This is a genomic window from Aerococcus sp. Group 1, assembly GCF_000193205.1.
Taxonomy (GTDB): domain Bacteria; phylum Bacillota; class Bacilli; order Lactobacillales; family Aerococcaceae; genus Aerococcus; species Aerococcus urinae_A.
The window spans coordinates 1,268,772-1,384,114 of sequence record NC_015278.1; the positions used below are offsets into that span (position 1 = coordinate 1,268,772).

Consider the following 115,343-nt stretch of genomic DNA (forward strand, 5'->3'; position numbering starts at 1 on the left):
ATACGCAATGGGGAAAAGCACCCTATGGCGACTAAGTCTCCTAACTGGCAGAAGCTAAGAGAGCAGCTAAAGTCTAGCTGGCAAAAAATAATTTCCCCAAAAGGCAAAAGCATACTTTTTGTTTGCCTAGCTAATATTTGTCGTTCCCCATTAGCAGAAGCCCTGCTACGTGAAAAAATTAAGCAAGCCCACTTCTCGCAGTCCATAAAAGTTGACTCCGCTTCCATTGAAAATTGGCGCAATGGTGATAAGGCGGATTCTCGTGTAATACAGCTGCTCAAGGAACATCAAATACCCTATCAAGGACTAAAGAGTCGCCTTCTCAAACCCATGGATGCTAAGCGTTTCGACTTGATAATCTGTATGGATACTACTATCTATGATGCCACTAGAGAGCGCTTGGGAGAAAGTTATTTTTCTAAAATCGTCCCCTTCTCTCATTTCCTTGAAGACCAAGCTGACGTTGATGATCCGATGTTAACCAAAGACTTTCAAACCACCTACCAACAAATTGACCGAGGAACTGATAAAATTATTCACTACCTCCAAAATAATATAATGAATCAATCAGCCAATGATAGTAAAATGCAATAAACACAAAAGCGACAGGAATTAGACCCCTGTCGCTTTTGCATAAAATAGACTAAATTATTCAGTTTACTGATATCTCATACCGCTAGTAAAGTGCTTTAGCCAGATTATTTAACATAGTTAAGGATATCGTCTAAGCGATCAACAATGGCAAGCGCCTGCGCCTTATTTTTCTCACTAGCTGCGACTAAGTCAGGTACCATGATGGTATCAATCCCCGAACGAAAACCAGCTTCAACCCCCGCTACGGAGTCTTCAATGATTAAAGCACTATCCTTACTTTGCCCTGTCTTCTCTAAGGCCTTTAAAAAGATTTCAGGATGAGGCTTAGAATGTGTGACTTCATCCCCAGAAGTAAAACCATCGATATATGAACTAATTCCAGCTCCTTTTAACCTGGAAATCACTTCTGAGCGATTACTGGAAGAAGCCACATGGATGGTAACTTCCATGTCTTTAAGAGCCTCGAGAGTCTCTAGTAAACCGGCTTTATTGTCAATACCGGATTCAGCCTCAATTTCACCAAATCTTTGCTCAGCTTCATTGAAAAGCGTTTTAGCTAAATCTTGGCTACCTGTTTTTTCCACTAGGGCTTGTAAGCAGGCTGCTGCTGTTCGACCAGCATGCTGGTCAATGTATTCCTGATCGGTAAATTCTATTCCTCGCGCTTGAAAAACCTCTTGATAGGCCTTAAGGTAGACAGATTCTGTATCAATTAAGGTTCCATCCATATCAAAGATAACAACTGATTTCACTGGGTCACTTCCTTCATTCCATGTATTTATATAAATCGCTTACATTTTTTATCATATCACACTGCCCTTATCAGGACAAATTAGAGCTTTTTCTTCTCATTTACTGTTTGCAATCAAAGTTTTAATTCGTTATGATTAGTCAGTATGAGTGACTGAAACTACTCGATCATCAAAAAAAGTGAGGAATCATCATGTTACAAGTTTCAAATGTTAGCCTACATTTTTCTGACCGCAAACTTTATGACAATGTTAATTTAAAATTTAATCCCGGAAATTGCTATGGTATCATCGGTGCCAATGGGGCCGGAAAGTCAACTTTTCTTAAAATATTATCAGGAGAAATTGCCCCTTCTACTGGTGAAGTCAGTAAAGAAGCCAACGAACGGATTTCGGTTTTAAACCAAGACCACTTTGCCTTTGAAGAATATAGCCCAATTGATACAGTCATCATGGGAAATAAAGAACTCTACCAAATAAGAGAAGAGAAAGATGCCATTTATGCAAAAAGTGACTTCAGTGAAGAAGATGGTATTCGTGCCGGTGAACTTGAAGCCCAATTCGCGGAAATGAATGGGTGGGAGGCTGAATCCGAGGCTTCTCAGTTACTCCAAGGCTTAGGAATTGCAGAAGATAAACACTATCAACTGATGAGTGAACTCGAAGAACGCGATAAAGTTAAGGTACTCTTAGCTCAAGCGCTTTTTGGAAATCCGGATATTCTTTTACTTGATGAACCAACCAATGGTTTAGATGCAGACTCCATCGAATGGCTGGCAGAATATATTATTAACTTCCCTAACGCAGTTATCGTGGTCTCCCATGACCGCTATTTCTTAAACCAAGTATGTACCCATATCTGTGATGTTGACTTTGGTAAAATTAAACTTTACGTGGGAAACTATGACTTTTGGAAGCAATCCAGTGAGTTAGCAGCTAAATTACAAGCCGATGCCAATGCCAAAAAAGAAGAAAAAGTTAAAGAATTAAAGGCCTTTATCGCTCGTTTCTCAGCCAATGCTTCCAAATCAAAGCAAGCAACTTCCCGTAAGAAAATGCTGGATAAGATCGAACTTGATGATATTCAACCTTCAAGTCGTAAATATCCCTATGTTGGTTTTGAACCAGAACGTGAAATTGGTAATGATGTCTTGACCGTGGAAGGCCTCTCTAAAACAATTGATGGCGTCAAAGTACTAGATAATATTACCTTCCACCTAAAAAATGATGATAAGGTAGCCTTTGTCAGTCGCAATGATGTCGCTGTTACTACCCTTTTCCAAATTTTAATGGGTGAAATGGAGCCTGATTCTGGTAGCTTCAAGTGGGGAGTAACCACCAGTCAAAGTTACCTGCCGCGTGACACCTCAAAAGAGTTTGAAAATAGTGATCAATCAATATTGCAATGGCTCTTCCAATATGCTAAAACGCCTGAAGAACAAGACAATACCTTCTTGAGAAGTTTCTTAGGACGGATGCTCTTCTCCGGTGATGACGTGAATAAACACGTTAATGTGCTATCTGGGGGCGAAAAAGTCCGCTGTATGCTCTCTAGAATGATGCTTTCCAAGGCTAACGTCCTGGTGATGGATAATCCGACTAACCACCTTGACCTGGAATCGATTTCCAGCTTGAATGATGGCTTAATCCGCTTTAAAGGCGTCCTATTATTCTCATCCCACGATAGAGAATTTCTCTCAACCATTGCAAACCGGGTGATCCATGTCAGTCCTAACGGCTTAGTTGACCGGATTGAAACCGGTTATGAAGAATATCTCAATAACGAGGATACCCAAGCTCGGGTAGATGCCTTATATCAATAAGATAGCATTTCAGGCACCATTAAAGGCCCGCACTAGCTCATTGACAAAGCTAGCGCGGGCCTTTTTGGACGACATCATCTTAAAAGCGATCTAAGACATTGAGAAACTTATGAACTCTTTGATTTTTCTGAGCATTAAAGAAACTGTAAGGGTCTCCCTCTTCAATCACTTCTCCCTGCTCCATAAATATAATATGATCAGCAACATTCTTAGCAAAGGACATTTCATGGGTCACAACGACCATGGTCGTTCCCTTTTTCGCGAGTTCAGTCATGATATTTAAAACCCCATCGACTAATTCCGGATCTAAAGCTGAAGTCGGTTCATCAAAAAGAATGAGATCTGGGCTAGGTGCGATTGCTCTAGCGATTCCCACTCTTTGTTGTTGTCCGCCAGAGAGTTGATTAGGATAACGGTCTTTGAGTTTTGCCATTCCTACCCAGTCAAGGATTTCTTCACTTCGAGCAACTGCTTCATCCTTTGCCCAGCCTCGCGCTGTAACCAGGGGTTCTAGCAAGTTTTCTAAAACCGTTTTATTATTAAACAAATTATAATTTTGAAAAACGAAACCAATATGTTGTCTGATCTTCAAAATTTCTTTTCGAGTAATTTTGCTTAAGTCATAATGCTCTCCTAAGAGGCCAAATTCACCATGATCTGCCTTTTCTAAGAAATTTAAACACCGTAAAAGGGTGGTCTTTCCTGACCCACTAGGGCCCAGAATAGCAATCACATCTCCAGAATCAACTGTTAAATCGATTCCTTTCAATATTTTTTGACCAAGAAAGGATTTGTGGATATTTTTAACATTTAACATCATTAATCACTCCTAGGCATGGGATAGATAATACTTATTAATGACCTGTCCAAGATATTGAATTAAGCCACAAAGTATTAAATATATAACAAAGATAACAATATAAGCACTGGTAAAATTATAGGAATAAGCGGCTGCAGTCTTTGCAATAGCTGTGATATCTTGCACCGTCATCACAAAGACTAAAGAAGTTCCCTTAACCAGTTCAATAATCAAATTGATAAATGAAGGTAGAGCGACTTTAAGCAATTGCGGAAAAATAATTCTTTCAAAACTTTTCCAGGGACTTAAACCGGCACTTAGGGCTGCTTCCCACTGGCCATAATCAACAGCCATTAAGGCAGACCGAAAGATCTCAGTTAAGGATGCTAGCGCAATTAAGCAGAAGATAATGTAGGCATAGATAATCGGATTAAAATTAAAGACGTCCACCTCAACATGAATTAAATTGGTGAATTGATTTAAAAGGCTAGGCAGTAAACTGTAAAAGAACAGAATAAGAACAATTAAGGGAGTAGCGCGTATGATCGCTAAGTAAACTTGAATAAACTTACTAATGACTGGCAGCTCCCTCTGTAAAGCTAAGGCAAACAATAAAGCAGGGGCGATAGAAAATAATACCGCTACCAGCATAATACTAAGGGTCACAGGAATTCCTTTTAAGGAAGCAAAAAATGTATCAATAATAAAATCCCAATTCATCGCCCTATACCTCCCCTTTAGAAATTTCTTTTTCTAATAGATGAATAGAAACCATAATTAATCCAGCAATAATCCAATAGATAATGGCTACGGCCAAATCAGTTTCTAAGGAAAAATTACCCATATTTCGATTAATAAATAATTGCCCTGCCCCCATGACATCAATTAATCCAATGGTATAAGCTAGGGCAGTGTTTTTTAATAAAGAAACCGTCGAGTTACCAATATTTGGTAGGGCAATCCTTAAGGCTTGAGGCAGTAGGATTCTAAAGAAAGTCCTAGCTTCTGACAGGCCCAAAGCTAAGCCAGCCTCCCTTTGCCCCTTATTGACCGCATCATAACTTGCTTTGAACACAACAGAAATATTGGCTCCATATAGCAAAGTTAAGGCAATAATGACAAAGACTGCTTGTGAGAAATCATGAATGTTAATCTTAAGCCACCACTTCAATAGCTGGGGTAAACCATAAAACACTAGAAATATCATCACTATTGGCGGCGTACAGCGCATAATAAATATATAAGTCTTCGTTATTTGCTGATACCATCTTTGCTTTGCTTCTAAGCCATAAGCTAGAATAAGTCCTAGTAAATTGCCAAGGGTAAAGGAAATAATTAATATAAATAATGATACTGGTATAAATGGTATCAATTCCTTAAATAAAGGGAATATGGATTTTACATCAAAATTAACCATATTATCTCCTTTCTACACTAGTCAGTGAATGGCAATAGCCCTGAAACATAGATTGAACTGACCGCCTACTCTAAAAATTATTATTCAGAAGACTTCATTTCATCTAGACTTAATCAGGGCTAAGTAACACATCTTCGTCTTACATCGCATTGCCATTTTTAATCTTTAATATAATCAAATACATTCTTATTTAAATATTGTTGGGATAATTTTTCTAATGTCCCATCTTCACGGAGTTCTTTAATTGCTTGATCATAATCTTTGACTAATTGTTCATTTTCATCAGTCCGTTCAAATAAAGGATAGATTGGAATCCCTTTATAAGTCACATAAGTTAATTGATCAGCTTTATCATGATAAGGACCATCTTCATCTTCTACAGACTTTTTATAGGATAGGTCAATAGAGAAGTAAGCATCATAACGTCCTTCAAGCACCCAACCATAGGCATCAGATAGGTCAAATTGATCAGCAGGCACCAAGTCAATAGGATGATCAGGATTCTTTTGATTATAATCTTGAATCACATCGTATTGACCGTTTTGTGGCGAAATAGGAACTAATCTCCCCTTAGCCTTAGCGAAATCATCGATGTTTTTATATTTATCCTTATCTTCGGAACGAATGGTCAATCCAATCACACTCGCCCCATGATAGTTTTTAGGAATAATAAACTTCTTAGCCCGCTCATCGGTATACCAGCATCCCTTAATCCCTGCGTCATACTTACCTGACTCTAATCCAATAAGTAAGTCTTCATTAGAGGTGGGAACAAAGTCAAAGTGATACTGTGGCAACTTCTTTTCAACTTCTCTAAAAACGGCAACCTCATAACCATCGGCCTCCCCCTTATCATTCACGAAATTATAGGGATAATAATTTTGCCAAAAAGCCACCTTAACGTTACGGGAATTTTCTTTACTTGGTTCACTACTACGGTTTCTGATTAAGAAGCTGGCTAATACAACGACTACCGCCACTAAAATACCGATGAATAATTTTTTATTTTCATTTTCAGCTGCCTCCTCTATACTTGCTTGGCGAACCCAGTCAAAATGTTCTCTTGGTGTATCTGCTGGAATGGTACAATCCGCTCCGATCACATAAGGCGTATCTCCAGCTTCTTTAATTAGCTCCTTGGTGTAAGCTTTTATTTCTGACTCTGTTCCTTTGTAAATGAGGTCATCTGCAGTATTTTGGAAACCACCCACAACAACCTTATCTTTAAAAATTTTCTTACCGTCTTCAATTGATAATTTTTCCGGCCCAGTTGCCCAATTAACCGCACTGGCTGGATAGTCAGCAAATTTTTCTAATCGGTTATGGGCGCCTAAGTAACCACAAACATGGAGGATATGGTGAGGTTTAAGTTCTTTAGCACGATTTAATAAAGCAGTATCCAATGGCTTAACCAGTTCAATGAAGTCTTTATCAGTGAAATCATCGGTTTGTAAATCTTGGGTAGAATAATAGATGCCATCAACGGTAGTCTCTGATAAGATCCCTTCAATGACCTTTTGAATATCTCCCGCAATGACTTTTAAAATTTTTGCGAAAAGTTCAGGATCTTCCTGATAGAACCGGCTGACACGTTCATCTTGGTCATCATATAAAATTTTGAAGGTAGTTAATGGACCGAAAATATTATAAAAACTATACAATTGGTTCTTATGTAGGGCTTCGACCTCCTTGGCAAACTGAATTTGTTCTTGAATCCAAGGATCATCATTTGCTAGCGGTTCAATTTCTCCAACTTCCGATAAATGCTCAGCTTTTTGTAACTTTTCATTAGGATATTGAAAATAACCATCAGTCATTATCTTTATATAGTCAGGCTCAATATCCTTAAGAAATTGCTGGTGGCCAGCTAAATTAGCTGGTTTGATGTGATCATCTTTCAACGCATTAGCATGGTAAACATCTTCTACAAAGTGGTGCCAGAAACCAACCGGCGTCCGCTCAGCTTGATGGCCATCAAAGACTGTTTTTACTAATTCCTTCTTACTCATTTTGTTTTCCTCCTTACTAGTAAAACTCCAATTCCCCAAATAAATAAAACTGAAGTTTAACTAATTTTTTGTAAGTTATATTTTTATTGACTTAATATTAGTTAGGGACGACCTAAAAATCAATAGTTTTAAGTTAAAAATGATAATCTATCTTTCGATCAAATCTGATACACTCCCGCTCGATCAAATACGTTCGCCCGGTCCTTGAGTTGATTACAATAAAAAAGCCCCAAAGTTAGGCATAATCCTAGACTGAAAGGCAGATAAATGGGGCTATCAATGTTTCTTTTTTATTATATATTTAGTGTGAAAACAATTATTGTCTAATTTTTCTATCGTCTTTTATGATGGTAAATAGTTTATCTATTGAGGGGAGTTTTTATGAAATATATTTGGTCTTACATCAAACCCTTTAAGAAAGAGTTAGTATTTATCTTCCTGGGTATGTTGATGTTTTCAGTGGTTAACCTAGGTTTACCAACCATGTTAGCAATGATTATTGATAACGCATTAATACCAGGTGACTTATCCAACCTTTATTTTTCCTAGCAATTATGCTCTTTATTTCTTGTTTAGGTATTGCTGGACAGATTTTTGGCTCTTATTTTATTAGTAAGTTGTCAACGATGATGACAATGAATTTACGTAATGATTTATTTAAAAAAATGCTTAAGCTTTCTCATCACGAGTTTCAAGATTACGGGGTACCCTCTTTAACCAACCGTATGACTTCCGATGCTTTTATCCTCATGCAGTTTACTCAAATGACTCTTAGGACTTTGGCAACTGCACCAGTGATGATCATTATTAGTATTTATATGATTACACGGACTTCGCCCGAATTAGGTTTGTATGTTTTCCCCGTGGCACCTATGATAGTGGCCATGATTATCATTATTGCCTGGTTAACCTTGCCGATTTCCCGTGCCCAACAAAAAACTTTAGATAATATTAACCGGATTCTCAGAGAAAATATTACTGGTACTCGAGTCGTTCGTGCCTTTAACCGGGAACAATTTTTCGAAGAACGTTTTGAAGAAGTCAACCATACTTACCGGCAATACTCTAGTCTTCTGTTTAAAACCATGGCCATTACGCCCTCTCTCTTTTCTTTAATCATGAATATTACTATCATATTAATCGTCTGGTTTGGTGCCGGTTTTGCCGCTAGGGGAAGTGTTCAAGTTGGGACCTTAGTTGCCTTTATTGAATACGTATGGCTAGCTCTCTTCTCCTTAACCATTTTTGCTAATATTTTCATGATGTATCCACGAGCAGTTGTTTCAGCAGGGCGACTCGATGAAGTCATGCATACACCAATAACCGTCCCTCCCTCTGAAAATCCGATTATGGAAACTGATGGTAGTGGGCGCTTAGAATTCAATCACGTCGACTTTGCTTATCCGGATGCTGATGAACCCGTCCTAAGAGATATTAGCTTCTCATCAAAGGCTGGGGAAACCATTGCCTTTATCGGTTCCACTGGGTCGGGAAAATCAACCATTGTGAAGTTAATCCCCCGTTTCTATGATGTCTCCAGTGGGGAAATTAAGCTCGATGGTATTGATATTCGTGACCTAGACTTACAAGTTCTACGCTCTAAAATAGGCTACACGCCCCAAAAAGCCAACCTTTTCTCTGGTCAAATTGCCACCAACCTTCGCTATGGTAAGTTTGATGCTGACGAGGAAGATATGGACCACGCGACTTCGATCGCACAAGCTAGTGAATTTATCAATCGGCTGGCGACTCGTTACCATACAGAATTGACCGAAGGCGGCACTAATCTATCAGGTGGCCAGCGCCAACGCCTATCCATTGCCCGTTCAATTATTGGGGACCGGGAAATATATATATTTGATGATAGTTTTTCCGCTCTGGATTATAAAACAGACGCTGCTGTACGCCAAGCGCTTAAGGAAGAAACGAAAGACGCGACAACGATTATTATTGCCCAACGAGTCGGCACCATCATCAATGCTGATCAAATTATCGTTTTAGACCATGGTCAAATAGCCGCAAAAGGCACCCACAGGGAACTATTAAAGTCCTCTCCGCTATATTATGAAATTGCTTCGTCACAACTTACCAAGGAGGAATTAGAATATGGAGAATAATCGTCAATTAATGAAGAGTCTCTGGCACTTTATTTCTCCCTACCGCTTTAAGTTCAGTTTAAGTGTTATTTGTACAATCGTTCTATGTCTATCAAATGTCCTTGAACCAATTGTCCTAGGCTTAGCAATTACTGAAATCTCTAAAAATATCTTAGCCATCATGAATAATGTGCCAGGAGCTGGAATTAACTATGACTACTTATTAAAGATCATGGCCCTCTACTTTCTACGGGGAATCTTCTACCATGGTTCTTTTTACCTCAGTCAATACTGGTTAACTGAAGTCGTGCAGCATTCGATTTATGATTTGCGTAATGCCATTAGTCATAAAGCAAATCGCCTACCTGTTTCCTATTTCGATAAAAATCAAACGGGCGATATTCTTAGCCGTATGACTAACGACGTGGATACCTTATCCAACGCCCTCCAGCAATCAGTTCTTCCCCTATTAACCGGCGTTTTACAAATTAGTTTTGCCTTAATCAGTATGTTTATTTTGCATTGGAAGCTGGCCCTGGTTAGTGTCATCTCGATGCCTATCACTTACTTGAGTGCAAAAACTATTTTGAATTATTCCCAACCAATCTTTAAAAAACAAGCAGATGCTTTGGGGCACCTCTTTGGCTATACTCAAGAACAATTATCCGGCTACACCGAAATAAAGGTCTATAACAAAGAAAACGAGTCGGTTGATGAATTTGAAAAACGTAACCAAAATCTGCAGGAAGTTGGCTTTAAAGCTGCATTCCTAGCTGAAATTCTCCAACCCATCTTAAGCTTTATTTCTAATTTAGCTTATATTGTAATCACTGGGCTAGGTGCTTATTTCGTCTTTATCCAACAATTAACCATTGGTAACTTACAAGCCTTTGTCCAATATGTCTGGCAAATTAACCAACCCATCCAAACCATCACCCAACTTATCGGGGTGATTCAAAGTGCCGTAGCGGCCAGTCAGCGGATCTTCACTTTCCTTGGTGAAGAAGAAGTTTACCAAAAACCAGTGACTGAACATCTCCCTCTAACAATTAAGGGACAAATCAGCTTTGACCATGTGAAATTTGCCTATGATGAGGATAATATCTTAATGCACGATGTCTCCTTTACCGTAGAACCCGGTCAAACAGTTGCCATTGTTGGTCCAACTGGAGCAGGTAAAACCACCCTGATTAACCTACTCATGCGCTTCTACGATGTCCAGGACGGGTCAATTAATGTTGATGGCATTAATATCAAGGACATCAGCCGACACGATTTGAGAAGCCATATTGGGATGGTCCTACAAGATGCCTGGCTCTATACAGATACTATCCGTGAAAATATTCGCCTTGGCGATTTAGAAGCCAGTGATTATGAAGTGATTGATGCTGCTAAGATAGCCAATGTTGATCATTTTATCCGTACCCTACCTGGCGGCTATGATATGGAAATCAATGAGGAAGGCAGCAACGTTTCCCTAGGTCAAAAGCAACTCATGACCATCGCCCGAGCGATCGTATCTGATCCTGATATTCTTATTCTCGATGAGGCAACTTCCTCGGTTGATACTCGCTTAGAGCAATTAATTCAATCTGCAATGGACCGGATCATGGAGAACCGCACCAGCTTCGTCATTGCCCACCGCCTATCAACCATCCGTAATGCCGACATCATCCTAGTCATGAAAAATGGTGATATTATCGAACACGGTAACCATGATAGTCTCATGGCTAAAGACGGTTTCTATGCGGATCTTTACAATAGTCAATTTAACCAAGAAAGTGCCGCAGAAATTCACATGGGCTATTAGTAAATTTATTTTTTACTAAATGTATCTATACATTGGACTTCTACATGCCTTGACAACACTCATTATAATTTTCATAAGAAAAGGCTGGGATAAAAACCCCAGCCTCTTTCTTTTTATTTAGGATCAATTTCTGCGCTCCAGGTCTCGATATCTAATTCTTTCAGATCGAGTCGATGATTAATGGTGGCTGCTGTGAGCTGGTATATTACAGATACCGTAGGGACACTGAGTAACATTCCTGGTAAGCCAAAGAAGGCCCCGCCGACAGTCACAGCGACCAAAGTCCACAAACCAGGTAAACCAACGCTCCCTCCGACAACACGAGGGTAAATAATATTTCCTTCCAGTTGTTGCACAACAGTTATAAAAATAATAAATAGGATCGCTTTGGTCGGACTAGTCACAACGATTAGCATGGCCCCGGCAACTGCTCCGAAGATTGCTCCAAAAATAGGAATCAAACCCGAAGCCCCCATTATCACTGAAATAGTTAAAGCATATGGAAAATGACAAATTAACATGCCGATATAAACCATAATTCCAAGTATAAAAGCTTCCAGAACCTGGCCACTAACAAAATTAGTGAAAACATCATTGGCTAACTTTCCCACATTGACTAAGTAATTTGCCCAAGGTAAATTACATATGGCATAGATGACTTTCTTTACTTGTCTGGTTAAAGTTTCCTTAGCCGAAACCACAGTAATCCCAAAAACCAAAGAAATAAATAAATTAAACAGACTATTCACCAGGCCAATACCGATAGTAAAGGTTTGTGAAAGCAAATTGGTAGCTAAGGATTGCACGAAGGCGATGGCTCTTTGGGCTAAATTATTTAAATTGATATCCAATTGTTGGATATAAGTCACTAATTCAGGATGACGGTCAATAAAACGCATGACCTTAGAGATGACTTGACTAATGGTTGTAGGCACGATAGAAATAAATGAAGTGATCGTATCCTCAAAATCAGGTAAGACTAAGAAGATTAAAAAGTATATCAATAAGACGATAAGAATCAAGGAAAGGACAATGGCTAAGCCACGCAAGGTTTTCCGATGTCTTTTAAAATAATCGAATCTTTTTAAGTATTTTTCAATATAATTTACCGGAATCGATAGAATAAAGGCAATGGCTGCCCCAACTAAAAATGGACTAATTACATTTTGAATCTGGCCCATAAAATTACTGATAATATTTAAATTATTCATTATCCAAAGGACCGCCAAAAGAATGGCTATTCCACTAAAAACTTTTATCCAATTCTTTTCAAAATTCATTTTTCATTTCTCCTAATAGCGTCGCATTCTAATTGAATCAATATAGTGATTTTCAATTTTGTGAATAACTATGTCTGCCCGATCTCGAGTGGGTAAAATATAGTCTTCCAAGTTAACTAAATTAATGTTTTCCCAAGTCCGTTTAGCTGAACGTAAAGCATCGTCTAATGACATCTTACTATATCGTTGGTTATAGTGATCAGGGTCTTTCAAAGCATTTTCACGAAGTAAAATAAAACGTTCCATATACCATTTTTCAATTAATTCAGTATCGGCATCAACATAAATAGACAGATCAGCATATTCACCAATAAAAAACTGGTCTGATCCAAGGAATTGTAAAACATTGATCCCCTCAACAATGAGAATATGGGGCGATTTAATTTCTCGATAGGCATTAATCCGGTCATAACTCTCATGAGAGTACAAAGGGACTTTGAGCCGCTGCTTATTGCTCTTGACAGCCATGAAAAACTTCTTTAATTCGTGCATATCATAGCTTTCCGGAAAGCCCTTACGGTGCATTAAATCCCAATGTTCTAATTGCTCATTAGGATACAAAAAGCCATCGGTAGTAATTAATTCAACATCTAAATAGGGAAAAAATTGCGATAAAAAGAGTTGCAATAGACGCGCCGTAGTACTTTTACCAACGGCAACACTTCCCGATATGCCAATAATAAAAGGTGGTATTTTATCATTAATGCCTAAAAATTGATTGCGTTCAATAATCAAGCTTTGATAATTTTTAAAGTATATACTAATTAATTGTGTGAGAGGCTGATAAATATCATTAGCATCTTCTAAAGTCAGATGGTCATTAAAAGCCAGCAAGGCCTCTAATTGCTTCTCGGTTAATTTCACATTAATATCAGATGTAATTTCGTCACGATAAGCATGCCAATCGTCACGATCAATAATATGATACATATTATTGAAAGCCATTCCCTAAACCCCTTACTTGTCTTTTCTATTCCAAGATATTTCAACACTTGCATGAATATTATCATCAAAGGATACTATCTTATGCTTGGTCAATAACTGCTTATCGCCTGCTTGGTTGATTTCTGATTTTAACCAGCCGCGATCCCCCTCATAGAGCTCGTGTTTATAGCTGATAATCAAATCTTTAACCTGCCAGCTCTCTATAAATTCTTGACCCACTTGCCTAAATATCCAATCCAAATAAACTAAATTGTTAACATGCTTATTCTGATCAATCGCTTGATGATCTACCAAGAATTCACTCAGCAAATCGGCATCTTCTGTTGGTGAAAATTTAATTTTATTCAAACGAATGCGCTTACTAATATCAATCCCTAGCTTGGCATCTAAAGAGTGCGTATCAACCCGCTCGATTTGACGACTGACAAAATCAATCAAAGTATATACCATGGTACACTTGGCTAAAAGGGCTCTATCTTGATCAACTAAGCTAAAGCTTCTTTTTACAAAGAAGGCATTAGCCCCTATCAACTCTGTGGTCACAGTGACTGATTCATTACATTCTGCTAGGCGGTTAATACTTAGGTGATTTTCAACGATTACCCAGATATAACGCGAGTCCAGCGACCAAAGTCCGGCCTGCTTTAGGGCTTGGTCGTGATCAGCAGAGAGGGCTAAAAAGAGAGCAATGAGGCCCTTAATTTGAATACAACCTTCTTGATCACATTGATCCTGACTGATAATAATATCTTTTTGATAAGACGCTGCCATTGAACCCCTTCTTCACAAAATTGTACTTGAACATTTAGAATATATCGACTTCCATTATAGCATTTAACTGTCCTATAAATAAATAATAAAATAAGAAAAGCTCTAATAAACTCAGGCATTCTGACCCCCAAGCCTTTGACTAGTCAAGTATTCTCTTTTCATCTATAATGGAGCTAGTTTAAAGATATAGGGGAGTGAAAATATGCAAATTCGAATTAGTGATCAGGCATTAAAGTTTTTCAAAGAAGATATGGATTTAGGTTCCGGGGATGCTGTCCGTTTCACCAGTAAGGTCTATGGAAAAACCAACATTCATGAAGGTGTGTCGGTAATGGTTCAAGTCAGTCAACCACAAAAAGTCCTGGTAAGTGAAACAATCGATGGCATCATCTTCTTTGCTGAAGAAGATGATGCTTGGTTTTACAATGATCACTCTCTAGAAGTTGACTACGATGAAGAAGAAGAAAAATTATTATTTACTTTTGTTGATGACTAATTAAAAGGGGCAATGTAATTATGGATAATCTAAAAAAATTATTTTTAGCTGCTGTCGGTGGTACTAGCCTAACTTTAGAAAAAGCTCAAGAAATGATCAAACAGGCCATTGATAAGGGACAAATAACTGTCCAAGAGGGTAAAGAACTGACTGAAGACTTAAAACGTAGCTTTACCGACCGAACTCAAAAACAATCGCTTTCAGAACAAATCGAATCCTTGCAAGTACAAGTTGATAATTTATCTGACCAAGTGAATCAGTTATCAGAAAAATTAAATGAGATCTAAGAAAATGTTTTCTTAACGCTTATCTAAGGGTAAGCGTTTTTTCATAAGGCTGAATCGCCATAGAAAATAACTGATTAATCAGAATTCAAGGATAAATATTTGGCTTAGACGTCAGTCAAGAGTTAATCAGCTCATTGAGAACTTTTTGCTTTTACTAGAACAAGACTGGGCCGAGTAATTATTTATACCCATCTTTTTTAGGAAGTGATCGCATGGCAAATAGAACACATCGCTTAAGTGAAATCATTCAAGTTTTAGCTAACTTTGGTTTTGGAGAAGTTTACCAGCGCAGTTTTAAAAAATTGGATGTCCAGGAAAGTGCTAAAAATTTAAGACAGGCTTTTGAAGCCTTGGGCCCTTCCTTTATTAAAATTGGTCAGATACTCTCTACTCGAAACGACCTCCTCTCTGAACCTTACATCTTAGAATTGCAAAAGCTACAACACTCTGCTCCTCCCTTTTCCTACCAAGAAGCCGAACAAATTATTAGAGAAGAATTAGGAGAAGCTCCTGAACAATGCTTCGCAAGTTTTGCTAAAGAAGCCCTAGCTACTGGATCGATTGCACAAATCCACCGGGCCCAATTACAAACTGGTCAAGAGGTCGTGGTTAAAATCCAACGTCCCCAAATCAAAGAGCAATTAATCTCCGATATTGATTTATTCATTCACGTTATCAATAAAATTCCTACTATTTTCACAAATATTATCTCCAATCCAGTGGCTATTCTCCGGGAAATTCGCCAGCAGAGTCTTTTAGAGATGGATTTCTTAAATGAAGCAAATAATATGCGACGTTTCCAAAGCAACCATGAAAAGCGTTCCTTGATTGGCGTTCCCAACTATTATGGTGATTTAACCACCCACAAAGTATTGGTTATGGACTATATTGCGGGGGTTTCTATTGGTAGTGTCTCAAAGTTAAAACAAATGGGCTATGACTTGAATAATATCGCCGAAAAGCTGGTCTATTCTTTTCTTTACCAGGTATTTGAGGATGGTTTTTACCATGCCGATCCCCACCCCGGCAATATTCTCATTAGTCAGGAAAAATTTATTTTATTGACCTAGGAATGATGGGGACACTCTCCTCCTCCGATCAAAAATTATTAATTAATTTATTAGAGGCCCTAGCTTTTAAGGATATTGATGAATTAGTCCACCTCCTACAGATCATCTGTAAGGGGCCTCGGATCACTGACCAGTATAGCCTGTATAAGGATGTTCAGTGGTTATTTGAGCGTTACCTCACCACTGGCCTGGAAGCGATTGATATGGGAGAAATTTTTCAAGAAGTCATGAAAACTGCCTTAAAATATAAGTTAACTTTTCCCACTAAGTTCGTCCAATTAAGTAAAACCGTGATTATCTTAGAAGGCATCTGCGAATCCTTGAATCCTGAATTTGATTTTATGTCTATTTTTATGGATTTTACCTTCCATCACTCCTTATTAGAGCAGAGTCGTTTATTCAACAAGGATCACTTGCTTCGCGAATCAACGCGTTTATTGCGGTCGGGTATTTCTCTCCCCCAGCAAGCCAACCAGGCTCTCTCTGAATTCATTAAGGGCCGTACGACAATAAATATCTCCATGCGAGAAGTTAAAGAGTTAACTAAAGAACTTAATCAGATCATTAACCGAATTGTTACAGCCCTCATTTTGTCAGCAATAATCATCTCATCCGGCTTTATCGTTTCCCAAAACAATAGCCACTATGCCGGCAATATCGCCCTACTATTCTTTGTCATGGGAGTAGTCCTTGGGCTCTATCTGCTCTATTCCTTTGTTCGTTCACGAAAAAAATAATAGCTAATATTAAACCAGGAGAATAGAGCTTTTGGCTCTTCCTCCTGGTTTTCCTCATTTATTCTTTTATCATGTCTAGTCAATCGATAAAAACTAGTCTCACGCTTTTCACATAAGGATTAATCTTTCATGTCTTCTACATCTTGAAAGTCTTTATCCTTCTTTCCGCGTCTTAGGCGTTTTCTAAAGTGCGTTTTCATTAATTTATTAAGACTTTCAAGGGAAATTTCTTCGCCCTTAGCCTCCGATTCTGCAATAATGGTTAATACTTCAATATAGGACATAGCTAAGGCAGTCGTCACCATAGCAGCAGTCGATCCTGAGATCAGCCCCCCTAATGCAGATCCTAAACCTGGAATAAACTTCACCAAGTTGGAGGCAATGGTTCGCCCGATATAAGTCGCCCCACCAGTCCCGATCACTGCCCCTAGGATACTAATGACTTGCTTACTTTGCATAGATATGCCGAAAATAGCTGTTATCCTAGCTAGCATAGTAATTTGAATTGGCACGAGCAAAGTGGCGTCAGAGAAAGGAATCGGGGAAAAACCGACTCCAAAAGTCATGGCTACTGACTTTTTTGCCCAACGGCGAGCAGCCTTGGCCTTCCGTTTAATATCAATCCGTTGAGCATTGGTAAAAGCGGGATGAACGTTTTCCGGAATAACTAAGAAAGTTAAATTAAGTAAGTCTTCCAAGCCGAAAGCTTCAATAGTGACTTGGTCATTAATTCTGTAATCGGCTGCCATGACTGGAATGACACCCTGGATAGGTAAATTAAGACTTTCAATATAAGCCTTCATGGTATCGCCTGCTTCACCAATTGATTGGGTCAAAACGACAATAACTGGCATATGGTCAGCGAGCTGCTCAATCAAGTCAATTTCCATTTCTTCAATCCGTTGAGAATTCGCATTGATACAGTAATAAGCTGCGTGCAAATGGCTGCCCTCTTTAGTGAGATCAGCTTGTAAAGCATTAATTTCTTTTTTAATTTGCTTTTGAACTTCTTTTGAAAGCTCTAGCCCCCGACTATCATATAAATTGATGGGCATGTCTTCTTTACTAAGCTTTTGAATATGTTGGGTGATGGGTTTTCCTACGCCCGTTTTAGCCAGTTCTTCTCGAAAGATATTATTAATTAAAGTACTTTTACCCACACCAGTTTTTCCAACGACGAGGATTTCAATTTTTTCCATTTCATTAATAGTATCGCCAGCCTGGTTGAGTAAATCGTCTGCGAGTGAAAAATCAAAGTTTTTAGGATTAAATGCCATTCTGCTACCTCCTCAGTTCCCTACAATTATAGCAGAAGACGCTATTAAAGATAAATTAGGACGACTTTAACTCAAGCTTGCAAGACAACTCCAGATTTTCTTCCTTCAACACCGATTAAGGACTTGTGTTATTATATAATTATAAAGTGAGCTTAATGGAAAGTAGGATAACCATGGAAAAGCAACAAAACCTCTTGTTTTCAAATCCCCAGATATTGAATTCGCGGTCCTATCAAGTAACAAGTCAAATTTTTAGTGCGATTAGTCATGGCATCGGCTTACTGTTAGCCTTAATTGGCACGGGGCTTTTAATTAGTAAAGCTTTCCAATTTCAAGAACTTAACCGGCTGATGGCTTACACCATTTATGGCTTATCGATGATTAACTTATATTTCTTTTCAACCATGTACCACGCTCTATATTTTACCAAGGTAGCCCCAGTCTTCCGCTTTTTTGATCATTGCAGTATTTATTTTCTCATTGCTGGCTCCTATAGCCCTTTTTGTTTAATTGCTTTAAATAACTCCCTGGGCTGGCTAATTTTCTTCATTGAGTGGTTGATTGTAGCCTTAGGTCTTTATTGTGAAATCTATAAGCGGCCTTGGTTGAAAAAATACTCAACCTTCATTTATTTAAGTATGGGCTGGCTAGCTGTCTTTATTGTTTACCCAATCATCCATTCGGTATCTCTGGCTGGCCTTCTATGGCTTTTAGCCGGAGGACTTTTTTATTCGCTAGGAACTTCTTTCTATCGTTTCGATCATAAATATGTCTATTTCCATACCATTTGGCACCTCTTTGTTCTATTAGGGACCGTCTGCCAATTTATATCGATTTATTTTTATGTTTAACTCGCCTAATGAAGCAGGAACTTGCTAGAACAACTTTATTTAGGCAAAGCTCTGTCATTATGCTAAAATAGAACAAGCGATATTGATTCAATTCCAATAAACAAGCTAATTAATACTAGAAAAGGAGAATTTTATGATATTTAAGGTGACTTATCAAGAAAAAGCTAACGAAGCACCTGTTCGTGAAAAAACTCAAGCACTCTATATCGAGTCCGATAGCATTATCGATGTACGCCAACAATTACGAGAAAATACCCCTTATCTCGTTGAACACATCCAAGCATTAGATGAAGCCCATCTGGCTTATGAACAAAAAGCCCAGATTTTCATCTTACGGAGTTTGATAAATAATGAGTTTTGAAGTAAAAGATAATGAAGTTTATGTCTTTGCCATTGGCGGTCTTGGCGAAATTGGGAAGAATATGTACGTGGTCCAATACCAAGACGAAATCATTATTATGGATAATGGGGTTAAATTTCCTGACGATGAATTACTTGGCATCGATTATGTAATTTCAGACTATAGCTACCTCATTGAGAATAAAGATAAGGTAAAAGGAATCTTTGTTTCCCATGGCCACGAAGACCATATTGGTGGAATTCCTTGGTTATTAAAACAAGTGAATTTTCCTATTTATGCTGATCAATTAGCACTGGCTTTAATTCGAGGTAAATTAGAAGAACATGGTTTATTAGGTGATGCGATTTTACATGAAATCGATGACGAATCTGTCATTAATTTTGATAAAACATCCGTTTCATTCTTCACAGTAAACCACTCAATTCCTGGCGCCAAGGGAATTTTAGTTAAGACTCCCGTTGGAGCAGTTGCTTTCACAGGAGACTATAAATTCGATTTTACTCCAATTGGTAAGCATGCAGACTTGCACAAAATGGCTCGCATCGGTGATGAGGGGCTCTTACTCTTATTAGCTGATTCAACCAACTCTGAAGTTCCTGGTTGGACCATGTCTGAACACTATGTGTCCAATTCATTGAAAGATATTATGACGCCAATCGAAGGCAGAATCATTTTTGCTTCCTTTGCTTCTAATATCTCCAGGTTAAGTGAAGCCATAGAAATAGCAGTCAACACTGGCAGAAAAATCGCTGTTTTTGGACGCTCAATGGAGAACGCCTTCCGCAATGCCCAAGAAATTGGCTATTTTAATATTCCAGAAGGTACCTTCATTGAGTCAAAAGAAATTAACGACTATCCGGATAACGAGATCATGATTATGTGTACAGGGTCTCAGGGAGAACCACTAGCTGCCCTAAGTCGGATTGCTAATGGCACCCACCGTCAAGTGACCTTACACCCAACAGATACCGTCGTATTTTCTTCTTCCCCAATACCTGGTAACTTATCCAGTGTCAATAACCTGATTAATAAGTTACTCGAATCTGGAGCTGAGGTGGTTCACGGCAAGATTAATAATGTCCACACTTCGGGACACGCTAGTCAAGAACAACAAAAGTTATTACTTCGCTTAATGAAGCCAAAATTCTTTATGCCTGTTCATGGGGAGTACCGCATGCTGTGTGTTCATGGTGAAACCGCCCAAGCTGTTGGTGTACCTGAAAAAAACGTCATCATCCATGATAATGGACAAGTTGCTGCCCTAACCCAAGACTCCTGGCGAGAAGCTGGTAAGGTACCTGCTGATGCTGTCTATGTTGATGGTAAAGGGATCGGTGATATCGGTAATATTGTTCTCCGTGACCGGCATAATCTTTCCGAGGATGGTATCGTTATCGTTGTCGTTACCGTTAACTTTGAAAATAACGAATTAGTTGCAGGTCCTGACATTGTCTCACGTGGATTTATTTATATGCGTGAATCTGGCGACTTAATTAAAGATGCCCAAAAGGTTGTTCAAACGACGGTTATTGGTCATCTCAACTCAGGAAAGGAAGTCAATGAGAAGATACTCCGTGATAGTATTCAAAATGCTCTCTATCCTTTCCTACACAAACGTACCAAACGTAATCCAATGATTCTACCTGTTATCATGCCGGTTTAAGCCAATGAGCAAGTAAAAAAGGAGCAACTTCAGTGAAAGATTATTCACTGAAGTTGCTCCTTTTCTTTTAGTTTTTATTGAAAGAAAGCGTATAAATGGTTCCAAACATTTTGGTTAAAGACGTTAAATAGCTGGTGGTCACTACTAATACCATAACCCAGTAATAATCCAATTAAAAATAAGAGGACCATCCCTAAAAGGCAAATAAGTAACCACTTAAAAAGGTTTTTAAATCGACTAACTAAAAGCTCCTTATTCATGATCCAACCTCATCTAAGCGGCTTTCAATTTCTTCCTGACTATATTTTTCAAGATCAAGCCGAATAACCTTAGCACCCAAGGCTTGCAATTTTTTGTCAAAATTAGCGTAGCCACGGTCGAGATACTCTAGTTTACTTACTTTAGTAATGCCTTCTGCCACTAAACCAGCAATAATAAGAGCTGCTGCTGCACGTAAATCTGTTGCCACAACTGCTGCCCCCTGTAAGTGGTTAGGGCCATCAATCGTTGCAGTATCACTAGTAATATTAAAAGAAACGTTCATCCGTCTTAATTCTTCTAAGTGCATAAAACGATTTTCAAAAACAGTCTCTTCTAATTTTGAACTTCCATGGGCAATGGCTTGGGCAATGCTGAATTGGGCCTGCATATCTGTTGGAAAACCGGGATAAGGCATGGTTTTTATATTTGTGGCCTTTAATTCATTCGGGCCGATAACCCGTATTCCTTCCATTTCTTCTTCAATTTGAACACCCATTTCCTTTAATTTAGAAATTAAAGGGAGATTGTGTTCTGCTACCGCGTCTTTAACCAGGACATTGCCCCCAGTGACTGCTGCAGCCACCATAAATGTCCCAGCTTCAATACGATCATGGATAACGGCATGCTGGGTACCATGCAAGGATTCCACGCCGCGGATCCGAATAATATCGGTACCAGCACCAGAAATCCTTGCCCCCATACGGTTGAGGAAATTAGCCAAATCAACAATTTCAGGTTCCTTAGCAACATTTTCTAAAATGGTGTCCCCTTTGGCTAAAGTTGCCGCCATCATAATATTTTCAGTTGCTCCTACACTAGGAAAGTCCAGATAAATATCGGTCCCGACTAATTCATCACAACGAGCCTCAATATAACCATTTTCGGTCGTCACCTTAGCTCCCAGGGCCTCAAAGCCCTTAATGTGTAAGTCAATGGGCCGTGAGCCAATAGCACAACCGCCTGGCATGGCCACTTTGACACAACCTAAGCGAGCTAATAAAGGTCCCATAACAACGACACTGGCGCGCATCTTACTGACAAATTCAAAGGGCGCTTCACTTTGGATAACTCCACTAGCATCCACTGTTATCACTCCAGCTGCTTCATCAAAGTCCACTTGAGCATCAAGGTAATCTAAAACCTTATTCATCAAATAGACATCAGAAAATAAAGGGCAATTTTCAATAACACTTTTTCCTTCTTCAGCTAATAATGTTGCAGCCAAAATAGGAAGCACCGTGTTTTTGGCTCCATCGACTTGTACAGTTCCTTCTAAGCGCTGACCGCCTTTAACGACCATCGTTTCCATTTATTTAGACACCATCCATTTTCCTATGCTTTCTAACGAAACTTTTTCCTTAAATTAAAGGGTACCGAATAAGCGGTCACCAGCGTCCCCTAAACCAGGAACAATATAGCCATCTTCATTGAGCTTTTCGTCAAGAGCTGCTGTATAAATTTCCACTTCTGGATGAGCTGCTTGTAAAGCTTCTACACCTTCAGGAGCAGCAACCATACATAAGAACTTAATATCGGCAGGCGAAACATTGCGTTTCATCAAGGCCTCAATCGCTAGAATAGCTGATCCACCTGTTGCTAACATGGGGTCTACAACAAGTACTTGACGTTCTTCAATGTCGCTAGGCATTTTAAAGAAATACTCGTGTGGTTCTAGAGTTTCTTCATCACGATACATGCCAATATGGCCTACTTTAGCGGCTGGTGACAAAGATAGGATTCCGTCAACCATACCTAAGCCAGCCCGAAGAATAGGAACAATGGCCATTTTTTTACCAGTAATCATTTTTTGTGTCGTTTTTGTAATCGGGGTTTCGACTTCAACTTCTTTTAATGGCAAGTCACGTGTCGCTTCATAACCAACAAAAACCGTGATTTCATCAACCAATTCACGAAAGTCCTTACTACCTAAGTTTTTATCGCGTAAAATCGCTAATTTGTGTTGTACTAAGGGGTGGTTAACAATATGTAATCCTTCTTTGTTCATAAGAAACTCCTTCTTTTTAAATCTATTTTCCTACTTTACTCACTGAGCGGATATTTTTGGGTCAATTGCTTAACTTGTTCCTTAACCTTGGCAATGACTTGATCATTATCAAAATGTTTGACGACTTGGACAATCAATTGTGCCAGCAAGCGACAATCATCTGCTGTAAAGCCACGTGTCGTTATCGCTGGTGTCCCAATACGAATGCCACTGCATTGGGTTGGCGGCAAAGTTTCACCCGGAATGGTGTTCTTATTGACCGTGATATGGACTTGACCAAGCTTCTCTTCAACTGCTTTACCAGTTAAGTCAAAGTCACTGACTCTAAAAGCGATTAAGTGGTTATCCGTTCCACCAGACACCACATGAATACCAGCTTTACTAAATTCGCTAGCCATGGTCTGAGCATTGATCACTACGTTTTCCATATAATCTTTAAAATCAGGATTTAAAGCCTCTTGAAAAGCGACCGCCTTAGCAGCAATAACATGGAGTAAGGGACCACCTTGGTTACCAGGAAAAATTCGGCTATTAATTTTTTTAGCGTAGTCAGGATTATTGGTTAGAATAATCGCTCCCCGGGGACCTCTCAGGGTTTTATGGGTAGTTGAAGTCACTACATCAGCATAGTCAACTGGATTTTCATGGATTCCAGCTGCTACCAAACCAGCAAAATGAGCCATATCGACCATTAAAAGGGCCCCGACTTCATCAGCTATTTGACGAAAGGCTTTAAAGTCTAACTTTCTAGAGTAAGCAGAATATCCTGCCACAATCATTTTTGGCTTTGCCTCCAAGGCAGTTTGACGAATAGCGGAATAATTCAGTTGTTCGCTTTTGGGATCGACACCGTAGGAAACAAAATGGTAGCGCCGTCCAGAGAAATTAACTGGAGAACCATGGGTCAAATGACCGCCATCGGTCAGATTCATTCCTAAAACCGTGTCTCCTGCTTTTAGGAGGGCATCATAAACGGCCATATTAGCTCCCGAACCAGAATAAGGCTGGACGTTCACAAAGTCTGCCTTAAATAATTTCTTAGCGCGGTCAATGGCTAATTGTTCAATCTTGTCAACAACCTCACAACCGCCATAGTATCTTTTTCCTGGATAACCTTCTGCATACTTATTAGTTAAAATACTCCCTTGTGCGGCTAAAACATCCTTTGATACCCAGTTTTCGCTAGCTATTAACTCGATACCATTTTCTTGGCGTTGTCTTTCTTGATCAATTAAGGTAAAAACTTCATCCATTTTCTCACTTCTTTTCTTTCAATACAGATCGTATCTGTTGATACTAAGTCGATTTTACCATAGATCGTGATAGATGTTTACGATTCTATCTTTTTACTGGCAGCTTTTAGTAAACGATTACGATAGGCGGTATTAGCCTCTGTATCAGCTAATAATTCAACATAGAGTTTTTTATTTGATCATTATCATCAAAGGCCCGTAAACCCGCAAATAAAAGATGAGTAGCTGTTGCTTCATTAGTCCCTAAACTAAAAGTAGGCAGACCAGCATCTAAGTGACTCAAGACTTCATCGCTAGCGATCACCGCACATTCAGGAGAAAATCCCTGCTTAGAATCAATAAGTTCAAGGAGCTTGGCATGGCTGATGGCAATCACCTCTTGGTGGGGGCTATAGTGGCGATATTTCATCCCTGGTGCCTTGGGATGTTCCTTAGAATCTTCAGCAATTTGCTGGGTGGCATCGATAATTCTTTGATTCGGTAAGGCATTCCGTAAGTCTTTTAAGGTGATCGCACCTGGTCTTAAAATAGCCAATTCTTCTGGATTACTAATATCTAACACCGTCGATTCAACCCCAATATAGGTAGGTTGACTATCTAATACTCCCGCGATTTTACCATCAAAATCATGTAAAACATGGTCAACCGTCGTTGGACTCGGTTTACCTGATAAATTGGCAGATGGTCCCACAATCGGAAAACCTGTTTCTCTAATGACTGCTAAGGTAAAATCGTGGTCGGGCATCCGAATGCCCACTGTCTTTAACCCCCCGGTAACGGTTGGGCCAAAAATTCCAACCTTAGTCGGAACAATCAAGGTCAGGGGCCCCGGCCAGAATTGATCAGTCAGTTTTTTAGCAATTGCAGCTTGAGCTTCATTGGCTATATTGGAATAACGAAACAAATCCTCTTTACGGCAAACATGAACAATCAGGGGATTATCACTAGGACGCCCCTTAGCCTGATAAACAGAAGCAACTGCCCTTTCGTTATTCGCAATCGCTCCTAAACCAAAGACAGTTTCCGTAGGGAAGGCAACCAATTGGCCTTGTTTTAAATATTCTGCTGCCTGAGCAGTCTGTTCAAATGTAAAGCGCTTGGTAATCATTTTATTTATCCTTCTTCCATTGCACATAGATTATTCGATCAATACCATTATAGTCTTTAATCGATTTCACTTCAGCCTTAGGATTTGACTTTTTAAAGAGACTGATAATCTTAGCGGCTTGGTGACTTCCACATTCCATTAATAGTGTACCGTCAGCCTTCATAAAGGACTGGATGCGGCGGGCGAATTGCTTATAGTAATAATAACCATCGTCTTTGGCAAAGAGAGCTAGCTTTGGCTCATACATTAAGACGTCCTCCCCCATTTCACCGATTTCATTTTCACTGATATAGGGCGGATTAGAAATAATCAGATCAAATTTTCGCTGAGCTACTGCATCCAGCATATCGCCCTTGATCCATTCAATAGTGACTTGGTGAAAATAGGCATTTTCCTTAGCAACTGCTAGGGCATCTGAAGAGATGTCAACAGCTGTCAGTTTCAAATCAGGCAATTCTTTAGCTAAGGTCACCGCAATTGCCCCTGAACCTGTCCCTAGATCTAAGACATCGGCTTGCTTTTCTAACTGGCCGCTTTTTCTTAAAGTATGAACACAATCAATCAAACGCTCCGTATCAAAGCGAGGGATCAAAGTAGCTGCATTCACGCGAAAACGATAGCCATAAAACCATGCCTCCCCTAGTAAGTACTGGTAAGGCATATCCTCATTAACGATTTTTTCTAACATTTCCTGGTAGTTTTTCAAAGTCACTGAATCCATTTGCTCTCGCTGCCTACGATACCAAGTCGTTACATCCCAATCCATCATGCCTAATAAAAGGTGATAGGCAATTGCTGGGTCCTTACTGTTTAATTCCAAAAAAGAAGAAGCCCATTGCTGAGCTTCTATAAATCGTAGCTGATTAGATGGTAGTTTCATTGAGTTCCTCTAATTTTTGCGCTTGATCAGCAAGAATCAGGGCATCGATTATTTCATCTAATTCTCCGCCCATAATGCGATCTAATTTTTGTAAAGTTAGGTTAATACGGTGGTCAGTTACCCGGTTTTGTGGGTAATTATAGGTTCGGATTCTCTCAGACCGGTCCCCTGTTCCTACTAAGTTCTTTCTTTTTTCGTCATATTCATCTTGTTCTTGTGATTGATAGTAGTCATAGACCCGTGACCGCAAGATAAGCATCGCTTTTTCCCGGTTTTGTTGTTGGGAACGTTGGTCCTGCATAGCTACTTGAATGCCAGTAGGAATATGGGTCATCCGTACCGCTGAACTGGTCTTGTTAACGTGTTGCCCACCAGCACCGGAAGCGCGATAGATATCGGTTCTAATGTCCTTCTCATCAATTTCAAAGTCTAAATCTTCCAATTCAGGCATAACACCAACCGTAGCTGTTGAGGTATGAACCCGACCTTGGGATTCCGTTTTAGGCACCCGTTGCACCCGGTGAGCACCACTTTCATATTTTAATTTTGAATAGACTTTATCCCCTGAAATTTGAAGAATAATTTCTTTATAGCCCCCTAAGTCATTGGATGAGGCGTCTGCGACTTCAACATGCCAGCCTTGGGACTCTGCATAGCGAGAATACATTTCAAAGAGGTCAGCTGCGAATAATTGGGCTTCATCCCCACCAGCTGCCCCACGGATTTCCATAATAATGTTCTTGTCATCATTAGGATCACTAGGCAACATTAAAACCTTAATTTCTTCTTCTAAATCGTCACGCTCAGCTTTTAATTGATCGAGTTCACTCTTAGCCAGCTCTAACATGTCCTCTTCGGATGTCTCTTTAATCAGCTCTTCAGTATCCTCGATGCCTGAAACAACTTCCTTATAGTGCTTAAAAGTACCTACTTTAGGACGTAGATCAGCTTCTTCCTTAGCTAAGTCTCGGAAGCGTTTATGGTCATTAATCACATCTGGATCACTTAAAAGCTCAGCAAGCTCTTGATAACGAGCGATAAAAGTATCTAATTGCTCTTCTAACATCTAATCAACCTTCCCTTATTGGCATAGCGATGCACGGTGAACTGCGATTTTCCCATCTTCTAATGGGGGGTGGTTATAATGTTTACGACATACTGGATAATAAGATTCATTACCACCAATTTGAATTTGTTCACCAGTATATACCGGTTTGTCATTATGAATTCGTAAGTTCATTGTTGCTTTTTTAGCACAGAACCAACAAATTGTTTTTACTTCTTCTATTTTATCAGCCAAAATTAACAAATAGTGGGAGCCTTCAAAAAGTTCATTTTGAAAATCATTTTTGAGGCCAAATGCCATCACTGGTATGTTTAACTGGTCGACCACTTTAGCCAAATCAAAAATATTCTGCTTACTTAAAAATTGTGCTTCATCAACTAAGACACAGTAGATTTTTTCCTTTTTATTTTCAGATTCAATATAAGAAAAAATATCAGTATCAGGATCGATACTATAGGCCTCACGATCTTCTCCTATACGACTCGAAATAACGCCGATGGTCCCTGACCGGTCATCGATCGCGCTAGTCATTACTTTGACAGGTTTACCTTGCTCTTCATAATTATGGGCAACTTTTAAGATTTCAAAAGATTTTCCACTATTCATTGCCCCGTATCGATAAAATAACTGTGCCATTGATTTTATACCTCACTATTCTCAATTATTTATAATAACTTTAGTCAAGTCAATAGTCAACAAACAGCTAAACTTTAAAAGCTAAAACGTATGGCCACTGAAGCTGTTTTTACTCATAAAAAAACTGGCAGATTCATTCATCCGCCAGTATCCACCTAATGCGCTTTTTGATCGATGGCCAGATCAATCAATCTTTCAGCCAAATGGGGATTATTAACTAATAGAGGGCCGTGAAAATAAGAACCAAAGCTATTCTTATAAATAACCCCTTCTACCTGGTCTTCATCATTATTCCCATAGCCTTCAATCATCCGCCCCAAAGGCTCTACACCAGAAGCGAGATAGGTCCGACCGGCATGGTTCTCGTAGCCTACATAGTCCTCATCAAAACGGTCACAATGCATTTTTGTGGTTCCAACCAGTCGTTCTGGATAGCTCTTAGTATAGAAATCAATGGCTCCAATACCGGGGTACTCTTCCCCATTAGTGGTCTGATAATAATTTCCCAAAAGTTGGTAGCCCCCACAAATTCCTAACAGCACCTTATTGGCTTCGATATAATCAAGCAAGGCAGCTTTTTTATTTTGCAAGTCACGGCTCACTACCGATTGCTCATAGTCTTGTCCGCCGCCAAAGAAGATAAAATCATAGCGGTCACTGTCAAAGATGTCATCAATAGAAATAATCTCTTTTTCTACCTGAAGTCCCTTTTCCTTGGCAAGGTACTGGAGCATAAGCAGATTCCCATTATCGCCATAGGTATTCATTAAATTGCCATAGAGATGGCCAATTCTAAAGATCATGATTTCATCCGCTCCTTCACAAGATGTTGGTCAGCTAATTCTCGTCTAAAATCGAGCATGGCAGTATAGGTGGCTAAGACATAGACTTTTTGGCTGGGGACAGATGCAATCCATTGAAGGGCTCCCTGTGAATTAGAAAGTTCTTCTAAGCGGTCCTCATCAAAACCGGCCACTTGCATCCGAACTTTAAGGTCTTTTACCCGTATGCCCCCTACCGCCGTAGCTTTAATGTTAGGTAATTGGGCGATATTTTCAAACATGGCGTCCCAAATCCAGGAAATATCCTGACCATCAGCAGGATTATCATTGAGGAGAACTAGTAGAGAAAACTCTTCTTGGTCTAACTCCAATAAAGAAACGATTTGGTTAAAACCAACCGGGTTCTTAATGAGATTAATACGGGTGTCCTTGCCATGAATGGTTAAGGCCTCTTGGCGACCAAACATCCGCTTGGCCCCCTGCAAGCCCTCATGAATGGCTGTTTGACTTAGCCCTAAATAACGAGCAATTGAATAAGCCGCTAGGGCATTATATATATTATAAATGCCCGCGACTGGGATGGTAAAGGATTGACCCTCAATAGTAAATGTCGAAGTTTCTGGAGTTAACTTATCCACCTGGTCCACTGAATAAGTTAAGCTTGGCCGGTGAAACTGACAATTAGGGCAGAAATAATCCCCTAAATTACTATAAGTAATCATATGATAGTGAAGGATATGCTCGCAGCGGGGACATAGGACCCCGTCGGTATTATAATGGGCCATCTTATCAGTCGTTTTATCCGAATTACTAAAACCAAAGTAAGCCACATTATGATGAAAGTCCCGTGACGCAAAAATTGGCGCGTCACCATTCATCAAGAGCAAGCTTTTGGGACTCTTATTAGCCCCCTCTAAAATGTAATCGAAGGTCGTATAAATCTCCCCAAAGCGGTCCAACTGATCTCTAAATAGATTAGTTACTAAGATCACTTCCGGTTTAATGTATTCGGTAATGTGGCGAACGCTAGCCTCATCAACCTCAAGAACAGCTATTTTATCCCCCTGTCCTTTGGAATTAGCATTCAAGAAAGTGGATATAATCCCTTGTTCTAGGTTTGAGCCGGTATCATTGGTTAATACTTCATCAAACTTTTGCCGCAAAATATTAACGGTAAGAGCCGTGGTAACTGATTTACCATTGGTTCCGGTAATGATAACTACCCGGTAATTTTTGCCCAGTTCAGCTAAAATAGCCGGATCCAATTTTTTAGCAATTTTCCCTGGCAAACTTGATCCGCCTTTGGTTAATTTCTTGAGTAAAATTTGCACCAAGCGGGCGCTATGCTTGGCAACTTGTGAACGCAATGTCATTAAAAGCTACTCTCCTCTTTTTACTTACATCTTCAAATTCATTTTCCTGTAGCTATCGAGTTAGATCGCTTAGCTAGTAAATTTGCTTAACTTTTTCTTCGTCAATAAAAGGTCTTGACCAGGATCACTAATATTATTTATGGCCTTGGTCGACTAGGGGCTCCTTTAATTCCTGTTCTTTGATCAAATCTTCTTCATAGAGGCCCGAAACTTCCCGATACCATTCAAAGATATAGGTGAAAATCACCTTTAAAACGGCGTAAACCGGAATAATAATGATAATTCCCACCACTCCAAAAAGATCTCCACCAGCAATTAGTAGAAGCATAATGGTAATGGGGTGAATATTCAAATTGCTGCCTAAAATGAGTGGGGAAATAATCCGACTTTCAATGGTTTGTTCAATAGCAAACACGATCAGTACCTTAATGACCATCAAGGGGTCTTGAACTAAACCAACAATTAAAGACGGCAAGATTCCAAAGAAAGATCCCACATAAGGAATAACATTTAAAGCTCCTGCAACAACCGCTAAGATCGTTCCGTAATTTAAGCCGATTATGGCATAACCAATGGCAAACATCACTGCTACCGCGATTGCTACAAAGATTTGCCCTCTGACATAGGCTGAAATTTGCTGGTTCATATCCGCCAATAGCCGCATGGTCTTATTACGAATCTTCACTGGAATAAAGGAAGCAAAATTATCCCTAAATTTCTCACCATCAGCAATCAAATAGAACAAGATAATAGGTGCTGTCACTAAGGCAATAATCACCCGGGTAATCACACCGAAAACAGAACCAATACTGGACAAGGTTGTATTCATGAGCTCGCGCCAATTAAAGTTAAATTGATTTAGATTAAAATTATTTAAGTATTCTGCTAAAGTCTCCTGACTTCTCTCGAACCAGCGACCGAAAATAATATTTTCAATTTCTGTCTGATATTGGGTCCAAATATTTGACCAATTGCCGATTAAATGCTTGGCTTCATCAATTAAATTAGGAATGAATGAAATTAACCATAGAATGATTAAAACCAGTACCAGGAGCACAATGCCAGCTATCCAATAAGAATTCAAGCCCCTTTTCCTTAGAAAATTAATTAGGGGTGAAGACAAGTAGTAAAAGACCCCAGCAAAAATAATGGGTAAAATTATTGTTTGGATAAATTCAATAATTGGGGTAAAAACAAAAGCGATTTGGGTTAATAATAGGATAAATAAAGCGAATAAGATTAAAATGACTAATAGCGATACATAACGATTGTCTAGGACACGACTAACGATATCGGGCATTTTTAGCCAGGAAAAGCCTTGCTTATTTTGTTTTTTATCCTTATTTTTTATTTCTGTATTCTGCTTGTTTTGAGACATATAAACACCTACTTTTCCAAATGATTTTACCATAATTGTTCGCTAAATAAATTAACATAGTGTAAAATTTAATATATCAGAGATTGTAAAGGAGATTATTATGGAAAAGATCTATTTAGCTGGCTATACACGTCAAGACAACCAAGGCATCCATCTACTAAAATGGGATAGTCATCATGAGGAAATTAAAGGACATGAATTAATAATTTCTGAATCAAATCCAACTTACCTGGCTCTTTCTACTGATGGTAAAGAACTCTATACACTCACTGACCAACCGAGCCCTGGAGTCAGCCATTATCGAAAAGAAGGCCAGCATTTCGTTTTTGTTGATCACTGTGCCTTCTTGGAACATAACGGCTGTTACCTAGCTCTAGATGAAGATCGCCAATTATTACTCAATGCCAATTACCATGAAGGGACATTGGCGCTTATAAAAATACAAAGTGATGGTCAATTACAGCTCCAACAAATAATCAGCCGGACTGGCCAAGGGCCTCACCCCAACCAAGAAAGCTCTCACTGCCATTATTTTAACACCAGTCCAGATGGCAAATATTACCTAGCCTGTGACTTAGGGACAGATAGTGTGATCAGCTATCAATTTGACCAAAAGGGCCAATTACAGGAAAAAGCCTCCTACCAATGTCAAGCAGGAACTGGTCCCCGGCATTTAGTTTTCCACCCTAAAGTAGACATTATTTATGTGATTGGTGAGCTTTCACACACCATCGATATTTTGACTTATGATGAGGGTCACTTTTCCTTTGTCGACCGGGTGAATTGTTTACCAGAGACTTATAGCGGTGAAAATAGTAGTGCTGCAATTCGTATCTCCCAAGATGGAAACTTCTTATATGTCTCCAATCGAGGTTACAACAGCCTAGAAGTATTTGAAGTTTCTAAAGAAGGTTCTCAATTAAGTCATATTCAATCCATTCCTTCTGGTGGAGACTTTCCACGTGATTTTAACTTTGACGCTAACCAAAGTCACGTCATTGTAGGACATCAAAAAGAGAAGAAAGTGACCTTCTTTAAACGTGACCACAATACCGGACAATTAAGCCCACTCAATGTCAGCTCTCCCCTCAATGAAATTGTTTGCATCCAATAGGCTTAAGCAAATTAAAAAAGCTAAAAATTACGCCTAGGCCTAGTCAAGACCTCGTATTTTAGCTATACTACAAAAATGCTAGTGAAAGGATGCGTTTATTTTAATGTTAGATATTATCAAAGTTTTCATCATGGGGATTGTCGAAGGAATTACCGAATGGTTGCCAATTAGTAGTACTGGCCACTTAATTTTGGTAGAAGAATTTATTTCCATGGATTTTAGACCGGAATTTTGGAATATTTTTGTATACGTTATCCAATTAGGGGCAATCTTAGCCGTTGTTTGGATCTATTTTGACCGCTTAAATCCTTTTTCAAGTCAAAAAAGTGCTGAAGAGAAAAAGCAGACTTGGGAAACTTGGTTTAAGGTGGTAGTTGGCTGTATTCCCGCAGGTGTTATTGGTCTTTTATTTAACGACTTCGCTGAAAAACACTTCCAAAATTGGGTGGTAGTATCCGCTGCTCTTATTATTTACGGAATTGCCTTCATCGTTGTTGAAAATCGAAATAAAACCCGCCCTGTAACCGTCCATTCAACTCAAGACTTATCTTACAAAAAAGCCTTTCAAATTGGACTCTTTCAGGCACTATCAGTCATTCCTGGGACCTCAAGGTCTGGTTCATCCATCCTAGGAGCAACGATTTTAGGAACCTCCCGTCCTACTGCTGCCGATTTTTCCTTTTTTATGAGTATTCCCATTATGTTCGGAATGACTTTCTTAAAACTAACTAAGGGATTCCTCGACGGATTTCGCTTTTCAACCGAGGAAGGCTTCCTACTAATCTTGGGAATGGTCATCGCCTACATTGTTTCGATTTTAACAATTCGCTTCTTACTACGTTATGTCCAAAAGAATGATTTTAAAGCCTTTGGTTGGTATCGGATTGCTTTAGGAATTATAGTAATTATCTTCTTTGCTATTTTTCAATAATCACTAAAATGGCTAAACGAAAGAGCCTGGGACAAAAGTCCCAGGCTCTTTTTAAAACACGAACTATCTATTCAAAACGTGCTCCAAAAGTCAGCCCTGACGTCCACTTCACGAACTATGTGCGATAGTTTTGCAACTATCTACCATAGTTCGCTCCAGTGGTTCAGGGCTCTTTTGACTTTTGTCACACTCTCTTTTGACTTTACCTAAAGACTATTAGAATTTTAACTCTTTGTAATCATGCTTACTGGTTTCAGCTACATCGGCGCTAGTTAATTCACCCTTGTAGGTGTTTACCCCAGTAAATACTGTATGGTTAGCTTTAGCAGCTTCTTCAATACCTAAATTAGCAATTTGTTGAACATAAGTCATGGTAGCGTTGGTTAATGCTTCTGTAGCTGTCTTTGGTACAGCTCCTGGAATATTTGCAACGGTATAATGAACAATACCATGTTTAGTATATACAGGATCATCATGGTTAGTTGCATGGTCAGAAGTTTCAAAGTTACCACCTTGGTCAATAGCAACGTCGATTAAAACAGAACCTTCTTCCATGGTCTTCACCATATCTTCTGTGACTAAAATTGGTGCCTTACGTCCAGGAATAAGAACGGAGCCAATGACTACATCAGCATCCTTTACTTCATTAGCAATGTTATAAGCATTAGACATTAATGTATTAACGCGACCTTGGAAGAGGTCATCTAATTCACCTAAACGTGATGGATTCAAGTCAAGAATAGTTACATTAGCGCCTAAACCAACAGCCATCCGAGCGGCATTATAACCAACATTACCGCCGCCGATGATAACCACTTTCCCGGCTTGGGTTCCTGGTACACCACCTAAAAGTTTCCCTTTACCACCATTCGTTTTTTCAAGATAGTGAGCACCGACTTGAATAGCAGTCCGTCCAGCCACTTCACTCATTGGGTTAAGTAAAGGCAATTTTCCATTTAACTCCATGGTTTCATAAGCTATACCTGTGGTTTTATTTTCAATTAAAGCATCCACCAAAGGCTCGTTATCCGCTAAGTGCAGATAGGTCATCACAATTAAGTCTTCACGGAGATATTGATATTCAGATTCAAGGGGTTCTTTTACCTTAACCACCATATCAACGTCCCACGCTTCTTTAGCAGAGCTTACGATCTTGGCTCCTACTTCTTCATATTCACTATCTTCATATGAAGAACCTACACCAGCTGAGCTTTCGATAAGCACTTCATGACCAGCTTGGATAAGGTTAAAGGCGTTGGCCGGTGTCATTGCCACCCGATCTTCATGATTCTTGATTTCTTTAGGTACACCAATTCTCATTATACAAAGCCTCCATTCACATATTTGACTTATAACAGTTAGAGGATCAGCTCTGATCCTCCCAATTTCCAACTGACTTCAGTATATCAAACATATGATGTAAATGCTTTCTTTATGCTCAAAGCCTAGAGTAGGCTTTGGCGAAGTTCAGCACCGGATTTTGCAGAAAGATAAGCGGGGGCAATATCAAAGACTGTTTTAGCCCCAAATTGGTCTTCCTTAGCTAAACGGTATGCAGCCCGCGCATAGCAAGTATTCACTGCACCGGTGAACTCAGGGTTGCTGCCTAATTGCAGGGCAAAATTATAAACTGCGTGGTGGTCAGCGCTGGTTTGTCCTTGGCGCACCACTTCGCCCCCATGAGGAATGCCTTGATGGTTTTGATCTAATTCTTCTTGAGAAATAAAATGCACATCGACTTGGTCATAGGGGGCGAAGTAATCAGGCATGGTCTTGATCGCTTTGGCAACTTGGTCTGGATCAGCGCCCTCTTCCAAGACCGCATAGACTTCACGACTATGGGCAGTCGCTTGTTGGTAATCAATAGGGTCACCAGCCTTTGCTGCCTCTAGCATGGCTTGATTAGGCACGGTATATTGAATAGCTGCCTTGACGCCATCTACCCGACGTACTGCATCAGAATGGCCTTGGCTAACCCCTCTGCCCCAAAAAGTATAGGTTTGCCCTTGCGGTAAGATTGTTTCAGCTAATAAGCGGTTAAGTGAGAACAGACCTGGATCCCAACCCGTAGCAATCACAGAGACATGGCTATTTTCTTTAGCAAGTTGATCCATTTGATCGAAGTATTCTGGAATCTTATCGTGGTTATCGTAGGCATCCACGGTATTAAAGTTTTCCGCTAGACGAGGCGCTTGAACAGGAATATCAGATTGAGAACCACCACATAAAATTAGGACATCAATTTTGTCTTTAAAGTCAAGAATGTCATTAATTTGATAGGCCGGGCTCTTTGTATCTAATTGCTCAGGCTGGCGTCTAGTAAAAATTCCTAACAATTCCATATCTTCCGCTGCATTAACTGCAATTTCCACGCCTTTACCTAAATTACCATAGCCAACAATACCAACTTTTATCATTTTTGTTTCCTCCTTTAAATTCTAATAAAACTAATCTTCTTTATTCTTATAATTATAGTCGTTTCTGAGCAAATCTTGGTAGCTTTCTCGTTTGACAGCCAAATAAGATTGCCCATCCTCGACAAAGACCAGGGCTGGACGTCCCAGACGATTATAATTCGAACTCATTGTATAAGTATAAGCCCCTACTCGAGGAATCACCAAGAGGTCCCCGATCCGAGCCTCTGGCAAGGGAGCATCTTGAACCAACTGGTCACCAGTTTCACACAATTTTCCTGCCACGCGATACTCCCCTTCGACCTCATCATTCATCCGATTAGCTAAAGCCGCTTCATATTTGGCTTGATATAGGGCTGGGCGAATATTGTCTGACATCCCACCATCGACAAAGACAAAAGGTTTTCCAGCCAGGGTATGTTTGACACCCCCAACGCTATAAAGAGCTGTCCCGAAATCATTAATTAAGGCCCGTCCCGGCTCAATGCTTACGGTATCGATATGCTCTAAGCCATATTGATTAATTGCTGCTTCAATGACCTGAATGTAGCTTTGTAAAAATTTCTCATAATCAAAAGGACGATCTGCTTGGCTATAGTACACACCAAAACCGCCGCCCAGGTTAATCTCTCTTACCTGGCAGCCGGTTTCTTCTTCCATTTGCCGACAGAATCCCAACATTAAATCGGCTTCTTCAAAGAAGAATCTTTCTTCTAATATTTGTGAGCCGATATGGCAATGGAAGCCGGCAAAGTCGAACCAATCGCTCTTAACCATCTCTTTAACCAAAGCCACCGTATCCTCATCATGGCTACTCATACCAAATTTAGAATCATCGCGGCTGGTTTGGATATATTTATGGGTGCTTGCTTCAATCCCTGGATTAATTCTCAAAAGGACCTTAGCCTGTTTATTAAGGGATTTAACAATTTTTTCTACTTTATAAAAATCAGTCTGGCTATCAATAACAAATGTTCCAATCCCTTGCTCAAGAGCTAGAATGATCTCTGACTCTGTTTTATTATTGCCATGGAAATATATTTTTTCACCTGGAACACCAGCTGCCAAAAGGGTGTAAATTTCCCCACCACTAACGGCATCAAGATAACAGCCCTGTTCATTGATTAGTTGAGCGATATAAAGGTTTAAAAAGGCCTTGGAGGCATAGATAATATGAGTAGTAAACTTTTTAGAATGGAAGCCATTGATAAATGTTTTCGCTTGATCTTTAATCCCCTTTTGATCATAAATATAAAGCGGAGTTCCGTACTCTTCCTTCAGACGAGAAACAGGAATATCGGCAATGTTTAATTCATTATTAACCACTTGCATGTGTTGCGTCAGTTTCATATTTTGCCTCCTAGATATTTTTCATGATACTAACTATTTTACCCTAAAAACTGCTTTTAGTGATCAAATTGTCAGTCTACTCATTAAATTTATTGAAAGATTAGCAATATATAAGCTAAAAGTCAACAAAAAATATATTACGGATAAGAAGCCAATATTAGAAACAATTTTTAACTTTTATTAAAAAGCTATAACTTTTAAACAATAATTATTCAGAACATTCATGTTAGAATAGAGATACGAAAATTAGTATTCCAGTAATCAATAATATTGTAAGGGCTTCCTTTTACTTTATGAGTGGATTATGGTAAAATACTATTTCTATATAAGATATCGGGGAGTGAGTTTTTAATGAAAAAGACACAACTAAGAAAGGCCTTTGTCGAAGAATTAAAGACCTTAGATGGTCAATTTACACGTATGGGCATCGATACTACTAAAGCTATTGAAGAAGCTGTTGATGCGCTTCTCAACCATGATAATGAAGCCGCTGAAAAAGTGATTAAAAATGACGAAAAGATTAATGCATATGAAGTGGCCATTGATAAGGAATGTTTTCGGCTAATTTCCCTACAAAGCCCTATCGGCGATGAATTACGCTTTATTATTTCCATCATCAAGGCCAGTGCTGACCTTGAAAGAATGGGCGACCATGCCGTCTCTATTGCAAAAGGAGCTCTACGGATCGCAGATGAACCCCGTTTAGAAAATATTGAATCTGACCTAGAAATAATGACTGATACAGTCATTGAAATGGCCGAGCTAGCTGTTAACGCCTTTGTTACCCGTAATGACCAACAAGCTAAGGCAGCAGCAGAAATGGACGCCAAAGTTGACCACTACTTTGATAAACTAATCCCACAAGTCGTGTCAGATATGAAGAAGGATAACAGCTTAGTGGTAACTGGTGCTTCATATATTTCCATGATTTCTAATCTAGAACGCATGGGTGACTACGTGACCAACCTCTGCGAACGCATTATCTATTTAGATGAAGGCAAGGTTGTCGACCTTAACGGCTAAATAAGAAAATATAATTTTCACTTTATTAGGTGCTGATGAACATTATGGTTTATCAGCACTTTTTATATATTCTTTTTATTATTGACGCGCATAAGAATTAGTGAAAAACAAAAAAAGCTGTGAAAATCACAGCCTTTGTCTTAGCCACACCGATCTCAATACGGTTTGGTTATTTATCATTGACTTGATAAGCCTCTAATAAGCTATAGGCTTTCTATGAATAACTCCTAATTATTGGGCATAAACCTTTTTAAAAGATTTTTGCTTGATCCCGGGAATGGTTAACATGACCACAAAAGAGAAGATATAAAGACATGATAGGAAGAGCATAACCATGGTCACATTACCATGTTCCATAATGATCCCAATAATCATTGAAGAAAATCCACCTACTGCTCGTCCAACGTTTAAGATTAAATTATTGGCCATACTTTGGACGGACTTGGGGTATAGGTAAGAAACCGTTGCTCCATATCCCGGGAACATCCCATTGACAAAGAATCCCATCATGGCTCCGCCAAATAGCATTCCAAGTGGTGAGGTAATTTGGCTAAACAAGTAGACACCAAACGCTGATGCAAGTAAGAAAGCACCAAACATTAGCCGAGGGCCAAATTGGTCAAATAGTCGGCCAAAGACAACCATCCCTAAGGACATGCCCACAATGGTACTAATCATCCATAATGATGAACCTTGCACACTGAGGCCGGCTTGTTCTTGCATAATGGTTGGCAACCAATTCATCATGCCAAAGTAGCCAGCAATTTGAACCGTACACATTAACATGAGGGCAATGGTTTGGTAACTGGTCCGCAAGTCTTTAAATAAAACAGCAAAATTAATTTTTTCACTTTTATCGAGAGCTGAATCATTTTTTACCGGGTAAAATTCTTTTTCATCTTTAATAGCTACTTGCATGTATAATACAAGGAGTAAAGGAGCGAGACCAAATAAGAACAATCCGCGCCAACCTAGGTGACTCAAGAATAATCCCGCTAGAGCAGCTGAAGTAATCGAGCCGACTTGGCCAGCTACCCCATTTAAAGCAGAAATCCGTCCCATTTTATGAACGGGGACAATTTGAGCCATGATTCCTAAAGCGATTCCGTACTCACCACCGACACCAACACCGGCAATGAAACGTAAGATATAAAGCATAGTGATCGAAGGCGCAAAAGCAATTGCTCCTGAAGCTAAAGAAAAGATAAGCAGGGTTATCTTTAAGATGTTTAGCTTATGGTAACGGTCACCCAGATATCCAAAAATTAATCCACCTAATAACATCCCCAAGTTAGTTATGGTAGCGATAGCTCCCGCTTGAGCACCTGATAGTGAAAACTCACTAATAATGCTTGCCATTGAAAAGGATAGAAACATTACGTTGAGGTCATCGGTACCTGAGGCAATGATACTTGAAATAACAGCTTTTTTCTTATTTTCCATTTTTACACTCCTTAAACAAATACTCACAGGTATTTATTATTTAACTCTTTTGACTGTTAGCAGTCACATTTACTCATTGGAAGACTGGTTCAGTTGACGGTGCCAATCCAAGATATTGTCCATGTCTGCTTGGCTAAAGTCATGTTTTTCTTTAGCGACTTCTAATAAACTATGAAAATTGCTCAGTACGGCTAGAGGAATATCAGCAGCTTGGAAGTTTTTCTTGGCCCGATCCAACTCATAGGTGAAAATCGCAGCAACGCCAATCACTGAACACACTTTAGCAACGGGTTGACAAGCTTCCAAGACGCTACCACCTGTTGAAATGAGGTCATCAATCAATACCACTTGGTCGTCAGCCTTTAGGTGACCTTCAATTTGCGATTGTCTACCATGGTCTTTAGCCTTAGAGCGAACATACACCATAGGCAAGTCTAAAATTTCACTCACCCAAGCAGCATGAGGAATCCCGGCTGTCGCGGTCCCAGCAATACATGTCACATTAGGATAATTTTTTTTGATCAAGTTAGCTAAGGCTTGAGCCACCAACTTACGGGCCTTGGGATAACTCATTAATTGACGATTATCACAGTAAATTGGGCTCTTAATCCCACTGGCCCAGGTAAACCAATCCTCATTACGGATAATCACGGCTTCATGATCTAATAATGCTTCGGCAACTTCGCGTTTAATATTTTGACTCATCTATTTCCCCTCCCAATGTTCTTTCATTTCTTCATAGGCTCTCACTGGATCGTCAGCCTGAATAATCGGACGGCCCACTACAATGTAATCAGCTCCGTTTGCTCGGGCTTCTTCTGGACTAGCAATTCTTTCTTGGTCATCGTGAACATGCTTATTCAAACGAATCCCTGGTGTTAAACTAAGTAATTGCCCTTTGGAAACTTCCTTAATCATTTTACTTTCTTGAACCGAAGAAACTAGGCCATCCACGCCACTGTCTAATGCTAAGCGGGTCAAATGTTCCACCGATTCAGCGACTGTACCAGGAATTTGTAATTGATTATTTAACATTTCTTGGTTCGTTGAAGTCAACTGGGTGATTGCAAGAACTTTTGGTTGATGTTTGCCTTCTTGGACCCCTTTAACCGCAGCTCGCATCATTTCTTTACCACCCATGGCATGGATCGTCACCAGTTCAATCGGTAATTGACTGAGCTGTAACATCGCTAGGTAAACCGTATTAGGAATATCGTGGCATTTCAAATCGAGAAAGACTTCATGTCCCATATCACATAAACGCTCAATGATACTTGGTCCTGACATATAAAATTGCGACATCCCTACCTTGACCCCGATTTGGCGGCCTTCAAATAATTTTAGAAAATCAAAGGTTTCTGCTTCAGTTTTAAAATCCAACGCCACAAATAATGTTTCCATTTTTTCACCTCTTTAACGAAAAAAGACCTAGACAATTCTGTCTAGGCCTTTAAGTCATCATAATTAGCTATAAGTATGCACACTTATAGGTATTCTTATCATCACTTTTCGTGCCTCTCTGGACAGAATTAAAGTATAGAGTCTCGCTCTAAATCACAAGTATTGTAGCAAGGACACTCGCTGATGTCAACACAAAAAGTAAAAATATTTCATATGAGAGCAAAAAGTTAAAATTGCTTGGTTTCGTGCAAGCTTGAATGGCAATAAGGTATATTTGGTTCAAAGTAAGTTAAACAGTGAGATGATTTTGGATAAAATTAGAAGTAAATAGCAACATCTAAAAAAGCGGCCGCTGACGACCGCTAATGCTTACTATTATGGAGGTGAGGGGAGTCGAACCCCTGTCCAGACACCCCGCTAATACAGCTTTTACACTCATAGTTTATTGTTGATTAAGCGCACTAGAGGTCAATAAACAAACCTACTAGCTTGCGTACCTGATTATTCTCTTTCTATTGCTCCAGGCGGAAGCGCAAGACGTATCCCACTTCAATGAGACCTGTAACTAATACATGGGCGATACTAGGCAGATCTTAGCATGCTGCTAGGCAGCGAATGCTAAAGATTGACTTTCGTTTTTGTCAATTAAATTTAAGTTAACGTTTGTGACGGAGACGTAACCTCCGAAATGTAGCTGTACCCCGGTCTGATGCCTGTCGAATCCAAAAACACCCCCAAAGGGATACTTTTCTAATATAACAAACATCTTACCGAAAAGTCAAGATTTACGCTTCATTCAAAACTTCCACTTCATTTTTCTTATAGTTAACTTGATCCCTGTAATTTGTCAAAGGTCTTGCTGAGACTTATTCTTTTCTTCCCGGTCCTTATTCACATCATCAATTTTTTCCTCTAAAGCAAAATGATCGGTTTGATTATAGGCTTCCAAATGGTAAAAACCATCTTGATACCTAACAATAGATACACTAGCATTATCTAAGGGTTCACCTAGAGAAAATTCTGGGATTAATTCATGGATCATATTGCGAATCGTCATGCCATGACTCACAATCAGAATATTTTGATCAGTTTCACGATGGGCGGTAATCACATCGATCAAACCTAATTCAACCCGTAGCCAGAATGTCATAAAATCTTCGGCATCATGGGTGGGATCTAATTCATGGAAAGTATCCATTTCTACCTTCACGCGATCATTTGTAGTTAACAAGTCCTGCTTTTCATTCTCGATATAGTCAGTGACTTTTCCCCAGATCCGTTCAACTTCTAGCCCTTCAAAGCTCCCAAAGAACTGTTCCCGAAAGGCTTTACGTTTATTAATTGGAAGGTTGGAACCAGCATGGTAATTGTATTTTAAAATAATTTCCGCTGTAGCTACAGTCCGTTGCAAATCACTGGTATAGACAGCCGAGAAATTAACATCACGTAAACCAATGGCGCTCCTTTGAGCATCGCGTTTACCCTTCTCTGTTAAAGGCGCATCCGCCCAACCTTGGATCCGATGATAGTGGTTGAGGTAGGTTTGGCCATGACGCATAAAATAAATTGTTACACCTTTACTCATTTCTTTCAACCTCGCATTCATACTGATAAACCTGAAACCATCATAACAAAAAATGCCCATTTTAGCGAAACATATCAAATTATAAAACGTTTACTAAAGCTTTTCTGATATAATTTATTTAGATACAAAAAGATATTTCTATTCTTAAGTCTAGAAAGAGGAAGATTTCCTATGGAACGTGAACAACTCGTTAGAAACCGTCTTCTTCAACTTGAACTTCATTTTAAAAGTATACGCTACTTTGACCGCAGGAAGGATAAACAATTAGAATCGTCACTCCTCTTTAGCGATCAAAGACCTAATGAATTAATCATTATTTACTGCAAAGAAGGCTTTCTAACTATAAATTCTGATGATAAAAATTATATTATGGATAATAACAGCTATTGTATTATTAACAACAGAGCCCATTTAAAAGCCCAAGATATCGATGCGGAAGCTTTAGAAAAATGGTATGAATTATCGATCATCAGTCTAGTCGGCCGTAATCAAAGTTTTAAACTATCACATGAAAATATTGCTTGTTGTCAAGACACTCATAAAGAGATTGAAAATTATTTACAATTAATTGACTACGAAGATAAAAAAGGTAAGCTTGCAGAGGACGAAAAAGAAACCATCTTACAAATGCTGATCCAAATGATATTTACTCGAATATATTTCCAGCAAAAAAATTTATTCGCCTTAAAAAGTGAATTTACCAATGAGGAAAAAATTCACTGGCTGAAGAAGTATATTGATAATTATTATACCAAAGATATTAGTCTGGACCATCTCAGTAATTTAATCAGTATGAATAAATACTATATGATTCGTCTATTTTCAGAAGCCTTTTCCGCGTCTCCGATTGATTATTTAATTAAAGTAAGAATAGATAAAACCAAGCAGCTACTGAAGGTCACCAATTTTAGCATCAGTCATGTCGGTAAGTTAGTAGGCTTTGGCTCAGCTTCATACTTCTCAAAAATGTTTAAAAGACTAAACGGCATCTCACCGAGTCAATATCGGAAAGAACATAGCCAAGATAATAAAGAAAACAATTAATCACTCACAGTAGCCAAATAGTTGATTTTCTATATCATGTTTCTTCCGACCTAACGCCCCTTTTAAATAATTAAAAGGACTACGACCTGTAGTAAGTCTCAAAAGTTTGACATCTCGTCTAACTTTTGGGGCACTCTTACAGGTCATAGTCCTTTTTATGAATCCTTGTTCTTTTATAACACAAGAAATAACCTTTTAATATTTTTCTTTCATTGCCCGTTTAATGTCACGCTTCATATCTTTTTCTTTTAAGGCTTGGCGCTTATCGTATTTTTTCTTTCCTTTACCAATGCCGATGAGTAATTTAGCAAAGCCTCTTTTAATATACATCCGTAGTGGGATAATCGCATATCCTTCTTGGCTAACATGCTTAGCTAGGCGATTGATTTCACGCTTCTTTAATAATAATTTTCTTGGCCGCATAGGATCCGGGTTAAAACGGTTGCCTTGTTCAAAGGGACTCACATGCATCCCATAGACCCATACCTGACCATTTTCTACCCGGGCAAAGGAATCCTTTAAGTTTACCTTCCCCTTACGAATCGATTTAATTTCTGTTCCAGTTAAGACAAGACCAGCTTCAATAGTATCTTCAATGATATAATCATGATTCGCTTTGCGATTTGTCGCTACCACATTGTCTTGCTTCTTCTTTGTCACACAGTTTCTCCCCCTTTGTTATCATTTAGCCTTTCGAATAACAAAATTCTTCTTATTTTTCTGCTTCTTATGCTTTTTCTTATGCTTATTCTTTTTAGCTTTTTTAGAATGCTTCTTGTGTCCTTGAATATTATTCCCTTTATGATCGGTTTTCTTAGGCTGTGAATTAGTTTTCTTAGTCTTTTTCTCTGGGTTGATAATCTCAAAATCAATCTGTCTAGAGTCTGTATCTGCCTTGACCAATTTCACCCGCACTGGGTCTCCTATACGATAAATATTCCCCGTATGCTCCCCGACTAAGATCATGTGTTTATCCACATAGTTATAATAATCATCATCCAAGTTAGAGATATGGACCAATCCTTCAACCGTATTAGCGAGTTGAACGAAGATACCGAACTTGGTCACTGAAGAAATAATACCATCAAATTCTTCCCCAACTTTATCAACCATAAATTCAGTTTTCTTAAGGCTCTCGGTTTCTCTTTCAGCATCCACGCTACGCCGCTCTGTTTTGGAAGCTTGGTCGGCAGTAACTTCAATGTTTTGACTGAGCTCATCCTTCTTGGCAGGATTGGGCTTGTGGGTGAGATAATAGCGGATAAGGCGGTGGGCTAAGAGGTCAGGATAACGACGAATTGGTGAAGTAAAATGGGTATAGTCCTTGGCAGCTAGGCCATAGTGACCAATTGGCTGGAGGTCATACTTAGCCTGTTGCATACTCCGTAAAGCCATGACTTGGACAACGGGAGCATAACTTTCACCAGCTGCTTCTTCCAGGGTATTTTGTAAATCTTTAGGACTTACTTTACCGTCTGTTTTCTTCACATGAACCCCTAAGGTTTGAGCAAATTCAATAAAGGTCTTCATCCGCTCATCATCAGGGGATTCGTGGATACGATAAATGAAAGGCAGGTGGCGCTTAGTAAATTCATGAGCCACGGTTTCATTAGCAGCTAGCATAAAAGATTCAATCATCCGTTCAGCTGTTCCACGTTCCCTAACCACAATATCAAGGGGATGGCCTTCTTTATCAACAATGATTTCAGCTTCAGGCGTATCAAAATCAATCGCCCCCCTGTGATGGCGTTTATCGCTTAAAGACTGGTGGAGTGCAGCCATGTCATTAAGCATAGGTAAAAGTTCAGCGTATTTTTCACTTAATTGTTTATCTTTACCCTCTAATAATTTATTAACGTCATCATAAACCATCCGATAGTCCGATTGGATGATGCTTGGCCCAATATGATAATTTATAACCTTGACTGATTTAGGATCAATTTCCATCATGCATGACATGGTTAAACGGTCCTGGTTAGCCTGTAAGGAACAAATCCCGTTGGATAAGCGTTGAGGTAGCATAGGAACCACCCGATCAGTTAAATATACGCTGGTCCCACGTTTCCAGGCTTCCTTATCAATAGCGCTTCCTGCGGTAACATAATAGGAAACATCGGCAATATGAACACCTAACTCCAGATGGCCATTGCCAAGTTTTCTTAAGGAAATCGCATCGTCCAAGTCTTTAGCATCAGCCCCATCGATGGTAATCGTAAGTAAGGAACGATAATCATCACGTTTTTGAGTCTCCCCTGGGTCAATTTGCTCAGGGACTTCCTCCGCTTCATCAAGAACCTCCTCAGGAAATTCATGCGGAATATCAAACATATTTAAGATAGCGAGAATATCGACCCCAGGAGCATCCTTATGACCAATGGTTTGGATGACACGGCCAGTCATTTGTAAGGGCTGGTCGAGGGAAGGATATTCTGCAATTTCTGCGATGACAATTTCACCCTCCACTGGGTGTAGTCCATCACTCAAGACAAAGCAAGTCATCATTTCTTCGCCTTTATTTTGAATCCTTATCCCACCAATATAACCGGATTCGGCTTTTAACTTATCATTATAAGGAACAAATTCACCGGTCACTCGACTCAAAGCTCTTTCTAGTACCTCTGTAATCGTGCCTTCATCTTTTTGTTCTCCCCGGCTACGTTTAGTCAATTGAACCGCCACTTGGTCGCCATTCATTGCGCCGCCAGTTTCACCACGGGGGATAAAAATATCATCATCAAAACCTTCAATGGAAACAAAACCAAAGCCTTTTTGATTTAAAGAAAAACTTCCCTGATAACGTTTGTCTGATTTTTTAGAAACTAAGCCCCCGTTATCAAGAATTTCGATGTCGCCATTTCTCTGTAACTGGGCAACTAATTTTATAAATTCAGGATAGTCATCACTGCTATTGCAATTAAACCTCTGACTCCATTCTTGTATCGTTAAGGGGGTCGCTTCTTTTTTTACTGCAGCGACCAATTGCTGACTGACTTGGTCTATATTCATATATGTTTTACACCACCTGGTTGAGAAATTCGATTAGTGCTTGTTCAAATGCTTGATGGGCTTTGCCAACGGTAATCACATGGCCACTATCTTCAAAATGGGCTAAGGTCACCTGAGCATTAGGCATAGCTTCTTTCAACAGACGACCACTATTATCACCGACAAGTTCATCTTGACCGGCTTCAGCGATGAAATAAGGCTTAGTGATTGTCCCTAGTTGGCTATGCATAGAATTGTTAAAACGATTGATCTTCTCTAGGGAAAGAGATAGGTCCGCTTCAATGTCCTTTAATTCCGCTTCCAGAACCTCTCCACTAAAGCCTTCCTTTTCTTTGACATTTCTAGCCATGGCCATAAAAGCCTTTCCTACATTCGTTTCTTCAATGTTTGTAGTCATAATAGGCGTACAGAAAGAGCCAGCTGCTATAAATTGACTCTCTTCTTCAATAAATAACTTGGTGGCAATAGAACCACCCAAAGACAAACCAAAGACCGCTAGCTTGTCATAGCCTTGGCTTTTGATAAAGGCTAAAGCTTGGCGAGCATCCTCGATCCAATCACTTGGATCTGCTGCTAAAATATCTTCTACGCGTCCAGTGCCATGACCGGTTAAATTATGACAATAGACAGTATAGCCTTCACGATTCAAAGCCCGCCCTGTCATTCTTACATCAGCTGTGGTTCCTGTATAAGCATGAAATAAGAGGACAGCTACTTCATTATCGCCGGTAAAATAAAATGATTCTTGCTTTTGCATAGAGGTCCCTGATCTTTCTAAGATTGACATTTTTCTATAAAAAAAGCTGGGATAAGCCCAGCACTTTCCTAAAACTAGGAAGATAATTTTGCTAACACGACAGCAATTATCATAAAGGCAAATCCTAGAACGCTAATAATGCGATCCATAGCCGCGTCAAAACCGCGGGCCTTTTTTCCATTCATTCCTTGGTCCATTGCACCTGTGATATTGGCACTGGAACTTGTTTTGGCTGGGGAAATAATCACTGCTAATATCAATAAAATACTAATTACAATTATTGAAATAAGTAATATATTTTTCAAAAGTTTCCCTCGTCTCTTCTACTAGGTTTCTTAGCAATAGTAACATAATAATCATAGGGACTCAAGGAAAAAACCATTTCGTCTCAGCAGGACAGCTAGTCATTATTTTTTATGAGGATTTTGAATCATACGAATCTTTTTAATTCCTTTAACGCTTCTAACATCTTCCATAAAGGTATTGACTTTGCTTAAAAGATCATCCCCACTCACATCGACTAAGGTGTAAGCATAATTTCCTCGACTCTTATTGATAATTTTTTCGATGTTAATATCTTCATCTGCTAGGTAACGAGATATCCCAGCCACCATATTAGGAATGTTTTCATTAATAATGGACAGACGTAATGGCGCATTGAAGGTCATTTCCACATTGGGGAAGTTGACAGAATTCTTGATTTCGCCGCTTTCCAGGTAATGATTTACTTCTTGGGCCACCATCAAGGCACACTTTTCTTCAGATTGTTCGGTGCTTGCTCCTAAGTGAGGAGTCATAATAAAGTCCTCCCTACCTGCCAATTCTTCAAAATAGAAATCACTAGCAAAGTATTTCACCATGCCATTTTCTAAGAAGGTAAGCATGGCTTGGGGATCAACTGTTTCTTGACGTGAATAGTTAAGAATAATCGCTCCTGTTTTAACCAGAGAGAGGTTTTCAAAGCCAATTAAATGGTGGGTTTCTTCGGTATAGGGGGTGTGGATGGTGATGTAGTCGGATTGTTGGAAAATATCTTTCACATCATCACAATAAGACACTTTTTGGTTAATTTGCCAAGCATTTTTCACTGAAATATAGTTATCATAGCCAATGACATCCATACCTAGTTCAATTCCCGCATTAGCGACCCGAGCGCCGACATTACCAAGGCCAATAACTCCTAAGGTCTTGCCCATTAGCTCTTGACCACGGAACATCTTCTTTCCGGCTTCAACTTGCTTGTGGACATTTTCCCCATCTAAGCGGTTGATCCAATGTTCTGCTTGAAAGACATTGCGAGAGAGATTAATCATCATAGCAATAACCAGTTCCTTAACCGAGTTGGCGTTGGCCCCCGGTGCATTAAAGACAACAATCCCCTTTTCACTACATTCATCAACAGGAATATTATTTACCCCCACACCTGAGCGCCCGATTGCTTTTAGTTGAGACGAAAAGTTGTAGTTATGAATATCGCTACTGCGTAAAATAAGAGCGTCCGGCTCTTGGTCATTATTAATTAAGTAGCCTTGTTTACGTAAATAATTAAGCCCTGTTTCAGCGATATTGTCTAAAGTGTTAATTTTTTTCATGTTTAACCTCACTTTCAAAATCCTTCATGAATTGGACTAAGGCATCCACACCCGCTTCAGGAAAGGCATTATAGATGCTTGCGCGCATCCCACCTACAGAACGATGACCTTTCAAATTAATAAATCCTTTCTCCTTGGCTACTTGGATAAATTCTTGGTCGATGTCAGCATCTTGGCTGGTAAAAGGAATATTCATGAGTGAGCGATCTGATGGAAGAACCGGGTTAACAAAGATTTCTGATTGATCAATGGCTTGGTAGAGTTTAGCGGCTTTTCTTTGATTGATTTGGTCAATAGCGGCTAAGCCCCTCTGGTTTTTAATCCATTCCAGAACTAAACGCATCACATAAATAGAGAAGGTTGGTGGGGTGTTGTATAAGGAATGCTTGCTGGCATGGGTTTTATAGTCTAAATAAGTCGGAATTACTTGACCATTATCCTCTAATAAATCATCACGGATAATCACTACACTGACACCAGCTGGTCCAACATTCTTTTGCGCCCCCGCATAAATCAAAGCAAATTGAGAAACATCCACGGGATGGCTAAGGAAGTCCGATGACATATCAGCGACTAAGTTTGAGCTTTTGGCATCAGGATAATTTCGGAATTGGGTTCCCTCAATGGTATTGTTACTGGTGATATGAATGTAATCATAGTCACTGGAATTAAAATCGGTTAAGACGGGTAATTTTTGGTATTGATCGTCTTTAGAAGAGGCTAGAATAGTAGCCTTACCGGTTAATTTTTTAGCTTCTTTATAGGCTTTCTCACCCCAACTACCACCAATAAGGTAAGCCGCTTTACCGTTTTTTAATAAGTTTAATGGAAGTGCTGAAAATTGCAAGGTTGCACCACCTTGCATAAATAACACTTGATAATTGGAAGGGACAGCTAATAATTCGCGAATTAAAGCTTCTGCTCCTTCAATGATCTCCTGAAAAGAGTCTGATCGATGACTCATTTCCAAAACGGATAAGCCTTGACCATGATAATCAACTAAGTTCTCCTGAACATTTTCCAATACTTCTAAGGGTAAAGTTGCCGGTCCGGCAGAGAAATTCCACAAACGAGTCATTTTCAACACGCCTTCCTATATAAACTCTATGAGGGTTTCAAGATTTTTCTTACCAATAAGTATAGCAAAGACCAAGAAAAAAGCCTATTTAATATTTAAAGGAAAAATAAAAACCAGCCTACTTTTCGAGACTAGTTTTTCCTAGACGATAAAAATAATAAAAAGCCCCCTCAACCAGAACCACCACCAAAATAAAGCAAGCCAAAAAGAATGTCTCTGGCAAGATTTCAATCACTGGGTCAAGCTTGGGATCAAAGAGCCAAGCATCATTATTGAATAAAACTTGATGGAATAGAACAAAAACCTGGTCAAAAAATATAAGGAAGAGCGGTATTAATAAAAGAGGTAAGACCATTAACCCCTTCATGGGCCGATATAAATAAAAATAGCCTTTCACATTCTTTAATTTTTTCAAAAAAAGAGCCGAAAGCAAGCCACTCGCAAACAATATCAGGTATAAAAGTTGAAATAAACGCTTTACTTCATAAAAATGAAAAGATCCCTGGTCGCTCATAGGAAAGTGAATTAAAGATAAGCTCTCAATCCAAGGAAAATTGAGGTAAGCAATAATACGATGGTAGTCCTGGAAAATCTCCAACCATGATAAATCAGCGACTTGATTGACCTCTTCAAGATATGCACTCAGATAATAAAGTGGGGTAAACCAAATCGTGAAGGTAATCGCTCCACACAATATAAAAATCACCAGGCTGCTAAGTCCTAAGTAAAATCGGATATTTCTTGCCATAATTTTCCTAATTCCTCATAATCTTTAACGATATAATCTGGCTTAGCAGAAAAATCTTCTAAGTCTTCTTTATGATGGACACCGGTCTCAATTAATATCGCCGGCATATCTATACGATTTGCCGCTAAGATATCAGTGGTTAAGTTATCACCCAGCATGGCCACTTCTTCGGCTTGAAGACCTAGCTTAGCTAAGGCACCGGACATAATCATTTTTTCTGGTTTGCCACAAACCATCGGACGAGTCCGACTTACCTCACTGATCATACGACCTAGTGAGCCAGCACCGGGCACAAACCCTCGTTCATCTGGAAATTGTATATCCGGGTTAGTTAAGTAAAAATCCGCCCCTCTTTGGACTGCAATAGCTGCTTGAGCGAGCTGGTCATAAAAAACATTTTGATTCAAGCCTACGACAACTAGATCAATCTGCTGATCAATATTTGTTCTTAGTTCAAAGCCTAAGTCACTGACACTCTTTTTAAGAATTTCACTACCAATAATATAAGCGGCCTGTTGGTGATCAACCTGGTGGTAAGCGTCTTTCAGAGCATAAACTAAGGCATCTACACTACTATAAACTCTTTCTGGATCAACCAAGATATGATGTTCCTTTTCTAGGAAAGCTTGGACTTCTTGGTGGGACCTCATGGAATTATTGGTTAAAAATAAAAAGGGCGTTTGACTATTAATGAGTTTTTCAATAAATGCTTTAGCTCCCTTAATGGGACTTTTCCCACGATAAACCGTTCCATCCAAATCAATCAATAAGCCTTTTATCTTCTTAGCTTTTCTCATCACTTTTTCCTTATTTTAAACGTTTTTTAGCAGTTACTTTAACAGCATTGGCTTTACGACTGGAATTTTTCTTTTTCACCGAGAAGCGTTTACCCACTGTCTTCGTTTGTTTTTTAGAAGCTTTTTTATGATTATTTCCTTGGTTATTATGACGACTATTCCTTCTCTTCTTGCGCTTAGAATTTTGATTATTCCGTTTACTCTTCAATTGGCGGTTACGTTCATTGATTTCTTCTTCACTACGCAGATGCTTTAAAACAAAATAATCGCAACCAAAACTACAATATTCATACAAATAATCATCTAAAAAGAAATTTGTTGGTCAATACTGGTGTGGGGTAATTTATCTTCATAAAAACCCTTCAAACGCAATTGTTGAAAACTCCAATCGCCCACCACATAGTCATAGGAATCCAAAATATCCATATAGCGGTTAGCTAACTCCTGCTTATCGATGCCCGCTTCAGCATCCTTAACCACTTGAAAAGCTTGACCATTGATTAAATAGCGATCATCAGCCTGTTGGATGACATCAGCAAAAATATAATTGTCGCTCTTACGTTGTTCTATCCAAGCTTGGCGGTCTTCTGTTTGAGACATTTAATCCCTCCTTGTTCCCTGGAATCATTAATTTCTATCTTAGCACACTTTATTTAACACGAAAAGCCTCTTAGTTTTCAAGAAGGATGTCCCCATTAGAGTAAAAATAAAAAGGTGGGAGCGACCCACCTTATTAATTAAAAACGTTTTTAAATTTACTTATTGGATTATTTGCTTAAGTTGTAGAATGCATGGATTCCTTGGTATTCAGCAGTTTCACCAAGTTGGTCTTCGATACGTAGTAATTGGTTATATTTAGCCATCCGGTCTGTACGTGATAAGGAACCGGTCTTAATTTGACCAGCGTTGGTTGCTACAGCAATGTCAGCGATGGTTGCATCTTCAGTTTCACCAGAACGGTGGGAAACAACGGCGGTGTAGTTAGCACGTTTAGCCATTTCGATGGCGTTGAAGGTTTCAGTTAAGGTACCAATTTGGTTAACCTTAATTAAGATTGAGTTTGCAATGCCTTCTTCAATACCACGTTTCAAGTAGTCGGTGTTAGTTACATAGAGGTCATCACCAACTAATTGAACTTTATCACCGATACGTTCGGTTAATAATTTGAAACCTTCCCAGTCATTTTCGTCCATACCATCTTCAACAGAGATGATTGGGTATTTGTTAACTAGTTCTTCGATGTATTCAACTTGTTCAGCAGCAGAACGAACAGCAGCGCCTTCACCTTCAAATTTAGTGTAGTCATATTTTCCATCAATGTAGAATTCAGAAGAAGCACAGTCTAAAGCGATAAATATATCTTCACCTGGTTTACGTCCAGCAGCTTCAATGGCTTCAATAATGGTTTGTAAAGCGTCTTCAGTACCGTCAAAACGAGGAGCAAAACCACCTTCGTCACCAACGGAAGTTTCTAAACCGCGGCCTTTAAGGATACCTTTCAAAGCGTGGAAGGTTTCAGCACCCCAACGTAGAGCTTCTCTAAATGAAGGAGCCCCTGCAGGCACAATCATAAATTCTTGGAAGGCAATTGGTGCGTCTGAGTGAGAACCACCGTTAACAATATTCATCATTGGAGTAGGTAAAACATGGGCATTGAATCCACCTAAGTAGTTATACAATGGCACATCTAATTCATCAGCAGCAGCATGAGCAGCAGCAAGAGAAACACCTAAGATAGCATTAGCCCCTAATTTACCTTTGTTCTTGGTACCGTCTAAAGCGATCATTGCTTCATCAATACCTACTTGGTCAGTAACTTCCATACCAACAATAGCTTCAGCAATCACTGTATTAACATTTTCAACAGCTTTTAGGACACCCTTACCTTCATAACGATCTTTGTCGCCATCACGAAGTTCAACCGCTTCATGTTCACCAGTAGAAGCACCAGAAGGTACTAAACCACGGCCGAATGCGCCTAATTCAGTATATAATTCTACTTCAACGGTTGGGTTACCACGGGAGTCCAAAATTTCACGGGCATGGATGTTAGTAATTAATGACATAGATTTTATCTCCTTTTATCTAAATTAATTTTATAATCTATTTGATGAATTATTCTGCAGCATTAACTAAAGCAAGAAAATCGTCAACTTGAAGACTAGCTCCCCCTACTAGGGCACCATCAATATTTTCTTGGGCTAAGATATCTTTAACATTAGCAGGTTTCACTGAACCACCGTAGAGGACACGAACAGCGTCACTAGCTTCTTGACCAGCTACTTCAAAGACAACGTCACGAATGTGGCTACAAATTTCTTCAGCGTCTTCTGGAGAGGCGGTTTTACCGGTACCAATTGCCCAGATAGGTTCATAAGCAATGACACTTTTAGCAATTTCTTCTTGGCTAAGTTCTTTTAAGGCTGCCTTGATTTGTCCAGTGATCCATTCTTTGGCAATACCTTCTTCACGTTGCTCTAAGGTTTCACCACAACAAATAATTGGTGTCATACCATTATCGAAGATTGCTTTAGCTTTCTTAGCAACATCTTCATCGCTTTCGTTAAATAATTCCCGACGTTCAGAGTGGCCGATAACCACGTAGCTCGCTCCTAGATCTGCTAAAGCTAAAGGTGAAATTTCTCCAGTGAAAGCCCCACTATTTTCATAGTAGCAGTTTTGAGCACCAACTTTAATGTTAGTGTCTTGACTTTCAGAGAGTAAGCTTTGAACGTATAGAGCTGGTGGGCAAACCAAAACTTCAGCCTTTTCCTTACCACTTAATTTAGCTTTCAAGTCTTCAATAAAATCTGTTGCTTCACTAGCGGTTTTATTTAATTTCCAGTTTCCGGCAATTAAAACTTGTCTCACTTTGTTCATCCTTCCTTATTTTTCACTTAACGCTTCAACACCTGGTAGAGGATTACCTTCTAAGAATTGTAAAGAAGCTCCCCCACCGGTAGAAATGTGTGAGAATTTTTCTGCAAAGCCTGAATTCTTAGCAGCAGATGCAGAATCTCCACCACCAACAATAGTAATGGCATCGTCAAGGTCAGCAACCGCTTTACATACGGCATTGGTACCAACGGCAAATTTTTCCATTTCAAAGACACCCATAGGGCCATTCCATACGACCGTCTTGGCATCTTCTAATTGTTTAGCGAATAATTCATTGGTCTTAGGACCGGAATCCAATCCTTCCCAACCTTCAGGAATGGCATCAGCAGCCACTACTTGCGTATTAGCGTCATTTGAAAAGTCATCGGCAACGACAACATCTACTGGCAGGTAAAGTTTGTCACCAGCTTTTTCCATAATTTCTTTAGCTAATGAAACACGGTCTTCTTCTAACAAGGAGTTCCCCACTTCATAACCCTTTGCTTTTAAGAAGGTATAAGCCATACCCCCACCAATAAGCACTTTGTCGGCCTTATTAAGTAAGGATTCGATCACGGCAATTTTATCGGAAACTTTAGCCCCACCTAAGATAGCAACAAAAGGTCGCTTAGGATTATTGACTGCATCCCCTAAGAAGTTTAATTCCTTTTCCATCAAGAAGCCAGCTACCGCATGGTCAACATTAGCAGAAATACCAACATTAGATGCATGGGCACGGTGAGCGGTCCCAAAGGCATCGTTAACAAAAATACCGTCGCCTAATGAAGCCCAGTATTTACCTAATTCAGGATCGTTACCGGATTCTTTCTTGCCATCAACATCTTCAAAACGGGTATTTTCAAAGAGTAAAACTTCCCCGTCATTTAATTGGTCAATGGCTTCTTCTAACTCTTGTCCCCGAGTCGCAGGAACAAAGACTACTTTTTGCCCTAAGAGTTCTTCTAAGTGTTTGGCTACGGGAGCAAGGGACTTGTCTTTTTTATCTTCTTCACTTTTGACTTTGCCTAAGTGGGAAAATAAAATCAATTTCCCGCCTTGCTCAATGACATACTTAATCGTTGGTAGGGCTTGGACCATACGATTATCATCGGTAATTTCTCCATCCTTCATAGGGACATTGAAGTCAACCCGCATTAAAATCTTTTTACCTTGGACATTAACATCTTTTACAGTTTCTTTTGCCATATTCATTTCTCCTTTTTCTATCACTTAGAAAAAAGGCAGGGAGCGTCTGACTCCCCGCCTTTACATGGATAGACGCTTTTATTAAACGTTAGCGTTTATTATAACTTAGCGAAGTATTCTAAGGTACGAACTAATTGTGAAGTATATGACATTTCGTTGTCATACCATGCAGCAGTCTTCACTAATTGCTTACCGTCAACGTCCATAACTTTAGTTAGGGTTGCATCGAATAAGGAACCATAAGTCATACCTACAATATCTGAAGAAACGATTTCGTCTTCGTTGTAACCGAAGGATTCGTTAGCAGCAGCCTTCATAGCAGCGTTAACTTCTTCAACAGTTACATTCTTTTCAAGAACAGTGAAGAATTCTGTAATTGAACCTGCTTTAACAGGAACACGTTGTGCAGAACCATCTAATTTGCCATTTAATTCTGGTAACACTTGGCCAACAGCTTTTGCAGCACCGGTAGTGTTAGGAATAATGTTTTCTGCAGCAGCACGTGCACGACGGAAGTCCCCTTTACGGTGTGGAGCATCCAAGGTGTTTTGGTCACCTGTGTAAGCATGGATAGTAGACATTAAACCTTCAACAATACCAAAGTTCTTGTTAATAGCATCTGCTAAAGGTGCTAAACAGTTAGTGGTACATGAAGCACCAGAAATAACAGTTTCATCCCCTGTTAAGATTTCGTGGTTGGTGTTGTAAACGATAGTTGGAATATCTGCTCCACCTGGTGCAGTAATAACAACTTTCTTAGCTCCACCTTTTAAGTGTAGTTCAGCTTTTTCTTTTGATGCAAAGAAACCAGTAGCTTCAAGAACAACTTCTACACCTAAGTCACCCCAAGGAATTTCAGCTGGGTCTGGATGAGACATAACTTTAACTTCTTTACCGTTTACTTTGAAGGCGTCATCTAAAACCTCAATTTCACCATTGAAACGACCATGAGTGGTGTCATATTTCAATAAGTGAGCTAACATTTTTGAGTCAGTTAAATCATTGATTGCAACTACTTCTAAACCTTCAACATCTTGGATACGACGGAAAGCTAAACGTCCGATACGTCCAAAACCATTAATACCTACTTTTACCATATTAATAATTTTCCTCCTTCGGAAATAAAAATATTTTTAATGAGTTTCCTCATTTAAAACCTGATTACTTACCCCTAAATCTGTCACTAAGACAAAATTAAAGGGTGCGAGTTTTGCAAAAGCTTGAATGGCTTTTGCTTTAGCACGTCCGCCAGCAATTAGAATGGGATATTGAATATCCTTTATCTGATCTAATTGTAAACCAATACGGGGCATTTGATAAACTATTTCACCCTCTTTGGTGTAAAAACACCCGAATGCTTCACCAATAGCTCCTTTAGCAAGGATTTTATCAATCAATTCTGCTGAAAAACCCCGTCTTTGGGCCATGATTCTAGCATCACCAACACTAAATAATAAAGCATCAGTCCGCTTTAAAATATTTAATGTTGCTTGAATGGAGGGCTCTTTTACCAATAAATCTCTCGTTTCTTCAGTAAGAACATCAGGAACATAGAGAGAATTAGTGGTCCCGTTTAAGCGGTGTGCGAGTTGGTCACTAATTGTATTTGCCTGAATCGCCACCGAATCGCCCATGCCACCACGGGCAGGAACAATCGTAAAATGCCGATTCTTAGTTAAGACTTTACGGTTTAAGCTTTTAGCAACCTCGAGTATTGTCGAGCCGCCTGAAACAGCCACCGTAATGTATCCTTCTGGCAAAGTATTGGCTAAATAGTTAGATAGGAAAACCCCTATTTGCGCCAAGGTACTGTTTTCTTCATCAAGATTACTCTCAATAATATGTACCTCATCGATACCTAGTTGCTTTTCTAAGCGTTGTTCCTTAGCAAATAAACTAGAATCTTCATGGAGCATTTCACGAGCGAAAGCTAAAGCTTCCTCACCCTTAGCGGTGATAACCATTCCATTTCTAGTGGAATCTAGTAACCCTTCTTTTTTAAGGATATTCGTTTCACGCCGGAGTGGTCGCTCAGTCATGTCTAACTTCTTTGCCAAAATTTGACGACCAATAGGTTGAAAGCGTAAGACCATTTGTAAAATTTGCATCCTTTTTTTAAAGAGGTCTTCCAATTCAGGAACCACTTTAAGGATTCTACTGTAAACGGCTTTCATGACATTCAACTTTCTATTGCATGGACTTTTATTGTCCGTCATGCCTTTTTTTGACCAACATAGTGCAAAAAAATTTGAGCAGTTCTATCTGCTATTCATTTTTCTACATTAGTAGTATAACAAGAATATCATGCAGCCGCAAGCATTTTGCAGTGAAAACCCAAATTTTATAAAAACCGAGTGTACTTACTTAAGCTACACTCGGTAATCATTCTGTATATGTCTTGTAAGGCTTTAAGATACTATTCTTGACCTTTTAGTCCTTGGTTAGAAGCCATGATTTCATCAATGATGCCATAGTCTTTAGCTTCTTTGGCAGTCATCCAGTAATCACGGTCCATATCTTTTTCTACTTTGTCGATATCTTGACCAGAACGTTCAGCAATAATTTCTTTTAAGGTTTGCTTGGTTTGCAAGATATGACGAGCTGAGATTTCAATTTCAGTGGCTTGACCTTGAACACCACCTAAAGGTTGGTGAATAAGCACTTCAGAATGCGGTAAGGCATAACGTTTCCCTTTTGTGCCGCCAATTAATAGGATTGAGCCCATAGAAGCTGCTAAACCAGTGACTATAGTGACAACATCGGCATTAACAAATTGCATAGTGTCATAAATTGCCATCCCGGCAGTTACTGATCCCCCTGGACTATTAATGTAAATATAGATATCTTTATCGTTATCTTGAGCATCTAAAAAAAGTAATTGGGCAATAACACTGTTTGCCATATCATCATTAACTTCTCCACTGAGCATAATAATACGGTCTTTCAGTAAGCGTGAATAAATATCATAAGCGCGTTCGCCACGAGGTGATTGTTCAATCACTGTAGGTACTAAATTCATTTAATTTCCTCCTTTTTCAACTTCCTAACCATTATAACCTTAATAGTCAATATAGGTCAATAGATAAACTTATTAGCCTACAAGTAACTATTAAAAGTAAACTAGCTATTAATGCCTTTACAAACAGGACTAATCGATCTTTTTTATACTTTACCTGATTTTTCCGCTTAGTTTATTTTAATTATAGTAAGGAATCATTAACAGTTACACTACTAGGATTTTTTCAAGAAATGTCTTAACAAAAGTAGGTTATATGTGCTATAATATATTCATTGCTTGCACCCATAGTGTAATGGATATCACGTAAGATTCCGGTTCTTGAGATGGGGGTTCGATTCCCTCTGGGTGCGTAATTAGTTCCTAGGACTTTCAAATAGTTTTTAGAAAAAGTTGATTTAACAGCATTTACAACTTAATTATGAATAATAGTTAACCTCTAATTTTACTCCTCATGGGGCAAAATCTTACATCTCCTATCGCTGAGATAGTAAATCCAAATTAGTATTATTTAGTAATTGCCCTATGTGGGCTTTTTTTGATTTTTTTATCCCAAAATTATTAAGAAAAGACCTATCCACTAACTAAGGTAATCCTTAGCTAGGGACAGGTCTTTTTGGTTCTATAATATTTGGTGTTGATGGGAGCCAACGGCTCTTCATTGGCACCATTTTTTGATACACAAAAAGCCATGGAAGGCCTATACTGAAAATACAATCCAAAACACAGAAAGGCGGATTCCATGACTCAATCTAATTGTATACAAAATCTCTTTAATATAAAAGATGAAAATATTGAAATTGAAGATAGAGTAGTGGAGGAAAAGAAAAATAATATCATTCATAAGGTTATTTTTGGAACCTTAACTAACCATCCTTCTCACTGTTCCCATTGCGGACATATCAACGAATCACAAGCTGATATCGTTAAAAATGGATTTTATTCAAGCGATATCTTACTAACGACCATTAATGGAGGTCAACCCGTTACTTTGCGTCTTAAAAAGCAACATTTTTTTGTAAGCACTGCCAAAGGACTTTTAATACTGAAACGCCCATAGTGGCAGCTAATTGCTATATTTCTAAAGCGCTAAAAACTGCGATTACTTTTGCTCTTAGTGAAACGATAGCGATGACTCTTATCGGTAAACAACACAATGTTTCTGTATCGACGGTGATTCGTCTTCTAGAAGAAAGAGGGAAAGCATTACTACCTAAATTTAATTATTTGCCCCAGTGCCTTTCTTTTGATGAATTTAAATCAGTGAAAAATGTTAGTGGCGCGATGAGCTTTATTTTTATTGATCCCCTAAACCATCGGTTAATTGATATTGTTGAAAATCGACAAAAGAACGAATTAATCCACTACTTTATGCGTTTTTCTTACAAAAGTCGACAAGCTGTCAAAATAGTTACGATTGATATGTATAGCCCTTATATTGAAGTTATCCGCGCTTGTTTCCCTAATGCAAAGATACTATTTGATCGTTTTCACGTTATTCAACATCTTAATCTGGCAATCAACTCCGTACGTATTCAACTGATGAATCATATTCGCTATCAATCACCACGTGATTATCGCAAATTAAAACAGTTATGGAAGTTACCTTTAAAAAATGAATGGGAACTTGACTATAAAAACTTATATACACATCGACTTTTTGACGGTCTCGTTTCAGAACAGATGATTGTCGATTACCTCATCAATTTATCTCCCGAATTGTCACGTACCTATACCTATGTTAATCGCCTAAAATACAGTATTTATACCCATGACATTCAGTCATTTAAAGACTTACTCATTGAAGTCAAGAAGTACACTTTTCCACGTAGAGTACGAACCATTTTTTCAAACCTTAGAAAGATATCAAGAAGGTATTTGTGAAGCTTTAACGTATACTTTATCTAACGGTCCAATAGAAGGAATGAACAATAAAACGAAACTGATCAAGCGCACAGGTTATGGCTACCATCGTTTTGATCATTTAAGAATACGTATAATAATGGCTTCTCGCTTGGTATGTAATGATTTCCAACCTCGTCCACTCACTTTTTCAGAAGCAGCATAATCTTTGTTGTAATTATTCATTATTTATAATATTGCTTTCTCACTCTCTGTCTTCGCCTACGGCGAAAAAATAAGAAACAAGAGGCCTTTTAATCGTACCCTTTTTCACCTATCAGAAGCTATTAAAAAATGCCATACCATTTCTGATATGACATTAATTATAAAAATTCCTATCAACACTATTTGACAGAGAACCGTCTTTTTTAGTTATTTTTGGCTTTCCCAAATTGGAATACTTGAGCCATTACTTTTTTCATCGATAATTTTAGCGACTTCAGGGGTTTGGTAGTACTTCACAATCTTCTTATAAGTTTCATTATCCTTATTCTTTTCATCAACGGCAATGACATTCCAATAAGGCTTAGAACTATCGGTCGCCTTTTCTAAATAAATGGAATCTTTGGTTGGCACAAAGCCTGCGTCAGCGGCCATATCGTTATTGATGCAAGAAATCGTCACGTCGTTTAAAGCACTAGCTGTTTGGTTGGAATCTAGGGTAATGAATTCCAAATTCTTTGGATTTTCAGTGATATCTTCAACCGTTGGCATGAGCCCTTTATCTGGGTTTAATTTGATTAACCCTGCTTCTTGAAGGAGTAAGAGTGCCCGACTTTCATTTGAGACATCATTAGGTACAGCTACCTTGTCGCCCTCTTTAACTTGATCAATCTTTTCAATCTTATTGGAGAAGACTCCCATGGGGTTAAGGGTGGTATAACCGATCGTGGTGTTGTGATAGCCAGATTCTTCATTCATATTATCCATATAAATTTCGGTTAAGGCACTATGCATATCGATTTCATGGTGCTCCAAGGCTTCAATTGGCATCCGGTAATCAGTAAATTTGACCAATTCGATGTCAATGCCTTCTTTTTCCTTCAATTCATCCTTTAAGTAGTCCCATTCGTCATTTTTCTCACCAACTACCCCTACTTTTACCGTTTTATCACTATCAGTATTGCCTGATTGACAAGCCACTAGGGTAAAAGCAGCTAATAGGGCCATTAGGCGTAAAATCCATTTCTTCATTGCAATTCCTCCTACTATTTTACTCATAATGAGCTGACCCTTATATTCTACTAATTAAAGCTTGATATGACAATGTTCCTGCCCTTAGTAAAAAGTATTCATCACTGATCTATAGTGACTATCATAAAGCTATAAAAAAAGCTGCACATTCCGTGCAGCGACTTAAAGATTCTTAAATATAACTGAGTTGAGTTGTGTAAAAAAGTTATTAAGAAGGTAAGAATCTTCAATAGATAAAAGTATATCATAGATGAAAACTAGCGCCAACCAGTCTTTTAGTAAATTAATCATTTCATAAAAAAGTCCCTGTGCAAAACTATGGTGACCCCAATAAGTTGGACTTTATATATAGTGAGTTGGCCTTTGGCCAGCTCTTTTTTGTTGCTTACAGTTCTTGCTTATTTCTTGCCGACACATTTACTCAGAAATTTAAACTTGTCAAGAGGAAGAGCGTAGCGGCTCTTGATAAGTTTAAAGTTTATGTGTAATCATTAAGCGGCGAAAGAAGCGTGATGAAGACGAAATTCTATAGGACTCCTAAAATCTAATTTTCTTTGATTCTTTCACCATTGTAATAGATTATAAAATCTTCAATCGCTTGTGCTAATTCTTCAAAGGAATGATAAGTCCGACCATAGTAGACTTCTTGTTTTAGTAGACTAAAGAAATTCTCCATTGGCGAATTATCTAAGCAATTTCCTTTACGAGACATACTTTGAAAAATTCGGTGATCCTTCAAGAGCCGGGTGTAACTTTTCATTTGATAGGCCCAGCCCTGATCAGAATGAAAGGTTCTTCTGTATGGACATAATTTACTTGCTTCAATGGCAGCTTGTAGCCCCTCCAACATGCTTTGTCCATTAGGCTGATGTGTTATCTTAAAAGAATAATTTCTCGATTAAATAGATCCATGTAAGGATCTAAATAGAGTTTTCCAGTTTGATAATTCCCAGAATCATCGGCATAGTAGTATTTAAATTCTGTTGTGTCTGTTGTTATTTTTTGATAAGGAATGGTCGAATCAAACCGCCGGTTGATACGATTTGGCGCTATCTCTCCAATCGTTCCTTTGTAGGAATTATATTTTCTTGTCTTTCTAGTATAGCTAGTGACCTGTATCCCCATAATTTTCATTAGGCGTTGAACTTTGTTTTTACTGACCTTATAACCACGGGAAAGCAGTTCAGCTCGCATTCTTCGATAACCATAATCCTTATGGGTTTCTCTGATGTCTTTCATTTCCTCTTTTAAATCGGCATCCTTATCAATTTCCTCATCTTTATTTTTCCAATAAAAGTAGGTCGATTTAGGAAACTTTAAAACGCTAAGAATATCTTTTAAAGCATATTTTTCATCATGGAGACGTGTGATTTCGGTCACTATTTCTTCTTTTCTCGCTTGACTCTTTGAGCCACACGTCTCCTCAATCCTTTTAAAAATTTGTTCTCAATTTCTAAATCCGTAATCCGTTGTTCAAGTTCCTTTATTTTTGCTTCACTTAACTGATTGGTTTCGCTGCTATCCTTTATTTGATTGATTTGTGATTTCTTTTTAGACACTTTAGGTGGCCTTCCTTTCCTCGCGGAAAGGCCATCAAGTCCTCTTTCATGATAAGCTCTTCGCCAATTAGCGATTAGACTTGGATTATTCATGTTTAATGAATTGGCCAATTCGCGATAACTCATTTCCGTACTTTCATACAATTCTATCGCATTTAATTTGAATTCAACAGTATAAACCTGTTGAGTCCGCCTTTTCTTTAAACCATCTACACCAAATTCATAATAGTTATTAACCCACCTTCGTAAAATAGAAGGATCTATTCCTGCTTTATTAGCTAAGGTTCGATAACTTCCTTTTTTCGCAATATAGTCTCCTACTAAATTCAGTTTAAATTCTAATGAATATTTAGACATAAAAATAACCCCCAAAAGTTGAATTCTTAGTCCAACTTTTGGGGGTCACTACAAACACAAGGACTTTTTTAAATTATTCAGCTTTTTGCGCTTGTTCACTAGTTTTGGCGCGGTTTAAGAAAACGTTTAGTAAGATTCCGGCAATTGCCCCACCGATTAACCATGAGAGCAAGAACATTAGGCCATTAGTTACCCCCCCGGCTAAGACTGCAAATACACCGCCGTGAGGAACATAAGAAACACAGCCAAAGAACATGCTTAAAGCTCCGGCAATTCCTGAACCAAGGGCTAGTGGTGGAATCACGTGTACTGGGTCTTTAGCAGCAAAAGGAATCGCCCCTTCAGTAATGAAGGCAGCTCCCATCACATAATTGACATAGGCACTATTACGTTCTTCTTCAGACCATAGACTCTTTTGCAGGGTTGCAGAGATACCAATGGCTAATGGTGGAACCATACCCCCACACATAACGGCTGCCATCACGTTAGATCCTGCACCAGCTGATGCGGTGACTAAAGCCGTACCAGTAACATAGGCGGCTTTATTAATCGGACCACCCATATCGATAGACATCATCGCTCCAACCACAAAACCTAAAATAATGGTCATGGAAGGTGGAATACTATTGATAAGGCTCATTAAGCCGTTCATCACTGCGCCCATTGGTCCATTGATCACAAAGAGCATCAAGAAGCCCATAATCAATACCCCAAGGACTGGGTATAGGAAGATCGATTTCATCCCGTTTAAGGATTTAGGTAGCCAGGCAAATAATTTTTCTAATAGCCAAACAATACCGCCGGCTAAGAAACCAGCAACCAAGGCGCCAAGGAAACCAGAGGAAACCGAATTTTCAAAAATCCCAACCCCAGTAAAGGCAGCAAATTTACTTGGCTCCGCACAGATACCACCAATAACCCCGATAACTAAACCGATACGGTCTGCCATGGAATGACCGATAAAACCAGCCAACATAGGTAGCATCATGGCAAAGGATAAGTTACCTACTGTATTCAAGGCTTGCGCAATTTGGTTATAGTCATCAGCAGCTGGATCAGCGGATGTAATGCCCCAGAAGAAAGACAAGGCAATTAAGATACCACCAGCAACAACGAATGGCAACATATGAGAAACACCATTCATTAAGTGCTTATAAGCTAAACGGCCTAATGTTTCGCCATCTGAGCTCTCTTCTTCTTCAGCATTTTGGCCTTTCTTAGCATGATAGATTGGTAGCTTATCATTGGCTGCTCGTTCCACTAACTGGTCAGCCTTGTTAACGCCATCACCAACCGGTACAATAATGATCGGTTTGCCATCGAAACGAGCCATTTCAACTTGTTTGTCAGCAGCAACAATAACAGCTGTCGCTTCTTCAATATCTTTTTTGGTTAAGCGGTTTTCTACCCCACTTTGACCATTAGTTTCAACCTTAATCCGGTAACCAGCGGCTTGTCCAGCTTTTTTCAAGCGTTCTTCCGCCATATAAGTATGGGCAATCCCAGTTGGACAAGCGGTCACGGCAACGATATATACATCATTATCAGTATCAGTCTTATCCGCTTCAACTGCTGCAGCTTTGGCTTCACTATTTTCTTCCGTTGCTTCTTCACTTTCATCATGGGCCTTGATAATTTCTAGGACTTCATCAGGACTTTCTGCTTTTAATAAAGCATCTTTGACTCCGTCTTTTAACAAGACTTTAGACAATTGGGCTAAAGCCTTCAGGTGTTCCCCACCGCCCCCTTCTGGAGCAGCAATCATAAAGATTAATTTAGCTGGTTGACCGTCAAAGGATTCCCATTCAATTCCTTCTGCGCTCCGAGCAAAAATAATAGCAGCTTCTTTGATTGATTCATGTTGGGCATGAGGAATGGCAATCTCATCACCAACGCCAGTAGTGGATTGGGCTTCTCTGGCTTCTAATTTTTCCACGTAAGCCTCAGCATCACTGACGCCTCCACAATCTGAGAAACGCTTAGCTAGATGGACTAGGGTATCTTTTTTACTTTCAGTTTGTAAGTTGAGATCCATAGCCTCTTTGACAAATAAATCAGATAATTTCATTGCTTTGAATCCTCCTTTTTAATTTTCTTTCTTAACGACAATTTGATCAACTAAGTCTTCAACTAAGTCCTTCGTCGTAATGCCAACGGAAAAGGCTGTTCCTGATCCAGTAGCTGCAGCGATTTTTAATGATTCGGCATAGTCCTTACTTTCAACATAAGCACTTATAAAACCAGACAACATGGAATCGCCAGCTCCTACAGAATTTATAACCTTTCCTGTAGGCACATTAGCCCGGTAGATATCCCCAGCTTCAGTTAGCAGTAAGCTCCCATCACCACCTAGTGATACTAAAACATTTAAAGCTCCGGCTTCTTGTAAGGCCTTAGCATATTTTATTAAATCAGCGTCTGACTCAATCTGAGTTTCGAATAATTCACCAAGTTCCTCACGGTTAGGTTTAATAATAAAAGGTTTATATTCTAAACATGCTTTTAGTAATTGCTTATTAGAATCTAAAACAAAGTTGGCGTTTTTCTCGAGGCACAATTTAGCAATACTGATATAAGCTTCTTCATCCAATCCAGGGGCGGCATTACCTGCTAGAAAGACCGTATCATTTTCTGTCAGTTCTTTATTCAGGTAAGTCATTAATTCCTCGAATTTATCAGCATCGACTATTGGTCCTTGGGCATTAATTTCAGTTTCTTGTGGGCCTTTGAGCTTCACATTAATCCGAGTAGGCTGGTCAAGCTCGATAAAATGGGTATTAACCCCTTCGACTTCTAATTCATCAATAATAAATTGACCAGAAAACCCACCGATAAAACCAGTGGCAATATTTTCCTTACCTAAACGCTGGAAGACGACTGATGCATTAATCCCTTTACCACCTGCCACATAGTGGTCTTCATGGGAGCGGTTTAGGTCACCTAATTTTATATCATCAACTTGCATTACTAAATCCACAGCTGGATTAAAGGTAATGGTATAAATCATTGAGATACCTCCATAATTTTCATATAGTTTTCATATTTTGAATTGCTCTCATTAGTTAATAAAATAGCTCGGTCTAAGTCACAGACGTGACAGAAAGTACTTTGGTCAAATTTACTTGCATCAGCCAAGATATAACGGTAACGACTATGGTCAATTGCCGCCTTCTTAATTTGTGCTTCCTCAATGTCAGGTGTGGTATATCCTGTATCAAGATCAATGCCATTCATTCCTATAAAAGCTTTATCAAAGTTAAAAGATTGAACTTGAGATAAGGCTATGCCACCGATCAAGGTTCCCGTGCTTTCTTTAATTTCACCGCCCACAACAATGGTGTGGATCTGTGATTGATAGAGAGCTTGGGCAACTTCCAAGCCATTAGTCACAACAATAATTTCCTTATTAATAATCCAGGGAATCATTTCAATCGTCGTGGTACCAGAATCAAGATAAATCGTGTCATGATCAGCAACCATTTCTCCGGCTAATTTTCCAATGAGTTGTTTTTCTAAAACATTCACTTGGCTTTTCTCGGATAAGGAAGCTTCCATATTACGTTGCTGAACTCTTTTGGCTCCACCATGAATACGTTCTAATTTCCCCGCCTTTTCCAAACTATCAAAATCTCTTCTAATAGTTGATTCAGAAACAGCTAACTGTTTTGATACCTCCTGAAGATTTAAGATAGGAACTTTGGTTAAGGCTTCCATAATATACTTTTGCCTTTCTTCGGTAAGCATAATCTACCTCCCTCCATTATTGAAATCGTTTTCTCTTTTAACATAGGATATTATAAAGGAAATCCAGCTGTTAATCAATCATTTTCTTTCATATTCTATCAAAAAGGGCCAATTATTGACAGATTTTGCAGAATAAAGTGTATTTTATCTATCATATTGAACAAAGCTAGGAAATATATTTAGACAAATAAAAAAGCAACCCTTTATAGAGTTGCTTAAATATGACCCGTACGGGAATCGAACCCGTGTTACCGCCGTGAAAGGGCGGTGTCTTAACCGCTTGACCAACGGGCCAAAATATATTTTTTTATGGTCCGAGACAGAATCGAACTGCCGACACCTTGAGCTTCAATCAAGTGCTCTACCAACTGAGCTATCGGACCTTGAAAAAGAAACGGTCCGGACGGGATTTGAACCCGCGATCTCCTCCGTGACAGGGAGGCATGTTAACCCCTACACCACCGGACCTAAAAAATTAGGTAAAATAAAATTGCGGAGACAGGATTCGAACCTGTGACCTCCGGGTTATGAGCCCGACGAGCTGCCAGCTGCTCTACTCCGCGATGTCAATATCTCCAGTTTAAATTAGGATAATACCTAAATATGACCCGTACGGGAATCGAACCCGTGTTACCGCCGTGAAAGGGCGGTGTCTTAACCGCTTGACCAACGGGCCATTGGATAACGGAGGATAAGGGATTCGAACCCTTGCGTCAGTTTCCCGACCTAACGATTTAGCAAACCGTCCTCTTCGGCCTCTTGAGTAATCCTCCACAAATTATAAATGGGCCTGAATGGACTCGAACCATCGACCTCACCCTTATCAGGGGTGCGCTCTAACCAGCTGAGCTACAGGCCCATATAATGTAAGCGGGTGACGAGAATCGAACTCGCGACAACAGCTTGGAAGGCTGTGGTTTTACCACTAAACTACACCCGCATACGGTCCGGACGGGATTTGAACCCGCGATCTCCTCCGTGACAGGGAGGCATGTTAACCCCTACACCACCGGACCTATTCAATTTTGAATAATTGCGGAGGCAGGATTCGAACCTGCGACCTCCGGGTTATGAGCCCGACGAGCTGCCAGCTGCTCTACTCCGCGATAATAAGTAAAGGAGGATAAGGGATTCGAACCCTTGCGCGGTTTGACCCGCCTGACGGTTTTCAAGACCGTTCCCTTCAGCCAGACTTGGGTAATCCTCCATAATATAATTAACAAGATGGACCTTGTAGGACTCGAACCTACGGCCGGACGGTTATGAGCCGTCTGCTCTAACCAACTGAGCTAAAGGTCCGAACATTAATAGCGGCGGAGGGGATCGAACCCCCGACCTCCCGGGTATGAACCGGACGCTCTAGCCAGCTGAGCTACACCGCCAAATTATAATGTAATGGAGGATAGCGGGATCGAACCGCTGACCTCCTGCTTGCAAAGCAGGCGCTCTCCCAGCTGAGCTAATCCCCCCAAAGTCGGGAAAACAGGATTCGAACCTGCGACCCCTTGGTCCCAAACCAAGTGCTCTACCAAGCTGAGCTATTTCCCGGTAATGCACCCAGCAGGATTCGAACCTGCAACCGCCTGATTCGTAGTCAGGTACTCTATCCAGTTGAGCCATGGGTGCCTATTTATAAAAAGTTTATGCCGAGGACCGGAATCGAACCGGTACGGTGTTTAACCACCGCGGGATTTTAAGTCCCGTGCGTCTGCCTGTTCCGCCACCCCGGCATAATAATATTTAATTTTAAGCCATTTGGCTAAGCGGAAGACGGGATTCGAACCCGCGACCCCCACCTTGGCAAGGTGATGTTCTACCACTGAACTACTTCCGCATGAGATATAATGCCGGCTAAAGGACTTGAACCCTCGACCCCCTGATTACAAATCAGATGCTCTACCAACTGAGCTAAGCCGGCTTTTATATTAGTGCGGGTGAAGGGACTTGAACCCCCACGCCTCTCGGCGCCAGATCCTAAATCTGGTGCGTCTGCCAATTCCGCCACACCCGCATGTAAATGATCCGTGGGAGGCTCGAACTCCCGACCCTCTGATTAAAAGTCAGATGCTCTACCAACTGAGCTAACGAATCATAATGGAGAATGAGGGGCTCGAACCCCCGACATTCTGCTTGTAAGGCAGACGCTCTCCCAGCTGAGCTAATTCTCCATAAAATATTGCACGGCAACGTCCTAGTCTCACAGGGGGCGACCCCCAACTACATTCGGCGCTAAGAAGCTTAACTGCTGTGTTCGGGATGGATACAGGTGGGTCCTTCTTGCCATCGTCACCGTACAATTTATTTTTTTGAGCTTGTTCGCTCAAAACTGAATCTATCATGCCTTCCTTAAACCTCATACAACCTTATCCTTTGGATAAGTCCTCGACCGATTAGTATTTGTCCGCTCCACTTATTGCTAAGCTTCCACTCCAAACCTATCAACCTGATCGTCTTTCAGGGGTCTTACTACTTTAAAAGTATGGGAAATCTCATCTTGAGGGGGGCTTCACGCTTAGATGCTTTCAGCGCTTATCCCGTCCACACATAGCTACCCAGCCATGCTCCTGGTGGAACAACTGGTACACCAGCGGTGTGTCCATCCCGGTCCTCTCGTACTAAGGACAGCTCCTCTCAAATTTCCAACGCCCGCGACGGATAGGGACCGAACTGTCTCACGACGTTCTGAACCCAGCTCGCGTACCGCTTTAATGGGCGAACAGCCCAACCCTTGGGACCGACTTCAGCCCCAGGATGCGATGAGCCGACATCGAGGTGCCAAACCTCCCCGTCGATGTGAACTCTTGGGGGAGATAAGCCTGTTATCCCCAGGGTAGCTTTTATCCGTTGAGCGATGGCCCTTCCATGCGGAACCACCGGATCACTAAGCCCGACTTTCGTCCCTGCTCGACTTGTAGGTCTCGCAGTCAAGCTCCCTTCTGCCTTTACACTCTGCGAATGATTTCCAACCATTCTGAGGGAACCTTTGGGCGCCTCCGTTACACTTTAGGAGGCGACCGCCCCAGTCAAACTGCCTGACTGACACTGTCTCCCGACCAGCTAATGGTCGCGGGTTAGAATGGTCATCCCACAAGGGTAGTATCCCACCAGTGCCTCCATCGAGACTAGCGTCCCGACTTCGATGGCTCCTACCTATCCTGTACATGTGGCACAAACATTCAATATCAACCTACAGTAAAGCTCCATGGGGTCTTTCCGTCCTGTCGCGGGTAACCAGCATCTTCACTGGTACTACAATTTCACCGAGCCTCTCGTTGAGACAGTGCCCAAATCGTTACGCCTTTCGTGCGGGTCAGAACTTACCTGACAAGGAATTTCGCTACCTTAGGACCGTTATAGTTACGGCCGCCGTTTACTGGGGCTTCAATTCAGAGCTTCGCCCGAGGGCTAACCCTTCCTCTTAACCTTCCAGCACCGGGCAGGCGTCAGCCTCTATACATCATCTTTCGATTTGGCAGAGACCTATGTTTTTGATAAACAGTCGCTTGGGCCTATTCACTGCGGCTGACCTTGCGGTCAGCACCCCTTCTCCCGAAGTTACGGGGTCATTTTGCCGAGTTCCTTAACGAGAGTTCGCTCGCTCACCTTAGTGTTCTCCACTCGACTACCTGTGTCGGTTTGCGGTACGGGTTGTTTGATTCTCACTAGAAACTTTTCTTGACAGCGTGACGTCGGCGGCTTCGGTACTAAACTTCCCTCCCCGTCACAACTCATGAAATCTGAGGCAAGCCTTTCACTCACCTTCTCACTCATTGCTTGGACGCGTTTTTCCATCTCCGCGCTCCGCTTAGCCTTCTGTGTCCTTCCATCGCTCAAACAAATCAAACAAGTACAGGAATCTCAACCTGTTGTCCATCGCCTATCCCTTTCGGTCTCGGCTTAGGTCCCGACTAACCCTGGGAGGACGAGCCTTCCCCAGGAAACCTTAGTCATTCGGTGGACGGGATTCTCACCCGTCTTTCGCTACTCATACCGGCATTCTCACTTCTATACGCTCCACATGTCCTCACGATCATGCTTCTCTGCCTATAGAACGCTCTCCTACCATCCTACGGATCCACAGCTTCGGTGTTCAGTTTAGCCCCGGTACATTTTCGGCGCAGGGTCACTCGACTAGTGAGCTATTACGCACTCTTTCAATGATGGCTGCTTCTAAGCCAACATCCTAGTTGTCTAAGCAACCCCACATCCTTTTCCACTTAACTGAAACTTTGGGACCTTAGCTGGTGGTCTGGGCTCTTTCCCTTTCGACTACGGATCTTATCACTCGCAGTCTGACTCCCGGACTAAACTATTTGGCATTCGGAGTTTATCAGATGTCGGTAATCCAGGATGGACCCCTCGATCAAACAGTGCTCTACCTCCAATAGTCATCATCCGAGGCTAGCCCTAAAGCTATTTCGGAGAGAACCAGCTATCTCCAAGTTCGATTGGAATTTCACCGCTACCCACACCTCATCCCCGCCTTTTTCAACAGACGTGGGTTCGGCCCTCCAGTGTGTTTTACCACACCTTCAGCCTGGACATGAGTAGATCACTTGGTTTCGGGTCGACGACAACAAACTCAACGCCCTCTTCAGACTCGCTTTCGCTGTGGCTCCGCTTCTTCAGCTTAACCTTGCTTGCTATCGTCACTCGCCGGTCCGTTCTACAAAAAGTACGCCATCACCCCTTAACGGGCTCTGACTGCTTGTAGGCATACGGTTTCAGGTACTCTTTCACTCCCCTTCCGGGGTGCTTTTCACCTTTCCCTCACGGTACTGGTTCACTATCGGTCACTAGGGAGTATTTAGGCTTGCCAGATGGTCCTGGCGGATTCCGACGGAATTTCACGTGTACCGCCGTACTCAGGATACTGAATGAGGTGGCTGAGCTTTCGCCTACGGGATTGTCACCCTCTCTGATCGCCCTTTCCATGGCGTTCGACTAGCTCATTCACTCCCGTCCATCAGTCCTACAACCCCAGCATGCAAGCACGCTGGTTTGGCCTCTTTCCGTTTCGCTCGCCGCTACTCGGGAAATCGATTTTTCTTTCTCTTCCTGTGGCTACTGAGATGTTTCAGTTCACCACGTCTACCTTCCACTCAGCTATGTGTTCACTGCGTGGACCATTGTCGATAAAAACAATGAGGTTTCCCCATTCGGAAATCTCCGGATCAAAGCTTACTTACAGCTCCCCGAAGCATATCGGTGTTCGTCCCGTCCTTCATCGGCTCCTAGTGCCAAGGCATTCACCGTACGCCCTTATTCACTTAACCACCGGTTAAGTTGTATGATGCGAAAAGTTTTAAAACTCTTTCTTTTTCGGTTTTTACGCTTGGTAAAATTGGTTTATTGACATTTCTATCTCGCAAAAAATAGAAATGCGGAATGTTATGATAGTATTCAGTTTTCAAAGAACAATCTGCAACGTTTCCGTTGCAATGGAGGATAGCGGGATCGAACCGCTGACCTCCTGCTTGCAAAGCAGGCGCTCTCCCAGCTGAGCTAATCCCCCGGGTATGAGTTATGGTCCTATAATAAACATGTAATGGGCCTGAATGGACTCGAACCATCGACCTCACCCTTATCAGGGGTGCGCTCTAACCAGCTGAGCTACAGGCCCGGTTAAATCCATCAACCATGTGGATAGACCTCTCAAAACTAAACAAAGAAGACTCAAATATGTATTCCGAATATATCCTTAGAAAGGAGGTGATCCAGCCGCAGGTTCACCTACGGCTACCTTGTTACGACTTCACCCCAATCATCTGTCCCACCTTCGGCGGCTGGCTCCAAAGGTTACCTCACCGACTTCAGGTGTTACAAACTCTCGTGGTGTGACGGGCGGTGTGTACAAGACCCGGGAACGTATTCACCGCGGCGTGCTGATCCGCGATTACTAGCGATTCCGGCTTCATGTAGTCGAGTTGCAGACTACAATCCGAACTGAGAATGGCTTTAAGAGATTCGCTTGCTTTCACAAGGTCGCTGCTCGTTGTACCATCCATTGTAGCACGTGTGTAGCCCAAGTCATAAGGGGCATGATGATTTGACGTCATCCCCGCCTTCCTCCGGTTTGTCACCGGCAGTCTCGCTAGAGTGCCCAACTCAATGCTGGCAACTAACAATAAGGGTTGCGCTCGTTGCGGGACTTAACCCAACATCTCACGACACGAGCTGACGACAACCATGCACCACCTGTCACTTTGTCCCCGAAGGGAAAGCTCTATCTCTAGAGTGGTCAAAGGATGTCAAGACTTGGTAAGGTTCTTCGCGTTGCTTCGAATTAAACCACATGCTCCACCGCTTGTGCGGGTCCCCGTCAATTCCTTTGAGTTTCAGCCTTGCGGCCGTACTCCCCAGGCGGAGTGCTTAATGCGTTAACTCCGGCACTGAAGGGTGGAAACCCTCCAACACCTAGCACTCATCGTTTACGGCGTGGACTACCAGGGTATCTAATCCTGTTTGCTACCCACGCTTTCGGGCCTCAGCGTCAGTGACAGACCAGAAAGTCGCCTTCGCCACTGGTGTTCTTCCATATATCTACGCATTCCACCGCTACACATGGAGTTCCACTTTCCTCTTCTGTACTCAAGTTCCCCAGTTTCCAATGCACTTCCACGGTTAAGCCGTGGGCTTTCACATCAGACTTAAGAAACCGCCTGCGCCCCCTTTACGCCCAATAAATCCGGACAACGCTTGCCACCTACGTATTACCGCGGCTGCTGGCACGTAGTTAGCCGTGGCTTTCTGGTAAGATACCGTCAAGACTGGAGCAGTTACTCTCCAATTTGTTCTTCTCTTACAACAGAGCTTTACGATCCGAAAACCTTCTTCACTCACGCGGCGTTGCTCCGTCAGGCTTGCGCCCATTGCGGAAGATTCCCTACTGCTGCCTCCCGTAGGAGTTTGGGCCGTGTCTCAGTCCCAATGTGGCCGATTACCCTCTCAGGTCGGCTATGCATCATTGCCTTGGTAGGCCGTTACCCCACCAACGAGCTAATGCACCGCAAGGCCATCGATAAGTGACAGCAAAGCCGTCTTTCCAAACACCACCATGAGGTGGTGTTTCCTATGCGGTATTAGCACCCGTTTCCGGATGTTGTCCCCCGCTTATCGGTAGGTTCCTTACGTGTTACTCACCCGTCCGCCGCTAACGTCAGAAGTGCAAGCACTTCATCGGTTCGCTCGACTTGCATGTATTAGGCACGCCGCCAGCGTTCGTCCTGAGCCAGGATCAAACTCTCATGAAAGAATCATGAGCGTTGAATAGCTCATTTGTTTGCTGACTAGTTATAGTCTGGTCTAGACTTATTGTTTGAATTGTTGGTTCATCAACAAAATGTTGATGCCCTACACATTTGGTTCGTCTTCTTTGTTCAGTTTTCAAAGGTCTATATCGCTTGTTGCGACTTTATTATCATACCGCAACCACCATCTCTTTGTCAAGAACTTTTTAAAATTTATTTTTCATTGCTGAACTCCCACTCAAAGTGAAAGAAATAAACTTTATCAGTTCTCTGAGAACGAGCGAGGGTTAAACAACTGCGTTTTACTCCGCTCATCAGCGACAAGAAATATAATATAATGTTTCGCTATCAAAGTCAATAGATTTTCCCAAAAAAGTTTGAAATAAATAAAAAAGAGAAGCTTCTTGATGAAACTTCTCTTCTAAAAGCCTGATTTTTCAGCTTTTATAGCCTATTAGTTTAATTAATAAAAGTGATTATTAATTTTAAATTAATCTAAGCGTTGGTTAAGTTCATCAGCTAAATCCTCAAATCCTGGTTTCCCGAGTAAAGCAAACATATTTTTCTTGTAAGCTTCTACTCCAGGTTGGTTAAATGGATTAACGCCATTGAGATAACCACTCATCCCTACTGCTAATTCAAAGAAATAAATCATGTAGCCTAAGTGATAAGCATCCATTTTTTCAATATGGATAACAAAGTTAGGAACGCGACCGTCAGTATGCGCTAGCAAGGTTCCTTCAAAGGCCTTAGTATTTACATAGTCTAAATCTTTGCCTTCTAGGTAGGAAAGGCCATCTAAGTCACTATCTAATCGAGGAATATCAATATTTCTTTCAGGTGTATCCACTTTGATAACTGTTTCCATAAGGTTACGTTTTCCATCTTGAATAGACTGACCAATCGAATGCAAGTCGGTAGAGAAGTTAGCAGAAGATGGATAAATTCCTTTTTGGTCTTTTCCTTCTGATTCACCAAATAATTGTTTCCACCATTCTGCAAAGTATTGCATCTTAGGTTCATAGTTAACTAAAATTTCTGTATCATAGCCTTTACGGTGAAGGATATTTCTTAACCCTGCATATTGGTAGGCACTATTTTTCTTTAAGTCTGCATCTGATAGGTCTTCCATGGCTTGCTTAGCCCCTTCAAGAAGAGCATCAGTATCCGCACCACTAACCGCAATTGGTAAAAGCCCTACAGGTGTTAGGACGGTAAAACGTCCCCCAACCCCGTCAGGAATGATAAAGGTCTCATAACCTTCTTTATCGGCTTCTTCTCTTAGGGCACCTTTTGCTTTATCAGTTGTCGCATAAATCCGTTGTTTAGCAGCTTCTTTACCATATTTATCTTCTAGTAATTGCTTAAAGATTCTAAAGGCAATCGCTGTTTCAGTGGTGGTCCCTGATTTACTAATAACGTTAACTGAAAAATCGCGGTCTCCAATCACTTCAATCAATTCACTGAGATAGGTTGAACTTAAACTGTTACCGGCAAATAAAATTTGAGGATAGTCTCTTTTATCAGCTGGGAAGTAGTTAATAAATTGATGACTTAAAAAGTCAATGGCTGCTTTTGCCCCTAAATAGGAGCCTCCAATTCCAAGGACCACTAAAACATCAGAGTCGGCCTGGATTCGTTTGGCAGCTTCTTTTAGGCGAGCATATTCTTCTTTGTCATAATCTGCTGGAAGAGTTACCCAATCCGTAAAATCAGCGCCTTGTCCTGTCTTCTCACGTAACATTTTATCTGCTGCGCTCACAAAGGGTTGTAGGTAGCTTAATTCATGATCTTGAATGAAATGTTCTGTTTTTGAATAATCAAAAGTTAATGTAGACAATGTTATTCCTCCAATCGATAATCTTTAATCTTACCTGATTGAATATCTGCTAATGAATTTTCAATCCACTCAGGCATTTTTTTATGGATTGTTTTAAAACCTATTTGTGGTGTATGACGCCGCTTGGGTTTCTTTATCCGCGCTGGAAAATTTGGGGTATTAGTCGCTTTAAGGGCTCGAATTGATAGACTAATTTTCTTGGTGTACTCATCGATATCAATGATTTTTACTTTAACCTGGTCACCAATTGAAAAACGTTCTTCTAAGTTGGTGACAAAACCATGGTCAACCTCAGAAATATGTACCAAGCCATGGCAATGCGGGTTTAATTTAATAAATAAACCATAGGATTGGATCCCAGTTACGGTTCCATTAAGGATATCGCCAATCCGATATGTTTCTGAACCTCCCATTACTGATCAAGGCCTTCAATATCAATTGTAACAATTGATACATCTTCCAAGGGTTTATCGTTGCTATCTCTGTCTACTGCTTCAATTTGATAGACGACATCCATCCCATCGATTACTTGACCAAACACCGTATGTTTGTGATCTAGCCAAGGGGTTCCTCCCTTTTTAGCATAATTCTCAATAACTTCTTCAGGCCAGGATAGTGCCTTCATCTGGTCTAACATGGCTTGGGGTACTTCTTGGGCAGAGACAATAAAGAATTGCGAGCCATTGGTATTTGGTCCAGCATTAGCCATGGAGAGAGCACCGTTAAAGTTAAAGACTTGGTTAGAAAATTCATCTTCAAATGCCCTTCCGTAGATACTTTCTCCCCCTCTACCCGTTCCGGTAGGGTCGCCACCCTGAATCATAAAATTGGGAATGACCCGGTGAAAAATAACCCCGTCATAATAACCAGATTGGCTCAATTCAATAAAGTTTTTAACTGTTTTAGGTGCCAGCTCAGGATATAGAGTAAGAGTAATGTCCCCTAAAGTGGTTTTAATCGTTGCGGTAGGATTATGATCATTGCTTTCCAGTTGTAGATAGTTCATTATTTACCTCCTTAGTTTAATTGTACCAAGATCGCCAATTTTTGTATAGAAGACTTTCAATAGCAACAAACTTTCCCTGGATCCTAAAAAACTTTTCTAGCCTCCTAATTCATGATAAGATTACACTAGTTAATATTAGAGAGGAAACATTCCAGTGAAAAATTTCCCCTTAACTGCCACGATTGTAGCAATTATTTTCACCCAAATAATCAAATACCCGATTGCCTATCTTTTTATGGGAAAAAAGGAAACCAAACTTTCTATTATCCATACGACCGGCGGCATGCCCAGTTCACATACCGCTGCGGTAACCGCCTTAATCACTTCCCTCATCCTTCAAGAAGGCTTTTTGTCTCCCTACGTTGCCATAGCAACGGCCTATGGGCTAATCGTTATGTTCGACGCCATGGGGGTAAGAAGACAAAGTGGTGAACAAGGCATTCTGATTAGAGAGTTATTGGCCATTTTACGTGAACACTATGTTAGTGAAGAGGATGGTCAAATCAATGAGAAGTTAGATCAGATTGATGACCAAAATATGGTTATCGATGATTATCTTGGGCATAAACCTTCGGAAGTCTTTGGGGGCTTTGTCGCTGGGGTCGGTGTTGCCTTTTTTATTCGCTTTATCTTTTTTATTTTGATTGGATGATTTAATGACAGAAAAAAACATCAAAGATTTAACTATTATTGGCGCTGGACCCAGTGGTTTATTCGCCGCCTTTTATGCAGGAATGCGTCAGCTTTCTGTACAAATTATTGATAGTCTTGCTCAAGTTGGCGGACAGCCCCACGCCTTGTATCCTGACAAGGCGATTTTTGATATTGGGGCCCTTCCGCAAATTACTGGTAAGGAACTCAGTCAAGCCCTGATGGAACAAGTGAAGCCCTTTACTTCGACCACTAGCTTTCACTTTAACCATGACATCACTGAAATCAATGATGAAGGGGATTATTTTTCCTTAAAAAGTCAAAAGGCTTGCTTTTATAGCCGAGCCGTCCTAATTGCCGCTGGGGGCGGCGCTTTTAGACCACGTTCGGCAAATATTAAAAATGAAGCTGAATTTGAAGGAGACAAGTTATTTTATACCGTTAATCATGCTCAAGATTTTCAGGGTCAAGCAGTTGCTATTTTAGGGGGAGGCGATACCGCTTTAGATAACGCTCTATTGGTCAGCCAGTATGCCAAGAAGCTTTATCTGATCCACCGCCGAAATAGATTCCGTGGTCATGAATTTAGCCAAGCGCAACTGAAGACTAAAAGCAATGTTGAAATCATCACTCCCTATCAAGCTAAGGCCATTCATGCTCTCGAAGGGTCCCAGCAGGTAGAACTCTTATTGGCCAAAAGCCGCAGTCAGGAAAGCAGGCGCCTCCAGCTAGACAGTATTATTTCTTCTTATGGTTTTCAGGCAAATATTAGTGTCTTTAAGTCATGGCCTATCGAGTCTCTCGGCCAACGTATTCCTGTTAATGAACACATGCAAACGAGTCTGGCAGGGGTCTACGCCATCGGTGATATTTGTACTTATACAGGTAAAACCCAGTTAATCGCTAGCGGCTTTGGTGAGGCACCAACAGCCATTAACGCCATCACTTACTACCTCTACCCCGAGGAAAAACTAGTCCCCCTTCATAGCACCACATACTTTAAAAAATAAATTGCATAAACAAAAACCGCAGCTAATGATTGCCTGCGGTTTTCTTATGCTAGGATCTCTATTTTTCTCACTCATCATCAGGTGTATTGATAACCTTAGTCATAGGGACTGGGGGGAGGTCATTATTTTGCTGACGAATTTTAGCATTGCGGTAGTTCGGCCTAGTCTCGACATTACCTTTTTTATTTTGCTTTTGCCAATTGATTAGAATGCGGTCAATGTAGCGCAAATTTAATACGCCATTCAAAACCGCTTCTTTAATGGCTGCCTTTACCGTTACCACATCATAGTGGTCTTCACTAAACCAAGCCGCCACTTGCTGGTATTCGATCGGCGATAAGGGACGACCAAATTCTTGTTCAATAATTTGAAAGATCGACCCTTCAGCCTTCTCTTCCGCTTGTTTTTCTTTTTTGGCATGGTTTTCTTCAAATAAACGCTCTAATTTTTGATAAAGCAAGTCTAGGCTATAGTATTCAATCTGCTGACCCTGGTCACTTTCTTCGCTCTCAATTGATAAGAATTTTTTATCAATCAAATTCTGAATCATATCATAAGTTTCACCCTGGCTATAGCCCATACGCTTTTGTAAGGCTTGAATCGGTGGAAAATCATCTTGCATTTGCTGAAAGCTGACAATATGAATGAGAAACATCACTTCCTCATTGCTCAAAGAGAGCGCTTGATAGTTTTCTAATAAGCTGGTCTGTAAAACCGTATATTGTTTTCTTTCAACCACTAAAGTCCACCTTCTTAATTCATTTTTCTTGCATAAAGCTACTAATCCGCTCAATTGCCTCTAAGAATAAATCCTCATCAGTTGCATAAGATAAACGTACATGTTCTGGCATGCCAAAGGCGGATCCCGCTACCAAAGCAACGTGGGCTTCTTCTAGAATCGCCATGACAAAATCATCGACACTATCATAGCCACAGCTTAAAGCAGCTTGCTGGCATTTTGGAAATAGATAAAAGGCCCCCTGGGGTTTATTAGCTAGTTCAAAACCTGGTAAATTGATTACGGCCTCATAGCCCTTATTTAGACGGTCTTCATAGGTTGAACGCATGGATTCAACCAATTCCGGACCGCTCTTGAAGGCCCCTAAAGCCGCGTATTGGCTCACACCAGCTGCATTACCACTGATTTGACCCGCTAATTTGTTGAGCATTCTTATAATTTTTTGATCAGCCAAACAATAGCCTAAGCGCCAACCAGTCATCGCATAACTCTTTGACATACCATTCACCACAATGGTATTGGCACGAGCCTCTGGGCTTATAGCAGCAAGAGAATAAAACTGGTTGCCGTTATAAACTAACTGGCTATAAATTTCATCAGCAATCATCAATAGATTGTGCTTCAAGCAGTAGTCAGCAATAGCCACTAACTCTTCCTTACTTAAAACCGTTCCGGTCGGATTAGCCGGTGAATTAAGCAGCAAAATCTTTGTTTTTGGAGTGAGGTATTGGTCAATAACTTCAGGCGTTAAGCGGAAATCATTGTCAGCATCAGTTTGAGCTAAAACCGCCTTGGCCCCAGTTAGGCGTATCTGTTCTTCATAACTCACCCAATAGGGACTCGGCACAATTACTTCATCGCCTGGGTTTAATAGAATTTGGAACAAATCATAAAGGACTAACTTGCTACCGTTAGCAATAAAGACTTGATCAGCCGTATAGGCTACCCCATCTTTTTCTTGATGAAATTTAGCAATAGCTTCTCTAACTTCTAAAAGTCCTCCAGCTGGCGTATAATGGTGGCCTTTTCCTTGGTCTAAGGCTGTTTTAGCATAATCAACAATTGGACTAGGCGTAGGGAAATCTGGCTCTCCTAAGGTTAAACTAATAATATCCTTGCCTTGAGCTTTTAATTGTTTGGCTCGATCACTAGCTTTAAGGGTACTTGATTCTTTTAATTCTAAAGCGCGTTTCGAAAACATGCTAGCTTTCCTCCTATAATTTATCTATGGTTTCATACCAATGACCACTCGCTGCATTAATGTAATGATAGCCCAAGTGTCCATCTTGGTTAATAAAGGAAACTTCCCATACCAATTGATCATCTTCAATTCCAATCCGGGCTTCTTTGACCTCTTGGGTATTCACATTATTTAAGGTCAATGACTTAGCTTCTTGTTCATTGACTAATTCGTTCACCTTGCCGGTTATTTTTTATTGGTTTCCGGTTGATAGGCATAATAAATGAGCTCACCTTGGTCATTCTCTCCTTGGATGGTATAAGTCGTATGATCCTTATTTAAAACATAAAATTTCCCCATATTTTTAAACCAATATCATCTCGAGCCATAGTCATTAACTGTTTTTCCTCTTGAATAATTGGTTTTTGTGAATTGAAGAAAATCGTAAATAAGCCAAAATTAATAATAATTAAACACACAAGAAATGCATTTGCTAATCTTCTTGTCATAGGTCTCTCCTTTAGTCAGACTTGAGAATAGCGTCTAAACTGACTTCTTCTACTCTTAGTTCATCCCCAATTACCTTATCAATCGCATCCTTATAAGAACTGTAAAAGAGCCGCTTATCTAAAACAATAAAGGCGGCCGGCGCTTGATCACTCAGCATACGTCCTAAACTCTGCTTGAAGCGTAAGAGCATTTGGGGCAAGGATTCTTGGTAAAAATAACTCTGATTACGCTCCTCCCAGTAGTCACGACGGGCTTGCTCCCTCACTTCATCTGGCGAGCGAAAAGGTAATCTCGCTAGTAGGTAATAGTCACTATGAGATGGTAAATGTAGGCCCTCAGTCAAAGCTTGCAATCCGACCAGGAGGCCATGGTGACTATCATTATAGCGACTGATGGCATCTTGGTGGCCATATTTTTTCCCCTGAATAAAAGTGACAGCGATGAGTTCTTCCGGCCAAGATTTTTGAATAAAATGATTTAAGGCAGCCAATAGCTGTTTGGAATTGAGCATGAGATAAATTTTCTTATCCCCGTTAATCAATAGCGTCTGTAAAATCTCTGCTAAATAGTGGATCGATTCCTTCTCCGATAAATCATGGAGGGAGGGGTAATCGCTAAGAATATACAAGCCTTTATTGGCATAAAACGCCTTGTTGATTGGATAAGTATAGAGATGATAATTTTTTATCCCATACATGCTTTCCAGACTCCGTCGACTTTCCGGCAAGTTAACTGTAGCCGATAGGAATAGCACCTGACTCGGACACTTTCCCCAAATTTCACTCATAAAGTCTGCTACCGCCTTAGGATAAGCGCTAACTCGAGGATAATTTTCTGGATAGCTAATTATATAATAATAATCATTCTTATTGGTAAACAGTTTCTGAATATCTTCGATAATTTTTTGACCCAGCCCCAAGGCTTGTAGCCGTTTTTGTATGTGATTTTGCTTTAATAACTTTTCTTTTTGCGCCATCGCTAAACTAGTCCCATAGACTCTTTGAACCCCTTTGAGATCTTCCCACAATTGGGCAAAAAGTAAATAAGTATTATATAAACGAGGATCAGTTCCAGAAAAATAAACGGCTTCATGACTGTCATGATTCAATAATTCATCCAGGACATGGTCAAAGGTTTTAAGAGCATTTTGCAGCTGGTCTTGCCAAGTGTATAGGACTTCTTCAATTACTCGATTACTGGTATCAAGATAATACTTGTCCGTTAACTGACCAAAAAAATGCTCTTGTTGGTTTAAGTAATCATTGATGTCTGCCAAATTCTGATGAACAGCGAGATCTTTTTCGATAATTTGTGGGAGCTGGTGGCACTCATCAATAATCAGGTTGCTTGCCTTAGTCCATAAGTTCTTAGCGACTAGGTCCTCTTTATGGCGAATTAAGTAGGCGTGGTTAGTCCAAATAATATCAGCCTTTTTAGCTAAGTGTAATTGGTGTTGGTAATAATTCCACTGCATAGGCATCTGGTCACTATGATAACGATTCTGATAGAGTGCCAGATTATCCCACTGTTCCCAGAGGGGAGATTGTCTCAAGCCATGATTTAATTCCGCTAAATCTCCTGTTTGCGTCTCACTTACCCAAAGTAATAAGGACAAGGTAAACATACTTTCATTTTTAGAAACATGATTTTCCTTAGCCTTCAGGTAATTGATATAAGCTTGGAAGGTGTTTAAATCTAGATAATGGTCCTTACTTTTTAAGACCGCCACTTGTATCCTTCGCCCCAATCGATTCACCAATTCTTGCAGGTGGTCTTCTTGCCATTGTCTGATCATGACATTATTGGGAAACGATACGATTAAATGTTTCCCAGTCTTAGAAGCAACTTGTAATTGACCTAAGATACTGTTATAAGTTTTTCCTTGGCCCGAATTGGCTTTCAAAAAGGCAAATTGCTCACTGTTTTGGTCAAAGAAATCCATTACATCCTCTTGGATACTCAGATGACCACTATCTTGGTCTTCTTCTGTACCAGCTAGCGGCCGATATAGGCCTTCATTAATTTCAGGATTAAGGGTAAATGATCCACGGATCAGGCCCCTATTTCTTTGACAATGGACATGATTATACCAATAGCTGAAATATTTCCCGCTTTGCCGAATAAAAAATTTTAACCAGGGCTGCATTGCTTTATATAAAGATTCAGGGAGGCTGGCCACTTTATCCATGACTTGGACTAGTAATTGAGCAGTGGCCCGGGCGTCTTCAATAGCAGTATGGGCCTTCACTAGATTAATGCCATGGTCAAGAGAAAAATCTCCTAGCTTATAGCTGGCTGCCTGGGGATATAGGACGCGGATTAATTCCACTGTATCGATCCCCTCTAGATCAAGAGCCGGTAAGCCTACGCCTTCAAAGGAAGCACTAAGAAATTTATAATCAAAATTAATATTGTGGGCCACAAAGACACAATCTTGTAATTGTTGAAAAAGGTCTGGAGCAATGTCTTCAAATAGGGGGGCATCCCGTAAATCTTCAGTCTGGATACCAGTTAAATCGCTAATATTTTTAGGAACAGGGATGAGTGGCTGGATATTGCTTTTAAATTCACCAATCTTTTTCTGCCCTTCTAAAAAAACAACCCCAATTTGAATAATGCGGTCGCCACGGTTATATTTGGTACCGGTAGTCTCTAAATCAACCACGGCATATTTAACAGGCATCTACCGTACACTCCTTCTATTTTCAGTTCATTGATTGGCTTTCAAATAGGCTAGTAAGTCGTCCTTGCTATTAGTACATTGGTCAGCAACAACAGCTGCTTCAGCCTGATTAAGATACTGGCCAATAAGGCGTTTATCATCCGGGGCTAAGTCAGCAATAATATCGTGGCCATTAAGGGCTAAGTCTTTACGGCTATGGATAGGCAGCGCTTCCCATATGGTTTCCACTTGCCCGGCTTCTCCTTTAGGGAAATGGCGAGCAAATTCACTCTTAGCCTGGCCTTCTCCTTGAATGAAATTTTCCACTGTTTGAGCTGTGTTTAATCCAAAACGATAGAGTAATTGCGCTGTCCAAGCAGACTGACTTTCTTGACGGGCGGTTAAGGCTAGGAAATATTCCTTAATTAACCGGTTTTGCTTATTCGACATTTTCCAAGCCTGGCTAAAGTCATCAATAAATTGCAAGTCACACTTAGCCAGGAAAAATAAACTGCCCAAGCAAAAGTATCACTAGGAAAAGCCCGCTGGGGACTCAAGACATCCAACATCTTTTGGAAGCTTGCCTGGCCATTTTCCGTTAAAGGGCAGTAACGATAGAGCTCTAAATCAATAAAATAGCTGAGTCCGGCTTGCCAGTGTTGGCCTTGCCATAATTTAGCCATCTCTGTCTCAATCCGTTCCACAGCAATTTTTTCAAGTAGGGACGCTGAGTCCTTGATGGCTTGGGCAGTATCAGTCTCAAGTTCAAAGCCTAATTGACTGGCAAAGCGCACTGCCCGCATCATCCTTAGAGCATCCTCTTGAAAGCGGTCATGGGCCTTCCCTACCGCTCGTAACCGTCCTGCTTTTAAATCTTCTTGACCCTGAAAATAATCGATTAACTGCCCTTCAGTACCCATGGCCATTGCGTTAATCGTAAAATCACGGCGAAGAAGGTCTTCCTCTAGGGAGCGAACGAAAGTTACCTCTTTAGGTCTGCGGTAATCTTCATATTCAGATTCCGTTCTAAAGGTAGTGATTTCATAGGTGTCTCCATTGAAATAAGCCATAACCGTTCCATGTTCTAGGCCTACATCAAAATGTTTGGGGAAGATTGCCTGAATTTCTTCGGGAAAAGCACTGGTGGCGATGTCGACATCATGGCTAGCCAATCCCAATAAAGCATCACGGATACAGCCTCCGACAAAGTAGGCTTGGTAACCGAAACTCTCTATTTTCTTTAAAACCGGTAAGGCCTTTTGGAATTCTTTATTATCAATAATCATAAAATGTGTTCCAATCCGTAGACAAATTCCTCTAATTGGTCACTAGCCTTAAGGGCAAGAGCAACGCCATGCATATAGGATTCACGGTTATAAGAATCTTGGCGGATAGTCAAACCTTCGCCTGGCGCGCCAAATTGGACAATTTGATGCGAATTTAGGCCAGGCAAACGGACACTATGGATAGGAATCCCTTTATAATCAGCCCCACGAGCCCCGGCTATCGATTCATTACGGTTAACGACAAGGCCTTCTTTTTGCTTTTGACTTTCGTGGATTAAATCCGCTGTCTTAATGGCGGTACCGCTAGGCGCATCTGCTTTTTGCGCATGGTGCATTTCAATAATTTCGACATGGTCCAAATATTTGGCGGCTTCTTGACTAAATAGTTGCATGAGGACGGATGATATTGCAAAATTAGGTGCAATCACTCCACCTAGTTTCTTTTCACTAGCTAAGGCTTGTAAGTGGCTAATTTCATCACTTTCTAAACCTGAAGTTCCAATGATAGGATGAATATTATGTTCAATATAGGTCTTACAATGATCATAAACCACACTTGGCTGGGTAAAATCAACTACAGCATCGACTTCAACCTCCTCTAAGGCTCCTTCCACATTAGAATAAATTGGCGCCAAGCTTTTAAAAGTTTCCAAGTCGTCTTGATGTTGGTCTAAATGATGGTTAACTAGGGCTGCTAGCGTAAAGTCTTCACTTTCATTAATCATATTGACAGTCGTCTGTCCCATTTTTCCTAAAAAACCAGTAACCATTACCTTCATCTTGATCGCTTCCTTTCACTATCAATCTTCATATGCACCATTATAGCATGACTTAAAGCTCCTGTTCCCAGTCTTTTACTTGGTCGATAACTGAGCTAAGCGCTGGGGATTGCTTGAGTTCTGGTTTATCAGCTAATAGTTTGACAATTTTTCTAAATTGCCCCTCTTCCCTTAAGAAATAGATATAATCCACTAAGAAGTCATTGTCATCTTTTAAATCGCGACTAGCCAGGTCATAATATTTTCGGGCTTGATCATAATTTTCCGTTTGATTATAGAACTGGGCCATTAACCAGTGACTATTTCCATCACTGATCCCCTTATCCTTCATGGCCTCAATAAGTTCTTGAGCCTTACCCTCATTATTGGAGTCTAATGCCAAACATAACAATTGTTGATAAGCTCTGATATTATCCTCATCAGCTTCTAGGACCTTCTCATAGTCTGCTTGGGCCCGCTTGAATTCCTTGAGGTAGAAATAGAAGTTTGCTCTTTCCATGTATAAGACGCTGGCATAAGGGTCCTTACTAATGGCTTCATTAATGACTCTTAGAGCCTGATCGCTTTCATGAAGCTCCCATTTACACTTGGCTAAAAGTAGGTAATAGGAAGGATCTAGCAAATTATTTTCATAGAGAGGACTTAGTAATTGGTCACAATAGCTATAATCCTCGTCGTGGTATGCGAGAAAGGCTAATTGTTCCTTCTCAGCCTGGCTCAGTGCGCTGTTTTCTTTATTAGAAAGCAGCTGAGCCGCCTTGTCATATTGACCGGTAGCAACTAGAGCATACTGATAGTTATCTTTCACTTCTTCTCTAATTTCAGGGCTCAGACCCTCCTTTTGACTTAGGTCATGGTAAAGTTTAAGGGCTTCTTTGAAGTCCCCCATAGTAAAGACTAATTGAGCCATACCAAATTCTATCGCCTCTTGACCAGGAGCCAGTTGGTTGGCTTCCTTCAATTTTGCAAGACTAACTTCAGGTAGACTGAGCATTTGGTAAGCGTCAGCTTCCAATAGCAAGGCTTCCAGATATAAATCATCATTTGGATCAATACTGAGTAAGTAATCCAAGCCCTCTTCATAGCGACCATCGTCCATAGCCAATTCTCCCAATAGCAAAGGCCAAGTCGCTTCACCGGGATAGCGCTTAGCGGCTTCCTGATAAATTGCCTTGGCATAGGGAATAAAGCCAAGTTGTTGGAAATTATAGCCTAGCTGAGCAAAATCTTCCTTACTTCCCCTTTTAATCAGTTGGTTAAGCAAGTCCGCTAATTTTTCTTGGGCTTGGTCATATTTTTCTTGAACAATCAGTTCGGTGATTTCTTCATATAATTCCTTCATGCTAACCTCCATATTTGTTTATTTTAGCATAGATATAAAGCTTAACCCTACCGATAAGTATAAATAAAAACTGCCAAGTCCTTCTGAGAACTTGGCAGTTTCAAGTTAAGGAAGATTAGCCCTTAACAACGTCTTTTAAACCTTTACCTGCTTTAAATGCAGGAACTTTACTTGCTGGAATTTGAATTTCTTCACCTGTTTGTGGGTTACGTCCCTTACGAGCGGCACGTTCACGTACTTCAAAATTACCAAAACCGATAATTTGAACATTTTCCCCATCAGCTAAAAAGTTTTCAATTGAAGAAAATACTGCATCAACGACTGGTTGAACATTTTTCTTAGATTCACCAGTTGATTCAGCTACTTTTTGTACTAAGTCAGCTTTATTAGCCATTTTTACACCTCCAAAAATATTTCCATTCTTCTCGTGAATGGAGAATTATCATCAATGACAATTCTCTATAAATATACCACAGAAAGCACGTCATAACAACATTTATACCTTATATTTCAATGTTTTACTGCCGATTTCTGCTAATGATATGCAGGGGCGTTCCGCTAAAATCAAAGGCTTGCCGAATTTGGTTAGCCAGGAAGCGCTCATAGGAAAAATGCATAAGATCAGTGTCGTTGACCATCACGACAAAGGTCGGTGGCCCTACGCTCACCTGAGTCATATAGTAAACTCGTAACTTTTTTCCTTTATCAGAAGGCGCTGGATTAATGCGGATAGCATCCGCCAAAACTTGATTAAGCAGGGAGGATTGAATCCGACGGTTAAAGTTTTCATGAACTTGGATAATAAGATCTGGAATCTTATCTAAACGCTGCTTACTTTTCGCAGAGACAAAAAGGATAGGGGCATAGGATAGGAATTGGAATTGAGCGCGGATATTATCTTCAAATTCCTTCATGGTGTGGCTGTCTTTTTTTAGGGCGTCCCATTTGTTAACTAGGATAATAATTCCCTTCCCTGCCTCATGAGCGTAGCCAGCTACGGTCTTATCTTGATCACGGATCCCTTCTTCGGCATTGAGGACGAGCAAGACAACAGATGCCTGTTCAATCGCAGACATCGACCGCATGACACTATATTTCTCAGTTGATTCAGAGACTCTCCCTTTTCGGCGAATCCCTGCAGTGTCAATAATTTTAAAACTGCGCTCATTATATGAAAAGTAAGTATCCACTGCATCTCGGGTGGTGCCAGCAATATCAGAAACAATCACACGGTTCTCACCCAAAATCGCATTTACTAAGGAGGATTTACCCACATTTGGCCGTCCAATTAAGGCAAAAGAAATCGTTTCCTCATCTTCGCTATCCTCATCTTCTAAAGGAAAGAGACGGTAGATTTCTGCCAAGAGATCTCCGATTCCTAGGCCATGTGCACCTGAAATTGGATAGGGATCATTAAGACCTAGTCGGTAAAAATCGTAAATTTCTGCTTGTAATTCGGGGTTATCCACCTTATTTACCGCTAAGAGGACAGGTTTATCAGACTTTTGCAGTAAGCGGGCGATCATTTCATCAGTTTTTGTAACCCCATCAACTACACTAGTCATCATAATAATTAAATCGGCCTCTTCCACTGCAATTTCTGCTTGCAGGCGGATTTGTTCGACAAAGGGTTCGTCGTTAAATTCAATCCCCCCAGTGTCAATTAAACGTAGCTTTCGACCCAGCCACTCTCCTTGGGCATAGACACGGTCACGAGTTACTCCAGGAACATCTTCAACGATGCTGATTCTTTGCCCGGCGATCCGGTTAAAAATTGTCGATTTCCCCACATTAGGTCGTCCGACAATGGCGATATTTAGGGTTTTCATCCATAGTCCCCTCCTTCTAGACGAATAAATATTCCAATCGGATTAAACAAAAATAGGGCCGGGATAACTCCCAGCCCTGTTTAATCTTTACTAATCTTCTGAAGAATCGTCAAGATTTAAGTCTTTTAGTTGGTCACCTAAAAGATCAGCGAATGAGAAGCCTGTGTCTTCGTCATTGCTACTTTGAGATGCTTGTGAACGTTTTGCTTGAGCCGGTTTGTTACGACGGTTATTTGCTTGGCTCTTACGTTCGCGACGTGGAGCTCTTTGTTCGTCTTTGTCGGACTCAGAACGTTCTGGAGCTTCTTCAAGCGCTTTGATTGATAAAGATAGACGGTGTTCTTCTGGATTTACATCAAGCACTTTGACTTTAATATCTTGGCCTTCTTCAAGTTTATCCGAAGGATGGTTGACATGTTCATGAGAAATTTGTGAAATGTGAACTAAACCTTCAACGCCAGGGAAAACTTCTACGAAAGCACCAAAGTCTACAATTCGGCGTACCACACCATCAAGTTCAGCGCCTTTAGGAGCTTTTTCTTCAATATCTTCCCAAGGACTTGGAGTAGCTGCCTTAGTAGATAAGGAGATACGATCACGGTCTTCATCGATTGACAAGATCTTCACCTTAACAGTTTGGCCAACTTCTAATTCATCAGAAGGATGGTTAACATGGTGGTGAGCAATTTGTGAAATGTGAACTAAACCATCAATACCACCTAAGTCAACAAAAGCACCAAAGTTAGCTAAGCGAGCGACAGTTCCTTCAACAACTTCGCCTTCTTCAAACTGTGCTAATTTTTCGGCACGTTCAGCTTCAGCTTGTTCACGAGCAATTTCTTTATGGGAAAGAATTAAACGGTTTTCTTGAGGATTAATTTCCACAATTTTCACTTCTAATTCTTTGCCTTTATATGGTGTGAAGTCACGTACAAAGTGGTCTTCAACCATAGAAGCTGGGATGAAGCCACGAACGCCAGCATCAACCACTAAACCGCCCTTAACAACTTTTGTTACTGGAACAGTAATGGTTTCTTCATTTTCAGCTTTTTCTTCTAATTCTTTCCAAACTTTCTTTTGTTCTAAACGACGACGAGAAAGTAAGAAAGTTCCGTTTTCTTTATCTTTAATGTGTTTTACAACCACTAATTCGAGAGTATCACCTACATTAGCGATTTCAGTGACATCATCAACATGGGAAGATGACAATTCACGGAAAGGTACGACCCCTTCAACACCAGCGCCTTCAATACCAACAATTAATTGATTGTTTTCATCAATGGTTAATACTTCTCCTGTTACCGTATCACCAATTTTCACTTCTTTTGTTTCTGCAAGCATATCCTCCATAGAAGGCATTTCTTCATTTGCCTCTACTTCGTTATTTGCTTGTTGTTCAAACTCATTTGTCATAAACTTATATCCTCTCCTGTAAATAAAAGTACTAACCATCGACACTTTGGTCAATGAATACCCTTCGATTATAACATGTTAATTTAAATAAGACAAATTTCTTAAAGCTTTTTTTAGATTTATCTTATTTATTTATTCTTTTTCCTCAATTAGACTCAATATCTTTTCTTCAACCTGGTCTAAATTCAAATCAGAACTATCAATAACAATAGCATCCCCAGCTGCTTTTAAGGGGCTATTTTCACGATGGGCATCGTAGTAATCACGAGCTTCAATTGCCTCAGTTAATTCTTCAATTGTTTGTTCGGATAGTCCTTTAGCCTGATTTTCTAAGAATCGTCTCTTCGCTCTAACTGCTGCTGAAGCGGTGAGAAAAATCTTAAGATCGGCATCAGGCAATACCACGGTTCCAATATCACGACCATCCATCACTAAGCCAGTATGGTTTCTAGCCCAACTTTGTTGTCGTTCAACCATAGCCTGGCGAACTCGGTCGATCGCAGAATAAGCAGAAACCGCTTGGGTAACATGGTCTTGACGGATTGCCTTAGTCACATCCCGTCCATTAAGGAAGATCTTTTGGCCTTCAGAGTCCGTCTCAAATTGAATATCGATACTTGCTAATAGGTCATTAAGTGCTGGTGAGTTTTCAGCTTCAATCTGTCCTTTTAAGGCCAAAAGAGTTACACAGCGGTACATGGCACCCGTATCCAAGTAAACATAGTTTAAACGTTCAGCCAATCGTTTAGCGATGGTACTCTTTCCCGAAGAAGCGGGGCCGTCAATAGCAATGTTAATTTTTTCATTTTCTACTCCTCAATTACTCAACCTTCGCGCCTATTGGTAGACCCGAAGAACCGTACCCGGTGCGATCGGTGAATTGGCATGTAAGCCGTTTAATTCCAGTAATTGATTCAGAGTCATTCCATGGTTAACCGCTATCCGATAAAGGTTATCTCCAGCAGAAACTTGATAACTTCCTACATTTTGATTTTGATTGGTATTTTGTTGATTTTGGTTTCGACTCGCTTGTTGACGGGATTGCTCTTGGGCAGCTGCTTGTTGTTGGGATTGTTGAACGGCTTGGGATTGTTCAGCTGCTTGACGGGCTTCCTGGGCAGCTTGTTGAGAAGCTTGAGCTGCTTGTTGGCTTTCTTCTTGTTTTTTACTTTCTTCTGCTTGTTTTGATTCCTCCGCCTTCTTGCTTTCTTCTTCGGCTTGTTTTTGGGAATCATTTTCAGACTTAGACACCATCACTTGGTCCACATTCATGCTTTCTGGTTGTTTTTGTTGGTTGCCGTAAATAATATAGGCTGCATAAGGGATCAAAATAAACAAGAGTCCTAGAGCAATCAAGACCTTGACCGTTGGAGATACACCCTTTTCCTTTTTATTTCTGGAAGACCGTGAATATTGACGGTTCTTCAAATTTTCGTACTCATCGGCCGAACTCGTCTCTGGTCCTGCTTCAACTTCCTCTTCTAAATTAGCATTTTCTTCCTCAACTGCTGGCTCTTCTTTTTTCCATTTATTTTTAAACTGATTCCAATTGTCCTTGAATGCCATGATTATTCCTCCTTTATTACTAGAAAATTGTAGCATTTATTAGGCAAAATGTCAGTATTTTCCTTAGTTAAACCATTGCTAACTAAGAAATAAGACATTAAGTCGCGCCCGCCAATCCTTCAACACTTTTTCTTTGGGATTCACCAAGCGATTAGGGGCCAAGGTCAGATATTCCTTAAAAGTTGCCGTATCTTCAAAGTCAGCCTGACAATGCGAGCAACAAAAGCGATTAGTACTTATCCTTTCCTTGGAAAAATGACTTAGCAAGTAACGACGATAACAGCTCTTTAAGGTGAGGTATTGAATCATTTGTTCGATTTCATTTTTCTTTATTTTTTGATAGTTTTGAAAGTCTTTCTGAATCTGCTCCTTATCCTGCGGTGAATAATTATAGTAAAAATAAGTGATTAAATTTTGGATTTGCTCCTCAAGTGCTAAGAAAGGCTGACTTTGCAAAAAACCAGCCCACTTGTAAGCCTGATTTAATCCTTGATAAAAAGGCACAGCTTGAGCGTCAATTTGCTCTTTAAAATAATTTAAACGGCTAATTTCTTGGGGATTAGAATAAAGTAATACCAAAGCCTCTTGGCCGTCACGACCACATCGGCCACTCTCTTGCAGATAGTCAGCTAATGATTGCGGAGCATGATAGTGAATAACAAAGCGTACATTGGCCTGGTTAATCCCCATGCCAAAAGCAGATGTGGCTAAAATCGCGTCAAGATGTCCCTTTTGAAATTGCTCTTGGACTTGCAAGCGCTCCTCACTAGTCTTGTCAGCATGGTAGCTGGCGAGCTTTAGCTGGCTGCTCGCTTTTAAATCTTGGTAAAGTTCTTCCAACTCCATTTTATTGTGGACATAAATGATTCCCGGCTTTGGTAAGGTCTCAAGCAAGGAATTAAGATGGAGAAACTTGTCCTTTTCATTAAGCTTCAATTGACCATAGAACAAATTAGGACGGTCCAAGGGGCATTGGACTTGCTGATAGCTTTCCCAATCACTAAACAAATGCTGGGCAATCTCTGCTAGTGTATTTTGACTAGCACTACCGCTCAGGGCTAGGGTTAAAGGATGATTTAAGGCTTGGCGAAATTGTCTGAGGGCACTGTACTCCGGGCGAAAATCATAGCCCCATTGAGAAATACAGTGCGCTTCATCAATGACCATCAGTTTGATAGCAATTTGCCTTAAGCGCCGTAAGACAGCGGGTTGGGAGAGCATTTCTGGTGACATAATAATAAATTGAAAGTCATGGAGATGATGAAGTAACCAGTTTTTTTCTTGTTTACTTAATTGACTAGTTATTGCCACACTTGCTTTAAAACCTAGTGCCTGCAACTGACTAACTTGGTCTTCCATCAATGCCAACAAAGGGGAGATAAGCAAAATGGGACCGGGATTTAAATACTGGTAGATCTGATAAATCAATGACTTGCCGCCAGCAGTAGGTAAAATACCAATCGTGTTTTCTCGCTTCTGTAAGTGGAGTAAAATTTCCTTTTGCCCAGGGCGAAAAGACTGGTAACCAAAGTGAGTCGCTAAGAGATCTTCTAACATCTTACTTGCTCCTTTCTGGCCTCTTTCACTTGCATCATTTGATAATAACGGTAAAGCCAATAAGGCGCTTTAGGAAAAGCCTTCTGAAAACTTTCAAAGTGATTATAAGCAAGCGACCAATCAATCTTCTTTAAATCTGCGCCGAACAAGTCACTGGCTTCCTGGGCTAAAACTTCTGGACGAGAAAGCATAATGTCCACATAATGATCGGCTATGGTAGAAACTTTTAAATGACGGTTTTTAGCAATTTTTTCTAATGAATAGCCCTGTTTAATATAACCATAGCTCACATTAGCGGAATCTGACCAAGGAGGATAGGGGGCAATAAAGCTTTCAAAAAAGCTTTTTAAGAGGGGGTAAGTATCCGCGGATAGAACTGTGATCATGAGGCGATCAATTAAACTACTATAGTACAAATGGCATTGGTCTAAAGTAAAATGATAACGACTTGCTAATTCTTCATAAGTCAGCGCTGGCAAGTCAACATAACCGATCCGAGCCAATAACATATCGGCCTGCTCCAGTGGCCAAGCAGCTAAAATTGCTTCTAATTCCTGGCCTAGTATAGTCGCTAACTCCTTTTTACGATACTTTTTTTGCGTCCAAGCAAAGAAGCACTTGACCTGGTATTGAATTTGAGCACTTTGTGTAAGGGGTTGGTAGCTTTTTTCACCATGGCTAGCATTAGCTAGAGCTTGAAAGAATAAGAGTAGACTAGTCTGTATAGCCTGGTGGTTAGCTTTTGGAAATAGCCCCTGCCGGTATTTTAGACCAGCCAATAAAGTTTGCATATCAGTCTCTGGCTCATGATCAACCTGGCCTAACTTTTCCCAGCTTAACTTGGATAATTGAGGACATAAGTTAAATAAGAATAAGAGCTGGTGACTATAGGCGTAAAACAAGCTAGAGGGTGTGCGTTTACCAATAAGAATTTGATAAAGTGTATTTTGATTCAAGTCTGCTGTGCCTTTCTTGACTTCAGCTAAGAGTTCTAACATCTTTTCACCCCTCATTGTCTATTTTCACATTCATTATAGCGAAGACCTACGAAAAAGGAAAAAGAAGAGGCAGATGAAAGACCAATCGAAATAAATCCTATTAATTTTATCTATTTAACTCACCATTACTGATCAATACGACTTTGTAATTCTTACTAAGTCTGATCTCAATAATTTAGCCTTTATTTAATTTTTGGGATAGCTATCCCAAGGATTGTATATTAAAAATCAAATTCTTATGTTTTAATGTAATAAGACTATTTGTTTTTACGCATCAAGACTGCATGTGTATCATAACTGTTTTTCTAAAAAGCAAGACCACTATTTAAAAAGACATTTACTATCAACATGATTGAGATTAAAAACAAAAAGGACGACTGGATAATTTTCCAAGTCGTCTTTAATTTTTCTTACAGAAGGGAGTAATATTTAAATGGATACATCAACAGACCAAACAATGGCCAAGCTACTGAGTAAATTAGACCAGCGGCGCTTAAATATTATCAAATACCTCATTAGCAGTGATCAAGAAATGGTGGCCATCAAAGAATTAAAGAACCATTTTAATTGTTCATCACAGACAATAATTTCTGACTTAAAGCAACTCATTCTCATTTTTCCCGACAAACTACAGTTTGAAATGAAATATAAATACATCAAATTAGTTGCTTCTACCCCGCCTCAGCTTAATGCATTTTATCCTTACTTTTTTAGCAATAGTATTTATTTCATTTTAATACGAACCATTTTCAGTCAAAAAATTTACTATATTTCTTATATGTGCGAAAAGTTATTCGTTAGTCGGTCTACTCTTTATCGCATCATTGATTCCATTAACCAATTTTTTACCAGTTATTATCCAAGTCTCAGTCTCACCATGAACCCCTTTACTATTGAGGGTCCCGAACGTGAGGTAAGGAAATTTTATTACGATTTTTTGAATTTGGTTACCAGTTAACCCAATGGCCTTTTAATGAGGTGAGTCATCAGGATATTAACAAAATCTCCCTCTACTTAAGGCACTCCATGCCTAGCCTAGGACTTTATAGTAGTCACCCCTTGTTCCCCATTATTCTTGCCATCAATTTAATTCGTTATAAGCATAAAGACCTGGTCCAAGACGGTTACTTACCAAGGGACCTATCGAGCCTACAAGAATCCTTAACCGCCACAAAAGCCCAATTTACTATCTTTGATATCGAGTATCGCCTAAAAATATCCATCAATTCTGAAGCCGTCCGTCAACTCTTAGTCGGTCTAGCACCACACACCACCTACTTATCTATCCAAGCTTTAAAGGAAGAAATTCGTTCTTCAAATGATCATTCTCAAGCCATCGCTAACTTCTTTAAAGAATTGGATCAACTAACGACCAGCCAGCAATTAAGTCCTTTAGACCAAGATAAGAAGGATCTGTTGCTTTTATTACTCTATAATTGCTGCCAGGATAAGCTCGATGTAAAGGAAAATGAAAATTATTCTAAGATGCAGTTGACTGCTTTAGAAATCAGTAATTTAAAGGAAAAATGGGAACTCATCCTTCCCGGCTTTAACGCCCGTCTACAGCCAATTCTAGAAAGTTTTCAATCCTATTTCAGTAAAGGGCTAATGGCCAAACGTACGGCTATTATGTTTTCTTATGTCTATTCATTTTATCCCTTAACAATCAATCATTTTTATAAGGACTATAAACGCCTAAATATCGCGGTTTATACCGGTCGTTCTTACAGCACTGGAGAAATCTGTGGAAAACTCCACCTGTTTTTTGGCTCATTAATTGAGGTCACCCCCATCACAGATACTTACTTTATGGAAGACCTAGACCATTCAAGGATTGATATTTTATTAACCACCTACCCCTTATTTAATCTTAAGGTCATAACCATTCATACAATAAAGGATGATCTAACGACTGAAGATTTAGGTTGGATTTACCAAATGATTAACCAACTCAAATTTTCCTAAAGTCCAGGAAGAAGAATGCCATCTTCACAACACGAAACATATAAAAACACCAGCTTAAGAAGTTAAGCAAGTATTAGCTTCTCATTAAGCTGGTGTCTTTTTTATTTCAATGGCAAGGGATTTACCTAGCGAATAATAATTGCCCTGAACTAAACTAAACGCCGCTTAGCCACAGGTAAGGCAGCCGATAAAACAATAAAGTTAGCTATCGAAATAATCAGACCCTTGAGTAAATTAAAGGGAACTATGCCATAAAGAATATATTCCTGCATGTTAGGAATTTCGAAATTCATCACAGCCATATAGAAGGGAGTAATGACATAGTAGTTAGCCAAAGAAAGGACAAACGTCATTAATACGCTACCGATTGCAAAAGCAAAGCAGACTTTGACATAGTACTTAGCCGTTTCAACTTGTTTGCTCAAACGAAGATCATAATTACGTAAAATATAGTAAATTGGCAAGCAATAAGAAAGAGTAGCTATGAAAGAAGCCATATCTCCGATTGGGTAACCTGCATTGCCACCTGTTTGCATATAGTGTAAAAAGTTCCGTACAAAAGCAGCCCCTGCACCACTCCATGGACCAAACAAAAAGGTGGTGAATAGGATCGGTACATCAGAAAAATCGACCTTTAAGAAAGGTATAGCAGGCAATATCGGAAAAGAAAACATCATAAGGATAAAGGCAATAGCCCCCATAACTGCGGTAACAATTAACTGACGTGTACTTGTTTTCATAACAATTTCCCCTTTCTTCTTCTCAGTCAGGGTTAATTGTTATTTCTTGAAAATAAAAAATTCCTTTCACCGAAAGTCTTCAATGAAAAGAATTAATTAGTAAGTATTTACTATCTTCTCCCATTCTGACTTTACAGTCGGTACTAGAATTTCACTAGTTCTATCAGCTCACTGATTCGCGGACTATCACCGCCGATCGGGAATCTAACCCTGCCCCGAAGATTTCATTTATTTAATTTTACAGATAAATTATAACCCTATTATAGGAGAAATGCAAGCGTTTTATTTTTGTAAGGCATATTGTTTTAAACGCTCAACTTCAGCTTTTAATAATGGCCGGTATTCACCCACTCCTAGACCTTCAGTCGTTAAAAAGCCATAGCGTTCGCGGTTCAAACGTTTTACGGGATGGCCAACTGCTTCAAGCATCTTACGGACTTGACGATTACGTCCTTCATGAATTGTCAACTCAACGGTTGCATTTTCCTTAGCAGCCTTATTTTTCCGAATGCGTGCCCTAGCCTTAGCGGTTTTCTGCCCGTCTATCACTAGACCTTCTTCTAAGCGCTTAAGAGCATCAGGGCTAGGATAGCCCTTTACCTTAGCCACGTAGACCTTATCAATTTCGTAACGAGGATGCATTAATAAATTGGCAAATTCCCCATCATTGGTTAAAAGTAAGACTCCGGTCGTATGATAATCTAAGCGCCCGATAGGATAAATACGTTGGGGGATCTCTTTAAAATAATCAACCACTACTTTTCTGCCCTTATCATCAGCAACAGAAGAAATGACCCCATCCGGCTTATTAAATAAGTAGTAAACGGGTTCTTCTTTATATATAGGCACCTGGTCAACTTCAACGAGGTCCTTCTTGGTGACCTTAGTGCCGAGTTCAGTAACCACCTGGCCGTTGACCCGCACCCGGCCAGCAAGGATTAATTTTTCGGCATCGCGTCTCGAAGCCACACCAGCATGGGCAATGACCTTTTGTAATCTTTCCATTATTTATCTCCTTCTTCATCAAATAAGCCCTTATCTTCCTCATCTTCAGGTAAAAGCGATGATATATCAGGGAGGTCAGCTATTGAATTCAATCCAAAATATTGATAAAAATAATTAGTTACTTGGTAAAGAATCGGACGCCCAGGACCTTCTTTTCGCCCTACTTCTTCAATCAAGTCATGCAATAAGAGGCGTTTAATCATAGCTTGCGATTGAACTCCCCTGATTTCATCAATTTCTAATCGGGTAATTGGGCCTTGGTAGGCAATCACTGCCAAGGTTTCCAAGGCTTGTTGGGACAGCTTCAAAGCAAAGGGACTGACTGCATATTTTTGGATTAAGTCAGCATAGATCTTTTGAGTCAGTAATTGATAGCGCCCCCCTAGACATACTAATTCTAGCCCCCGCTGACTATCAGTTTTTAATTTTTTGTCTAAGTTCCATAAACTATACTGGACCTTTTCTTTAGAAAGATCTAAAAGATTAGCTAGTTCCTCTAGGCTAAGGCCTTCCTCACCAGCAACAAATAATAAACTTTCGCAAGCACCCTCAATGGTCAATCCCCATCATCCTTCTTTTGTATGCTTATATCTGCAGCAATCTGATCCTGCTGGATAAGTAATTTTCCTTGTTTAACTAATTGTAACAGAGCCAGAAAATAAGTCACCACTTTCTCTCTGTTAGGCTGATTCGAACTCAGCAAATAAAAAAGGACAAGTGGTCTGACTCTTGGTCCAAGGCTTCTTCGATACTCGTAATCGCCTCATCAATTGTAAAAGTTTCCCCTTTTACAGTTCTTTCTAGTGGTTGTTCCTGCTTCAAGCGTAAAAACATTTTTTTAAAGGCCGATAAGAGGTCTTCACTGCTTACTTCGTTTTCAGGCAAGGGTACAACGGCTTGTAAATCCGAGAGGTCACTGGCCTCTTTAGAGTAACTCAAAGACCGGTCAGCTTGTTTTTCTTCTAAGATAGCTGAGACAGCCTTATATTGCTTATAGGTTAGTAATTGTTGGACCAAATCGGCTCGTGGATCGTCTTCCTCTTCTTTTTCCATAGCTTTTTTGGGTAAGAGTAATTTAGTCTTAATTTCAATTAAACTGGCCGCCATAATCAAATAGTCACTGGCTAGTTCCAAGTCCCTTTTTTGGTGGCGGTGAATTGTTTCTAAATATTGGTTGGTGATATCAACAATGGGAATGTCAAAAATATCAACTTCCATCTGCTTAATTAAATGCAAAAGCAAATCTAGCGGCCCCTCAAAAGCCGCTAGATCGATGTGTAATTCATCATTAGAAGTTTCAGTGTTTTCTTGCTTAGTTTTATTCATAAACCTTCCTCATCGTGATGAATGATATGTGGCATGGTACGTTGCTCATGTAAGGCCCATCCTTTTAAGATATCAGACATAGCTAGTGAGCCGCTAATGGTATACATAGGAAATTCCTGGGTTAAAGCAGTCAGCATGGCATAGGTAATCTCATTTTGGTCGAAAGAAGGATTAACTGAGCTATAACGTACTAATACTAATTCTTTTTCCTCATCTTGGTCAAAACCAATAATACCGACAATATTATCGGTTTCTTCATCACGCCATAAATAGAGTTGACGTTTACCTGTTTTTATACGCTTCATTTCTGCCATCAAGTCATCCATAGACTTATAGGCATCTAGATAAGATAATAAACCCATAACTACTTTCTCATAATTTGAAATGTATGGAATTAGCATAACTCACCTAACCTCTCTTAAAGATTCTATGGTTCATAGACTATCACAAACGCCCCAAAAAGAAAATACTCACTTTTCTAAGCAAATATCCAATACCATAAAATAGAAAACTTTTTGAAAAAACATCTTAAATATCTAAGGCCTTAAATACTTTGGTTAAGGAGTCCTCAAAGACCAACGTATCTTTTCTATCCACTTGAATCTTTGTTTTATTAATGACTGCTAAATAAGAGCCATTAAAATAATCAATTAAACCAGCGGCAGGATAGACTCTTAAAGAAGTCCCCGCAACGATCATCAAGTCCGCTTGCTCAATGGCTCTAACCGCCCCTAATATCTCTTTTTGATCGAGTGCCTCTTCATAAAGAACGACATTAGGACGTACGATGGCCTGGTCAAAGCTGCATCGTGGGATCCCTTGATCATCTTTTTCTAAGTCTTCTGTCCGATAGTGTCGTTTACATTTTAGACAGTAATTATCCCAGACATTGCCATGTAATTCATAAACTTTTTGACTTCCCGCCTCTTGGTGAAGACCATCGATATTTTGAGTGACAATGGCAACTTCTTTCCCCTTAGCTTCTAAATCAGCTAAATAGCGGTGACAGGCATTGGGTTTAGCATCTGGATAAACTAAATGATCAAAGTAATAGTCAAAAAATATTTGGGGATATTTCTCAAAGAAAGAATGTGAAATAATTTCTTCTGCACTGACCTGATATCCAGAATCTTGCATAAATAAACCATCCGCAGAACGAAAATCAGGAATGCCACTTGCTGTGGATACTCCTGCTCCTCCAAAGAAGACGATCCGATCACTTTCATAAATCATATTTTTTAAAGTTTCGATCTTATTCATTACCAGCCCTCCTATAGTTCTATTGTATCAAAGTTTAGCATGATCTTCGAATGGCTTTTCCCTTCATTTCTTTTCTATGCCTATTAAAGTAATGATATAATAATATCAACTTAAATGTAGAAAGGACCTATTTAATGAAGCCATTCAAGAAAATCATTGCCTTGGCCTGCCTCTGTGCGACCTTATTCTTTCTAAGTGCTTGCTCTTCGCAAAACAAAACCGATGACCTATTTTTTAGTGATCTCTTTACCACTTGGCAAAAGAAACAGGAAGCAGCTAGCCAAGTAGATAAAAATAGTGACAATGCCGGTAGTCAAGCTCTCATCAATTCCTTCAATACTGAGTGGGAGGAAATGAAAAAGTATCAAGACCAAAGCTTTAAAGATAAAGATTTAGAAAATAAGGTGAAGAACTACTTAAATGAATTAAAAGCTTGTGTGGATGCTTTGAACCAAGAGCCGGCTACTATCGATAGTCAGACTGCTTTTAATGATCATTACCGGAAGCGAATTGATATCCTGAAAGACTTATCCCAAGATTCACGCTTTATCATTCAAGCAGAAGCTTTGGAAGAAATTGACGCAGATAAAAATTCCAAGGCCCTTGAAGAGGCTAAAGAAAATCTTGACTTCCGTAAAGCAGCCTATTCTCAACTTGAAGAGGATTTAAATAATTTACAGTTCACTGTTGACCAAGCGGCAAGTACTGACCAAAGCATTGTCATGACAGGGACATTAACTAACCATGCCAAAGCTGACTTGGTGAATTTAGGGATAACCATTAAATTTGTCGATGCTGACCAAAAAGAGTTAGCTTCTGATACTTGGAAGACTGACCGACTCAAACAAGGTGAAAGTCAAACTGTAACCATTAAGAATACCGCTCCTCAAGCAGCTCACATCCAAATCGAATTGAATGACGGCCTGTCTATTGAAAAATAATATCAATCTCAGAGGATAAATAAATGCTGATAAGGTCTATTTCGGATACTTAGCGAAGACATCTTAAAAGAGTCACCACTACAGAAAGAGCCTGGGACTTTTGTCCCAGGCTCTTTTGACTTTTGTCACACTCTCCTATGCTCTCGGAAAAGTTTTTTTATAAATTTCGCGCATATGTTGCGAATGGATGTGGGTATAAATTTGCGTGGTAGAAATGTCAGCATGGCCCAGGAGTTCTTGAACCACTCTTAAGTCTGCCCCATTTTCCAATAAGTGGGTTGCAAATGAGTGCCGCAAGGTATGGGGGCTGACTTCTTTTGTTATCCCAGCAGCTTGGATATATTGCTTGAGCTTCTTCCAAACCCCCTGCCGACTAAGGGGACGTCCGTGATGGTTCAAATAAATCATCCCTTGAGATTGGTCATTTTCTCCCAAGAGTTTGAGGCGGCTCTCTTTGAGATAAGTCTGTAGCCAATCTTTGGCCACTTCTCCAAGAGGAATGATGCGCTCCTTGTTGCCCTTACCAATCGTTTGGAGAAAGCCGAGATCTTCGTGAAAATCACTAATTTTTAAATGGACCAATTCGCTTACCCGCAGTCCACTCGCGTAAAGTAACTCTAATAAACTACGATCTCGCAAGCCAAGGGTCGAATTGACGTCCGGCATTTCTAACAAACGATCAACTTCTTCAACACTTAGCACTTGAGGGAGCTGCTGTTTCTTCTTAGGCAAGGAGATATTTTCCACCGGGTTTTCTTCAATCACTGAGTCCAAAATCAAATATTTAAAGAAGTGACGTAGGGTCGATAAATACTGACTCATGGTTGAGACTGCCCGACCCTTTTGGTTTAAATTTTCTAGCTGTTGGATAATATCCTGGCGTTTGACGGCTTGAATATCCTCAATCCCCGCTTCAGACAAAATCATTTGAAATTGATTTAAAACATTATGGTAAGTTTTAATGGTATTTTCCGAAAGGCCTTGTTCTACCCGTAAAGCAATTAAAAAATCCTCAATCAAATCATTGATAGTCAAAAAATCACTTATCCTTTAAAGTTATCCCATCTTCATTTTGTTCAATTCGCTGAGTTTTCATCAGGTGGCCCAAGGCACGTTTAAATTGGGCCTTAGAAATATTAAAGGCTGATCGAATCGCATTGGGGTCACTCTTATCGTTATAAGGCAAAAAGCCCTCAGGAGTACGTTTTAAGACTTGATAAATCATTTCGGCATCATCATTGATTACTTCGAAAGCACGTGGCTTTAGGGATAAGTTTAGATTTCCATTTTGACCGATACCAATAACCCGAGCTTCCACCTCTTCTCCTAGGCGGGGCTCTACTTCCCATTCACTGGGGTGAATAAAAGCCAAGTAGTAATCCTCTGTGATTAAGTGGCTCCCATTCAGTTTACACTGGTAAACCCGAGCTTTTTTGACTTGATTAATCCAACGCTTTTCATTTCCCTTAACTTTACTGGTTAAAGACTGGACAACCACAGAATCGGCTAGCTTAGCCCATTGCCTGTCCTTACGATCTACGGATAATTTCACATAGAGCTTATCGCCCTTTTTAGGCCAAAGCCCTGTTTCACTGGGTAACTCATCCATAGACAGGACCATATCCTTATCTGGAAGGCCAATATCTAAAAAGACACCTAGATCATGGCGAACTTGGGTGACCTCAGCCCAGCCATAGGTATTTTGTCGACTCTCGGGGAAATCTAGAGTCGCTTTGGCTTGATTTTTTTGATTAGTATAGATAAACACTGGGATTTCTTGTCCAATATTCAGCGATTTTATCTTATCACTGGGGTTTAATTCAAAGGTCTTTCCCTCGAACTGGACATAATAATTCTTTGCATTATAGTCACTCACTCTAGCAGAGACTACACTAGCTAGTTCTTTCATTTACTGGTCTCCTTCATATCGATTTCTTTAAGTATAGCATAGACGCGGCCCTCCCCAAATGAATTGCCAGAAGGCCTATAGGGAAAAATAAAAAAGCCAGTACCTAATAGGCACTGACTTCGTCTCGTTCAGGCTTAGATAGTCGTCGTGGCACCATCATAAACCATACCGCGACGTGCATCCAAGGTAATCAATTGGCCTTCTTCAAGAATGTTCGTCGCATCTTTAGCATTAACGATAACCGGAGTCCCGGTATTGACACTCATTACAGCAGCATGGCTAGTTAGTGTGGCGTTTTCTACAATAACAGCCCCTGCCTTCTTAATGGCTTCATTATAGCGTTCATCAGTTGTAGAAACCACTAAGATGTTATCATGGTTAGCTTTTTCAATGGCTTCTTCTGGGCTTTGAGCTTTAACCACGTGTCCAATGACTGATTGATTTCCTAGCCCTTGAGCTTCAATCAAACGTTCACCAATCATTTGAATCTTCATCAAGTTGGTGGTCCCTGTTTCCCCAACCGGTACACCAGCTGTAATAAGGATAAGGTCGCCATCTTTAGCGTAGTCTTCTTCTTTAGCAATTTGGGTGGCAAGTAAGGTCATTTCATCGGTAGATGCCGGTTTTTCAATGACCATTGGAACCACACCACGGCTAAGTAATAACTTATGCGCACGACTTTCAGAGAAGGTAAGCGCTAAGATCATGGCATTAGGACGGTACTTAGAAATTAAACGAGCAGTATGACCTGAATTTGTTGCAGCAACGATGGTTTGAATATTCAAATTGCGAGCTGTATGGGCAACAGATTGGGCAATGGCTTCAGAAACATCACTGTTTTGATATTCTTTAAGGGCTTGTTGGGCTTGACCACGTAATTCGCTTTCACGTTCAGTAGTCATAGCGATACGGGTCATGGTCTTAACGGCTTCAAGTGGGTAGTCACCAGCAGCTGTTTCACCGGATAACATAATCGCATCGGTACCGTCTAGAATGGCATTAGCAACGTCAGAAGCTTCAGCCCGGGTTGGACGTGGGTTACGTTGCATAGAATCTAACATTTGGGTAGCAGTAATAACTGGTTTACCAGCCGCATTACACTTACGGATTAATTCTTTTTGAACAACTGGCACCATCTCAGTTGGTATTTCTACCCCTAGGTCACCACGGGCAACCATTAAACCATCAGAAACTTGCAAAATCCCGTCAATATTATCTACCCCTTCTTGGGTTTCAATTTTAGGGATAATTTGAACTGTTTCGTTCCCGGTTTCTTCTAAAATTTCGCGAATCTCTAAAACATCTTCTGGCTTACGAACAAAGGAAGCAGCGATAATGTCAATTCCATTTTCTAGGCCAAAACGAATGTCGGCTTCATCTTTTTCAGTGATACCAGGTAGGGATACGGAAACGCCAGGAATATTAACCCCCTTCTTGTCTTTGATTAAACCACTATTTTCCACAACAGTGGTAACAATTCCCTTATCAAAGTCAATGTCAGTAACACGTAAATCAACTAAACCATCATCAATGAGAATATGAGAATCAACATGAACATCATTAATTAATTGAGGATAAGTGACTGAAATCATGTCTTGGGTTCCTTCAACTTCAGTCATAGAAATTTTAACGGTTTTACCCTTTTCTAAGAAAACCGGAGCATGGTCCTTCATGTTATGGGTACGAATTTCAGGACCCTTGGTATCTAGCATAACCGCAATCCGTTTTCCAGCTTCACGTTCCACTTGGCGAATTGCTTTGATGCGGGCTAAGTGTTCATCGTGGTCACCGTGAGAAAAGTTCATCCGGGCAACGTCCATACCTGCTTTAGCCAGTTCGACTAGGGTTTCTGGATCTTCTGAAGCAGGTCCAATCGTACATACAACTTTGGTTTTCTTTAATAATTTCATATCAAATGGCATTTCATTTTCTCCTTTTATTTTTAAGACCAAACTGAGGTTTCTTGGTTAAGATCATAGAGATATTTATTGAGCGTATTACGTTTTTGACGGTCGTCTTTTTTCTCTAGGGCATTTTCAATGTCGGTATAGACAATTTTATTATCTACAATTCCCATACATATTCCAGATTGACCCTTGCTTAAAGCTTCAACCGCTGCATGTCCTAAAGAAGTTGCTAACATACGGTCCTTAGCGCTTGGTGATCCTCCACGTTGAACGTGTCCTAATACGGTAGTCCGAATGTGGTAATTTCCATATTCATCCAGTAAATCAGCAAATTTATAGCCTGGCATAACGCCTTCAGCTAAAACAATGAGGGTATGCTTCTTACCCTTTTCACGTCCTTGATTAATTTGGTCAACGACCTCTTGGATATCAAAATTAATTTCTGGAATAATCACTTGGTCAGCACCACATCCAATGCCAGACCATAAGGCGATATCTCCAGCATGCCGCCCCATTACTTCAACCACAAAAGTCCGCATGTGGCTTTTGGCGGTATCTCTTAACTTATCCAAAGCTTCTAGGGCAGTGTTGCATGCCGTATCAAAACCGATGGTAAAGTCAGTACCAGGAATATCATTATCGATTGTTCCAGGAATACCAACCGTTGGGAAGCCACGTCGTGACAAGGCTAAAGCCCCTTGGTAGGACCCGTCTCCGCCAATGACAACCAAGCCGTCAATTTCATGACGTTTTAATTGTTCTAAGGCTTTGAGTTGGCCTTCTTCCTCTGCAAATTCAGGGTAGCGGGCTGTAAACAGAATCGTTCCGCCACGCGAAGATAGGGTGGAAACATCAGCAGCAGTCATTTGGAAAATATCTCCATCTGCTAAGCCACGGAATCCATAACGTACCCCATAAGCTTCGTTACCATCAAAAATGATCTTACGTACGATTGCGCGGATCGCAGCATTCATGCCAGGAGCATCGCCACCGCTTGTTAAGACCGCAATTTTTTTTGCCATATAAATCTTATCCTTTCTTTTCCCTTCACGTCATATAATATCATGTTTCTAAGCTGATTACTAAGGGTTTTCCTATTAAAACGATTTCATTAATAAAGAACATTCTCAGAGCCGTAAATTTTTCTTAATTCTTGAATGACTTCGGGGCGGGCTTGAACAGCAAAGCACTCACCCAATTGATATTTTTTCTGTTCTTTGGCCATGGTGAAAGTTAATTTAACCCTGCCGTGATACTGGTTGATAAGAGCAAGGAGGTCTGCTTTTTTCTCACTCGCCAGCTGGCTACTTGCCACGCGAATGTTTATTGTTTGAATCGAGTTCAGTCGTTTCCTTTCCAATTCAGTGAGTAACTGATGATTTAAGGGTTGACACTGGTCTAAAACCACTTGCAAGCCCTGTTTCCTGGTCTGAGTCTTGCCTTGGACAAGGACTTGCAGGCCTTCCCTTATGTAGGCAGCAAAATCAATATAAGCTTTAGGAAAAGCAATCACCTCAACTTCACTATGCTCATCACGCAAAGTTAAGAAAGCCATGGGCTGGTTCTTTTTCGTTTGAATTCTTTTCACCTTGACAATTTCTCCAATAATCGTCACCTGACTTTTATCGCTTAACTTATTGATGGGTTGAATTTGACCATTTTGGTAGTAAGGACGGTAGTCACTATATAATTCGACGCTAATGGACTGACCCAGGGTTTCTTGCTCCCCCTCCAAAAGAAGACGATCATCATACTCATTCAAATGCTTAATTTCAGGAGCATAAAGCTCGCGATTCTCCTGATTGAACAAGGAAAGTTGCTGGTTGTTGCTTCCGCCAAATAAGTTCACCGCTTCTAGTAACTTTGGTAAAGCCTCTTCTATTAAGGTGCGGCGATTATATCCAAAGCTGTCCAAAGCTCCCGCAAGCGCTAATTTTTCCAGATTGTCAGCCTTTGAATAGTTTTTTGGCAGGCGTTGAATAAAGTCTCCCAATGACCGATACTGCCCCCCATTGAGCCGTTCCTGGACAATGGCTGTGGTAAAGTTTCGCATCAAGCCACGAATATCAGCAAGACCGAGTAAAATATGCTGGTCATCAACTACCTGCATGGTTGTATATGACCGGTTGACATCGGGGAGTTGGAGCTTAACTTGGCAAAGACTAGCCTCATAAGTTAATTGCTGACCCTTAGTCTCATAAATCTTATGTTGCAAGAGATTCCCATAGTAAAAGGCGGCCGGATAGTGAACCTTTAGCCAGGCCATCTCATAAGCTAAATAGGAATAAGCATAAGCATGTGACTTGTTAAATCCATAATCAGCAAAAGCTTCAATGTAGGAATAAATTTTTGGGGCAACGCTTTGGCTGTAGCCCTTAGCAACAGCTTGGCGGATAAATTTCGCCTGTAAGCGGTCCATGGTTGCCTTATCTTTCTTACTGATCGTCCGCCGTAAGATATCAGCTTCTCCCAAAGAAAATCCAGCAATTTTTTGGGCAACTTGCATGACTTGTTCCTGATAGACAATAATCCCATAAGTTTCCTTCAAGATACCTTCTAAGTCCGGATGGGGGTAAGTAATCGGCTCCTTACCATGTTTACGATTGACAAAGTGATTAATTTGTTGCATGGGACCTGGCCGGTAGAGTGCATTTACTGCTGCAAGGTCCGCCATTGAACTTGGCTTCACTCGCCTCAAGACACGGCGAATCCCATTCGATTCAAATTGAAAGACACCCAAGGTATTGGCTTGACTAAAGACACGATAGACCGATTGATCATTACGAGGAAAGTCTATAGGACGTAAGCGACTTTTGCTGATTTTTTCCGCTGCTCTGACACTATTGGCTAAAATCGTTAAGTTACTTAAACTCAAAAAGTCAATTTTTAATAAACCAATCCGCTCAATTTCATGCATGGTGTATTGGGACTGGTGAATGGAATGGTTAAGGGCAGCCTGTAAGGGGATAAAATCGGTCAAGTCTTGGTCACTGAGAATAACCCCTGCCGCATGGGTAGAGACGTGGCGAGGCAAGCCTTCAATCTTTTTAGCGGTCTGAAACCAGAGCTGGCCATCCTCCTCTTCTGCTATATATTGTTGGAGTTGGCTGGAACTTTGATAAGCTTCTTCAAGAGTCTGATTTTGCGAGCTAATGGTATTGGCCCAACGGCTCATAGTCGCTTGACTCTTATTAAAAGCATTACCGACGTCCCTGATGGCCTTGCGGGCAGCAAAGGTACCAAAGGTAGAAATTTGAGCCACGTGGTCACTACCATATTTGTGATAGACATAATTCAAAATATCCTGGCGCTTATCATCAGGAAAGTCCAAATCAATATCCGGCATCGACTGGCGTTCAGGATTAAGAAAACGCTCAAAAAGTAAATGATTTCTTATAGGGTCTACATCGGTAATAAAGAGACAATAAGCTACCAAGGAACCCGCAGCAGATCCTCGACCTGGTCCGGTCATAATATGCTTCTTATGAGCATAATCCATCACGTCCCAAACAATGAGAAAATAATCATTGAAGCCCATTTGATCAATAATGGAAAGTTCGTAATCCAAGCGCTCTCGGTAACTTTGCTCATTACCCACCCGCTTAGACAGACCTTGATAGGCTAAATCTTTGAGAAATTCCTTACTACTTTGCCCTGATTCAATGGGATACTTGGGCAAAAGCGCTTGGTCAAACTGAATGTCTAAATGAACCCCATCAAAAGCCTCTGACACTTGGTCAAAAGCCTTAGCTAGTCCCTTGTTTTGGTAGGATTCTTGATAAGACGCTAGACTCCTTAGAAAAAACTGCCCTTCTGCCCCTGCTTTTTCTCGGTAATTATCTAGAGGCTGATTGACTTCAATAGCAGCTAATACATCCTGGGTAAAGACATCATTTTTTGACAAATAAGCCAACTTTGACTGAGCGATCAAGGGAATCTGACTTTCCTTAGCCAGGTCTTCCAAGGCTGCTTGATGGTAGAGATAAGATTCATCAACCCCCATATATAAGTCAGAAGCCTTGAAGATTTCCCGTAATTTATCTAAGAAGGCAGCGGCCTCTTCTTCACGCTGTTGCTTGAGAAAATGCATATGTGGGCCATTATTAGCTTCTATGATAGTGATCCAATTGCGGTGGTTGTTAAAGATAAAGTCTCTAACCGCCTGATAATCAATTGGCTCTTGGCTTTTAATTAAGGAACTTAAGCGCATAAGAGAGCGGTAGCCTTGATCATTTTTAGCATAAATCAGCCACTCTTCTTGGTCACGCTGGTCAGGACGTTGAATTGAAACGGTCATTCCAATTAAGGGATTGATGTCATAATGCTTACAATAATTATAAAAATCAATCACCCCATACATCACATTGACATCACTTATCGCTAAGTTTTGATAGTCTAAGGCTTTGGCCGCTTCGACATAATCCTTTACCGGCATGGGACTCTTTAAAAGCGTATAGGATGTATTCACATTTAGGGGTGTAAACACGATAGACCAACTCCTTTTAACATGATAAAAACCATCAGTTTAGCCAGCTTATTTACATATAATCACCGCTTACTGATGGTAAAGACACTTATTTTTCTATGTATTGCGGACCGCGGACAAACATGGCATCCCCAAAAGAAAAGAATTGATACTTCTCCTCGACCGCATGACGATAGGCGTTAAGCACAGGTCTCTTCCGGCAAAAGCAGCCACCAACATTACTAGGGTTGATTTAGGTAAATGGAAGTTGGTAATGAAATGATCGACCACAGTAAACTTAAAACCTGGATAAATGAAAATATCAGTCCAGCCAGAATCTGCTTTCACTTGGCCATCAAATTTTTGACCAATAGTCTCTAAAGTACGAATACAGGTTGTCCCGCAAGCAATGACATGGTGACCATTTGCTTGGGCTTGACTTATCATTTCAGCATTTTCTGGATCTAAGCGATAAAATTCTGAATGCATTTGGTGGTCACTCAGATCTTCTTCATTCACTGGTCGAAAAGTTCCCAAACCGACATGGAGGGTCAGATAAGCAATCTTAACCCCTTTTTCCTGTAAGCTCTTTAGATAGTCCTCAGTAAAGTGTAAACCCGCTGTCGGGGCTGCTGCCGAACCATTCACTTTAGCATAAACTGTTTGGTAGCGGTCTGGATCGGTTAATTTGTTCTTAATGTAAGGTGGCAGAGGCATCTCTCCTAGACTCTCTAAAATCTCTAAGAAAATCCCATCATAATAAAATTCCAGCAGGCGACCACCACCATAGTCAAGTGTTTCTTTGATTTCAGCTTTCAAGCGGCCATCGCCAAAGCTAAGCCTTGTGCCGGCTTTCAAGCGTCGTCCTGGTTTAACCAGGGTCTCCCAAAGGTCGCCTTCCACATTGTTTAAGAGTAATACTTCAACGTGGCCACCTGTCGCTTCTTTTTCGCCGTAAAGACGGGCCGGTAAGACCCGAGTATTATTTAAGACTAAGACATCCCCTGCTTCAAACTCCTCTTCAATAGCTGAAAACATCTTATCCTGGTAGTGGCCATCTCTAGCATTCAAACATAAAAGTCGACAGTTTAAGCGATCCTTAGTGGGACTTTGGGCAATGAGTTCTTCTGGTAAATCATAATCATAATCTGTCGTTTTTAAGGTCATCCTCGTTCTCCTCTTTATCAATTCCTAAATGTTGGTAGGCCTTAGCCGTGGCCATACGCCCTCTAGGTGTGCGTTGTAAAAAGCCCATTTGAATTAAATAAGGTTCATACATATCTTCAATGGTTTCTTTTTCTTCTGATAAATTAGCCGCAATAGTAGATAAGCCTACCGGCCCACCTTGATAATAGAAAATAATAGTCTCTAAGATGCGTCGGTCAAGATCATCTAAACCAGCCTTATCAATTTTTAAAATACTTAGGGCTCTTTCAGTGATTGCTAAATCAATAATTGCATTGGTATTATATATTTGAGCAAAGTCTCTGACTCGCTTCAATAAGCGGTTGGCAATCCGAGGGGTGCCACGCGACCGTAAGGCAATTTCATAACTTGCTTCATCTTCAATGGTTACCTCAAAAATCTGGCTACTCCGCTTAACGATTTCTTGTAATTCATCCACCTTATAATAACGCATATGCTGGATGATACCGAAGCGGTCCCTTAAAGGAGCAGATAAGCTCCCAGCCCTAGTCGTGGCTCCTACCAAGGTAAATGGAGGCAGATCAAATTGAACCGCGTGGGCTGAACTCTCTTGGCCAACAATAATATCAACACGAAAGTCCTCCATGGCACTGTAGAGCATTTCTTCGACATTGCGAGGCAGGCAGTGGATTTCATCGATAAATAAGACATCTCCAGGGGCCAGTTCGTTGAGTAAAATTAAAAGATCACCCGTTTTTTCAATGGCTGGACCGCTACTGGTCTGCATATTGACCTGCATTTCATTACTAATGACATTGGCTAAGGTGGTTTTCCCTAATCCTGGCGGCCCGTACAATAAGACATGATCTAAAGATTCAGTCCGCTGTCTAGCAGCATGTATATAAACAGAAAGTTCATGTTTAGTTTCTTCTTGGCCAATGTAGTCTTTGAGAAGTTGCGGTCTTAGGCTAGCTTCCATGTCTTCTTCTTCAAAAAATTCTTCACCACTTTGAAGCCTTTTTTCATTAGACATTATCATAACTCCTCACTACTTATTTTAAGGTAATATATCTTAAGGCGACCCGAATAGCATCTGCGGTGTTATCGACCTCTGAAAAATCGCCTTTTTTGATCACTTGGTCGATCTCCCGCTTAGCGTAACCAAGACTGTTTAGGGCTGCTTCTAATTCAATCATCATCTGACTTGACTCTGATTGATCAGAAATGACTTCTTGGTCAGCAGGAAGCGCTTCGGATTTAAGGCGGCTGAGCTTACTTTGTAAGTCTAAGATGATCTGTTGAGCAGTTTTTTTACCAACGCCGGGAAACTTGGTTAAGAATTTGACATTTTCCGATTCAATCGCTGCAATAAAGCCGGCTTGGTCACCATAAGCTAAAATTGATAAAGCACTCTTAGGCCCGATTCCCGAAACACTTATCAATTGTAAAAAGAGTTGTTTCTCGGCCTGATCAAAAAAGCCATACAGGCGTATGGCATCCTGGCTAACCGCTTGGTAGAGCCAAACTTGCACCTGTTGGCCTTTTTGATCACTTAAGCGATAAGGATTTGGAAAATAAATATAATAGGCAAGTCCCGCCGTTTCAACGACTACCGCTTCACTAGTTAAATCAACAAGTAATCCCTTGATATATTGGTACATCACTCAACCTCATTACTCCACATATTTTTTGTAGTCACTATAGCCAGCTTGGTCCATTTCTTCATAGGGAATAAATTTTAAAGCAGCAGAATTAATACAGTATCTTAACCCCCCTGCTTCACTTGGACCATCAGTAAAGACATGTCCCAAATGAGAGTCTGCTGCTTGACTTCGTACTTCAGTACGAACCATGCCATGTGAAGTATCTTGGTGCTCGTTAACAACATCCTCTTCAATAGGTTGGGTAAAAGCTGGCCAACCACAACCAGAATTGTATTTTTTACTGGAAGAGAATAAGGGTTTTCCATCCACAATATCTACGTAAATTCCCTTTTCAAAAAATTCATCATAGTCACCTGAAAAAGGACGTTCAGTGGCTTGATTTTGAGTCACTTCATAAGCTAAGTCACTAAGTTCTTTTAAACGAGCGGTTTTTTCTTCTTGATTCATAGCAGTCTCTCCTCTTTCTTTAATTTGCTTTATTTTATCATAACTAGCAGATAATCCCTATATTATTGATTCTTAGGACTTTCATGGGCATCTTGAATCCGTTTGAAGCTGCGTTCGATTTCATAATTAGAATAATGGATTAAAACGGGACGTCCGTGGGGACAATTATAAGGGTTCTCACAGTAAGTCAGGTCATCTAACAATTGCCGGGCTTGACGATCATCTAAATAATGGTTAGCTTTTATCGAAAACCGGCAAGACATCATAATAGCGGTTTTTTCCCGGTAGGTATTGACCGAAAAATCTTTATTTTCAATGGCTAGTTGGATCATGGAATCAATGTGTTCTTGGACCTGGTCACTCCCCATCCAAGCGGGATGGTAGTTGACTAAAAATTGATTGGGGCCAAATTCTTCAATGCCAATCCCCATAGCCCGTATCCGATCTAAGACTTGTCTGACATCATGACTTTCTGATGAGGGATAGTCTAAAACTAAAGGAACCAGTAATTCCTGGCTAGCTGTATCCATATCACCGATAGCTTCGCGGAAGTATTCATATTTAATCCGTTCTTGAGCCGCATGCTGGTCAACTAAATACATCCCGGTTTCATCGGAACAGACCAAATAAGAAGCCTGTAATTGGCCGACATAGTCCAGTTGAGGGAAGCTTGGATTCCTCTGACCTTGGACTTGCCCCTCTTCATGATTAGGGCTAGCTGGCTTAAGATCACTAGGTGTGGTTGTGCTTGGTGGGAAACTTGCTCTATGAGCGCCCTTCCCTTGGTCAGCTGTCTGGGTTTCCGCTTGCCAGTCTTTGCCATGGTCTGTTTCCTTAACTAGGAAAGCTTCATTCTCAGCTGGCTCTACTTGATTTTTAAAATCAAAACGCAGTTGCTGGCTATCTTCTTGACTTTTTAGATCAATGCTGGCTTGGTGGTTAGCTGTCTCAGTAATCTCTTTCTTACCTATATCGGGGATCCTTCTTAGGGGAGATAGTCTCTCCTGAACACTGCTTTGGATGAGGTCGTAAAGT

Annotated in this window: 106 protein-coding genes, 25 tRNA genes, 3 rRNA genes, 1 other RNA gene, 4 pseudogenes and 1 riboswitch (2 of these 140 cut by a window edge); of the genes and pseudogenes, 25 read left to right on the forward strand and 114 right to left on the reverse strand. The window is 40.3% G+C overall.

Annotated elements, in window-relative coordinates; translation table 11 throughout:
• Both HMPREF9243_RS05850 and HMPREF9243_RS09960 read left to right on the forward strand, forming a co-directional pair.
• Positions 1–35 carry the final stretch of a Cof-type HAD-IIB family hydrolase gene (locus HMPREF9243_RS05850; RefSeq protein WP_013669615.1) on the forward strand. It extends 874 nt beyond the left edge of the window, so only the last 35 of its 909 coding nucleotides appear in the window; its start codon lies off the left edge, out of view; its stop codon occupies positions 33–35.
• Positions 25–594: a low molecular weight protein-tyrosine-phosphatase gene (locus HMPREF9243_RS09960; protein ID WP_013669483.1), complete on the forward strand. Its 570-nt coding sequence runs from the start codon at positions 25–27 to the stop codon at positions 592–594. Before HMPREF9243_RS05850 ends, HMPREF9243_RS09960 begins: the two co-directional genes overlap by 11 nt.
• Positions 595–698: 104 nt before the next feature.
• On the opposite strand, the gene HMPREF9243_RS05860 is transcribed toward HMPREF9243_RS09960, so the two are convergent.
• Complete coding sequence (locus HMPREF9243_RS05860; RefSeq protein WP_013668754.1) at positions 699–1,346, reverse strand: HAD family phosphatase; 648 nt, start codon at positions 1,344–1,346, stop codon at positions 699–701.
• A gap of 191 nt (positions 1,347–1,537) precedes the next feature.
• On the opposite strand from HMPREF9243_RS05860, the gene HMPREF9243_RS05865 reads away from it, so the two are divergent.
• Positions 1,538–3,166 carry an ABC-F family ATP-binding cassette domain-containing protein gene (locus HMPREF9243_RS05865; protein WP_013670132.1) on the forward strand — a complete coding sequence of 543 codons (1,629 nt, stop codon included), beginning with the start codon at positions 1,538–1,540 and terminating at the stop codon, positions 3,164–3,166.
• Positions 3,167–3,245: 79 nt separating this feature from the next.
• Here HMPREF9243_RS05865 and HMPREF9243_RS05870 read toward each other — a convergent pair whose 3' ends face one another.
• From HMPREF9243_RS05870 to HMPREF9243_RS10730, 5 genes and pseudogenes are all read right to left on the reverse strand, one after another.
• On the reverse strand, positions 3,246–3,983 hold the full coding sequence (locus HMPREF9243_RS05870; RefSeq protein ID WP_013668510.1) for an amino acid ABC transporter ATP-binding protein: 738 nt from the start codon (positions 3,981–3,983) through the stop codon (positions 3,246–3,248).
• Positions 3,984–3,995: 12 nt separating this feature from the next.
• The gene (locus tag HMPREF9243_RS05875; RefSeq protein ID WP_013669102.1) at positions 3,996–4,685 is read right to left on the reverse strand and encodes an amino acid ABC transporter permease; all 690 of its coding nucleotides are present in this window, start codon (positions 4,683–4,685) and stop codon (positions 3,996–3,998) included.
• Positions 4,686–4,689: 4 nt separating this feature from the next.
• A complete protein-coding gene (locus HMPREF9243_RS05880; RefSeq protein WP_013670050.1) occupies positions 4,690–5,382 on the reverse strand; it encodes an amino acid ABC transporter permease in 693 nt (230 codons plus the stop codon).
• Between the two features lie 158 nt (positions 5,383–5,540).
• A complete protein-coding gene (locus HMPREF9243_RS10725; RefSeq protein ID WP_049776797.1) occupies positions 5,541–6,413 on the reverse strand; it encodes a transporter substrate-binding domain-containing protein in 873 nt (290 codons plus the stop codon).
• Positions 6,414–6,431: 18 nt separating this feature from the next.
• A pseudogene (locus tag HMPREF9243_RS10730) lies at positions 6,432–7,391 on the reverse strand (uroporphyrinogen decarboxylase family protein); the annotation flags it as partial.
• Between the two features lie 381 nt (positions 7,392–7,772).
• Between HMPREF9243_RS10730 and HMPREF9243_RS05890 the strand changes: the two are divergent.
• Together HMPREF9243_RS05890 and HMPREF9243_RS05895 are read left to right on the forward strand one after the other, a co-directional pair.
• Positions 7,773–9,508 (forward strand): annotated as a pseudogene (locus tag HMPREF9243_RS05890) (ABC transporter ATP-binding protein).
• Positions 9,498–11,297 (forward strand): ABC transporter ATP-binding protein, encoded by a 1,800-nt coding sequence (locus HMPREF9243_RS05895; RefSeq protein ID WP_013669081.1) that lies wholly within the window; start codon positions 9,498–9,500, stop codon positions 11,295–11,297. The pseudogene HMPREF9243_RS05890 and the gene HMPREF9243_RS05895 overlap by 11 nt, the downstream one beginning before the upstream one ends.
• Positions 11,298–11,410: 113 nt before the next feature.
• On the opposite strand, the gene HMPREF9243_RS05900 is transcribed toward HMPREF9243_RS05895, so the two are convergent.
• From HMPREF9243_RS05900 to HMPREF9243_RS05910, 3 genes are read right to left on the reverse strand one after another with little or no spacing between them, the layout of a single operon-like run.
• Positions 11,411–12,577, reverse strand: coding sequence for an AI-2E family transporter (locus HMPREF9243_RS05900; protein ID WP_013669834.1), 1,167 nt, complete (start codon positions 12,575–12,577; stop codon positions 11,411–11,413).
• Positions 12,578–12,589: 12 nt separating this feature from the next.
• Complete coding sequence (coaA, locus tag HMPREF9243_RS05905) at positions 12,590–13,522, reverse strand: type I pantothenate kinase (protein WP_013669323.1); 933 nt, start codon at positions 13,520–13,522, stop codon at positions 12,590–12,592.
• 12 nt (positions 13,523–13,534) lie between these two features.
• Complete coding sequence (locus HMPREF9243_RS05910; RefSeq protein ID WP_013668987.1) at positions 13,535–14,293, reverse strand: acyl-[acyl-carrier-protein] thioesterase; 759 nt, start codon at positions 14,291–14,293, stop codon at positions 13,535–13,537.
• 202 nt (positions 14,294–14,495) lie between these two features.
• On the opposite strand from HMPREF9243_RS05910, the gene HMPREF9243_RS05915 reads away from it, so the two are divergent.
• From HMPREF9243_RS05915 to HMPREF9243_RS09970, 4 genes are all read left to right on the forward strand, one after another.
• Positions 14,496–14,789: a HesB/YadR/YfhF family protein gene (locus HMPREF9243_RS05915; RefSeq protein WP_013669883.1), complete on the forward strand. Its 294-nt coding sequence runs from the start codon at positions 14,496–14,498 to the stop codon at positions 14,787–14,789.
• 20 nt (positions 14,790–14,809) lie between these two features.
• Entirely contained in the window at positions 14,810–15,076 is a 267-nt protein-coding gene (locus tag HMPREF9243_RS05920) for a hypothetical protein (protein ID WP_013668728.1), read from the forward strand.
• A 212-nt stretch (positions 15,077–15,288) separates the two neighbouring features.
• Positions 15,289–16,146, forward strand: coding sequence for an AarF/ABC1/UbiB kinase family protein (locus tag HMPREF9243_RS09965; protein WP_049776768.1), 858 nt, complete (start codon positions 15,289–15,291; stop codon positions 16,144–16,146).
• A gap of 2 nt (positions 16,147–16,148) precedes the next feature.
• The gene (locus tag HMPREF9243_RS09970) at positions 16,149–16,883 is read left to right on the forward strand and encodes a hypothetical protein (RefSeq protein WP_049776769.1); all 735 of its coding nucleotides are present in this window, start codon (positions 16,149–16,151) and stop codon (positions 16,881–16,883) included.
• A 119-nt stretch (positions 16,884–17,002) separates the two neighbouring features.
• On the opposite strand, the gene HMPREF9243_RS05930 is transcribed toward HMPREF9243_RS09970, so the two are convergent.
• Positions 17,003–18,160: a YcjF family protein gene (locus tag HMPREF9243_RS05930; protein WP_013669739.1), complete on the reverse strand. Its 1,158-nt coding sequence runs from the start codon at positions 18,158–18,160 to the stop codon at positions 17,003–17,005.
• Between the two features lie 173 nt (positions 18,161–18,333).
• On the opposite strand from HMPREF9243_RS05930, the gene HMPREF9243_RS05935 reads away from it, so the two are divergent.
• From HMPREF9243_RS05935 to rnjA, 3 genes are all read left to right on the forward strand, one after another.
• The gene (locus tag HMPREF9243_RS05935; RefSeq protein ID WP_013668621.1) at positions 18,334–19,011 is read left to right on the forward strand and encodes a hemolysin III family protein; all 678 of its coding nucleotides are present in this window, start codon (positions 18,334–18,336) and stop codon (positions 19,009–19,011) included.
• 133 nt (positions 19,012–19,144) lie between these two features.
• Entirely contained in the window at positions 19,145–19,372 is a 228-nt protein-coding gene (locus HMPREF9243_RS05940) for a DNA-dependent RNA polymerase subunit epsilon (protein WP_041706129.1), read from the forward strand.
• Positions 19,362–21,035: a ribonuclease J1 gene (rnjA, locus tag HMPREF9243_RS05945; protein WP_013669269.1), complete on the forward strand. Its 1,674-nt coding sequence runs from the start codon at positions 19,362–19,364 to the stop codon at positions 21,033–21,035. Before HMPREF9243_RS05940 ends, rnjA begins: the two co-directional genes overlap by 11 nt.
• A 74-nt stretch (positions 21,036–21,109) precedes the next feature.
• Here rnjA and HMPREF9243_RS05950 read toward each other — a convergent pair whose 3' ends face one another.
• The 11 genes from HMPREF9243_RS05950 to HMPREF9243_RS06000 form a co-directional block, all read right to left on the reverse strand.
• Positions 21,110–21,295 (reverse strand): DNA-directed RNA polymerase subunit beta, encoded by a 186-nt coding sequence (locus HMPREF9243_RS05950; RefSeq protein WP_013669388.1) that lies wholly within the window; start codon positions 21,293–21,295, stop codon positions 21,110–21,112.
• Positions 21,292–22,605 (reverse strand): UDP-N-acetylglucosamine 1-carboxyvinyltransferase, encoded by a 1,314-nt coding sequence (murA, locus tag HMPREF9243_RS05955; RefSeq protein ID WP_013670033.1) that lies wholly within the window; start codon positions 22,603–22,605, stop codon positions 21,292–21,294. Before murA ends, HMPREF9243_RS05950 begins: the two co-directional genes overlap by 4 nt.
• A gap of 54 nt (positions 22,606–22,659) precedes the next feature.
• Complete coding sequence (gene upp, locus HMPREF9243_RS05960; protein ID WP_013669283.1) at positions 22,660–23,301, reverse strand: uracil phosphoribosyltransferase; 642 nt, start codon at positions 23,299–23,301, stop codon at positions 22,660–22,662.
• Positions 23,302–23,336: 35 nt separating this feature from the next.
• On the reverse strand, positions 23,337–24,554 hold the full coding sequence (gene glyA, locus HMPREF9243_RS05965; protein WP_013668788.1) for a serine hydroxymethyltransferase: 1,218 nt from the start codon (positions 24,552–24,554) through the stop codon (positions 23,337–23,339).
• A gap of 148 nt (positions 24,555–24,702) precedes the next feature.
• Positions 24,703–25,662, reverse strand: coding sequence for an L-threonylcarbamoyladenylate synthase (locus HMPREF9243_RS05970; protein ID WP_231286947.1), 960 nt, complete (start codon positions 25,660–25,662; stop codon positions 24,703–24,705).
• A gap of 1 nt (position 25,663) precedes the next feature.
• On the reverse strand, positions 25,664–26,542 hold the full coding sequence (prmC, locus tag HMPREF9243_RS05975; RefSeq protein WP_041706131.1) for a peptide chain release factor N(5)-glutamine methyltransferase: 879 nt from the start codon (positions 26,540–26,542) through the stop codon (positions 25,664–25,666).
• Positions 26,526–27,608, reverse strand: a complete 1,083-nt coding sequence (gene prfA / locus HMPREF9243_RS05980; protein ID WP_013669726.1) for a peptide chain release factor 1 — start codon at positions 27,606–27,608, stop codon at positions 26,526–26,528. The genes prmC and prfA overlap by 17 nt, the downstream gene beginning before the upstream one ends.
• A gap of 15 nt (positions 27,609–27,623) precedes the next feature.
• On the reverse strand, positions 27,624–28,244 hold the full coding sequence (locus HMPREF9243_RS05985; RefSeq protein ID WP_013669568.1) for a thymidine kinase: 621 nt from the start codon (positions 28,242–28,244) through the stop codon (positions 27,624–27,626).
• A gap of 155 nt (positions 28,245–28,399) precedes the next feature.
• Positions 28,400–29,047, reverse strand: a complete 648-nt coding sequence (locus tag HMPREF9243_RS05990; RefSeq protein ID WP_013668845.1) for a type 1 glutamine amidotransferase — start codon at positions 29,045–29,047, stop codon at positions 28,400–28,402.
• Complete coding sequence (locus tag HMPREF9243_RS05995; protein WP_013669262.1) at positions 29,044–30,399, reverse strand: Mur ligase family protein; 1,356 nt, start codon at positions 30,397–30,399, stop codon at positions 29,044–29,046. The genes HMPREF9243_RS05990 and HMPREF9243_RS05995 overlap by 4 nt, the downstream gene beginning before the upstream one ends.
• Positions 30,400–30,532: 133 nt before the next feature.
• Positions 30,533–31,777, reverse strand: coding sequence for an AI-2E family transporter (locus HMPREF9243_RS06000; protein WP_013668594.1), 1,245 nt, complete (start codon positions 31,775–31,777; stop codon positions 30,533–30,535).
• A 100-nt stretch (positions 31,778–31,877) separates the two neighbouring features.
• Here HMPREF9243_RS06000 and HMPREF9243_RS06005 point away from each other — a divergent pair, with 100 nt between their 5' ends.
• Positions 31,878–32,891 (forward strand): lactonase family protein, encoded by a 1,014-nt coding sequence (locus HMPREF9243_RS06005; protein ID WP_013670009.1) that lies wholly within the window; start codon positions 31,878–31,880, stop codon positions 32,889–32,891.
• A 103-nt stretch (positions 32,892–32,994) separates the two neighbouring features.
• On the forward strand, positions 32,995–33,822 hold the full coding sequence (locus tag HMPREF9243_RS06010) for an undecaprenyl-diphosphate phosphatase (RefSeq protein WP_013668971.1): 828 nt from the start codon (positions 32,995–32,997) through the stop codon (positions 33,820–33,822).
• Positions 33,823–34,038: 216 nt separating this feature from the next.
• On the opposite strand, the gene ald is transcribed toward HMPREF9243_RS06010, so the two are convergent.
• The 3 genes from ald to lysA form a co-directional block, all read right to left on the reverse strand.
• Positions 34,039–35,142, reverse strand: coding sequence for an alanine dehydrogenase (ald, locus tag HMPREF9243_RS06015; protein ID WP_013668500.1), 1,104 nt, complete (start codon positions 35,140–35,142; stop codon positions 34,039–34,041).
• Positions 35,143–35,267: 125 nt separating this feature from the next.
• The gene (locus HMPREF9243_RS06020) at positions 35,268–36,239 is read right to left on the reverse strand and encodes a diaminopimelate dehydrogenase (protein ID WP_013669261.1); all 972 of its coding nucleotides are present in this window, start codon (positions 36,237–36,239) and stop codon (positions 35,268–35,270) included.
• 30 nt (positions 36,240–36,269) lie between these two features.
• A complete protein-coding gene (lysA, locus tag HMPREF9243_RS06025; protein ID WP_013669080.1) occupies positions 36,270–37,586 on the reverse strand; it encodes a diaminopimelate decarboxylase in 1,317 nt (438 codons plus the stop codon).
• Positions 37,587–37,937: 351 nt separating this feature from the next.
• On the opposite strand from lysA, the gene phoU reads away from it, so the two are divergent.
• Complete coding sequence (gene phoU / locus HMPREF9243_RS06030) at positions 37,938–38,609, forward strand: phosphate signaling complex protein PhoU (protein ID WP_013669817.1); 672 nt, start codon at positions 37,938–37,940, stop codon at positions 38,607–38,609.
• A 231-nt stretch (positions 38,610–38,840) separates the two neighbouring features.
• Here phoU and HMPREF9243_RS06035 read toward each other — a convergent pair whose 3' ends face one another.
• The 5 genes from HMPREF9243_RS06035 to HMPREF9243_RS06050 form a co-directional block, all read right to left on the reverse strand.
• Positions 38,841–40,052 (reverse strand): MFS transporter, encoded by a 1,212-nt coding sequence (locus HMPREF9243_RS06035; RefSeq protein WP_013669097.1) that lies wholly within the window; start codon positions 40,050–40,052, stop codon positions 38,841–38,843.
• A 69-nt stretch (positions 40,053–40,121) separates the two neighbouring features.
• Positions 40,122–40,757 carry an orotate phosphoribosyltransferase gene (gene pyrE / locus HMPREF9243_RS10495; protein ID WP_013670003.1) on the reverse strand — a complete coding sequence of 212 codons (636 nt, stop codon included), beginning with the start codon at positions 40,755–40,757 and terminating at the stop codon, positions 40,122–40,124.
• Positions 40,758–41,453, reverse strand: a complete 696-nt coding sequence (pyrF, locus tag HMPREF9243_RS10500; protein ID WP_013669232.1) for an orotidine-5'-phosphate decarboxylase — start codon at positions 41,451–41,453, stop codon at positions 40,758–40,760.
• A 375-nt stretch (positions 41,454–41,828) separates the two neighbouring features.
• Positions 41,829–42,189: a transfer-messenger RNA gene (gene ssrA, locus HMPREF9243_RS10325) on the reverse strand.
• Between the two features lie 111 nt (positions 42,190–42,300).
• Positions 42,301–43,038: a histidine phosphatase family protein gene (locus HMPREF9243_RS06050; RefSeq protein ID WP_049776770.1), complete on the reverse strand. Its 738-nt coding sequence runs from the start codon at positions 43,036–43,038 to the stop codon at positions 42,301–42,303.
• A gap of 171 nt (positions 43,039–43,209) precedes the next feature.
• On the opposite strand from HMPREF9243_RS06050, the gene HMPREF9243_RS09975 reads away from it, so the two are divergent.
• Entirely contained in the window at positions 43,210–44,082 is an 873-nt protein-coding gene (locus HMPREF9243_RS09975; protein ID WP_013668565.1) for a helix-turn-helix transcriptional regulator, read from the forward strand.
• Positions 44,083–44,277: 195 nt separating this feature from the next.
• Here the strand turns inward: HMPREF9243_RS09975 and smpB are convergent, their stop codons facing one another.
• The 16 genes from smpB to clpP form a co-directional block, all read right to left on the reverse strand.
• Positions 44,278–44,742, reverse strand: coding sequence for an SsrA-binding protein SmpB (gene smpB, locus HMPREF9243_RS06060; protein WP_013669518.1), 465 nt, complete (start codon positions 44,740–44,742; stop codon positions 44,278–44,280).
• A gap of 21 nt (positions 44,743–44,763) precedes the next feature.
• On the reverse strand, positions 44,764–47,088 hold the full coding sequence (gene rnr, locus HMPREF9243_RS06065) for a ribonuclease R (RefSeq protein WP_013668721.1): 2,325 nt from the start codon (positions 47,086–47,088) through the stop codon (positions 44,764–44,766).
• Between the two features lie 7 nt (positions 47,089–47,095).
• Entirely contained in the window at positions 47,096–47,845 is a 750-nt protein-coding gene (locus HMPREF9243_RS06070) for a carboxylesterase (protein ID WP_013668547.1), read from the reverse strand.
• Between the two features lie 74 nt (positions 47,846–47,919).
• Complete coding sequence (gene secG / locus HMPREF9243_RS06075) at positions 47,920–48,150, reverse strand: preprotein translocase subunit SecG (protein WP_013669309.1); 231 nt, start codon at positions 48,148–48,150, stop codon at positions 47,920–47,922.
• A gap of 102 nt (positions 48,151–48,252) precedes the next feature.
• Complete coding sequence (locus HMPREF9243_RS06080) at positions 48,253–49,437, reverse strand: 3-phosphoglycerate dehydrogenase family protein (protein ID WP_013670026.1); 1,185 nt, start codon at positions 49,435–49,437, stop codon at positions 48,253–48,255.
• On the reverse strand, positions 49,424–50,515 hold the full coding sequence (gene serC / locus HMPREF9243_RS06085) for a 3-phosphoserine/phosphohydroxythreonine transaminase (protein WP_013668648.1): 1,092 nt from the start codon (positions 50,513–50,515) through the stop codon (positions 49,424–49,426). Before serC ends, HMPREF9243_RS06080 begins: the two co-directional genes overlap by 14 nt.
• 118 nt (positions 50,516–50,633) lie before the next feature.
• Positions 50,634–51,263: a TIGR01906 family membrane protein gene (locus HMPREF9243_RS06090; RefSeq protein WP_013669419.1), complete on the reverse strand. Its 630-nt coding sequence runs from the start codon at positions 51,261–51,263 to the stop codon at positions 50,634–50,636.
• Complete coding sequence (locus HMPREF9243_RS06095; RefSeq protein WP_013668829.1) at positions 51,236–52,060, reverse strand: HAD-IIA family hydrolase; 825 nt, start codon at positions 52,058–52,060, stop codon at positions 51,236–51,238. The genes HMPREF9243_RS06090 and HMPREF9243_RS06095 overlap by 28 nt, the downstream gene beginning before the upstream one ends.
• A 10-nt stretch (positions 52,061–52,070) precedes the next feature.
• Complete coding sequence (locus HMPREF9243_RS09980) at positions 52,071–52,355, reverse strand: hypothetical protein (protein ID WP_049776771.1); 285 nt, start codon at positions 52,353–52,355, stop codon at positions 52,071–52,073.
• An 8-nt stretch (positions 52,356–52,363) separates the two neighbouring features.
• Positions 52,364–52,660 carry a YutD-like domain-containing protein gene (locus tag HMPREF9243_RS09985; RefSeq protein ID WP_049776772.1) on the reverse strand — a complete coding sequence of 99 codons (297 nt, stop codon included), beginning with the start codon at positions 52,658–52,660 and terminating at the stop codon, positions 52,364–52,366.
• Between the two features lie 167 nt (positions 52,661–52,827).
• Positions 52,828–54,126 (reverse strand): phosphopyruvate hydratase, encoded by a 1,299-nt coding sequence (gene eno / locus HMPREF9243_RS06105; RefSeq protein WP_013668617.1) that lies wholly within the window; start codon positions 54,124–54,126, stop codon positions 52,828–52,830.
• Positions 54,127–54,175: 49 nt separating this feature from the next.
• Positions 54,176–54,931, reverse strand: coding sequence for a triose-phosphate isomerase (tpiA, locus tag HMPREF9243_RS10735; RefSeq protein ID WP_013669594.1), 756 nt, complete (start codon positions 54,929–54,931; stop codon positions 54,176–54,178).
• 15 nt (positions 54,932–54,946) lie between these two features.
• On the reverse strand, positions 54,947–56,143 hold the full coding sequence (locus HMPREF9243_RS10740) for a phosphoglycerate kinase (RefSeq protein ID WP_013668894.1): 1,197 nt from the start codon (positions 56,141–56,143) through the stop codon (positions 54,947–54,949).
• Between the two features lie 98 nt (positions 56,144–56,241).
• Positions 56,242–57,240 carry a type I glyceraldehyde-3-phosphate dehydrogenase gene (gap, locus tag HMPREF9243_RS06120; protein ID WP_013669436.1) on the reverse strand — a complete coding sequence of 333 codons (999 nt, stop codon included), beginning with the start codon at positions 57,238–57,240 and terminating at the stop codon, positions 56,242–56,244.
• Positions 57,241–57,276: 36 nt separating this feature from the next.
• Positions 57,277–58,275: a sugar-binding transcriptional regulator gene (locus HMPREF9243_RS06125; protein WP_196793321.1), complete on the reverse strand. Its 999-nt coding sequence runs from the start codon at positions 58,273–58,275 to the stop codon at positions 57,277–57,279.
• Between the two features lie 284 nt (positions 58,276–58,559).
• A complete protein-coding gene (gene clpP / locus HMPREF9243_RS06130) occupies positions 58,560–59,162 on the reverse strand; it encodes an ATP-dependent Clp endopeptidase proteolytic subunit ClpP (protein WP_013669776.1) in 603 nt (200 codons plus the stop codon).
• A gap of 278 nt (positions 59,163–59,440) precedes the next feature.
• Here clpP and HMPREF9243_RS06135 point away from each other — a divergent pair.
• From HMPREF9243_RS06135 to HMPREF9243_RS10870, 4 genes are all read left to right on the forward strand, one after another.
• Positions 59,441–59,512: transfer RNA gene (locus tag HMPREF9243_RS06135), tRNA-Arg, on the forward strand.
• A 389-nt stretch (positions 59,513–59,901) separates the two neighbouring features.
• A complete protein-coding gene (locus HMPREF9243_RS10745) occupies positions 59,902–60,219 on the forward strand; it encodes a hypothetical protein (RefSeq protein ID WP_041706138.1) in 318 nt (105 codons plus the stop codon).
• A complete protein-coding gene (locus HMPREF9243_RS10330; protein WP_269208270.1) occupies positions 60,219–61,043 on the forward strand; it encodes a transposase in 825 nt (274 codons plus the stop codon). Before HMPREF9243_RS10745 ends, HMPREF9243_RS10330 begins: the two co-directional genes overlap by 1 nt.
• Complete coding sequence (locus HMPREF9243_RS10870) at positions 60,931–61,227, forward strand: transposase (protein WP_269208271.1); 297 nt, start codon at positions 60,931–60,933, stop codon at positions 61,225–61,227. Before HMPREF9243_RS10330 ends, HMPREF9243_RS10870 begins: the two co-directional genes overlap by 113 nt.
• A gap of 206 nt (positions 61,228–61,433) precedes the next feature.
• Here the strand turns inward: HMPREF9243_RS10870 and HMPREF9243_RS06150 are convergent, their stop codons facing one another.
• The 35 genes and pseudogenes from HMPREF9243_RS06150 to HMPREF9243_RS06325 all read right to left on the reverse strand — a co-directional run bounded on the left by HMPREF9243_RS06150 (position 61,434) and on the right by HMPREF9243_RS06325 (position 78,011).
• Positions 61,434–62,255 carry a MetQ/NlpA family ABC transporter substrate-binding protein gene (locus HMPREF9243_RS06150; protein ID WP_013668515.1) on the reverse strand — a complete coding sequence of 274 codons (822 nt, stop codon included), beginning with the start codon at positions 62,253–62,255 and terminating at the stop codon, positions 61,434–61,436.
• A 491-nt stretch (positions 62,256–62,746) separates the two neighbouring features.
• Positions 62,747–64,171: pseudogene (locus tag HMPREF9243_RS10340) on the reverse strand (IS3 family transposase).
• A 73-nt stretch (positions 64,172–64,244) separates the two neighbouring features.
• Positions 64,245–66,239, reverse strand: a complete 1,995-nt coding sequence (locus HMPREF9243_RS06165) for a fructose-specific PTS transporter subunit EIIC (protein WP_013669292.1) — start codon at positions 66,237–66,239, stop codon at positions 64,245–64,247.
• Between the two features lie 18 nt (positions 66,240–66,257).
• Positions 66,258–67,178: a 1-phosphofructokinase gene (pfkB, locus tag HMPREF9243_RS06170; protein ID WP_013669996.1), complete on the reverse strand. Its 921-nt coding sequence runs from the start codon at positions 67,176–67,178 to the stop codon at positions 66,258–66,260.
• The gene (locus tag HMPREF9243_RS06175; RefSeq protein WP_013669665.1) at positions 67,175–67,915 is read right to left on the reverse strand and encodes a DeoR/GlpR family DNA-binding transcription regulator; all 741 of its coding nucleotides are present in this window, start codon (positions 67,913–67,915) and stop codon (positions 67,175–67,177) included. The genes pfkB and HMPREF9243_RS06175 overlap by 4 nt, the downstream gene beginning before the upstream one ends.
• Before the next feature lie 222 nt (positions 67,916–68,137).
• Positions 68,138–68,209, reverse strand: a tRNA-Glu gene (locus HMPREF9243_RS06180).
• A 16-nt stretch (positions 68,210–68,225) separates the two neighbouring features.
• Positions 68,226–68,298: transfer RNA gene (locus HMPREF9243_RS06185), tRNA-Phe, on the reverse strand.
• A 12-nt stretch (positions 68,299–68,310) separates the two neighbouring features.
• A tRNA-Asp gene (locus HMPREF9243_RS06190) sits at positions 68,311–68,383 on the reverse strand.
• 22 nt (positions 68,384–68,405) lie between these two features.
• A tRNA-Met gene (locus HMPREF9243_RS06195) sits at positions 68,406–68,478 on the reverse strand.
• 41 nt (positions 68,479–68,519) lie between these two features.
• A tRNA-Glu gene (locus HMPREF9243_RS06200) sits at positions 68,520–68,591 on the reverse strand.
• A 9-nt stretch (positions 68,592–68,600) separates the two neighbouring features.
• Positions 68,601–68,688: transfer RNA gene (locus tag HMPREF9243_RS06205), tRNA-Ser, on the reverse strand.
• 12 nt (positions 68,689–68,700) lie between these two features.
• Positions 68,701–68,774 (reverse strand) — tRNA-Ile (locus tag HMPREF9243_RS06210).
• A gap of 10 nt (positions 68,775–68,784) precedes the next feature.
• Positions 68,785–68,855 (reverse strand) — tRNA-Gly (locus HMPREF9243_RS06215).
• Between the two features lie 3 nt (positions 68,856–68,858).
• Positions 68,859–68,931, reverse strand: a tRNA-Asp gene (locus HMPREF9243_RS06220).
• A 17-nt stretch (positions 68,932–68,948) separates the two neighbouring features.
• A tRNA-Met gene (locus HMPREF9243_RS06225) sits at positions 68,949–69,021 on the reverse strand.
• 11 nt (positions 69,022–69,032) lie between these two features.
• A tRNA-Ser gene (locus tag HMPREF9243_RS06230) sits at positions 69,033–69,122 on the reverse strand.
• An 18-nt stretch (positions 69,123–69,140) separates the two neighbouring features.
• Positions 69,141–69,214: transfer RNA gene (locus HMPREF9243_RS06235), tRNA-Ile, on the reverse strand.
• A gap of 9 nt (positions 69,215–69,223) precedes the next feature.
• Positions 69,224–69,297: transfer RNA gene (locus HMPREF9243_RS06240), tRNA-Met, on the reverse strand.
• Positions 69,298–69,311: 14 nt separating this feature from the next.
• Positions 69,312–69,384, reverse strand: a tRNA-Ala gene (locus HMPREF9243_RS06245).
• Positions 69,385–69,389: 5 nt separating this feature from the next.
• Positions 69,390–69,463: transfer RNA gene (locus tag HMPREF9243_RS06250), tRNA-Pro, on the reverse strand.
• 4 nt (positions 69,464–69,467) lie between these two features.
• Positions 69,468–69,541 (reverse strand) — tRNA-Arg (locus HMPREF9243_RS06255).
• Between the two features lie 18 nt (positions 69,542–69,559).
• A tRNA-Leu gene (locus HMPREF9243_RS06260) sits at positions 69,560–69,645 on the reverse strand.
• 32 nt (positions 69,646–69,677) lie between these two features.
• Positions 69,678–69,749: transfer RNA gene (locus HMPREF9243_RS06265), tRNA-Gly, on the reverse strand.
• A gap of 11 nt (positions 69,750–69,760) precedes the next feature.
• Positions 69,761–69,833, reverse strand: a tRNA-Thr gene (locus tag HMPREF9243_RS06270).
• Positions 69,834–69,844: 11 nt separating this feature from the next.
• Positions 69,845–69,926: transfer RNA gene (locus HMPREF9243_RS06275), tRNA-Leu, on the reverse strand.
• 7 nt (positions 69,927–69,933) lie between these two features.
• A tRNA-Lys gene (locus HMPREF9243_RS06280) sits at positions 69,934–70,006 on the reverse strand.
• 4 nt (positions 70,007–70,010) lie between these two features.
• Positions 70,011–70,083: transfer RNA gene (locus tag HMPREF9243_RS06285), tRNA-Val, on the reverse strand.
• A gap of 10 nt (positions 70,084–70,093) precedes the next feature.
• Positions 70,094–70,209, reverse strand: a 5S ribosomal RNA gene (rrf, locus tag HMPREF9243_RS06290).
• A 76-nt stretch (positions 70,210–70,285) separates the two neighbouring features.
• Positions 70,286–73,191 (reverse strand): 23S ribosomal RNA (locus HMPREF9243_RS06295).
• Positions 73,192–73,357: 166 nt separating this feature from the next.
• A tRNA-Ala gene (locus tag HMPREF9243_RS06300) sits at positions 73,358–73,430 on the reverse strand.
• Positions 73,431–73,464: 34 nt separating this feature from the next.
• Positions 73,465–73,538 (reverse strand) — tRNA-Ile (locus tag HMPREF9243_RS06305).
• An 82-nt stretch (positions 73,539–73,620) separates the two neighbouring features.
• Positions 73,621–75,168: ribosomal RNA gene (locus tag HMPREF9243_RS06310) — 16S ribosomal RNA — on the reverse strand.
• The 16S, 23S and 5S rRNA genes sit together here with 24 tRNA genes alongside, the layout of an rRNA operon.
• 487 nt (positions 75,169–75,655) lie before the next feature.
• A complete protein-coding gene (locus HMPREF9243_RS06315; protein WP_013668524.1) occupies positions 75,656–77,005 on the reverse strand; it encodes a glucose-6-phosphate isomerase in 1,350 nt (449 codons plus the stop codon).
• Positions 77,006–77,007: 2 nt separating this feature from the next.
• Positions 77,008–77,418, reverse strand: a complete 411-nt coding sequence (locus HMPREF9243_RS06320) for a CvfD/Ygs/GSP13 family RNA-binding post-transcriptional regulator (protein WP_013669001.1) — start codon at positions 77,416–77,418, stop codon at positions 77,008–77,010.
• The gene (locus HMPREF9243_RS06325; protein ID WP_013668716.1) at positions 77,418–78,011 is read right to left on the reverse strand and encodes a peptidylprolyl isomerase; all 594 of its coding nucleotides are present in this window, start codon (positions 78,009–78,011) and stop codon (positions 77,418–77,420) included. The genes HMPREF9243_RS06320 and HMPREF9243_RS06325 overlap by 1 nt, the downstream gene beginning before the upstream one ends.
• A 154-nt stretch (positions 78,012–78,165) precedes the next feature.
• On the opposite strand from HMPREF9243_RS06325, the gene HMPREF9243_RS06330 reads away from it, so the two are divergent.
• Both HMPREF9243_RS06330 and HMPREF9243_RS06335 read left to right on the forward strand, forming a co-directional pair.
• Positions 78,166–78,663 carry a divergent PAP2 family protein gene (locus HMPREF9243_RS06330; protein ID WP_013670028.1) on the forward strand — a complete coding sequence of 166 codons (498 nt, stop codon included), beginning with the start codon at positions 78,166–78,168 and terminating at the stop codon, positions 78,661–78,663.
• Positions 78,664–78,667: 4 nt separating this feature from the next.
• Positions 78,668–79,672 carry an NAD(P)/FAD-dependent oxidoreductase gene (locus tag HMPREF9243_RS06335; RefSeq protein WP_013669268.1) on the forward strand — a complete coding sequence of 335 codons (1,005 nt, stop codon included), beginning with the start codon at positions 78,668–78,670 and terminating at the stop codon, positions 79,670–79,672.
• Positions 79,673–79,739: 67 nt separating this feature from the next.
• Here HMPREF9243_RS06335 and HMPREF9243_RS06340 read toward each other — a convergent pair whose 3' ends face one another.
• From HMPREF9243_RS06340 to HMPREF9243_RS06405, 17 genes are all read right to left on the reverse strand, one after another.
• Entirely contained in the window at positions 79,740–80,411 is a 672-nt protein-coding gene (locus tag HMPREF9243_RS06340) for a DnaD domain-containing protein (protein ID WP_013668784.1), read from the reverse strand.
• Positions 80,412–80,430: 19 nt separating this feature from the next.
• Complete coding sequence (locus tag HMPREF9243_RS06345; RefSeq protein ID WP_013670095.1) at positions 80,431–81,612, reverse strand: pyridoxal phosphate-dependent aminotransferase; 1,182 nt, start codon at positions 81,610–81,612, stop codon at positions 80,431–80,433.
• Between the two features lie 13 nt (positions 81,613–81,625).
• Positions 81,626–81,829, reverse strand: coding sequence for a PepSY domain-containing protein (locus HMPREF9243_RS09990; protein WP_049776773.1), 204 nt, complete (start codon positions 81,827–81,829; stop codon positions 81,626–81,628).
• 8 nt (positions 81,830–81,837) lie between these two features.
• A complete protein-coding gene (locus HMPREF9243_RS10620; protein WP_196793322.1) occupies positions 81,838–81,951 on the reverse strand; it encodes a DUF5590 domain-containing protein in 114 nt (37 codons plus the stop codon).
• Entirely contained in the window at positions 81,930–82,100 is a 171-nt protein-coding gene (locus HMPREF9243_RS10505) for a hypothetical protein (RefSeq protein WP_013668963.1), read from the reverse strand. Before HMPREF9243_RS10505 ends, HMPREF9243_RS10620 begins: the two co-directional genes overlap by 22 nt.
• Positions 82,101–82,111: 11 nt before the next feature.
• Entirely contained in the window at positions 82,112–84,784 is a 2,673-nt protein-coding gene (locus HMPREF9243_RS06355) for an exonuclease domain-containing protein (protein WP_013669784.1), read from the reverse strand.
• Between the two features lie 27 nt (positions 84,785–84,811).
• Entirely contained in the window at positions 84,812–85,213 is a 402-nt protein-coding gene (locus tag HMPREF9243_RS10625; RefSeq protein WP_231286948.1) for a hypothetical protein, read from the reverse strand.
• Positions 85,189–86,049, reverse strand: a complete 861-nt coding sequence (locus tag HMPREF9243_RS06360; RefSeq protein WP_196793324.1) for a CCA tRNA nucleotidyltransferase — start codon at positions 86,047–86,049, stop codon at positions 85,189–85,191. Before HMPREF9243_RS06360 ends, HMPREF9243_RS10625 begins: the two co-directional genes overlap by 25 nt.
• Complete coding sequence (gene dapB / locus HMPREF9243_RS06365) at positions 86,046–86,834, reverse strand: 4-hydroxy-tetrahydrodipicolinate reductase (protein ID WP_196793351.1); 789 nt, start codon at positions 86,832–86,834, stop codon at positions 86,046–86,048. Before dapB ends, HMPREF9243_RS06360 begins: the two co-directional genes overlap by 4 nt.
• A gap of 46 nt (positions 86,835–86,880) precedes the next feature.
• Complete coding sequence (locus HMPREF9243_RS06370) at positions 86,881–88,170, reverse strand: tetratricopeptide repeat protein (RefSeq protein ID WP_013668575.1); 1,290 nt, start codon at positions 88,168–88,170, stop codon at positions 86,881–86,883.
• A gap of 115 nt (positions 88,171–88,285) precedes the next feature.
• Positions 88,286–88,564: an HU family DNA-binding protein gene (locus HMPREF9243_RS06375; RefSeq protein WP_013669777.1), complete on the reverse strand. Its 279-nt coding sequence runs from the start codon at positions 88,562–88,564 to the stop codon at positions 88,286–88,288.
• A gap of 124 nt (positions 88,565–88,688) precedes the next feature.
• Complete coding sequence (gene der, locus HMPREF9243_RS06380) at positions 88,689–89,999, reverse strand: ribosome biogenesis GTPase Der (protein ID WP_013669694.1); 1,311 nt, start codon at positions 89,997–89,999, stop codon at positions 88,689–88,691.
• 90 nt (positions 90,000–90,089) lie between these two features.
• Positions 90,090–91,412, reverse strand: coding sequence for a 30S ribosomal protein S1 (gene rpsA / locus HMPREF9243_RS06385; RefSeq protein WP_013668927.1), 1,323 nt, complete (start codon positions 91,410–91,412; stop codon positions 90,090–90,092).
• Positions 91,413–91,544: 132 nt separating this feature from the next.
• Positions 91,545–92,210 (reverse strand): (d)CMP kinase, encoded by a 666-nt coding sequence (cmk, locus tag HMPREF9243_RS06390; protein ID WP_041706140.1) that lies wholly within the window; start codon positions 92,208–92,210, stop codon positions 91,545–91,547.
• A 39-nt stretch (positions 92,211–92,249) separates the two neighbouring features.
• The gene (locus HMPREF9243_RS09995; protein WP_013669922.1) at positions 92,250–92,978 is read right to left on the reverse strand and encodes a LysM domain-containing protein; all 729 of its coding nucleotides are present in this window, start codon (positions 92,976–92,978) and stop codon (positions 92,250–92,252) included.
• A 78-nt stretch (positions 92,979–93,056) separates the two neighbouring features.
• On the reverse strand, positions 93,057–94,535 hold the full coding sequence (locus tag HMPREF9243_RS06400) for a RecQ family ATP-dependent DNA helicase (protein WP_013669612.1): 1,479 nt from the start codon (positions 94,533–94,535) through the stop codon (positions 93,057–93,059).
• Positions 94,529–95,533, reverse strand: a complete 1,005-nt coding sequence (locus tag HMPREF9243_RS06405; RefSeq protein ID WP_013668467.1) for a helix-turn-helix domain-containing protein — start codon at positions 95,531–95,533, stop codon at positions 94,529–94,531. The genes HMPREF9243_RS06400 and HMPREF9243_RS06405 overlap by 7 nt, the downstream gene beginning before the upstream one ends.
• Before the next feature lie 433 nt (positions 95,534–95,966).
• On the opposite strand from HMPREF9243_RS06405, the gene HMPREF9243_RS06410 reads away from it, so the two are divergent.
• Complete coding sequence (locus tag HMPREF9243_RS06410) at positions 95,967–96,491, forward strand: helix-turn-helix domain-containing protein (protein ID WP_041706143.1); 525 nt, start codon at positions 95,967–95,969, stop codon at positions 96,489–96,491.
• A 101-nt stretch (positions 96,492–96,592) separates the two neighbouring features.
• Complete coding sequence (locus tag HMPREF9243_RS06415) at positions 96,593–97,498, forward strand: hypothetical protein (RefSeq protein ID WP_155811993.1); 906 nt, start codon at positions 96,593–96,595, stop codon at positions 97,496–97,498.
• A gap of 149 nt (positions 97,499–97,647) precedes the next feature.
• On the opposite strand, the gene HMPREF9243_RS06420 is transcribed toward HMPREF9243_RS06415, so the two are convergent.
• The 7 genes from HMPREF9243_RS06420 to HMPREF9243_RS06445 form a co-directional block, all read right to left on the reverse strand.
• Complete coding sequence (locus tag HMPREF9243_RS06420) at positions 97,648–98,238, reverse strand: ECF transporter S component (RefSeq protein ID WP_013669995.1); 591 nt, start codon at positions 98,236–98,238, stop codon at positions 97,648–97,650.
• Positions 98,239–98,346: 108 nt separating this feature from the next.
• A riboswitch (FMN riboswitch) is annotated at positions 98,347–98,465 on the reverse strand.
• 55 nt (positions 98,466–98,520) lie between these two features.
• On the reverse strand, positions 98,521–99,243 hold the full coding sequence (locus HMPREF9243_RS06425; RefSeq protein WP_013669185.1) for a pseudouridine synthase: 723 nt from the start codon (positions 99,241–99,243) through the stop codon (positions 98,521–98,523).
• A complete protein-coding gene (scpB, locus tag HMPREF9243_RS06430; RefSeq protein WP_013669576.1) occupies positions 99,243–99,803 on the reverse strand; it encodes an SMC-Scp complex subunit ScpB in 561 nt (186 codons plus the stop codon). Before scpB ends, HMPREF9243_RS06425 begins: the two co-directional genes overlap by 1 nt.
• Positions 99,800–99,913: a hypothetical protein gene (locus HMPREF9243_RS11030; protein ID WP_013668777.1), complete on the reverse strand. Its 114-nt coding sequence runs from the start codon at positions 99,911–99,913 to the stop codon at positions 99,800–99,802. The genes scpB and HMPREF9243_RS11030 overlap by 4 nt, the downstream gene beginning before the upstream one ends.
• Before the next feature lie 26 nt (positions 99,914–99,939).
• Entirely contained in the window at positions 99,940–100,569 is a 630-nt protein-coding gene (locus HMPREF9243_RS06435; protein ID WP_049776774.1) for a ScpA family protein, read from the reverse strand.
• Positions 100,566–100,931 carry a hypothetical protein gene (locus HMPREF9243_RS06440; RefSeq protein WP_013668889.1) on the reverse strand — a complete coding sequence of 122 codons (366 nt, stop codon included), beginning with the start codon at positions 100,929–100,931 and terminating at the stop codon, positions 100,566–100,568. Before HMPREF9243_RS06440 ends, HMPREF9243_RS06435 begins: the two co-directional genes overlap by 4 nt.
• A gap of 166 nt (positions 100,932–101,097) precedes the next feature.
• The gene (locus HMPREF9243_RS06445; RefSeq protein WP_013669878.1) at positions 101,098–101,829 is read right to left on the reverse strand and encodes an NAD-dependent protein deacylase; all 732 of its coding nucleotides are present in this window, start codon (positions 101,827–101,829) and stop codon (positions 101,098–101,100) included.
• Positions 101,830–101,963: 134 nt separating this feature from the next.
• On the opposite strand from HMPREF9243_RS06445, the gene HMPREF9243_RS06450 reads away from it, so the two are divergent.
• Positions 101,964–102,770 (forward strand): FxLYD domain-containing protein, encoded by an 807-nt coding sequence (locus HMPREF9243_RS06450; protein WP_013669137.1) that lies wholly within the window; start codon positions 101,964–101,966, stop codon positions 102,768–102,770.
• Between the two features lie 135 nt (positions 102,771–102,905).
• On the opposite strand, the gene xerD is transcribed toward HMPREF9243_RS06450, so the two are convergent.
• From xerD to mutL, 10 genes and pseudogenes are all read right to left on the reverse strand, one after another.
• A complete protein-coding gene (gene xerD / locus HMPREF9243_RS06455) occupies positions 102,906–103,799 on the reverse strand; it encodes a site-specific tyrosine recombinase XerD (protein WP_041706743.1) in 894 nt (297 codons plus the stop codon).
• A 10-nt stretch (positions 103,800–103,809) separates the two neighbouring features.
• The gene (locus HMPREF9243_RS06460; RefSeq protein WP_013669477.1) at positions 103,810–104,679 is read right to left on the reverse strand and encodes a S1 RNA-binding domain-containing protein; all 870 of its coding nucleotides are present in this window, start codon (positions 104,677–104,679) and stop codon (positions 103,810–103,812) included.
• A 134-nt stretch (positions 104,680–104,813) separates the two neighbouring features.
• Positions 104,814–106,601, reverse strand: coding sequence for a pyruvate kinase (pyk, locus tag HMPREF9243_RS06465; RefSeq protein WP_013668589.1), 1,788 nt, complete (start codon positions 106,599–106,601; stop codon positions 104,814–104,816).
• A 20-nt stretch (positions 106,602–106,621) separates the two neighbouring features.
• Positions 106,622–107,608, reverse strand: a complete 987-nt coding sequence (gene pfkA / locus HMPREF9243_RS06470; protein WP_013669379.1) for a 6-phosphofructokinase — start codon at positions 107,606–107,608, stop codon at positions 106,622–106,624.
• A gap of 89 nt (positions 107,609–107,697) precedes the next feature.
• Complete coding sequence (locus tag HMPREF9243_RS06475; RefSeq protein WP_013669556.1) at positions 107,698–111,072, reverse strand: DNA polymerase III subunit alpha; 3,375 nt, start codon at positions 111,070–111,072, stop codon at positions 107,698–107,700.
• Positions 111,073–111,160: 88 nt separating this feature from the next.
• Positions 111,161–112,218: pseudogene (queA, locus tag HMPREF9243_RS06480) on the reverse strand (tRNA preQ1(34) S-adenosylmethionine ribosyltransferase-isomerase QueA).
• The gene (gene ruvB / locus HMPREF9243_RS06485) at positions 112,193–113,230 is read right to left on the reverse strand and encodes a Holliday junction branch migration DNA helicase RuvB (protein ID WP_013668472.1); all 1,038 of its coding nucleotides are present in this window, start codon (positions 113,228–113,230) and stop codon (positions 112,193–112,195) included. Before ruvB ends, queA begins: the two are co-directional and overlap by 26 nt.
• A 19-nt stretch (positions 113,231–113,249) precedes the next feature.
• Positions 113,250–113,858, reverse strand: a complete 609-nt coding sequence (gene ruvA, locus HMPREF9243_RS06490; protein WP_041706144.1) for a Holliday junction branch migration protein RuvA — start codon at positions 113,856–113,858, stop codon at positions 113,250–113,252.
• 12 nt (positions 113,859–113,870) lie between these two features.
• On the reverse strand, positions 113,871–114,308 hold the full coding sequence (gene msrB, locus HMPREF9243_RS06495; protein ID WP_013668696.1) for a peptide-methionine (R)-S-oxide reductase MsrB: 438 nt from the start codon (positions 114,306–114,308) through the stop codon (positions 113,871–113,873).
• Between the two features lie 62 nt (positions 114,309–114,370).
• Positions 114,371–115,343, reverse strand: partial view of a DNA mismatch repair endonuclease MutL gene (mutL, locus tag HMPREF9243_RS06500; protein ID WP_013668991.1) — the 3' portion only. The gene runs 926 nt beyond the window's last position; 973 of the gene's 1,899 nt are visible here — the last part of the coding sequence; the start codon falls outside the window, past its right edge; it ends in the stop codon at positions 114,371–114,373.

Coding starts and splice junctions, on each gene's coding strand:
- rnr (WP_013668721.1), bottom strand. CDS start 47,088: ATGAATATAGACCAAGTCAGTCAGCAATTGGTCGCTGCAGTAAAAAAA.
- lysA (WP_013669080.1), bottom strand. CDS start 37,586: ATGAAACTGACGCAACACATGCAAGTGGTTAATAATGAATTAAACATT.
- pyk (WP_013668589.1), bottom strand. CDS start 106,601: ATGCCATTTGATATGAAATTATTAAAGAAAACCAAAGTTGTATGTACG.
- HMPREF9243_RS06020 (WP_013669261.1), bottom strand. CDS start 36,239: ATGATAAAAGTTGGTATTGTTGGCTATGGTAATTTAGGTAAAGGCGTG.
- ruvB (WP_013668472.1), bottom strand. CDS start 113,230: ATGTCTAATGAAAAAAGGCTTCAAAGTGGTGAAGAATTTTTTGAAGAA.
- HMPREF9243_RS05915 (WP_013669883.1), top strand. CDS start 14,496: ATGCAAATTCGAATTAGTGATCAGGCATTAAAGTTTTTCAAAGAAGAT.
- HMPREF9243_RS06370 (WP_013668575.1), bottom strand. CDS start 88,170: ATGAAGGAATTATATGAAGAAATCACCGAACTGATTGTTCAAGAAAAA.
- HMPREF9243_RS09970 (WP_049776769.1), top strand. CDS start 16,149: ATGATGGGGACACTCTCCTCCTCCGATCAAAAATTATTAATTAATTTA.
- msrB (WP_013668696.1), bottom strand. CDS start 114,308: ATGAATCAAGAAGAAAAAACCGCTCGTTTAAAAGAACTTAGTGACTTA.
- HMPREF9243_RS06005 (WP_013670009.1), top strand. CDS start 31,878: ATGGAAAAGATCTATTTAGCTGGCTATACACGTCAAGACAACCAAGGC.
- HMPREF9243_RS05880 (WP_013670050.1), bottom strand. CDS start 5,382: ATGGTTAATTTTGATGTAAAATCCATATTCCCTTTATTTAAGGAATTG.
- HMPREF9243_RS06335 (WP_013669268.1), top strand. CDS start 78,668: ATGACAGAAAAAAACATCAAAGATTTAACTATTATTGGCGCTGGACCC.
- pfkA (WP_013669379.1), bottom strand. CDS start 107,608: ATGGCAAAAAAAATTGCGGTCTTAACAAGCGGTGGCGATGCTCCTGGC.
- HMPREF9243_RS05870 (WP_013668510.1), bottom strand. CDS start 3,983: ATGTTAAATGTTAAAAATATCCACAAATCCTTTCTTGGTCAAAAAATA.
- gap (WP_013669436.1), bottom strand. CDS start 57,240: ATGGTAAAAGTAGGTATTAATGGTTTTGGACGTATCGGACGTTTAGCT.
- HMPREF9243_RS10620 (WP_196793322.1), bottom strand. CDS start 81,951: ATGGGGAAATTTTATGTTTTAAATAAGGATCATACGACTTATACCATC.
- glyA (WP_013668788.1), bottom strand. CDS start 24,554: ATGGATGAAGTTTTTACCTTAATTGATCAAGAAAGACAACGCCAAGAA.
- rnjA (WP_013669269.1), top strand. CDS start 19,362: ATGAGTTTTGAAGTAAAAGATAATGAAGTTTATGTCTTTGCCATTGGC.
- ald (WP_013668500.1), bottom strand. CDS start 35,142: ATGAGAATTGGTGTACCTAAAGAAATCAAGAATCATGAAGATCGGGTG.
- HMPREF9243_RS06425 (WP_013669185.1), bottom strand. CDS start 99,243: ATGGAAAGATTACAAAAGGTCATTGCCCATGCTGGTGTGGCTTCGAGA.
- prfA (WP_013669726.1), bottom strand. CDS start 27,608: ATGTTAGAAGAGCAATTAGATACTTTTATCGCTCGTTATCAAGAGCTT.
- HMPREF9243_RS05875 (WP_013669102.1), bottom strand. CDS start 4,685: ATGAATTGGGATTTTATTATTGATACATTTTTTGCTTCCTTAAAAGGA.
- HMPREF9243_RS05865 (WP_013670132.1), top strand. CDS start 1,538: ATGTTACAAGTTTCAAATGTTAGCCTACATTTTTCTGACCGCAAACTT.
- phoU (WP_013669817.1), top strand. CDS start 37,938: ATGAAAAAGACACAACTAAGAAAGGCCTTTGTCGAAGAATTAAAGACC.
- HMPREF9243_RS10745 (WP_041706138.1), top strand. CDS start 59,902: ATGACTCAATCTAATTGTATACAAAATCTCTTTAATATAAAAGATGAA.
- HMPREF9243_RS09965 (WP_049776768.1), top strand. CDS start 15,289: ATGGCAAATAGAACACATCGCTTAAGTGAAATCATTCAAGTTTTAGCT.
- HMPREF9243_RS09995 (WP_013669922.1), bottom strand. CDS start 92,978: ATGGCATTCAAGGACAATTGGAATCAGTTTAAAAATAAATGGAAAAAA.
- HMPREF9243_RS06360 (WP_196793324.1), bottom strand. CDS start 86,049: ATGATTATTGATAATAAAGAATTCCAAAAGGCCTTACCGGTTTTAAAG.
- serC (WP_013668648.1), bottom strand. CDS start 50,515: ATGACTCGTTTGTGGAATTTCTCTGCCGGACCGGCAACTTTACCCTTA.
- HMPREF9243_RS10870 (WP_269208271.1), top strand. CDS start 60,931: ATGACATTCAGTCATTTAAAGACTTACTCATTGAAGTCAAGAAGTACA.
- HMPREF9243_RS05895 (WP_013669081.1), top strand. CDS start 9,498: ATGGAGAATAATCGTCAATTAATGAAGAGTCTCTGGCACTTTATTTCT.
- ruvA (WP_041706144.1), bottom strand. CDS start 113,858: ATGTACCAATATATCAAGGGATTACTTGTTGATTTAACTAGTGAAGCG.
- HMPREF9243_RS10625 (WP_231286948.1), bottom strand. CDS start 85,213: ATGTCGAATAAGCAAAACCGGTTAATTAAGGAATATTTCCTAGCCTTA.
- HMPREF9243_RS06400 (WP_013669612.1), bottom strand. CDS start 94,535: ATGTTAGAAGATCTCTTAGCGACTCACTTTGGTTACCAGTCTTTTCGC.
- HMPREF9243_RS06035 (WP_013669097.1), bottom strand. CDS start 40,052: ATGGAAAATAAGAAAAAAGCTGTTATTTCAAGTATCATTGCCTCAGGT.
- clpP (WP_013669776.1), bottom strand. CDS start 59,162: ATGAATTTAGTACCTACAGTGATTGAACAATCACCTCGTGGCGAACGC.
- HMPREF9243_RS06000 (WP_013668594.1), bottom strand. CDS start 31,777: ATGTCTCAAAACAAGCAGAATACAGAAATAAAAAATAAGGATAAAAAA.
- rpsA (WP_013668927.1), bottom strand. CDS start 91,412: ATGACAAATGAGTTTGAACAACAAGCAAATAACGAAGTAGAGGCAAAT.
- HMPREF9243_RS09975 (WP_013668565.1), top strand. CDS start 43,210: ATGGAACGTGAACAACTCGTTAGAAACCGTCTTCTTCAACTTGAACTT.
- pyrE (WP_013670003.1), bottom strand. CDS start 40,757: ATGAGTCAAAATATTAAACGCGAAGTTGCCGAAGCATTATTAGATCAT.
- upp (WP_013669283.1), bottom strand. CDS start 23,301: ATGAACAAAGAAGGATTACATATTGTTAACCACCCCTTAGTACAACAC.
- der (WP_013669694.1), bottom strand. CDS start 89,999: ATGAAAACCCTAAATATCGCCATTGTCGGACGACCTAATGTGGGGAAA.
- HMPREF9243_RS05990 (WP_013668845.1), bottom strand. CDS start 29,047: ATGATCTTTAGAATTGGCCATCTCTATGGCAATTTAATGAATACCTAT.
- HMPREF9243_RS06405 (WP_013668467.1), bottom strand. CDS start 95,533: ATGTTAGAACTCTTAGCTGAAGTCAAGAAAGGCACAGCAGACTTGAAT.
- HMPREF9243_RS05970 (WP_231286947.1), bottom strand. CDS start 25,662: ATGATTACCAAGCGCTTTACATTTGAACAGACTGCTCAGGCAGCAGAA.
- HMPREF9243_RS06325 (WP_013668716.1), bottom strand. CDS start 78,011: ATGAACTATCTACAACTGGAAAGCAATGATCATAATCCTACCGCAACG.
- pfkB (WP_013669996.1), bottom strand. CDS start 67,178: ATGATTTATACCATTACCTTTAATCCAGCTGTGGATTTAGTAATGCAA.
- HMPREF9243_RS06320 (WP_013669001.1), bottom strand. CDS start 77,418: ATGGGAGGTTCAGAAACATATCGGATTGGCGATATCCTTAATGGAACC.
- HMPREF9243_RS10740 (WP_013668894.1), bottom strand. CDS start 56,143: ATGGCAAAAGAAACTGTAAAAGATGTTAATGTCCAAGGTAAAAAGATT.
- HMPREF9243_RS06440 (WP_013668889.1), bottom strand. CDS start 100,931: ATGGGTTTATTATCTTATCTAGATGCCTATAAGTCTATGGATGACTTG.
- HMPREF9243_RS06355 (WP_013669784.1), bottom strand. CDS start 84,784: ATGCCTGTTAAATATGCCGTGGTTGATTTAGAGACTACCGGTACCAAA.
- HMPREF9243_RS05995 (WP_013669262.1), bottom strand. CDS start 30,399: ATGACATTGCGTTCACAAGTTGCCAAGCATAGCGCCCGCTTGGTGCAA.
- coaA (WP_013669323.1), bottom strand. CDS start 13,522: ATGGCTTTCAATAATATGTATCATATTATTGATCGTGACGATTGGCAT.
- HMPREF9243_RS06010 (WP_013668971.1), top strand. CDS start 32,995: ATGTTAGATATTATCAAAGTTTTCATCATGGGGATTGTCGAAGGAATT.
- HMPREF9243_RS05900 (WP_013669834.1), bottom strand. CDS start 12,577: ATGAATTTTGAAAAGAATTGGATAAAAGTTTTTAGTGGAATAGCCATT.
- HMPREF9243_RS06460 (WP_013669477.1), bottom strand. CDS start 104,679: ATGAAAGAACTAGCTAGTGTAGTCTCTGCTAGAGTGAGTGACTATAAT.
- HMPREF9243_RS10505 (WP_013668963.1), bottom strand. CDS start 82,100: ATGACAAGAAGATTAGCAAATGCATTTCTTGTGTGTTTAATTATTATT.
- HMPREF9243_RS05910 (WP_013668987.1), bottom strand. CDS start 14,293: ATGGCAGCGTCTTATCAAAAAGATATTATTATCAGTCAGGATCAATGT.
- HMPREF9243_RS06175 (WP_013669665.1), bottom strand. CDS start 67,915: ATGCTTACCGAAGAAAGGCAAAAGTATATTATGGAAGCCTTAACCAAA.
- prmC (WP_041706131.1), bottom strand. CDS start 26,542: ATGAAACTACCATCTAATCAGCTACGATTTATAGAAGCTCAGCAATGG.
- HMPREF9243_RS06410 (WP_041706143.1), top strand. CDS start 95,967: ATGGATACATCAACAGACCAAACAATGGCCAAGCTACTGAGTAAATTA.
- HMPREF9243_RS06070 (WP_013668547.1), bottom strand. CDS start 47,845: ATGCAAAAGCAAGAATCATTTTATTTTACCGGCGATAATGAAGTAGCT.
- HMPREF9243_RS05920 (WP_013668728.1), top strand. CDS start 14,810: ATGGATAATCTAAAAAAATTATTTTTAGCTGCTGTCGGTGGTACTAGC.
- HMPREF9243_RS05985 (WP_013669568.1), bottom strand. CDS start 28,244: ATGGCACAGTTATTTTATCGATACGGGGCAATGAATAGTGGAAAATCT.
- HMPREF9243_RS06375 (WP_013669777.1), bottom strand. CDS start 88,564: ATGGCTAATAAAGCTGACTTAGTACAAAAAGTAGCTGAATCAACTGGT.
- pyrF (WP_013669232.1), bottom strand. CDS start 41,453: ATGGAAACATTATTTGTGGCGTTGGATTTTAAAACTGAAGCAGAAACC.
- HMPREF9243_RS09960 (WP_013669483.1), top strand. CDS start 25: ATGGCGACTAAGTCTCCTAACTGGCAGAAGCTAAGAGAGCAGCTAAAG.
- HMPREF9243_RS06165 (WP_013669292.1), bottom strand. CDS start 66,239: ATGAAATTATCTGATTTATTTGTCAAAGAGGCTATGGATCTCAACTTA.
- HMPREF9243_RS06095 (WP_013668829.1), bottom strand. CDS start 52,060: ATGAGAAAAGCTAAGAAGATAAAAGGCTTATTGATTGATTTGGATGGA.
- HMPREF9243_RS06090 (WP_013669419.1), bottom strand. CDS start 51,263: ATGGCAAGAAATATCCGATTTTACTTAGGACTTAGCAGCCTGGTGATT.
- HMPREF9243_RS05935 (WP_013668621.1), top strand. CDS start 18,334: ATGGAAAAGCAACAAAACCTCTTGTTTTCAAATCCCCAGATATTGAAT.
- HMPREF9243_RS06450 (WP_013669137.1), top strand. CDS start 101,964: ATGAAGCCATTCAAGAAAATCATTGCCTTGGCCTGCCTCTGTGCGACC.
- HMPREF9243_RS05940 (WP_041706129.1), top strand. CDS start 19,145: ATGATATTTAAGGTGACTTATCAAGAAAAAGCTAACGAAGCACCTGTT.
- HMPREF9243_RS09985 (WP_049776772.1), bottom strand. CDS start 52,660: ATGTCTCAAACAGAAGACCGCCAAGCTTGGATAGAACAACGTAAGAGC.
- HMPREF9243_RS06445 (WP_013669878.1), bottom strand. CDS start 101,829: ATGAATAAGATCGAAACTTTAAAAAATATGATTTATGAAAGTGATCGG.
- HMPREF9243_RS06050 (WP_049776770.1), bottom strand. CDS start 43,038: ATGAGTAAAGGTGTAACAATTTATTTTATGCGTCATGGCCAAACCTAC.
- HMPREF9243_RS06435 (WP_049776774.1), bottom strand. CDS start 100,569: ATGAATAAAACTAAGCAAGAAAACACTGAAACTTCTAATGATGAATTA.
- murA (WP_013670033.1), bottom strand. CDS start 22,605: ATGGAAACGATGGTCGTTAAAGGCGGTCAGCGCTTAGAAGGAACTGTA.
- eno (WP_013668617.1), bottom strand. CDS start 54,126: ATGTCATTAATTACTAACATCCATGCCCGTGAAATTTTGGACTCCCGT.
- HMPREF9243_RS06080 (WP_013670026.1), bottom strand. CDS start 49,437: ATGAAAAAAATTAACACTTTAGACAATATCGCTGAAACAGGGCTTAAT.
- HMPREF9243_RS05950 (WP_013669388.1), bottom strand. CDS start 21,295: ATGAATAAGGAGCTTTTAGTTAGTCGATTTAAAAACCTTTTTAAGTGG.
- HMPREF9243_RS06420 (WP_013669995.1), bottom strand. CDS start 98,238: ATGAAAACAAGTACACGTCAGTTAATTGTTACCGCAGTTATGGGGGCT.
- HMPREF9243_RS06150 (WP_013668515.1), bottom strand. CDS start 62,255: ATGAAGAAATGGATTTTACGCCTAATGGCCCTATTAGCTGCTTTTACC.
- HMPREF9243_RS06345 (WP_013670095.1), bottom strand. CDS start 81,612: ATGTTTTCGAAACGCGCTTTAGAATTAAAAGAATCAAGTACCCTTAAA.
- HMPREF9243_RS05930 (WP_013669739.1), bottom strand. CDS start 18,160: ATGGCATTTAATCCTAAAAACTTTGATTTTTCACTCGCAGACGATTTA.